General features: G+C 71.9%; 99 protein-coding genes (1 of these 99 cut by a window edge). 72 read left to right on the top strand and 27 right to left on the bottom strand.

The genetic code is table 11. From position 1 onward, the window contains the following. Positions 1 to 507 precede the first annotated feature (507 nt). From AB0K60_RS17470 to AB0K60_RS17485, 4 genes are all read left to right on the top strand, one after another. Positions 508 to 2,106, top strand: coding sequence for an ABC-F family ATP-binding cassette domain-containing protein (locus tag AB0K60_RS17470; protein WP_364055201.1), 1,599 nt, complete (start codon positions 508 to 510; stop codon positions 2,104 to 2,106). Positions 2,107 to 2,220: 114 nt separating this feature from the next. Beyond that, positions 2,221 to 2,436: a helix-turn-helix domain-containing protein gene (locus AB0K60_RS17475; protein WP_093173121.1), complete on the top strand. Its 216-nt coding sequence runs from the start codon at positions 2,221 to 2,223 to the stop codon at positions 2,434 to 2,436. A gap of 206 nt (positions 2,437 to 2,642) precedes the next feature. Next, positions 2,643 to 3,479 (top strand): enoyl-CoA hydratase/isomerase family protein, encoded by an 837-nt coding sequence (locus tag AB0K60_RS17480; RefSeq protein ID WP_364055205.1) that lies wholly within the window; start codon positions 2,643 to 2,645, stop codon positions 3,477 to 3,479. A 203-nt stretch (positions 3,480 to 3,682) separates the two neighbouring features. Then, positions 3,683 to 5,557, top strand: a complete 1,875-nt coding sequence (locus tag AB0K60_RS17485; protein WP_364055208.1) for an ABC transporter ATP-binding protein — start codon at positions 3,683 to 3,685, stop codon at positions 5,555 to 5,557. Positions 5,558 to 5,613: 56 nt separating this feature from the next. Here AB0K60_RS17485 and AB0K60_RS17490 read toward each other — a convergent pair whose 3' ends face one another. After that, complete coding sequence (locus AB0K60_RS17490; protein WP_364055211.1) at positions 5,614 to 6,510, bottom strand: sulfotransferase; 897 nt, start codon at positions 6,508 to 6,510, stop codon at positions 5,614 to 5,616. A 31-nt stretch (positions 6,511 to 6,541) separates the two neighbouring features. On the opposite strand from AB0K60_RS17490, the gene AB0K60_RS17495 reads away from it, so the two are divergent. From AB0K60_RS17495 to AB0K60_RS17510, 4 genes are all read left to right on the top strand, one after another. After that, positions 6,542 to 7,303 carry a Sir2 family NAD-dependent protein deacetylase gene (locus AB0K60_RS17495; RefSeq protein WP_364055214.1) on the top strand — a complete coding sequence of 254 codons (762 nt, stop codon included), beginning with the start codon at positions 6,542 to 6,544 and terminating at the stop codon, positions 7,301 to 7,303. A gap of 103 nt (positions 7,304 to 7,406) precedes the next feature. Further along, entirely contained in the window at positions 7,407 to 8,375 is a 969-nt protein-coding gene (locus tag AB0K60_RS17500; RefSeq protein WP_364055217.1) for an LD-carboxypeptidase, read from the top strand. Between the two features lie 224 nt (positions 8,376 to 8,599). Further along, positions 8,600 to 9,529: a hypothetical protein gene (locus AB0K60_RS17505; protein WP_364055220.1), complete on the top strand. Its 930-nt coding sequence runs from the start codon at positions 8,600 to 8,602 to the stop codon at positions 9,527 to 9,529. Positions 9,530 to 9,793: 264 nt separating this feature from the next. Further along, a complete protein-coding gene (locus AB0K60_RS17510; RefSeq protein WP_364055223.1) occupies positions 9,794 to 11,065 on the top strand; it encodes a helix-turn-helix transcriptional regulator in 1,272 nt (423 codons plus the stop codon). Positions 11,066 to 11,174: 109 nt separating this feature from the next. Here AB0K60_RS17510 and AB0K60_RS17515 read toward each other — a convergent pair whose 3' ends face one another. After that, positions 11,175 to 12,956, bottom strand: coding sequence for a glycoside hydrolase family 15 protein (locus tag AB0K60_RS17515; RefSeq protein ID WP_364055226.1), 1,782 nt, complete (start codon positions 12,954 to 12,956; stop codon positions 11,175 to 11,177). 286 nt (positions 12,957 to 13,242) lie between these two features. On the opposite strand from AB0K60_RS17515, the gene AB0K60_RS17520 reads away from it, so the two are divergent. The 3 genes from AB0K60_RS17520 (at position 13,243) to AB0K60_RS17530 (ending at position 16,302) form a co-directional block, all read left to right on the top strand. Next, positions 13,243 to 15,084, top strand: coding sequence for an AMP-dependent synthetase/ligase (locus tag AB0K60_RS17520; RefSeq protein WP_364055229.1), 1,842 nt, complete (start codon positions 13,243 to 13,245; stop codon positions 15,082 to 15,084). Positions 15,085 to 15,236: 152 nt separating this feature from the next. Then, positions 15,237 to 16,109: a hypothetical protein gene (locus AB0K60_RS17525; protein WP_364055232.1), complete on the top strand. Its 873-nt coding sequence runs from the start codon at positions 15,237 to 15,239 to the stop codon at positions 16,107 to 16,109. A gap of 58 nt (positions 16,110 to 16,167) precedes the next feature. After that, positions 16,168 to 16,302: a hypothetical protein gene (locus tag AB0K60_RS17530; protein ID WP_364055235.1), complete on the top strand. Its 135-nt coding sequence runs from the start codon at positions 16,168 to 16,170 to the stop codon at positions 16,300 to 16,302. 22 nt (positions 16,303 to 16,324) lie between these two features. Here AB0K60_RS17530 and AB0K60_RS17535 read toward each other — a convergent pair whose 3' ends face one another. Then, positions 16,325 to 17,032, bottom strand: a complete 708-nt coding sequence (locus tag AB0K60_RS17535) for a hypothetical protein (RefSeq protein WP_364055238.1) — start codon at positions 17,030 to 17,032, stop codon at positions 16,325 to 16,327. A gap of 241 nt (positions 17,033 to 17,273) precedes the next feature. Then, entirely contained in the window at positions 17,274 to 18,842 is a 1,569-nt protein-coding gene (locus tag AB0K60_RS17540; RefSeq protein WP_364055241.1) for an alpha/beta hydrolase, read from the bottom strand. 307 nt (positions 18,843 to 19,149) lie between these two features. Between AB0K60_RS17540 and AB0K60_RS17545 the strand changes: the two genes are divergently transcribed. The 4 genes from AB0K60_RS17545 (at position 19,150) to AB0K60_RS17560 (ending at position 24,596) form a co-directional block, all read left to right on the top strand. Continuing rightward, positions 19,150 to 20,853, top strand: a complete 1,704-nt coding sequence (locus tag AB0K60_RS17545) for a DEAD/DEAH box helicase (RefSeq protein WP_364055244.1) — start codon at positions 19,150 to 19,152, stop codon at positions 20,851 to 20,853. A gap of 307 nt (positions 20,854 to 21,160) precedes the next feature. After that, positions 21,161 to 21,967 (top strand): MIP/aquaporin family protein, encoded by an 807-nt coding sequence (locus AB0K60_RS17550; protein ID WP_364055854.1) that lies wholly within the window; start codon positions 21,161 to 21,163, stop codon positions 21,965 to 21,967. Positions 21,968 to 21,992: 25 nt separating this feature from the next. Continuing rightward, positions 21,993 to 23,510 (top strand): glycerol kinase GlpK, encoded by a 1,518-nt coding sequence (glpK, locus tag AB0K60_RS17555; RefSeq protein WP_364055247.1) that lies wholly within the window; start codon positions 21,993 to 21,995, stop codon positions 23,508 to 23,510. 192 nt (positions 23,511 to 23,702) lie between these two features. Then, positions 23,703 to 24,596 (top strand): hypothetical protein, encoded by an 894-nt coding sequence (locus tag AB0K60_RS17560; protein ID WP_364055250.1) that lies wholly within the window; start codon positions 23,703 to 23,705, stop codon positions 24,594 to 24,596. 40 nt (positions 24,597 to 24,636) lie between these two features. Here the strand turns inward: AB0K60_RS17560 and AB0K60_RS17565 are convergent, their stop codons facing one another. Further along, complete coding sequence (locus AB0K60_RS17565) at positions 24,637 to 25,731, bottom strand: MFS transporter (protein ID WP_364055253.1); 1,095 nt, start codon at positions 25,729 to 25,731, stop codon at positions 24,637 to 24,639. A gap of 327 nt (positions 25,732 to 26,058) precedes the next feature. On the opposite strand from AB0K60_RS17565, the gene moaA reads away from it, so the two are divergent. Further along, the gene (moaA, locus tag AB0K60_RS17570; RefSeq protein ID WP_364055256.1) at positions 26,059 to 27,048 is read left to right on the top strand and encodes a GTP 3',8-cyclase MoaA; all 990 of its coding nucleotides are present in this window, start codon (positions 26,059 to 26,061) and stop codon (positions 27,046 to 27,048) included. Positions 27,049 to 27,132: 84 nt separating this feature from the next. Continuing rightward, on the top strand, positions 27,133 to 27,390 hold the full coding sequence (locus AB0K60_RS17575) for a DUF6457 domain-containing protein (RefSeq protein ID WP_364055259.1): 258 nt from the start codon (positions 27,133 to 27,135) through the stop codon (positions 27,388 to 27,390). Positions 27,391 to 27,394: 4 nt separating this feature from the next. Here the strand turns inward: AB0K60_RS17575 and AB0K60_RS17580 are convergent, their stop codons facing one another. Both AB0K60_RS17580 and AB0K60_RS17585 read right to left on the bottom strand, forming a co-directional pair. Further along, entirely contained in the window at positions 27,395 to 27,649 is a 255-nt protein-coding gene (locus AB0K60_RS17580) for a hypothetical protein (protein ID WP_364055262.1), read from the bottom strand. Further along, complete coding sequence (locus AB0K60_RS17585; protein ID WP_364055265.1) at positions 27,646 to 28,590, bottom strand: cyclase family protein; 945 nt, start codon at positions 28,588 to 28,590, stop codon at positions 27,646 to 27,648. The genes AB0K60_RS17580 and AB0K60_RS17585 overlap by 4 nt, the downstream gene beginning before the upstream one ends. Before the next feature lie 72 nt (positions 28,591 to 28,662). Between AB0K60_RS17585 and AB0K60_RS17590 the strand changes: the two genes are divergently transcribed. Further along, the gene (locus tag AB0K60_RS17590; RefSeq protein WP_364055268.1) at positions 28,663 to 29,622 is read left to right on the top strand and encodes a LysR family transcriptional regulator; all 960 of its coding nucleotides are present in this window, start codon (positions 28,663 to 28,665) and stop codon (positions 29,620 to 29,622) included. A 316-nt stretch (positions 29,623 to 29,938) separates the two neighbouring features. Here the strand turns inward: AB0K60_RS17590 and AB0K60_RS17595 are convergent, their stop codons facing one another. Beyond that, positions 29,939 to 30,262, bottom strand: coding sequence for a DUF3099 domain-containing protein (locus AB0K60_RS17595; protein ID WP_364055271.1), 324 nt, complete (start codon positions 30,260 to 30,262; stop codon positions 29,939 to 29,941). Between the two features lie 94 nt (positions 30,263 to 30,356). Between AB0K60_RS17595 and AB0K60_RS17600 the strand changes: the two genes are divergently transcribed. Both AB0K60_RS17600 and AB0K60_RS17605 read left to right on the top strand, forming a co-directional pair. Next, on the top strand, positions 30,357 to 30,569 hold the full coding sequence (locus AB0K60_RS17600; protein ID WP_364055274.1) for a dodecin: 213 nt from the start codon (positions 30,357 to 30,359) through the stop codon (positions 30,567 to 30,569). A gap of 287 nt (positions 30,570 to 30,856) precedes the next feature. Then, positions 30,857 to 31,180, top strand: coding sequence for a hypothetical protein (locus AB0K60_RS17605; protein WP_364055277.1), 324 nt, complete (start codon positions 30,857 to 30,859; stop codon positions 31,178 to 31,180). A 163-nt stretch (positions 31,181 to 31,343) separates the two neighbouring features. Here the strand turns inward: AB0K60_RS17605 and AB0K60_RS17610 are convergent, their stop codons facing one another. Then, a complete protein-coding gene (locus AB0K60_RS17610) occupies positions 31,344 to 32,714 on the bottom strand; it encodes a metallopeptidase TldD-related protein (RefSeq protein WP_364055280.1) in 1,371 nt (456 codons plus the stop codon). Between the two features lie 223 nt (positions 32,715 to 32,937). After that, positions 32,938 to 34,440: a TldD/PmbA family protein gene (locus tag AB0K60_RS17615; protein ID WP_364055283.1), complete on the bottom strand. Its 1,503-nt coding sequence runs from the start codon at positions 34,438 to 34,440 to the stop codon at positions 32,938 to 32,940. A gap of 76 nt (positions 34,441 to 34,516) precedes the next feature. Between AB0K60_RS17615 and fabG the strand changes: the two genes are divergently transcribed. Continuing rightward, a complete protein-coding gene (gene fabG, locus AB0K60_RS17620; protein WP_364055286.1) occupies positions 34,517 to 35,221 on the top strand; it encodes a 3-oxoacyl-ACP reductase FabG in 705 nt (234 codons plus the stop codon). 1 nt (position 35,222) lies between these two features. Further along, a complete protein-coding gene (gene fabI, locus AB0K60_RS17625; protein WP_364055289.1) occupies positions 35,223 to 35,990 on the top strand; it encodes an enoyl-ACP reductase FabI in 768 nt (255 codons plus the stop codon). A gap of 483 nt (positions 35,991 to 36,473) precedes the next feature. Here fabI and AB0K60_RS17630 read toward each other — a convergent pair whose 3' ends face one another. Together AB0K60_RS17630 and AB0K60_RS17635 are read right to left on the bottom strand one after the other, a co-directional pair. Beyond that, on the bottom strand, positions 36,474 to 37,496 hold the full coding sequence (locus AB0K60_RS17630; protein WP_364055292.1) for a hypothetical protein: 1,023 nt from the start codon (positions 37,494 to 37,496) through the stop codon (positions 36,474 to 36,476). 138 nt (positions 37,497 to 37,634) lie between these two features. Then, entirely contained in the window at positions 37,635 to 38,582 is a 948-nt protein-coding gene (locus AB0K60_RS17635; protein ID WP_364055295.1) for an aldo/keto reductase, read from the bottom strand. Between the two features lie 119 nt (positions 38,583 to 38,701). On the opposite strand from AB0K60_RS17635, the gene AB0K60_RS17640 reads away from it, so the two are divergent. The 5 genes from AB0K60_RS17640 (at position 38,702) to mshC (ending at position 42,938) form a co-directional block, all read left to right on the top strand. Then, positions 38,702 to 39,412 (top strand): histidine phosphatase family protein, encoded by a 711-nt coding sequence (locus AB0K60_RS17640; protein WP_364055298.1) that lies wholly within the window; start codon positions 38,702 to 38,704, stop codon positions 39,410 to 39,412. 10 nt (positions 39,413 to 39,422) lie between these two features. After that, positions 39,423 to 39,992, top strand: a complete 570-nt coding sequence (locus AB0K60_RS17645; protein WP_364055301.1) for a DUF3090 domain-containing protein — start codon at positions 39,423 to 39,425, stop codon at positions 39,990 to 39,992. Between the two features lie 7 nt (positions 39,993 to 39,999). Next, a complete protein-coding gene (locus AB0K60_RS17650) occupies positions 40,000 to 40,776 on the top strand; it encodes an SCO1664 family protein (protein ID WP_364055304.1) in 777 nt (258 codons plus the stop codon). Positions 40,777 to 40,854: 78 nt separating this feature from the next. Further along, complete coding sequence (locus tag AB0K60_RS17655) at positions 40,855 to 41,634, top strand: NRDE family protein (RefSeq protein ID WP_364055307.1); 780 nt, start codon at positions 40,855 to 40,857, stop codon at positions 41,632 to 41,634. 89 nt (positions 41,635 to 41,723) lie between these two features. After that, positions 41,724 to 42,938 (top strand): cysteine--1-D-myo-inosityl 2-amino-2-deoxy-alpha-D-glucopyranoside ligase, encoded by a 1,215-nt coding sequence (gene mshC, locus AB0K60_RS17660; RefSeq protein WP_364055310.1) that lies wholly within the window; start codon positions 41,724 to 41,726, stop codon positions 42,936 to 42,938. Between the two features lie 109 nt (positions 42,939 to 43,047). On the opposite strand, the gene AB0K60_RS17665 is transcribed toward mshC, so the two are convergent. After that, a complete protein-coding gene (locus AB0K60_RS17665) occupies positions 43,048 to 43,584 on the bottom strand; it encodes a peptide deformylase (protein ID WP_364055313.1) in 537 nt (178 codons plus the stop codon). Positions 43,585 to 43,840: 256 nt separating this feature from the next. On the opposite strand from AB0K60_RS17665, the gene AB0K60_RS17670 reads away from it, so the two are divergent. The 7 genes from AB0K60_RS17670 (at position 43,841) to AB0K60_RS17700 (ending at position 54,469) form a co-directional block, all read left to right on the top strand. Then, positions 43,841 to 45,217: an MFS transporter gene (locus AB0K60_RS17670; protein ID WP_364055316.1), complete on the top strand. Its 1,377-nt coding sequence runs from the start codon at positions 43,841 to 43,843 to the stop codon at positions 45,215 to 45,217. A gap of 350 nt (positions 45,218 to 45,567) precedes the next feature. Beyond that, positions 45,568 to 47,679, top strand: coding sequence for a molybdopterin oxidoreductase family protein (locus tag AB0K60_RS17675; protein WP_364055319.1), 2,112 nt, complete (start codon positions 45,568 to 45,570; stop codon positions 47,677 to 47,679). Next, entirely contained in the window at positions 47,676 to 49,124 is a 1,449-nt protein-coding gene (locus AB0K60_RS17680; protein WP_364055322.1) for an FAD-dependent oxidoreductase, read from the top strand. Before AB0K60_RS17675 ends, AB0K60_RS17680 begins: the two co-directional genes overlap by 4 nt. Positions 49,125 to 49,159: 35 nt before the next feature. Further along, a complete protein-coding gene (nirB, locus tag AB0K60_RS17685) occupies positions 49,160 to 51,619 on the top strand; it encodes a nitrite reductase large subunit NirB (RefSeq protein WP_364055857.1) in 2,460 nt (819 codons plus the stop codon). Next, a complete protein-coding gene (gene nirD / locus AB0K60_RS17690; RefSeq protein ID WP_364055325.1) occupies positions 51,616 to 52,068 on the top strand; it encodes a nitrite reductase small subunit NirD in 453 nt (150 codons plus the stop codon). The genes nirB and nirD overlap by 4 nt, the downstream gene beginning before the upstream one ends. A 306-nt stretch (positions 52,069 to 52,374) precedes the next feature. Beyond that, positions 52,375 to 53,577 carry a uroporphyrinogen-III synthase gene (locus AB0K60_RS17695; protein WP_364055328.1) on the top strand — a complete coding sequence of 401 codons (1,203 nt, stop codon included), beginning with the start codon at positions 52,375 to 52,377 and terminating at the stop codon, positions 53,575 to 53,577. Positions 53,578 to 53,611: 34 nt separating this feature from the next. Then, positions 53,612 to 54,469 carry a sirohydrochlorin chelatase gene (locus AB0K60_RS17700; protein WP_364055331.1) on the top strand — a complete coding sequence of 286 codons (858 nt, stop codon included), beginning with the start codon at positions 53,612 to 53,614 and terminating at the stop codon, positions 54,467 to 54,469. A 33-nt stretch (positions 54,470 to 54,502) separates the two neighbouring features. On the opposite strand, the gene AB0K60_RS17705 is transcribed toward AB0K60_RS17700, so the two are convergent. Next, the gene (locus AB0K60_RS17705) at positions 54,503 to 55,357 is read right to left on the bottom strand and encodes a PAC2 family protein (protein WP_364055334.1); all 855 of its coding nucleotides are present in this window, start codon (positions 55,355 to 55,357) and stop codon (positions 54,503 to 54,505) included. A gap of 205 nt (positions 55,358 to 55,562) precedes the next feature. On the opposite strand from AB0K60_RS17705, the gene metH reads away from it, so the two are divergent. The 8 genes from metH (at position 55,563) to AB0K60_RS17745 (ending at position 66,924) form a co-directional block, all read left to right on the top strand. Continuing rightward, on the top strand, positions 55,563 to 59,039 hold the full coding sequence (gene metH, locus AB0K60_RS17710; RefSeq protein ID WP_364055337.1) for a methionine synthase: 3,477 nt from the start codon (positions 55,563 to 55,565) through the stop codon (positions 59,037 to 59,039). A 109-nt stretch (positions 59,040 to 59,148) separates the two neighbouring features. Further along, positions 59,149 to 59,796: an HAD family phosphatase gene (locus AB0K60_RS17715; RefSeq protein ID WP_364055340.1), complete on the top strand. Its 648-nt coding sequence runs from the start codon at positions 59,149 to 59,151 to the stop codon at positions 59,794 to 59,796. Between the two features lie 211 nt (positions 59,797 to 60,007). Further along, positions 60,008 to 60,496, top strand: a complete 489-nt coding sequence (locus tag AB0K60_RS17720; RefSeq protein WP_364055343.1) for a cellulose synthase — start codon at positions 60,008 to 60,010, stop codon at positions 60,494 to 60,496. A 303-nt stretch (positions 60,497 to 60,799) separates the two neighbouring features. Then, a complete protein-coding gene (locus AB0K60_RS17725) occupies positions 60,800 to 61,801 on the top strand; it encodes an ABC transporter permease (RefSeq protein WP_364055345.1) in 1,002 nt (333 codons plus the stop codon). Between the two features lie 47 nt (positions 61,802 to 61,848). Further along, positions 61,849 to 63,606, top strand: coding sequence for an ABC transporter substrate-binding protein (locus AB0K60_RS17730; protein ID WP_364055347.1), 1,758 nt, complete (start codon positions 61,849 to 61,851; stop codon positions 63,604 to 63,606). 75 nt (positions 63,607 to 63,681) lie between these two features. Then, entirely contained in the window at positions 63,682 to 64,695 is a 1,014-nt protein-coding gene (locus AB0K60_RS17735) for an ABC transporter permease (RefSeq protein ID WP_364055350.1), read from the top strand. After that, on the top strand, positions 64,692 to 65,774 hold the full coding sequence (locus tag AB0K60_RS17740; RefSeq protein WP_364055353.1) for an ABC transporter ATP-binding protein: 1,083 nt from the start codon (positions 64,692 to 64,694) through the stop codon (positions 65,772 to 65,774). The genes AB0K60_RS17735 and AB0K60_RS17740 overlap by 4 nt, the downstream gene beginning before the upstream one ends. 115 nt (positions 65,775 to 65,889) lie before the next feature. Further along, entirely contained in the window at positions 65,890 to 66,924 is a 1,035-nt protein-coding gene (locus AB0K60_RS17745; RefSeq protein WP_364055356.1) for a dipeptide ABC transporter ATP-binding protein, read from the top strand. Positions 66,925 to 67,000: 76 nt separating this feature from the next. On the opposite strand, the gene AB0K60_RS17750 is transcribed toward AB0K60_RS17745, so the two are convergent. The 3 genes from AB0K60_RS17750 to AB0K60_RS17760 all read right to left on the bottom strand — a co-directional run bounded on the left by AB0K60_RS17750 (position 67,001) and on the right by AB0K60_RS17760 (position 69,934). Further along, complete coding sequence (locus tag AB0K60_RS17750) at positions 67,001 to 67,684, bottom strand: response regulator transcription factor (protein WP_364055359.1); 684 nt, start codon at positions 67,682 to 67,684, stop codon at positions 67,001 to 67,003. Beyond that, entirely contained in the window at positions 67,681 to 68,994 is a 1,314-nt protein-coding gene (locus AB0K60_RS17755; protein WP_364055362.1) for a histidine kinase, read from the bottom strand. Before AB0K60_RS17755 ends, AB0K60_RS17750 begins: the two co-directional genes overlap by 4 nt. Before the next feature lie 106 nt (positions 68,995 to 69,100). After that, positions 69,101 to 69,934, bottom strand: a complete 834-nt coding sequence (locus AB0K60_RS17760) for a PD-(D/E)XK nuclease family protein (protein ID WP_364055859.1) — start codon at positions 69,932 to 69,934, stop codon at positions 69,101 to 69,103. Positions 69,935 to 69,939: 5 nt separating this feature from the next. On the opposite strand from AB0K60_RS17760, the gene AB0K60_RS17765 reads away from it, so the two are divergent. The 5 genes from AB0K60_RS17765 to AB0K60_RS17785 all read left to right on the top strand — a co-directional run bounded on the left by AB0K60_RS17765 (position 69,940) and on the right by AB0K60_RS17785 (position 75,082). Continuing rightward, complete coding sequence (locus AB0K60_RS17765; RefSeq protein ID WP_364055862.1) at positions 69,940 to 70,038, top strand: pentapeptide repeat-containing protein; 99 nt, start codon at positions 69,940 to 69,942, stop codon at positions 70,036 to 70,038. A 250-nt stretch (positions 70,039 to 70,288) separates the two neighbouring features. Beyond that, complete coding sequence (locus tag AB0K60_RS17770) at positions 70,289 to 71,422, top strand: site-2 protease family protein (protein ID WP_364055365.1); 1,134 nt, start codon at positions 70,289 to 70,291, stop codon at positions 71,420 to 71,422. A gap of 168 nt (positions 71,423 to 71,590) precedes the next feature. Next, positions 71,591 to 73,129, top strand: coding sequence for a hypothetical protein (locus tag AB0K60_RS17775; RefSeq protein ID WP_364055368.1), 1,539 nt, complete (start codon positions 71,591 to 71,593; stop codon positions 73,127 to 73,129). A 13-nt stretch (positions 73,130 to 73,142) separates the two neighbouring features. Next, a complete protein-coding gene (locus tag AB0K60_RS17780) occupies positions 73,143 to 73,583 on the top strand; it encodes a hypothetical protein (protein ID WP_364055371.1) in 441 nt (146 codons plus the stop codon). A 17-nt stretch (positions 73,584 to 73,600) separates the two neighbouring features. Further along, positions 73,601 to 75,082 (top strand): FHA domain-containing protein, encoded by a 1,482-nt coding sequence (locus AB0K60_RS17785; RefSeq protein ID WP_364055374.1) that lies wholly within the window; start codon positions 73,601 to 73,603, stop codon positions 75,080 to 75,082. Positions 75,083 to 75,563: 481 nt separating this feature from the next. Here the strand turns inward: AB0K60_RS17785 and AB0K60_RS17790 are convergent, their stop codons facing one another. Continuing rightward, positions 75,564 to 77,615, bottom strand: coding sequence for a cation:proton antiporter (locus AB0K60_RS17790; RefSeq protein WP_364055377.1), 2,052 nt, complete (start codon positions 77,613 to 77,615; stop codon positions 75,564 to 75,566). Positions 77,616 to 77,763: 148 nt separating this feature from the next. On the opposite strand from AB0K60_RS17790, the gene AB0K60_RS17795 reads away from it, so the two are divergent. Next, entirely contained in the window at positions 77,764 to 78,582 is an 819-nt protein-coding gene (locus tag AB0K60_RS17795) for a protein kinase (RefSeq protein ID WP_364055380.1), read from the top strand. 164 nt (positions 78,583 to 78,746) lie between these two features. Here AB0K60_RS17795 and AB0K60_RS17800 read toward each other — a convergent pair whose 3' ends face one another. Both AB0K60_RS17800 and AB0K60_RS17805 read right to left on the bottom strand, forming a co-directional pair. After that, positions 78,747 to 80,441 (bottom strand): helix-turn-helix transcriptional regulator, encoded by a 1,695-nt coding sequence (locus AB0K60_RS17800; RefSeq protein ID WP_364055383.1) that lies wholly within the window; start codon positions 80,439 to 80,441, stop codon positions 78,747 to 78,749. 316 nt (positions 80,442 to 80,757) lie between these two features. Next, the gene (locus tag AB0K60_RS17805; RefSeq protein WP_364055386.1) at positions 80,758 to 81,843 is read right to left on the bottom strand and encodes a GNAT family N-acetyltransferase; all 1,086 of its coding nucleotides are present in this window, start codon (positions 81,841 to 81,843) and stop codon (positions 80,758 to 80,760) included. A 239-nt stretch (positions 81,844 to 82,082) separates the two neighbouring features. On the opposite strand from AB0K60_RS17805, the gene AB0K60_RS17810 reads away from it, so the two are divergent. The 7 genes from AB0K60_RS17810 to AB0K60_RS17840 all read left to right on the top strand — a co-directional run bounded on the left by AB0K60_RS17810 (position 82,083) and on the right by AB0K60_RS17840 (position 90,139). Beyond that, on the top strand, positions 82,083 to 82,961 hold the full coding sequence (locus AB0K60_RS17810; RefSeq protein ID WP_364055389.1) for a tRNA (adenine-N1)-methyltransferase: 879 nt from the start codon (positions 82,083 to 82,085) through the stop codon (positions 82,959 to 82,961). A gap of 220 nt (positions 82,962 to 83,181) precedes the next feature. Then, positions 83,182 to 84,945: a proteasome ATPase gene (gene arc / locus AB0K60_RS17815; RefSeq protein WP_364055392.1), complete on the top strand. Its 1,764-nt coding sequence runs from the start codon at positions 83,182 to 83,184 to the stop codon at positions 84,943 to 84,945. Positions 84,946 to 85,278: 333 nt separating this feature from the next. Beyond that, on the top strand, positions 85,279 to 86,559 hold the full coding sequence (locus tag AB0K60_RS17820; protein WP_364055395.1) for an acyltransferase: 1,281 nt from the start codon (positions 85,279 to 85,281) through the stop codon (positions 86,557 to 86,559). A gap of 205 nt (positions 86,560 to 86,764) precedes the next feature. After that, entirely contained in the window at positions 86,765 to 88,282 is a 1,518-nt protein-coding gene (gene dop / locus AB0K60_RS17825; RefSeq protein WP_364055398.1) for a depupylase/deamidase Dop, read from the top strand. 131 nt (positions 88,283 to 88,413) lie between these two features. Then, the gene (locus AB0K60_RS17830) at positions 88,414 to 88,704 is read left to right on the top strand and encodes a hypothetical protein (protein WP_364055401.1); all 291 of its coding nucleotides are present in this window, start codon (positions 88,414 to 88,416) and stop codon (positions 88,702 to 88,704) included. 38 nt (positions 88,705 to 88,742) lie between these two features. Next, positions 88,743 to 89,897 (top strand): precorrin-6y C5,15-methyltransferase (decarboxylating) subunit CbiE, encoded by a 1,155-nt coding sequence (gene cbiE, locus AB0K60_RS17835; protein ID WP_364055404.1) that lies wholly within the window; start codon positions 88,743 to 88,745, stop codon positions 89,895 to 89,897. A 29-nt stretch (positions 89,898 to 89,926) separates the two neighbouring features. Further along, the gene (locus AB0K60_RS17840; protein ID WP_364055407.1) at positions 89,927 to 90,139 is read left to right on the top strand and encodes a hypothetical protein; all 213 of its coding nucleotides are present in this window, start codon (positions 89,927 to 89,929) and stop codon (positions 90,137 to 90,139) included. Between the two features lie 123 nt (positions 90,140 to 90,262). Here the strand turns inward: AB0K60_RS17840 and AB0K60_RS17845 are convergent, their stop codons facing one another. After that, entirely contained in the window at positions 90,263 to 90,667 is a 405-nt protein-coding gene (locus tag AB0K60_RS17845; protein ID WP_364055410.1) for a hypothetical protein, read from the bottom strand. A gap of 222 nt (positions 90,668 to 90,889) precedes the next feature. Here AB0K60_RS17845 and AB0K60_RS17850 point away from each other — a divergent pair, with 222 nt between their 5' ends. The 7 genes from AB0K60_RS17850 to AB0K60_RS17880 all read left to right on the top strand — a co-directional run bounded on the left by AB0K60_RS17850 (position 90,890) and on the right by AB0K60_RS17880 (position 97,640). Then, the gene (locus AB0K60_RS17850) at positions 90,890 to 91,099 is read left to right on the top strand and encodes a ubiquitin-like protein Pup (protein ID WP_364055413.1); all 210 of its coding nucleotides are present in this window, start codon (positions 90,890 to 90,892) and stop codon (positions 91,097 to 91,099) included. Between the two features lie 668 nt (positions 91,100 to 91,767). Then, a complete protein-coding gene (gene prcB / locus AB0K60_RS17855; protein WP_364055865.1) occupies positions 91,768 to 92,574 on the top strand; it encodes a proteasome subunit beta in 807 nt (268 codons plus the stop codon). A 51-nt stretch (positions 92,575 to 92,625) separates the two neighbouring features. Continuing rightward, positions 92,626 to 93,432 carry a proteasome subunit alpha gene (gene prcA, locus AB0K60_RS17860; protein WP_364055417.1) on the top strand — a complete coding sequence of 269 codons (807 nt, stop codon included), beginning with the start codon at positions 92,626 to 92,628 and terminating at the stop codon, positions 93,430 to 93,432. Between the two features lie 91 nt (positions 93,433 to 93,523). Further along, positions 93,524 to 94,882: a Pup--protein ligase gene (gene pafA / locus AB0K60_RS17865; RefSeq protein ID WP_364055420.1), complete on the top strand. Its 1,359-nt coding sequence runs from the start codon at positions 93,524 to 93,526 to the stop codon at positions 94,880 to 94,882. 263 nt (positions 94,883 to 95,145) lie between these two features. After that, the gene (locus tag AB0K60_RS17870) at positions 95,146 to 96,144 is read left to right on the top strand and encodes an FKBP-type peptidyl-prolyl cis-trans isomerase (RefSeq protein ID WP_364055424.1); all 999 of its coding nucleotides are present in this window, start codon (positions 95,146 to 95,148) and stop codon (positions 96,142 to 96,144) included. A gap of 242 nt (positions 96,145 to 96,386) precedes the next feature. Continuing rightward, positions 96,387 to 97,076 (top strand): helix-turn-helix domain-containing protein, encoded by a 690-nt coding sequence (locus tag AB0K60_RS17875; RefSeq protein WP_364055427.1) that lies wholly within the window; start codon positions 96,387 to 96,389, stop codon positions 97,074 to 97,076. 33 nt (positions 97,077 to 97,109) lie between these two features. Then, entirely contained in the window at positions 97,110 to 97,640 is a 531-nt protein-coding gene (locus tag AB0K60_RS17880) for a DUF3291 domain-containing protein (protein ID WP_364055430.1), read from the top strand. 238 nt (positions 97,641 to 97,878) lie between these two features. Here the strand turns inward: AB0K60_RS17880 and AB0K60_RS17885 are convergent, their stop codons facing one another. Next, the gene (locus AB0K60_RS17885; RefSeq protein WP_364055433.1) at positions 97,879 to 98,979 is read right to left on the bottom strand and encodes a DUF3866 family protein; all 1,101 of its coding nucleotides are present in this window, start codon (positions 98,977 to 98,979) and stop codon (positions 97,879 to 97,881) included. Positions 98,980 to 99,076: 97 nt separating this feature from the next. Between AB0K60_RS17885 and AB0K60_RS17890 the strand changes: the two genes are divergently transcribed. From AB0K60_RS17890 to AB0K60_RS17920, 7 genes are all read left to right on the top strand, one after another. Further along, complete coding sequence (locus tag AB0K60_RS17890; RefSeq protein ID WP_364055436.1) at positions 99,077 to 100,024, top strand: WYL domain-containing protein; 948 nt, start codon at positions 99,077 to 99,079, stop codon at positions 100,022 to 100,024. After that, positions 100,021 to 100,977 carry a WYL domain-containing protein gene (locus tag AB0K60_RS17895; protein ID WP_364055439.1) on the top strand — a complete coding sequence of 319 codons (957 nt, stop codon included), beginning with the start codon at positions 100,021 to 100,023 and terminating at the stop codon, positions 100,975 to 100,977. The genes AB0K60_RS17890 and AB0K60_RS17895 overlap by 4 nt, the downstream gene beginning before the upstream one ends. Before the next feature lie 150 nt (positions 100,978 to 101,127). Then, on the top strand, positions 101,128 to 101,316 hold the full coding sequence (locus tag AB0K60_RS17900) for a hypothetical protein (protein ID WP_364055442.1): 189 nt from the start codon (positions 101,128 to 101,130) through the stop codon (positions 101,314 to 101,316). 66 nt (positions 101,317 to 101,382) lie between these two features. Continuing rightward, positions 101,383 to 101,679 carry a Sec-independent protein translocase subunit TatA gene (gene tatA / locus AB0K60_RS17905; protein WP_364055445.1) on the top strand — a complete coding sequence of 99 codons (297 nt, stop codon included), beginning with the start codon at positions 101,383 to 101,385 and terminating at the stop codon, positions 101,677 to 101,679. Positions 101,680 to 101,756: 77 nt separating this feature from the next. Then, on the top strand, positions 101,757 to 102,632 hold the full coding sequence (gene tatC, locus AB0K60_RS17910) for a twin-arginine translocase subunit TatC (RefSeq protein WP_364055448.1): 876 nt from the start codon (positions 101,757 to 101,759) through the stop codon (positions 102,630 to 102,632). A 151-nt stretch (positions 102,633 to 102,783) separates the two neighbouring features. Continuing rightward, the gene (locus AB0K60_RS17915; protein ID WP_364055451.1) at positions 102,784 to 103,662 is read left to right on the top strand and encodes a YegS/Rv2252/BmrU family lipid kinase; all 879 of its coding nucleotides are present in this window, start codon (positions 102,784 to 102,786) and stop codon (positions 103,660 to 103,662) included. A gap of 177 nt (positions 103,663 to 103,839) precedes the next feature. Next, complete coding sequence (locus tag AB0K60_RS17920; protein ID WP_364055454.1) at positions 103,840 to 106,575, top strand: DEAD/DEAH box helicase; 2,736 nt, start codon at positions 103,840 to 103,842, stop codon at positions 106,573 to 106,575. A 93-nt stretch (positions 106,576 to 106,668) separates the two neighbouring features. Here AB0K60_RS17920 and AB0K60_RS17925 read toward each other — a convergent pair whose 3' ends face one another. Continuing rightward, on the bottom strand, positions 106,669 to 107,574 hold the full coding sequence (locus AB0K60_RS17925; RefSeq protein WP_364055457.1) for a 5'-3' exonuclease: 906 nt from the start codon (positions 107,572 to 107,574) through the stop codon (positions 106,669 to 106,671). Between the two features lie 270 nt (positions 107,575 to 107,844). Between AB0K60_RS17925 and AB0K60_RS17930 the strand changes: the two genes are divergently transcribed. Next, complete coding sequence (locus tag AB0K60_RS17930) at positions 107,845 to 108,945, top strand: Xaa-Pro peptidase family protein (protein WP_364055868.1); 1,101 nt, start codon at positions 107,845 to 107,847, stop codon at positions 108,943 to 108,945. Between the two features lie 246 nt (positions 108,946 to 109,191). Here AB0K60_RS17930 and AB0K60_RS17935 read toward each other — a convergent pair whose 3' ends face one another. From AB0K60_RS17935 to AB0K60_RS17945, 3 genes are all read right to left on the bottom strand, one after another. Beyond that, positions 109,192 to 110,244, bottom strand: a complete 1,053-nt coding sequence (locus AB0K60_RS17935; RefSeq protein ID WP_364055460.1) for a mandelate racemase/muconate lactonizing enzyme family protein — start codon at positions 110,242 to 110,244, stop codon at positions 109,192 to 109,194. Then, complete coding sequence (locus tag AB0K60_RS17940) at positions 110,241 to 111,131, bottom strand: 5-dehydro-4-deoxyglucarate dehydratase (protein ID WP_364055463.1); 891 nt, start codon at positions 111,129 to 111,131, stop codon at positions 110,241 to 110,243. Before AB0K60_RS17940 ends, AB0K60_RS17935 begins: the two co-directional genes overlap by 4 nt. A 277-nt stretch (positions 111,132 to 111,408) precedes the next feature. After that, on the bottom strand, positions 111,409 to 112,293 hold the full coding sequence (locus AB0K60_RS17945) for an NAD(P)-dependent oxidoreductase (RefSeq protein ID WP_364055466.1): 885 nt from the start codon (positions 112,291 to 112,293) through the stop codon (positions 111,409 to 111,411). A gap of 229 nt (positions 112,294 to 112,522) precedes the next feature. Between AB0K60_RS17945 and AB0K60_RS17950 the strand changes: the two genes are divergently transcribed. Both AB0K60_RS17950 and AB0K60_RS17955 read left to right on the top strand, forming a co-directional pair. Then, positions 112,523 to 113,518: a LacI family DNA-binding transcriptional regulator gene (locus AB0K60_RS17950; RefSeq protein WP_364055469.1), complete on the top strand. Its 996-nt coding sequence runs from the start codon at positions 112,523 to 112,525 to the stop codon at positions 113,516 to 113,518. Further along, positions 113,490 to 114,500, top strand: coding sequence for an aldose epimerase family protein (locus AB0K60_RS17955; RefSeq protein ID WP_364055472.1), 1,011 nt, complete (start codon positions 113,490 to 113,492; stop codon positions 114,498 to 114,500). Before AB0K60_RS17950 ends, AB0K60_RS17955 begins: the two co-directional genes overlap by 29 nt. Before the next feature lie 59 nt (positions 114,501 to 114,559). Here AB0K60_RS17955 and AB0K60_RS17960 read toward each other — a convergent pair whose 3' ends face one another. Further along, positions 114,560 to 115,343: the 3' portion of an endonuclease/exonuclease/phosphatase family protein gene (locus AB0K60_RS17960; protein WP_364055475.1), read on the bottom strand. The gene runs 143 nt beyond the window's last position; only the last 784 of its 927 coding nucleotides appear in the window; the start codon falls outside the window, past its right edge; its stop codon occupies positions 114,560 to 114,562.

Genomic DNA, 115,343 nt, shown 5'->3' on the forward strand with positions numbered 1-115,343 from the left:
GGTACGGACCGGCGATGGGGGCGATCGAGAGGAGACGGGCCGAGCGGGGCGGAAACGACACGACCGGCGGGGTCGCCGAGGTGGTCCGATTCGTGGCGGCGGGCGGTGCCGTGGCCGAGTGTCACGTGCCGTTTCTGCCGCTTCCGGCTTTGTGACGCGGCAGGGACCGGCGATGGGGGCGATCGAGAGGAGACGGGCCGAGCGGGGCGGAAACGACACGACCGGCGGGGTCGCCGAGGTGGTCCGATTCGTGGCGGCGGACGGCGCCGTGGCCGAGTGCCACGGGCCGTTTCCGCCGTTTTCGCCCGGCCGTGGGGATCGCCTCTCGATCACATCGCGCCGGGCCGGGGCAGGGACGAAGACGTGCGGGTGCGTGCCGTCGCGGGACGACTTCGGGGCGTTCCGGGCCGTACACTGATCGGTATGCGCACTCCCGACTGATCGGCGTTCCGGTTCCCTCCTTCCTCGGCCTCTTCGTTTCCCCTGCCCGGGAGTGTTCACCTCACCATGATCATCGCTTCTGACATCGAACTGCGCGCGGGTTCGCGCCTGCTCATCGAGCACGCCACCTTCCGGGTCAACCCCGGCGACCGCATCGGCCTGGTCGGCCGCAACGGCGCGGGCAAGACCACGTTGTGCCGGGTGCTGGCCGGCGAGGGCATCCCGGCGGCCGGGAGCGTGACGGTCGCCGGCACGGTGGGCTATCTGCCCCAGGACCCCCGTACCGGGGACCTCGACGTGCTCGCCCGCGACCGTATCCTGTCCGCTCGGGGCCTCGACGAGGTGCTGCGCGAGATGCGCGAGACCGAGGAGGCGATGGCCGCGGGCGACAGCCGTACCCGGGATCGCGCGGTCCGGGCGTACGGCCGGCTGGAGGACCGCCTGCACGTGCTGGGCGGTTACGCGGCCGAGTCGGAGGCGGCGTCGATCGCCTCCAGCCTGGGGCTGCCCGACCGGGTGCTCACGCAGCCGCTGCGCACCCTGTCCGGCGGGCAGCGCCGCCGGGTGGAGCTGGCCCGGATCCTGTTCAGCGGAGCCGAGACCCTGCTGCTCGACGAGCCGACAAACCACCTCGATGCCGACTCGATCGGGTGGCTTCGTGATTTTTTGCGCTCTCATCAGGGCGGATTGGTGATCATCAGCCACGACGTCGGGCTGCTTGAAGCCACGGTCAACCGCGTGCTGCACCTGGACGCCAACCGCCAGGTGATCGACGTCTACAACGTCGGCTGGAAGGCCTATCTGGACCAGCGGGAGACCGACGAGCGGCGGCGCAAGCGCGAGCGCGCCAACGCCGAGAAGCAGGCCTCCGCGCTGCTCGCCCAGGCCGACCGCATGCGCGCCAAGGCCACCAAGGCCAAGGCCGCCCAGGACATGGAGCGCCGCGCCAAGCGCCTGCTGGCCGGGCTCGGCGAGGAGCGCCGCGCCGACAAGGTCGCCAGGCTGCGCTTCCCGTCGCCCGCGCCGTGTGGGCGCACGCCGCTGCAGGCGATCGGCCTGTCCAAGTCGTACGGCTCGCTGGAGGTCTTCACCGGCGTCGACGCGGCCGTGGACCGGGGCAGCCGAGTGGTCATCCTCGGCCTCAACGGCGCCGGCAAGACGACCCTGCTGCGCCTGCTCGGCGGCCTGGAGCCGCCCGACAGCGGTGAGATCATCCGGGGCCACGGCCTGAAGCTCGGCTACTACGCGCAGGAGCACGAGACGCTCGACCCGGACCGCACGGTCCTGGAGAACATGCGCTCGGCGGGGCCCGACGTGCCCGACGTGGACCTGCGCAAGGTGCTCGGCTCGTTCCTGTTCAGCGGCGACGACGCCGACAAACCGGCGGGCGTGCTGTCGGGCGGTGAGAAGACCCGGCTGGCCCTCGCGACCCTCGTGCTGTCGAGCGCGAACGTGTTACTCCTGGACGAACCGACCAACAACCTAGATCCAGTGAGCCGGGATCAGGTACTTTCTGCACTTAGGTCCTATTCTGGGGCAATCGTACTAGTTACGCACGATGAAGGTGCCGTTGAGGCCCTGCGACCGGATAGAGTGATCTTGCTGCCGGACGGAGTTGAAGACGCGTGGAGCGATGAATTTTCCGATCTTGTGGCACTTGCCTGATCTCAATTTTATCGGGTACGGATCTTTTCCCGTCGAGTGGGTAGCCGATCCGGCCGAAATGACTGATCATGGCGTGAGTAACGCTGCGGAAGTCTGGCACTACAGGAGGTACTCGTGGCCGAGACTCTGAAGAAAGGCACCCGGGTGACCGGTGCCGACCGCGAAAAACTGGCCGCCGATCTCAAGAAGCGCTACGCCGCGGGTGAGTCCATCCGGGCGCTGGCCGCTTCCACCGGCCGGTCGTACGGGTTCATCCACCGCATCCTCAGCGAGTCCGGCGTGACTCTGCGGGGGCGCGGCGGGGCGACCCGAGGCAAGTCCAAGCGCTAAAGCCGCCAGGAACGCGCGACCGCAGCAGCTCCTCCATCCCCGTCCACGCCGTCCCGCCCGAGTCGCTAGAACCTGATTCTGTAGGAATCGGTAGGCTCGGGCGTGACGAGGGCCCGGAGCGAGGTCCTCACCGGGTAGCCCGGTCGGCGGTCTGATCGGGAGACCGGTCAGGGGAGAGGGACCTGGACAGGCGGATGGAGCGGCCGATGACGGAAGCGATACTTGGGGGGAGCGCGGAGGTCTCCGCGACACGGCTCGCGGAGATCGGACTGCGATTCGAGATGGACGGCGCGATCGCGACGATCACGCTGGACCGGCCGGAAAAGCGCAACGCGCAGACGTTCGCGACATGGTCGGCTCTGGCCACGATCGGGGAGAACCTGCCGGAGGGGGTTCGCATCGTCGTGATCCGAGGTGAGGGGCCGTCCTTCTCGTCGGGCCTCGACCTGGGCATGTTCGGGCCGCAGGGGGGTGACGAGGCGAAGCGGGGAGGGGAATCGCTCGCCTCGCTCGCCACCGCCGACGACTCGACCATGGAACGGCGCATCGCCGAGGCCCAGAGGGGGTTCCTGTGGCTGCGGCGACCTGAGATCGTCTCGATCGCCGCGGTTCAGGGCCACGCGATCGGCGCGGGCTTCCAGCTCGCGCTCGCCTGTGACCTGCGGGTGCTGGCCGACGACGCCAAGCTGTGCATGAAGGAGCCCGCCCTGGGCCTGGTCCCCGACCTGACCGGCACCAAGCCGCTGGTCGACATCGTCGGGGTGCCCAGGGCCATCGAGATGTGCCTGACCGCGCGCACCGTCCACGCGGAGGAGGCGGCGCGGCTCGGCCTCGCCGAGCTGGTGGTGCCCCGGGCCGAACTCGACCGGGCGGTGGCCGACCTCGCCGCCGCCCTGCTCGCCACCGACCGGGGTGCCGCCGCCGCCACCAAACGGCTGCTCCAGGGCGCACCGGACCGGACCCTCGACGAGCAGGCCGCCGCGGAGCGCCACGAGCAGGCCATCCGCATCAGGACCCTGTTCGCCGCCATGAACGGCGGCTGACGCCCGCGTCTCACGAGCGCCCGGCGGGAGGCGGTCTCGCCGCCCGCTCGGGCGCATCGGCCTGCCGGTGGCGGATCCGGCAGGACCCCGCGCGTCACATCGCGCGTCACATCGCGAGTCTGGCGGCGTTCGCCGGTAGCGGAGCGCGGAATCACCGGCCGGGGCGCGGCGCTGCACCGCGGTGAGATGAAGGAAAGGCTGTCATGACGCTGATGGGCGGGGGCTACAGCCCCATGGTGATGAGGTCGCTTCGACGGGACAGTTCCGTCACCAAGGAGCGGCTCTCGCCGGGCATCGTCTGGCGCATCGCCCGCTACGCCCGGCCGTACCGGATGCAGATCGCCGCCTACCTCGCGCTGGTGGTGCTCGACGCGGGGGTGGTGGTCGCCAACCCGCTGCTGCTGAAGGCGATCATCGACCAGGGCATCACCGCCCGGCGGACCGGCGTCGTGATCGGCCTCGCCGTCGCCGTCGCCGCGCTCGCCGTGGTGGACGCCGGGCTCACCCTCGCCCAGCGCTGGTTCTCCTCGCGGATCGGCGAGGGGCTCATCTACGACCTGCGCACCGAGGTCTTCGACCACGTCCAGCGCATGCCCGTGGCCTTCTTCATGCGCGCCCAGACGGGAGCGCTGGTCTCCCGGCTCAACAGCGACGTGATCGGCGCCCAGCGGGCGCTCACCAGCACGCTGTCGTCGGTGGTCTCCAACGTGGTCACCCTGGCCCTCGTGCTGGGCACGATGCTGGTGCTGTCCTGGCAGGTCACCCTGGTCGCGCTGGTGCTGCTGCCGGTGTTCATCCTCCCCGCCAAATGGGTCGGCCGGCGCATGTCCGGGCTGAGCCGCGAGCAGATGGAGCTCGACGCCCAGATGAGCTCGGTGATGACCGAGCGCTTCAACGTCGCCGGCGCGATGGTCGCCAAGCTGTACGGCAGGCCCGCCGAGGAGGCCGAGCACTTCGCCGAGCGCGCCGCGCGGGTGCGCGACGTCGGCGTGACCGTCGGCATGTACGGAGCGTTCTTCCGCATCGCCCTCGGCCTGGTGGCGGCCATGGCGACCGCCCTGGTGTACGGCGTCGGCGGCGCGCTCGTGGTCAGCGGCGCGTTCCAGCTCGGCACCCTGGTCGCCCTCGCGGCCATCCTGATGCGCCTGTACGGCCCGCTGACCAGCCTGTCGAACGTGCACGTGGACGTGATGACGGCCCTGGTGAGCTTCGACCGCGTCTTCGAGGTGCTCGACCTCAAGCCGATGGTCGCCGAGAGGCCGGACGCCGAGCCGATCCCCGACGGCCCGGTGACGATCGAGTTCGACGACGTGCGGTTCCGCTACCCGGCGGCGTCGGAGGTGTCACTGGCCTCGCTGGAGTCGATCGCCCGCCCCGACACCGGGCCCGGCCAGGAGGTGCTGTCGGGGGTGTCGTTCACCGCCCGGCCCGGCGAGCTGATCGCGCTCGTCGGCCACTCGGGCGCGGGCAAGACGACCATCACCGCCCTGGTGTCGCGCCTGTACGACGTGACCGAGGGAGCCGTGCGCCTCAACGGCCGGGACGTGCGCGACGCCACCATGGCGTCGCTGCGCGAGACGATCGGCGTGGTGACGCAGGACGCCCACCTGTTCCACGACACGATCGGGGCCAACCTGCGCTACGCCCGCCCCGGCGCCACCGACGAGGAGATCTGGGAGGCGCTGCGCGCCGCGCACATCGCCGACCTGGTCGCGGCGCTGCCCGAGGGCCTGGACACCGTGGTCGGCGACCGCGGCTACCGCCTGTCCGGCGGCGAGAAGCAGCGCATCGCCCTGGCCCGGCTGCTGCTGAAGGCCCCCCGCGTGGTCGTGCTCGACGAGGCCACCGCGCACCTGGACTCCGAGTCCGAGGCGGCCGTGCAGAAGGCCCTGAAGGCCGCCCTGAGCGGCCGGACGTCCCTGGTGATCGCCCACCGCCTCTCCACGATCCGGGAGGCCGACACGATCCTCGTCGTCGACGACGGCCGCGTCGTGGAACGCGGCACCCACGAGGACCTGCTCGCCAAGGGCGGCGCCTACGCCGAGCTGTACCGCACCCAGTTCGAGCACCAGAGCTGACGCGTGCCGGGTGGCGCTGTGATCCACGGCGATGGGCGGCGATCGGCGGGCGCCGGTCAGGAGGCGGGCTGCAGGTAGCCGAGGCGGGTCAGCTCCTCGCGGGCGACCTTCTCCACGAGCTTGCGGTCCTCGGGCTTGAGCCGCTCGCGCCAGGAACCGGGGCGGGGCGCGCCGGTGAGCAGGGCGACCTTGGAGACGCGGGTCCCGAGGAAGCCGGAGATGGCCTCGGCCGTGTCGCCCGGGGAGGCGACCATGTCCTCGAAGCGCACGGTGAGCAACTGCTCCCGGGGCAGCTCGCGGCGCAGGGCCGCGCTGAGCCGTACGGCGCTGCGCCAGCGCAGGGCGCACTTGCCCGCAGCGGGCATCTGCTGCCACTTGTCCCGGTGTTTGCCGGAGTTGATGCCGAGGAACGGGTTGGGAAACTCGGCCTCCTCGCCGAGCATGCCGGGCCGGAACCATGTCATGCAGGAGGGGTCGGCGAGCATGTCGGCGGCCACGTCCCGGCCGTCGCGGATCACCTGCACGAATCGCGCGTCGGGAAACGCCTGCAGCAGCACCGGCGCGGTGTAGAGCAGATCGGGGTTCGCGTCGCCGAACCGGGTGATTTCGGCCGGCGTGGTACACAGCGTGGCGCCGACCACGCCCCCGGCCTCCCGGCACGCGGGCGGGCACTCGGCGCACGCCCCCGGCACGAGCTGCCACGCCTCGGCGAACACGTCGCGCATCACCCGCGCGGGCCCGCCGGCCTGTCCCCGCATGATCGACGGCCGCCGCGCGAAGGCGTACACCACCCGCGACACATCGGGCCGTCCCATCGTCAAGTGCATGCCCGGAGACCGTTTCAGGGCGCGCCCGATCAGGTCCGCGCCGGAGTGCGGGGCCGACAGCACGAACACCGGATGACGGACCTTGACGCCGTTCACCACGAGGATGATGTGGGTCGGAGGTCGCATAGATGAGGCCAAGTCTGACACCCTTTGCGACGTGAACGAACCGGCCACGCCTCTGGCGTCGTGGGCGCCAACCATCACATCGGTAACGGTACTCACTGGAGCGGGCATTTCCACAGATTCAGGAATACCGGACTTCCGAGGTCCGCAGGGAGTCTGGACCAAGGATCCGGCGGCTCAGGCCCTGTTCACCCTCGACACCTACCTCGCCGACCCCGACGTACGGCGCCGCGCCTGGCTGGCCCGCCGCGACCACCCGGCCTGGCACGCCATGCCCAACGTCGGCCACCGGGCGCTGGTCGATCTGGAGCGCGCCGGACGGCTGCGGGCGATCGTCACCCAGAACATCGACGGACTGCACCAGCGCGCCGGCTCGTCGCCGGAGAAGGTGATCGAGGTACACGGGACCATGTTCACGGTCGAGTGTCTGTCGTGTCAGGCGCACACGCCGATGCGCGAGGTGCTCGACCGCGTCGACGCCGGCGAGGAGGACCCGCGCTGCGCCGCCTGCGGCGGCATCCAGAAGGCCGCCACGATCTCCTTCGGCCAGGCGCTGCGCCCGGAGGTGCTGAGCGCCGCCGTCGCCGCCGGCCGCGACTGCGACCTGTTCGTCGCCGTCGGCTCCTCGCTGACCGTGCACCCGGCGGCGGGCCTGTGCCTGGAGGCCGTGAACGCCGGCGCGCGCCTGGCCATCCTCAACGCCGAGCCCACCCCGTACGACGCGTACGCCGACCTGGTGCTCGACGAGCCCATCGCCACGTCCCTGCCCCTCCTCGTCGCGGCCCTGACGTCATGACCCGGTCAGGCGTCATGCCGCCTGACGGCATGACCCCGCAAGGCGCCATGCCGCCTGACGGCATGACCCCGCAGGCGGCGGCGCGGCAGATGAGAATGCCGATGTGAGGACAGAACCCGAGACGGCGAAGTCCACAACGCCGCAGCCCATGACCCCGGACCCCGAGGTGCCCGCCAGGCTGCGCCCCGGCGACACCGTGGCGCTCATCGCGCCCTCCGGACCCGTCGACCCGGAACGGTTCGCACGCGGCGCCGACGTCCTGACCGGCCTCGGCCTCAACGTGGTCACCGGCTCCGGCGTCTTTAACCGCGCCGGCTACCTCGCCGGACCCGACCGTGAACGCGCCCGCGACCTGCAGGAGGCCTGGTGCGACCCGGCCGTGTCGGCGGTGCTGTGCGCCCGCGGCGGCTACGGCGCGACCCGCCTGCTCGACCTGCTCGACTGGACCGCGATGCGGGCGGCCCGCCCCAAGATCCTGCACGGCTCCAGCGACGTCACCGCCCTGCACCGCGCCTTCGCCGACCGGCTCGGCGTCGCCACCAGTTTCGGCCCGATGCCCGCCTGCGCCACGATCAGCGATCCCGAGGGACCCGAGCCGCTCTCGCTCGCCGGTCTGCGCGCCGCGCTGTTCGACGGCGAGGAGCCCGCCGTCGTGCGGGGCACGCGGGTGCTCGTGCCCGGCAGGGCCCGCGGCCCGCTCACCGGCGGCAACCTCGCCCTCCTCGCCGCCCTGTGCGGCACGCCGTACGCGATGCGCGCGGCCGGGCGGATCGTGCTCCTGGAGGACGTGCGGGAGCATCCGTACCGCATCGACCGCATGGTCACCCAGCTCCTGCAGGCGGGCTGCCTGGAGGGCGCCGCCGGCATCGTGCTGGGTTCGTGGGTGGACTGCGGCGACCCGCTGCCGGTGCTGGCCGAACTGCTCAGCCCGCTCGGCGTCCCGGTGATCGTCGGCCTGCCCATCGGCCACGGAACGCCGCAACTCACGGTGTGGTTTGGGGCTGATGCGACGATTGATACAGAATCGTGCTCCCTGACTTCCTTGTTCCGCGACGAGCACCCGGCACTTTAGGCAAGAGTGGTTCCCGGAACGGTTTCGGAACGTCCCGGAACAGTCCGGCAACGTCCGGGAACGGTCCTAGAACGTCCGGGAGCATCCGGAACGTCCCGGGAGCACCGTCACCGGACTCGATCCGGCTTCCCGGGCGGGCTCCACGGCCTGCGAAGGACCTTTCCGGAATCCGTGATCGTTGCCCTTACCGAGGGCGGTGGTGGTCGAGCAGGGGGAGACGTACGGTGGGCTTGTTCCGGCGGCAGGACGATCGGCGGTCGCGCGCACGGCGGCGGCGCGCCGAGGAGGCCGACCTCGACTCGCTGCTCGCGCTGGTGGCCGAGACGCTCGGCTACGAGCACACCTTCGCCCGCGACGGCTCCTCGATGCTGCTCACCGGCCCCCGCACCATCACCGTGCGGCTCGTCGGCCTGCGCCGCGAGGCCGCCCGCCGCCCCCGCGAGGACTGGCCCGCCCTCGCCTCGGAACACCTGTCCCGCGCCGCGTCCGGCGACGCCCTCGACGTGTGCGACCTCGCCCAGGTCCGCCCCCTGCTGCGCACCCGCGTCCTGCTCGAGGACGACCTGTCCGCCAGCGGCCTCGGCGACCCCACCCGCCTGATCGGCCGCCACCTCACCCCCGAACTCGTCGAGATCCTCACGGTCGGCTACGGCGGCAAGGTCCGCCCGGTCCGCCCCGAGGAGGCCTTCTGCTGGCCGATCCCGCCCGGCCAGGCCCTCGACCTCGCCGTCGCCAACGCCCTCGCCGACGAACGCCTCACCGCCGCCCCCCTCGACCTCGGCGGCGTCACCGTCACCAAGCTCACCGGCTTCACCGCCGCGGCCGCCGCCCACCTCCACGGCCTCGACGCCTACCTACGCGTGCCCCGCGACGGCGTCCTGGTCGCCCTCCCGTACCCGGGCCAGCTCATCGCCCACCCGGTCGACGGCCTGAGCGTCGTCCGCGCCATCGAACGCATGCGCCTGTACGCCCACCGCGTCTACAGCGACCACCCCGAGGGCCTCAGCCCCCAGGTCTACTGGTGGCGCGACTCCCGCCTCACCCGCATCCCCGCCGAATTCACCCGCCACAAGGGCCAGGTCAAGCTCGTCGTCACCCCGCCCCCGGAGTTCGCCCGCCTCCTGGCCGCGATGGCCTCCCGCCGCCCGGCCTGACCCACCCGGGCCCCCGACAAGGCGGCCTTGCCCGCGACCCGTCGATCAATTCCATCCGGCACAGCGTCGCAGTCGCCGTTCGTCATCATCTGAGAACCGAACGCGATTTTCCGCCTTCGGTCGGGTGCGATCTCGTGTACGTTCATTCACGCATAGTCATCGGAGGGTAACGGCGCGGTCATCCACAGACTCGTCACCACAGGCGCGCCCTCCTTCGGCTCTGGTGGACGGGAGGCACATCGGATGCGGCGCATCTCCGAGTACGTGGACCCCAGCCGCTCGCCATGGCACCTGCTGGGCGCCGAACTGCGCCACTGGCGCGAGAAGGTGCTCGGGCTGAGCATGCGCGAGGTGGGCAAGCAGGCGTTCTGCGACGACGGTGACCTGTCGAAATGGGAACGCGGCCTCACCCGCCCGCACGCCGACACCGTCCGACGCCTGGACGACATCTACGGCGCGGGTGGCCGTCTTGTAGCCCTGCACGCACTTGCGGTCGAGGTGGAGCGCCTGCGTACCCTGCCGAAGAAGGGCACTTCCACAGAGGAGGCCGCCACGGAACGCCGACAGCTTCTACGTCTCGCCGCCGTGAGCGCCGGAATCGGAACGCTCGGCATCTCCAGCGAATCGGTCCGCCAAATGATCGGCGCGTCATTCCACGACGACTTCCGCACCATCGCGAACTGGGAGTTGACCTGCGCCGACCACCTGTACGCGCTGCGCACCCGTCCTCCCGCGCAAGTGGCGGCGAACCTCGTCATGGACCTGTACGCCGTTCAAGCGCAGACGCGCTCGTCCTCGCCCGCTGACACGACCGAACTCCAGCGGGTGCTGGCGACGCTCTCGGTCATGCACGCCAACGCGCTGACCCGTTTGGGCGATCACGGCGCGGCGATCCGTTGGTGGCACACCGCGCGCCAAACCGCCGACGCCTCCGGCGATCTCGGCCTTCGGTTGCTCGTCAGAGCACAGGAGGCGGGTCACGGTCTGTACGGCCAACGCGATCCGGAAATGATCCTGCGCCTCGTCGAAAGCGCCGAGCAGATCGCAAAGCCCGACCAGCCCTGCCTTCAGTTGCTCACCACAAAGGCCAAAGCCCTATCGGTGCTCGGGAGGCACGATGAGGCGCGGCGCACGCTGGAAATCCTGCGTCGTGCGGCCGACAAGGACCCCGGCCCGGATTCGCTCGGCTTCTGGTACTGGAGGCCGGACCAGGTTCACTTCGCCGAGAGCTGGGTCTACGCCGCCGCGGGCGAGGAACGGAAAGCGGATACGGCCCGCGACCACGTACTCGGCACCGCACAGGACTATCAATACCGGGCGAACGTCCAACTGCATGACGCGATGTGCATGATTGTCAACGGCGGCGTGACCGAGGGAATGCACCGCGCGGCCTCGGTCATCGACGCAGTGCCTTCCGCCTACCGTAGCAACCACATCCTGGAGACAGGCCGACTCGTCCTCCAGACCGTACCCCTGCCCCAGCACGAACGCCCCGAGGTCACCGAGTTCCGGGAGTTGCTGTTCTCCTCTCCCTGACCCCGCGATCGTTCGCCCTCTCGCGGAGCTGGCGACTATCACCTGCCCGGCTGGGATGGGCGGACCCGCGCTGGGAGCCGGGACGCCCACCCCCGGACGCGGGTGATGGCTAGGCGAGGGCGTGGGCGGTGTGGATGAGGGGGACGTGGCTGAAGGCCTGGGGGAAGTTGCCGACGAGGCGGCCGTGGCGGGGGTCGTACTCCTCGGCGAGGAGGCCGACGTCGTTGCGGAGGGCGAGGAGGTGTTCGAACAGGTCGATGGCCTCCTGGCGGCGGCCGATGAGGGCGCGGGCCTCGGCGAGCCAGAAGCTGCAGGCGAGGAAGGCGCCCTCGCCGCCGGGGAGGCCGTCGACGGAGTTGTCGTCCGCCATGGGGTAGCGCAGGACGAAGCCGTCGGTCATGAGTTCGCGTTCGATGGCGTCGACGGTGCCGATGACGCGGGGGTCGTCGGGAGGGAGGAAGCCGGTCTGCGGGATGAGCAGGAGGGCGGCGTCGAGTTCGCGGGAGCCGTACGACTGGGTGAAGGTGTTGCGGGCGGGGTCGTAGCCCTTGGCGCAGATCTCGGCGTGGACTCGGTCGCGTAGTTCGCTCCAGCGGGCGGCGGGGCCGTTGCGGCCGAAGCGCTCGACCTGGCGGACGCCGCGGTCGAGGGCGACCCAGGCCATGAGCTTGGAGTGGACGAAGTGGCGGCGCGGGCCGCGCACCTCCCACAGGCCCTCGTCGGGCCGGTCCCAGTTGGACTCCAGGAAGTCCAGCAGCTCGCGCTGGATCGCCCAGGCTCGGTCGTCGGCGCTGAGGCCGTTGTCGCGGGCGAGGTAGAGGCAGTTCATGACCTCGCCGTAGACGTCGAGCTGGAGCTGGTCGACGGCGCCGTTGCCGATGCGGACCGGGCTGGAGTCCTCGTAGCCCGGAAGCCAGGAGAGCTCCAGTTCGGGGAGGCGGCGTTCGCCGGCCACGCCGTACATGATCTGGAGGTCCTGCGGGCGGCCCGCGATGGCGCGCAGCAGCCACTCGCGCCAGGACTTCGCCTCCTCCAGGAAGCCGGAGCGGATGAGCGCCTCCAGCGTCATCGTGGCGTCGCGCAGCCAGCAGTAGCGGTAGTCCCAGTTGCGTACGCCGCCGAGGTCCTCGGGCAGCGAGGTGGTGGGGGCGGCGACGATGCCGCCGGTGGGGGAGTAGGTGAGCGCCTTGAGCGTGATCAGCGAGCGGGCGACCGCGTCGCGCCAGCGGCCCTGGAACCGGAAGCGGCCGATCCACTCGGTCCACATGTGCTCGGTCTCGGCGAACTGGGCGGCGGGGTCGATCATCGGCGGCGCGGGCTCGTGGGAGGGGTGCCAGGTGAACACGAACGGCAGGCGCTGCCCGGCCGACACCCGGAACGTGGCGTGGTGGGCGTGGTCGCCGCCGGTGAGCGGCACGGGGGAGCGCAGCCACACCGAGTCGGGGCCGCCGATCGCGTGCAGCAGGCCGTTGGCGCGGCGCACCCACGGGACGATGCGCCCGTAGTCGAAGCGGATGCGGATGTGGGTGGCCATCTCGACCGTGCCCGACACGCCCTCGACGACCCGCACGATGTCGGGGTTGGCGTGCCGGGGCGGCATGAAGTCGGTGACGCGGACCGTGCCGCCCGGGGTGTCCCACTCGCTTTCGAGGATCAGCGTGTCGCCGCGGTAGCGCCGCCTCGTCGCGGGGCGGCCCGCCGCGTGATCGGGGCCCGCGCCCGGGTCGGCCGGGCCGATCCACCATCGGCCGTTGTTCTCGTCGCCGAGCAGGGCGGCGAAGCACGCCGGGGAGTCGAAACGGGGCAGGCACAGCCAGTCGACCGATCCGTCCCTGCCGACGAGGGCGGCCGACTGCATGTCGCCGATGAGCGCGTAGTCCTCGATCCGCATGGCGCGTACGCTACCGTCAGCCGCGCCGCCGCGGGGGTCGGCCGAGCGTGGAGCCGGGCCGTCGATGGGGCCTTCCGAAGCCCGGGGAAGACGATTTCCGGGGCGACGGAAGGGAATTCGACGGCATTCGACACTAAATGTGGCTGATGTTAGTTGTATGTCCGAAAACTGTGGTCGGTCTTCTCACGGCGTGACCCTTGTCCATAGTGAGCGCGGTGTGATGCGATGCCACTCATTCGAGGGGCTCACCACGGGTTTCCCAGGGGTTGACTGACTGGAGGGCATGATGGCCGACTCCCAAATCCTTGCGGAGCGGGCCGAGATCGAGCAGGAGATCGCCGGTCGCACCATCTGCGCACAGCTCGAAGAGACGGCCCGAAGCCATGCGGACGCACCGGCCTATTCCGATGCGGCCGACGGGGGCTGGCGCACCATGACCTACGCGGAAGCCCGCCAACGCGTGCTGGAGATCGCCGCGGGGCTGGCGGCCCTGGGCGTCGGACCCGGGGACGCGGTGGCCCTGATGATGGTCAACCGCAGCGAGCACGTGCTCGCCGACCTGGGCGCCGTGCACGCCGGGGCGCGGACGTGCTCGGTGTACAGCACCTTCGCCCCCGAGCAGGTCGCGTTCGTCGCCTCCGACGTCGGGGCCAAGGTCGCGGTGCTGGGCGGCAAGGCCGAGCTGGCGCGCTGGCAGCCGATCCTCGACGAGCTGACCGCGCTGGAGAAGGTCATCGTGCTGGAGGACTGCCCGGCGGGCGAGCCGTACCTGTCCTGGGACGACTTCCTGGCGCTCGGGCGCGAGCGGCTCGCCGCCGACCCGGACGGGGTCGAGGCGCGGTGGCGCGCGGTCAAGGCCGACGACGTGCTCACCGTGCTGTACACCTCCGGGACGACCGGCAACCCCAAGGGCGTGCCGCTCACCCACGGCAACATCTTCTTCGAGGTCGTCTCGACCGACCGGATGACGTCGCTGCCGTTCGGCGGGGCGCAGATCTCCTACCTGACCTACGCCCACATCGCCGAGCGCGTGCTCAGCCTGTACCTGCCCCTGTTCAAGGCCTCGCACATCCACTTCTGCACCGATCTCGCGCAGCTCGGCGGCACGCTCGGACAGGTCAAGCCGGTGCTGTTCTTCGGCGTGCCCCGGGTGTGGGAGAAGATCATGGCCCGGCTGCAGGCCATGCTCGCCACCCAGCCCGAGGAGCAGCAGGCGGCCGTGCACAAGGCGATGGCGGCCGGGCTCGCCTACATCGATTCCTGCCAGTACGGCAGGACGCCGACGCCCGAGGTCGAGGCGGCCTTCCAGGAGGCCGACGCCTCGCTGCTGTCGATCATCCGGTCCCTCATCGGCCTCGACCAGGCCCGCTGGGTCGTCACCGCCGCCGCCCCGATGCCGGGCGAGGTGCAGCGGTTCTTCGCCGGTCTCGGGCTCAAGGTCCTGGACGTGTACGGCATGACCGAGACGACCGGCGCGTTCACCGGCAACTCGGTCGACTGCTACAAGCTGGGCACCGTCGGCCGCGCCAACCCCGGCGTCGAGGTGCGCATCGCCGAGGACGGCGAGATTCTCACCCGCAGCCCGATCAACACGCGCGGCTACCTCAACCGGCCGGAGGCGACCGCCGATCTGCTCGACGACGACGGCTGGCTGCACACCGGCGACATCGGCTCGATCGACGAGGACGGCTTCGTCCGGGTCGTCGATCGCAAGAAGGAGCTCATCATCACCGCCGGGGGCGAGAACATCTCCCCGGCCAACATCGAGAACCTGCTCAAGGAGCATCCGCTCATCGGGCAGGCCCTCGCCTACGGTGACCGCCGGCCGTACCCGGTGGCGCTGCTCACCCTGGACGGCGAGGTCGCGCCCGGCTGGGCGCAGGCGCGGGGCATCGAGTTCACCTCGCTCGCGGCCCTCGCCGAGCACCCGGACGTGCTCAAGGAGGTCGAGGCGGCCGTCGCGGCGGCGAACGAGCGGCTCGCCCGGGTGCAGCAGGTCAAGCGGTGGCGGCTGCTGCCGGAGGAGTGGACCATCGACACCGAGGAGCTCACCCCCAGCCTCAAGCTCAAGCGCCGCGTCGTGCACGCCAAGTACGCCGAGGTGATCGCCTCCCTGTACGAGGAGTGAGCATTCCCTCTTCCGCCGCGGCCCCCGTGTCCGACGCGCTCCTTCTCCCGGTGCGCGCCTGACACGGGGGCCGCGGTCTTCGCGACCGTTCTGGCATGGATTTTGCGTGTCGGGACGCATGGCTTTGCCCGGCGCTCCCTACTGTCGCGATCATGAGAAGAGCGCATCTGATCGCGTCGTTGCTGGTCGTCGGGGGTACGGCGCTGGCGGTGCCCGGCGTGCCGCAGGCGTCGGGCCGCCCGGCCGCGCCGACGCGGCATCCAGGGCAGGCGCCGGGGGAGGCGTCCGGCGTGCTCCTCGGCGCGTACGGTCCGGCGATCCGGTCGGTGACCGTCATACCGCGCGATCCGGTGGTCCGCGCCAGGGGCGGGGTGGACCTCACCGTCGAGGTGGTCGCGCGCGGCGCGGCCGGGCCGGACGCGGTGACCGTCCGGGTGGAGCCCGGCCCGCCGCCGCCACCGCCGCCGTCGGCGCGCGGGTCGGGCGGCCCCCGGATGGCGACGCGGCCCGCGCGGTCGCTGCCCGCCGTGTCGGCGCCGCGATCCCTCGGAGGGGACAGGGGCGGATGGGAGACGTGGCGCTTCCGCGCGCCCGTGCGGCTCTCGCGCCTGTACCCGCCCGGCGTGTGGACGGTGGAGGCGCGGGTGCGCGGCACGTCGGGCCGTCAGGCGGTCGAGCACGAGACGTTCCTGCTGCGCGGCGTCACCCGCCTGCGCGACCTGCGCGTCACGCCGGAGCGGGCCAAGCAGGACGCCGTCCGGGTGAGCGGCAGGCTGACCCGGCTCGATCCCGCCGGGCTCAGCGGGCAGCGCGGCTTCCGGGGACGCCAGGTGGCGATCCAGCGTCTCGATCCGCGCACTGGGGCGTGGCGTACGGCCGCGTGGACGGTCACCGGGCGAGACGGCGAGTTCGCCGCGTCGGTTCCGGGGCGGGACGCCGTCCGCTGGCGGGTCGTGTACGAAGGCGACGACCGGCACGCGCCCGCGGACGGACGGGTGAGCCGCCGGGACGACTCCGCGCGCTGAGGATTCCCCGCCGGACGGCCGAACGCCCGGCCCCGCTCAGGGGACCGGGCGTTCGCGCGTGCTCGGCCTCGTCGGATTCGCCGCCCGACTAGTGGACGCGAGCCTGGGCCACGATCGCGGCCGCGCCTACGACGAGACGATCATCGCCCGCACCGCCGCCCTTCTCGTCCAGGCCCTGGGCGAGAGGACCTGACACGTTCACCGGACGAACGGCGTCACAGCCGGTCGCGGGCACGGACCTTGCGGCTGCGCGGCTTGTCCGCGGCTGGTTTGTCTGCGGCTGGTTTGTCCGCGGCTGGTTTGTCCGCGGCGGGCTTGACCTTGCCGGGCCGCACCGCGCCGCCGGGGCAGCGCACGTTCGGGTTCCAGGGCTCGAAGATGCCGTGCGGGTTGGGCTTGAAGATCCACACGTGCAGCGAGTAGTGGACCGGCATGCCGTCCTCCAGCGGAGGGAACGGCCCGTCGAACGACTTGCCGAACACCCGCGGCCGGTCGTGGGTGGTGGACAGGCGGCTGTCGTCGTCGTATTTGAGGTACTCGACCGCGCCGAGCCTCCGCCCGCCGTCCTTGCCGGGCACGTAGACGAGAATCTCCGGCCGGTACGGGTCGATTTTTGAATCCGCCGCCAGTCGCTTGTTGACGTAGTGGTATCCCATCGCGCCGAGGTGTTCGCCGCGCGGCCCCTCGAACGGAAACTGCTTGCACGAATCGGTGCGCGTGTATCCGTACCTCTCGGCGACCTTCGGGTCGTGGAAACGCCGCATCGCCGAACGCAGGGCGTCCTCCCAGGTCCGGTCCGCGGCGGCGCTGGGCTGGGCGTGCGCCGCAGACGGCGGCTTGACCAGCGCGGACGCGGTCGGAATCGATCCCGTCAGGGCGAGCCCGCAGGCGGCGGCCAGCGCTCCGGCAGTGATTATTCTCATGGCATCGCATCTTTCGGCCCGGCACGCCGTCACGTCATCGGCGAACCACCCTCTGGACGATCTTCTTTGTCAAACATGGGCCCTTCTTGATGCGCGTGAATAATCCGCCGAAGACGTTTCCAGCGGTATTCCGGATATAAGGGAAGGGGCCCCGGCACGGCCGGGGCCCCTTCACGGGAGCGATCGGAGCGGTGCCTCGGGAGCGTGCTAAAGGGGACTCCGAGGTGGAACAGGATGCCGGTCAGCGGCGGACGCGGACCTCCGGAACCTGCGGCGTCGCGCTCCGGGCCGCGGCGTTCGCCGCCGCCAGCGGCTCGGGGTCGGGCACCGGCGCGCACAGCGCGTCGGGGCCGGGCCGGCTCGCCGGCACCGTGCCGTCGGTCAGGTAGGCGGCCAGGTGTCCGTCGAGGCAGGCGTTGCCCGCCAGGGTGACGCCGTGGTTGCCGCCGCCGTCCTCGACGATGAGGCGGGAGGAGCGCAGCAGGCGGTGCATCTCGACCGCCCCCTGGTACGGCGTGGCCGCGTCCTTGGTGGACTGGATGATCAGCACCGGCGGCAGCCCGTGCCCGGAGATGCGCACCGGCCGCTCGGGCTTGGCCGGCCAGTAGAAGCACGGCGCGTTGAACCAGGTGTTGCCCCAGGTGAGGAACGGCGCGGTGCGGTGCAGGGTGGCGGCGTCACGGTGCCAGGTGGCCCAGCTGCGCGGCCAGGCGTTGTCGGTGCAGGAGGTGGCCAGGTAGAGCGCGTGACCGCTGTCGGAGTCGGTCGCGGCGAGCGCGCCGTACAGGAACACCAGGAAGTCCTCGCTGCCGGCCGCGTACTCCGCCAGCCCGGCGGCGAGGAAGGGCCACACGGAGTTGGCGTAGCCGCCGACCAGGAAGGTGTCGTCGAACTCGCTCGGCCCGACCTTGCCCCCGGCGGGCTTGGCCTTCAGCGCGGCGCGGATCTCGTAGTACTTCTTCTCCACCGCGTCCCCGGTCGTGCCGAGGTGGTAGACCGAGTCGTGCTTGGCGGTCCAGGCGAAGAAGTCCTTGGCGCGGGCGTCGAAGGCGCGGTTCTGGTCGAGGTTGTCGGCGTACCAGACGCCGCTCGGCCGTACGACGCTGTCCAGGACCAGGCGACGGACCCTGTTGGGGAACAGCGTGGCGTAGGTGGCGCCGAGGTAGGTGCCCCAGGAGTAGCCGAGGAAGTTGATCTGCTTCTGGCCCAGGGCCTTGCGGATGCTGTCCAGGTCGCGGGCGCTGTCCTCGGTGGTCATGTAGGGCAGCAGCCAGCCCAGCGCCTGGCCGCACTTGCGGGCGAAGTCCTTGGCGCGGGCCAGCCAGGCCTTCTCCTCGGCGAAGTTCGCCGGGACGTAGTCGGCGCGCACCGGGTCGTCGTAGCCGGAGCCGCAGTCGAGGCGGGGCTCGCTCGCCCCCGCGCCGCGCGGGTCGAACCCGATCAGGTCGTAGGCGCCCGACGCGGCCTCGGCGCCGCTGCCCGCGAACCAGGTGGGCATGGCCAGGCCGCTCGCGCCCGGGCCGCCGGGGTTGAGCAGCAGCACGCCCTGGTACTTGTCCGCGGAGACGGTGTGCGGCTTGCGGCTCAGCGCGATCTTGATCTTCTTGCCCCACGGGCGCCGGTAATCCAGCGGCACGGGGATCGAGGCGCACTCCAGCCCCTCCAGGGCGCCGGTGCAAGGGCTCCAGGCGATGGCGCTCGGCTTGGGGGCGGTGCTGTTCCGGCTCGGCGCCGCGTTGGCCGGTAAGCCTTGCAGCAGCACGCTCAGACCGGCTCCGGCGATGGCCAGTGTGGCGACGGTCTTCCTCATATGAGTCCCTTCGGTGCCCGCGGCCTCGTCGGTGAGACCGGCGTACAGCGTTGACGACTGTGATCTTTCAGATAAGGAAGACATAAGTCCGCTTTATCTATGGAGAGTTGTGAAACCGAAACTTCGGCTTTCAAGTGCGTTCGGCCGGCCCGCCGATCGCCGCCCGTTCCGGAGCCGCCGTGCCGGTGCGGGCGGGACGTGCGGGCCATGGCACCCCCCGAGGCGCGGAATGATAGATGTCTGCGGAGCCGGGCATCCGTGACATCGATGCCCTTGCGTGACCACGTCCGGAATGAGGAAACCGATCATGATCCCGAACGCGGCCGACGCCGGCGGATTCGCCGACCTTGGGCTGCGGCCCGAGCTGTTGCGCGCCATCGCCGGCCTCGGCTATGAGGAGCCCACGCCGATCCAGCGTGAGGCGATCCCGCCCCTGCTGGAGGGCCGCGACCTGCTCGGGCAGGCGGCGACCGGCACCGGCAAGACGGCCGCGTTCGCGCTCCCGCTGCTGGAGCGCCTGACCGGCGGCGGAGGCGGCGACCCGGTCGCGCTGGTGCTGGTGCCGACCCGCGAGCTCGCCATGCAGGTCTCCGAGGCCGTGCACAAGTACGGCAGGGATCTGGCGGCCCGCGTGCTGCCCATCTACGGCGGCCAGCCGATCGGCCGCCAGCTGCGGTCGCTGGAGCGCGGCGTCGACGTGGTGGTGGCCACCCCCGGCCGCGCCCTCGACCACCTCAACCGCGGCACCCTGCGCCTGGGCGACCTGGCCACGGTCGTGCTCGACGAGGCCGACGAGATGCTCGACATGGGCTTCGCCGACGACATCGAGGCGATCCTGCAGGAGACCCCGCCCGAGCGGCAGACGGTGCTGTTCTCCGCCACGATGCCGCCCCGCATCGAGGGCATCGCCCGCCAGCACCTGCGCGACCCCGTACGCATCCTCATCCACGCCCAGGAGGCCGCGCCCGGCGAGGCGCCGCAGGTGCGCGAGAGCGCCTACGTGGTCGCCCGGCCGCACAAGCCCGTCGCGCTCGGCCGCATCCTCGACGTCGAGGCCCCCACGGCCGCCCTGGTCTTCTGCCGCACCCGCGAGGAGGTCGACGCGCTCACCGAGAGCATGAACGGCCGTGGCTATCGGGCCGAGGCCCTGCACGGCGGCATGAGCCAGGAGCAGCGCGACCGGGTGATGGGACGGCTGCGCTCCGGCGTCGCCGACCTGCTCGTCGCCACCGACGTCGCCGCCCGCGGCCTGGACATCGAGCACCTCAGCCACGTCGTCAACTACAACGTGCCGTCCGCGCCCGAGGCGTACGTGCACCGGGTCGGCCGGGTGGGGCGGGCCGGGCGCGAGGGCGTGGCGATCACGCTCGCCGAGCCGCGCGAGCACCGCATGCTCAAGACCATCGAGCGGGTGACCAAGCGCCGCATCCCGGTGGAGAAGGTGCCGACCGTCGCCGACCTGCGCGCCCGCCGGCTGGAGCTGACCCGCGCGGCGCTGGAGGCGAGCCTGCTCGAGGACGACCTGGACGGCTTCCGCGTGGTCGTCGAGACGCTCGCCGACGAGTTCGACGTGATGGAGGTGGCGCTCGCCGCGGTGAAGCTCGCCCACGAGGCCGGCGGCGTCGCCGACGACGAGGAGGAGATCCCCGAGATCGCGCTGCGCCCCGAGCGCGACGGCAGGGACGGTCGCGACGGCAGGGACGGAAGGGACGGCCGCCGGGGCCGCCGGGACCAGACCGCGCAGGGGGAGCGCCGCCGCGGCCGGACCGGCGGCGGGATGACCCGCCTGTTCGTCGGGGCCGGCCGCAGCGCCCGCATCCGGCCGCAGGACCTGGTCGGCGCGATCGCCGGCGAGACCGGGCTGAGCGGGCGCGACATCGGCGCCATCGAGATCGCCGACCGGTTCTCCCTGGTCGAGGTCCCCGAGGCCGCCGCCAACGAGGTGATCAACGCGCTGCGCGGCACCACCATCAAGGGCCGCAAGGTCAACGTCCGCCGCGAGCGCTTCTGACGCGCTCCCCTCCCGCGCGACTCTCGCGAACCGCCGCGAAACCCCCGCGCCGAAGGCGTGAAGCCCGCGCGCGGGGGCAGTACTCCGGGACGCCGTGAGACCGGTCGTATGCCCGTCTCACGGCGGACTGGGCGGCGGTCATCGGGGTGGGGCCGCACATCCGGGCACGTCCGACCGGGGCCGCCGAACCGACGGTTCGACCGGCGCTCGGTGAGGAGGAGACGTGTCCGACGATCAGCGCTCGACCGGCGGGGAGACCTCCGGCATCGGCTCGGGGGCCGCCCCGCGCCGCCTGTGGGACCGGACGATGCTCGGCGAACTCGCCGCCGAGTTCGTCGGGACGATGATCCTGATCCTGTTCGGCGTGGGCGCGGTGGCCCAGGTGATCGCCGGCGGCCTCGGCGACCACGACAGCATCGCCTGGGGCTGGGGCCTCGGCGTCACCCTCGGCGTCTACGTCGCCGCCCGGATGAGCGGCGCCCACATCAACCCGGCGGTGACCGTCGCGCTCGCCGTCTTCAAGGGCTTCCCCTGGCGCAAGGTGCTGCCGTACTCGCTGGCGCAGACCCTCGGCGCCTTCGTCGCCGCCCTGCTCGTGCGGTGGAACTACGCCGAGGTGCTGGCCCAAACCGACCCCGGCCACACGGTCAAGACCCAGATCGTGTTCTCCACCCTGCCCGGCAACGGCGAGCTGCCCGTCGGCACCTGGGGCGCCTTCCGCGACCAGATCATCGGCACGGCGATCCTGCTGCTGCTCGTCCTCGCCCTCACCGACCTGCGCAACTCGCCCCCCGCGGCGAACCTCGCCCCGTTCGTCATCGGCCTGGTCGTGGTGGCGATCGGCATGGCCTGGGGCACCGACGCCGGCTACGCCATCAACCCGGCCCGGGACCTCGGGCCGCGCGTGGCGTCGTGGCTCACCGGCTACTCGACCGCCTGGCGCGACCAGTACGGACAGCTCTACTTCTGGGTGCCGATCGTCGCGCCGGTCATCGGCGGCGTGCTCGGGGCGGGTCTGTACCAGCTCTTCGTCGGCCGCTTCCTGCCGCGGGAGGAGGAACCCGAACCGGGGCGGGTACCCTCCGCCGAGGGCGAGCGCGCCCGCAGCATCTGACCCCGCGTACCAGAGGAGACGACCGATGGCCGACTTCGTCGGAGCAGTCGATCAGGGCACCACCAGCACCCGCTTCATGATCTTCGATCACGGGGGCAACGAGATCGCGCGGCACCAGCTCGAACACCAGCAGATCCTGCCCCGCGCCGGCTGGGTCGAGCACAATCCGGTCGAGATCTGGGAGCGCACCCGCGCGGTCATCGAGACCACCCTGGGCAGGGCCCGGCTCACCCACGCCGACCTGGCCGCGCTCGGCATCACCAACCAGCGCGAGACCACCGTCGTCTGGGACCGGCTCACCGGCAGGCCGTACTACAACGCGATCGTCTGGCAGGACACCCGCACCGACCGCATCGCCTCCGCCCTCGACCGCGACGGCCGCGGCGACGTGATCCGCCGCAGGGCCGGGCTGCCGCCGGCGACGTACTTCTCCGGCGGCAAGATCCAGTGGATCCTGGAGAACGTCGAGGAGGTGCGCCGGGCCGCGGAGGAGGGGCGGGCGCTGTTCGGCACCACCGACACCTGGCTGCTGTGGAACCTCACCGGCGGGGTGGACGGCGGCGTGCACGTCACCGACCCGACCAACGCCAGCCGCACCATGCTGATGGACCTGGAGACCCTCGACTGGGACGACGAGCTGCTGTCGTTCTTCGGCATCCCCCGGTCGATGCTGCCCGAGATCCAGCCCTCCTCCAACCCGTCCCTGTACGGCGTCACGCGTCCGGGCGGCCCCCTCGGCGGCGAGGTGCCGCTCGCCGGGGACCTCGGCGACCAGCAGGCGGCGACCGTGGGCCAGGTGTGCTTCGCGCCGGGCGAGGCCAAGAACACCTACGGCACCGGCAACTTCCTGCTGCTCAACACCGGCGACGAGCCGGTCCGATCGCGCAGCGGGCTGCTCACCACCGTCTGCTACCGCTTCGGCGACGACAAGCCCGTGTACGCCCTGGAGGGATCGATCGCCGTCACCGGCTCGGCCGTCCAGTGGCTGCGCGACCAGCTCGGCATCATCTCCAGCGCGCCGCAGAGCGAGATCCTCGCCCGCCAGGCCGACGACAACGGCGGCGTCTACTTCGTGCCGGCGTTCTCCGGCCTGTTCGCCCCGTACTGGCGCAGCGACGCGCGCGGCGCGATCGTCGGACTGTCCCGCTTCAACACCGCCGCGCACATCGCTCGGGCCACCCTGGAGGCGATCTGCTACCAGTCCCGGGACGTGGTGGAGGCGATGCGCGAGGACTCCGGCGTCACCCTCGACGTGCTGCGCGTGGACGGCGGCGTCACCGCCAACGAGCTGTGCATGCAACTCCAGGCCGACATCCTCGGCGTGCCGGTGTCCCGGCCCGTCGTGGCCGAGACCACCGCCCTGGGCGCCGCCTACGCCGCCGGGCTCGCCGTCGGGTTCTGGCGCTCCACCGACGACCTCAAGCGGAACTGGAACGAGGACCGGCGCTGGACCCCGACCTGGAGCGACGAGCGGCGCGAGGAGGGCTACGCGGGCTGGAAGAAGGCCGTCACCCGCACGCTCGACTGGGTCGACGTCGACTAGACGTCGATTGGCGACGGCCGGCGCGCGACGGGCGTCGGCGAATGATTAATTTTCAACCATTCTCCTCGTGGTGCCGATGGTGTCCGCTACGATCTCGGTTTGTCAAGAATGATCACTATTTGGCAGAAGCGAGACATGTCGGCTACTGAGGGTGATGGTGAGGTTCGGGTGCGCGGAAGGCGCCACGTCGACGTGAACCCGGAAATCAGCACGAGACCGGACACGGCAGGGATCCCCGCGGTCGCCGACGGCGGTGACGGCGGTGACGGCGGGAGCGTCGTCAGCCTGCTCGAACGCGCCGGATCGGTCGTGGTGCCGATCGCCGTCGGTCTGTACGCGCTGCTGTACTTCGGCGTCGAGCAGGTCTACGGGGCGTTCAACGTCACGCCGGAGCAGGTCGGCATCGACCAGGCCACCATGTTCGGCCGGCTGATGGCCACGATCATCCTGGGCGTTCTGGCGGGCGCGCTGCTTGTCGGCGTCGTCGTCGGGATCGCGTGGCTGATCGATAAGATCACCCTGGGCTACGCCGGCCGGGGGGTCCGCTACATACGGCAACGCCCCTGGCTTGCGGCGGCGGTGGGCGCGGTGTGGTGCGGCGCGACCTACTGGGGATTCCTCGGCTACCTGGGCGCGGATGCGGCCTCCAACGCGCTGCGGACCGTGCTCGTCGCGACGATCATCGGCGTGCTCGCCTTCCTCGTGCCGTTCCGGCTGCTGCGCCGCCGCCCGGTGGGCCGGGCCGGGATGAAGATCGCGGTCGGCGCGCTCACCGGCATCGGACTCGGCTTCCTTTTGGTGGGCCACATGGAGGACTCCGCGGTGCGGGTCGCCAAGACGGGAGAGGAGAGCTTCACGCTGTCCCTGCTCGGATTCCAGGACCAGTGGGTGATCCCCTTCGAGAACGAGAGCGGCAAGCCGCTGCGCGACGGCGGGAAGGTCATGCTGCTGGGGGAGGCCGACGGCGTTTACACCTTCTACGACTGCCGGGCCGCGGAGACGTTCCGGGTCCCGGCCGAGGCGACCGGCATCAAGGCGATCAGCCTCCAGCCCGACGCGAAGGAGCGCGTCTGCGCGGCCCGGTGACCGGCCGCGCCGCCCGCAGCCCCCGGCGATCGGGAGGCGGTCAGAAGCGGCCGAGCCGGTGGGCCAGCGCCAGCAGCAGGTACGGCACCGCGGCCACGGCGATCAGCGGTCCCGGCCCCGCCCACGCCGAGCCCAGCCCGTAGGAGGCGTAGGCGGTCACGGCGGCCACGTCGGAGGCGAACCCGGCCATCGAGGAGACCGTCGCCCGGGAGTCGTCGCCGATGCGCTCCTGCAGCCGGGCCTCGGCCGACGCGATCGCCCACCGCAAGACCCCGAAGGCGGCGGCGACGAGCACCATCGCCGCCGGCGTCCCGGCGAGCGCCCCCGCCGCCAGGCACAGCGCCGCCACGGCGAGGGCCGCCGCCTCCCACCGCGAGCCGCGCCCGGCCAGCCAGCCGCCCACCGCCTCCCCCGCGGTGATCAGCAGGATCACCAGCGGCACCGCGGCCTCCGCGACCCCCGTGGACAGCGCCAGCAAAGGGAGGTACTCGTCCACGGAGGTGACGCCCATGAGCACCGACACGTACACCAGGGCCCGCCGTACCGGCGGCGTGCGCCGCACCTCGGCGAGGCCCGCGCGCAGCGTCCGGAGGTAGGAGCCGACCGCCGTCCGCCCGTCCTCCCCGCCGCCGCCCTCCCCGTCGTTGCGGTCGCGCGACTCCGGGAACGACCGGCCTATCGCGGCGGCGACCAGCATGGTGGCCACGCTCGCCGCGCCCAGGGCCGGATAGCCGCCCACGGCCAGAACCGGCGCCGCCACCGCCGTCGCCAGCAGGAAGGCGGTCGTGCGCACCGCCGTGGCCCTGCCCATCACCCGCGCGTACGACCCGGCCGCCCCGGCGCGGTCCAGCTCCTCGTAGACCAGCGCCTCCAGCGACCCCGACACCAGGGCGCCGCCGATCCCCCACAGCACGAACCCCGCGGCGAAGGCCGGATACGAGGGGAACGCCACCCACAGCGCGAACCCCGCTCCGGTCACCAGCGGCCCGGCGGCGATCAGCCGGCGGCGCGAGAACACGTCCGCCCACACCCCGGACGGCAGCTCCGCCGCGAACGAGGTCACCGACCACACGATGAACAGCGAGGAGATCTCCGCCGCCGACAGCCCGGTGGTGGTGAACAGCACCGCGTACACCGGATACAGCAGGACGAATTCCTCGAAGAACGCGTAGGCGTAGAGCCTGCGCGCGATTCCGGCTCCGGATGAGGATCAATGTCGCCACGTCACGCCTTGGACACTACCCGCGAGGCGGGCGGAGCGCACCCGGGTTTTCTCCTGACCGGAATCACGGAGTCTTATGGACGGTTGGCCCTGGTGATGCCGGGGTGATGCCGGTTATCTCCTTGTCGGTGACGTGTGGTGGGATTCGGCTGTGACGATGTTCGTGAGCCGCCGAAATTCGCCCTCGCCGGAGGGCTGGCCTAAGCTGCCTCTTATAAGTGGACTCAGGAGGGGACGCCGGTGCTGAAGGACTCATTCGGCCGGGTGGCGACGGATCTGCGCGTCTCCCTCACCGACCGGTGCAACCTGCGCTGCTCGTACTGCATGCCGCCGGAGGGGCTGCAGTGGCTGCCCAAGCCCGAGCTGCTCACCGCCGACGAGATCATGCGGCTGGTGACCATCGGGGTCGAGCGGCTGGGCATCACCGAGGTCCGCTACACCGGCGGCGAACCCCTGCTGCGCCGCGAACTCGTCGAGATCGTCCAGCGGACCGCCGCGCTCACGCCACGCCCCCAGGTGTCCCTCACCACCAACGGCATCGGCCTGGAACGGCTCGCCGCCCCGCTGGCCGAGGCCGGGCTCGACCGCGTCAACGTCTCCCTCGACACGCTCGACCGCGACGTCTTCATCCGCCTCGCCCATCGGGACCGGCTCGCCGACGTCCTGTCCGGTCTTGAGGCCGCCCACCGGGCCGGGCTGGCGCCGGTGAAGGTCAACACGGTGCTCATGCGCGGCGTCAACGACCACGAGGCCGCCGCGCTGCTGCGCTACGGGATGAAGCACGGCTACCAGCAGCGCTTCATCGAGCAGATGCCGCTCGACGCCCAGCACGGCTGGAAGCGCGAGGACATGGTGACCGCCGACGAGATCCTGGCCATGCTCGGCAAGGAGTTCGACCTCACCCCGGCCGACCCCCGGGAGCGCGGCAGCGCCCCGGCCGAGCTGTTCCTGGTGGACGGCGGCCCGTACAGGGTCGGCGTGATCGGCTCGGTGACCCGGCCCTTCTGCGGCGCCTGCGACCGCGTCCGCCTCACCGCCGACGGCCAGATCCGCAACTGCCTGTTCGCCCGCGAGGAGTCCGACCTGCGTACGGCGCTGCGCTCGGGCGCGTCCGACGAGGAGCTCGCCGAGCGCTGGAAGGCGGCGGTACGCGGCAAGCGCCCCGGCCACGGCATCGACGATCCGACGTTCCTCCAGCCCTCCCGGCCGATGTCGGCCATCGGCGGCTGAGTGAGGACTGAGTGAGGCCGCGACCCGGCACCGGCGATAATGATCGACAATTACTGCCAACCAGCGACGAGCAACGGAGCCGCCGTGAACGTGCTTGAGGAGTGGACCGCCCTGGTCTGCAAGGAACTCGGCATCGACCCCGCCCGCCTGGACCGCGACGCGATCCTCGGCGTCACCAAGGACGTCGCCCACGGCGTCGCCCGCCCGGCCGCGCCCCTCACCGCCTACCTGCTGGGCCTCGCCCAAGGCGCGGGGACCGCGCCGCAGGACGCGGCCGCGCGTCTGTCGGCCCTGGCCGCGAACTGGGGCAAGGCCACCGAGGAGACGATGAAGGACGCCTGAGCGCCTAGGCTTCGGGCGCGCGGAGCCGGGCCCGGGTCAGGGCGATGAGGCCGATGGCGATCCAGGCGATGTTGAGGATCGCCGAGGGCCAGGCCTGGTGATAGCCGGAGTTGGCGGTGAGCGCGACCGCGCCGAGCAGGTTGAGCCCCTGGAAGGCCGGGCCGTCCGCGGGGATCCGGTTGGCGGAGGCGAGCGCGTAGGCGGCCAGCAGCACGCCGGCGCCGGCCCAGCCGACGACGTCGATCAGGATCTCGATCACGCCTCACCGTCCGCGGGACCGCACAGGGCGTAGGCGCGTACGGGGAAGCTTCCCATGCCCACGACCGGCGGCGGCACGGCGTGGAAGCGGAAGCCGCTCGGCGGCAGCGCGTCGAGGCCGCGCAGGTGTTCCACGATCGGGACGCCCGCGGCGAGCAGGGTGGTGTGCGCGGGGCGGGTTCCGTCGGCGGTGTCGTCGATGTTGACCGAGTCGATGCCGACCAGGGCGGCGCCCTGCTCGGCGAGCCAGGCGGCCGCGTCCCTGGTCAGGTACGGGTGGCCGACGCCGTACCGCTCGGTGCCGAAGTGCCGGTCCCAGCCGGTGTGGATGAGCACGGCCCGGCCGGCGACGTCATGGGGGAGCAGCGCGGGCCGGTCGATCGCCCGCGCCGAGGCGCCGGTGACCCGGACCACGACGCCGTCGAGATCGGTCAGCCGGTCGAGGGGGAGGGCCGCGAGATCGACGCCCTCGGCGAACCGGTGGAAGGGGCTGTCGACGTAGGTGCCGGTGTTGGCGACCATGCTGATGCGGCCGATGCTGAACTCGGTGCCCGGCGCGTAGCCGGCGCGGGAGTCCTGCCGGGTCAGATGCTCGCCGATCACGGGTCCCGGCAGTCCCGGATAGGTGATCATGCCGTCGCGGATCGGGTGGCTGAGGTCGATCGCACGCACGCCGGAGGCGCCCTTTGGAGCGTGCCAGGCCCCCTCCTCCGTGGTCCGCCGGGAGCCCTTGTGCGGCTCACGGATGCGCCGTTTGCCTGATATATGCACCTTGTCGACCATGAGCAGGCCCAGGTGCCGGATGAACAGGTCGGCGAGTTCGTCGTCGTCGATGTCGGCGCGGGGGATGTCCAGCCGGAAATCGCGTACGCGCAGGTCGCCGCCGTTGCCGAAGGTGACCTCGGCGTCGAGGCCGACCCGCCACTGAACGTTGTCGTCCATACCGTCAATGATCAGTGCAACCAAGCTGAAGGACAATCGAGATTTTTTGAAGCAGCGCTACAGTATGCCTTCATGGAACTTGATCCACGGCGCCTGCGCGTCCTGCGGGCCGTCGCCCTGCGCGGCGGCGTGGTGGACGCGGCGCGACTGCTGCACCTGACCCCCTCGGCGGTCTCCCAGCAGCTTCACCTGCTCGAACACGAGGTGGGGGTGCCGCTGGTGGATCGCAGCCGCCGCAGGGTGGGGCTCACCGCCGCAGGGAAACTGCTGGTCGCCCGCGCCGAGCGGATCGAGCAGGAACTGGTTGAGGCGCGCCGCGAGCTCGCCGAGCTGAGCGGCCGGGTGAGCGGCCCGGTGGTGATCGCGGGCTTCCTGACCGCGATCGTGCATCTGCTGATTCCGGCGTTGCGCGCGATGTCCGGCACCCACCCCGAGCTGCGGCCCCGGATCCTTGAGATGGAGGGCCCCGAGGCGCTGCGCGAGCTGCGCACCGGCGGCGTCGATCTCGTGGTCGCCGAGCACGACGTGGACGGGCCGGACCCGAGCCCGGACCATCCCGACCTGTTCGCCGAGGCGGTGGCCGACGACGAGTACCGCATCGTCATCCCGGCCGCCTGGACCGCGTCGCACCATTCGATCCGCGACCTGGCCACCCGGCCCTGGGTCGCCGCCCCCTCCGACACCGCCTGCGGACGCGCCCTGGACCGGCTCGCCACGGCGTACGCGTTCACCCCGGACCGCGCCCATGTGTGCGTGGAGTTCCCCGTGGTCCTCGCCCTGGTGGCGGCCGGGTTCGGGGCCGCGATCCTGCCCACCCTGGCCCTGGGCACGGGCGCGCCGGAGGGGACCGCGGCCCTGAGCGCGCCCGTCCCCGGGCGGCGCCGCATCACCGCGCTGCGCCGGGTGTCGCGCTCGGGCCCGGAGCCGGTCGCCGGCGCCCTCGTGGCCGAACTGCGCGCCGCCGCCGTCCAACTCGGCCTCGCGGCCGACCGGCACACCACCGGTACGACCCGCGGTGGCGCGGGCGTGTGACGGCGTGGGCGTGTGAAAGCGGGTGTGTGACGGCGCGGGGAGCGGCGGTGCGGATTCGGCGATCGAAAGCCGGAGAAGACGGAGAGGCGGGCAGGCGGAAAGCCGATGCGAAGTCAGGGCAAACGGGAAGTCGGGGCGGATGGAAAGCCGGAGGAAAGGAAAGGCGGCGCCGGGTGGTTACGGGGGCAAACCACCCGGCGCCGCTTCATCGGTGTTCCGACGGGGGCCCGGAACACCGGCACCAGCGCTCCGACGGGGGACCAGAGCGCTTGGCTAAACTGTACACCTCCCACCCATGGGATGCGTCAAGAGTTAGTCACGACCCGATCTCGCGTCGATGGCGTGGTATCTCGTTTTGGTTAGCTTCAACCTCGTCCATGGCCGAAAGGTCGGGCGAATTACCCTGCTCGCGTCCGGCGTTGGCACCGATCACGGCAATGTATGGCAAAAATACCGCGGCGGCGACGAGCAGCGCCTTGACCGGCCAGGGGGCGTTCACGACGACGGCGAGGATGAGGCAGATCGTCCGGATGCCCATCTGGATCAGATACCGCTTCTCTCTGCGCCCGATGTCCTCGGACAACGAGGGTTTCGCATCCGTGACCTGGTGGACGACCCGACGACGGCGCCATGACTTCACGTATCCACCGTAAACGTATGGCGGTGTGCTCGATCCCTGCCCCTCACCCGGTGATCCGGTGGCGTACGATCGCGGCTCGGAACAAGGAGGCACGATGACAGATCGGACGTATCGCGTAACCGAGATCGTCGGAACGTCGCCGGAGAGCATGGAGCAGGCCATCCGCAACGGCATCCGCCGCGCGGCCCAGACCCTGCGGCACCTGGACTGGTTCGAGGTCACCGAGGTCCGCGGCCAGATCGTCGACGGCGACGTGGCGCACTTCCAGGTCGGCATGAAGGTCGGCTTCCGGCTGGAGGACGCCTGACCGGCCGCACCGGGACGCCCGGCGGAACGCGGGCCCGCGGAGAACCGGGAACGCCGGGGCCGGTCCGGGACACGCGTCGAGGGAAGCCTGACAACATGATTCCGGCGGGCGACAATCGAACCGTCACCTCTCCGCACCGGAGGGAGCGGCTTCCCGCGTTCCCGGCCCGGCCGGGGCAGGCGACGGTCAGGCCCTGCCCGTCGCGAGCGACACAAGCAAATGAGGGAGGCGATTCCCCTGCCAGGTGAATCCAGCGGTCCCCTCGCCAGATTGGATGGGCGGTGCGCATGAGCGAGTACCGGACCGGCGACACTGCGGAGTTCGGCGGCTGGATCACCATGTACGAAGGCGTCGGGCTCGATCCGCAACGCATCCACGACGGCATGGCGGAGCTGGCCGCCCAGGCCGACGTCCAGGCCGAGCGGTTGCCCGAGCAGCTTCGCGAGGACGTCGAGGCCATCCTGGAGGAGATCGAGGAGGGCCGCGGGCGGTCCCGAGAGGTCAGCCGCCGCCTGATCAGGATCCGCCGGGCAGCCGACCCCGCCACCCCGCTCGCCCCCCTCGGCAGAGCGGCCGAGGCCCTCCTGGCCGCCCTCGGCCTCGGCACCTGACGTCACAATCGCCGGCCGTGCCGTGCAATGCGGCCTGGCCTGGCGCCGGCGGCGCGTGGCGTCACCGTCGTCGCGTCGTCGCGGCCGAGCGGCGCCCGGGAGGCCACGCCGTGCCTCATGAGGCGCCGCTCGCCGCACTGCGGCCGTGCGACCCGGCCGCGCGTCAGCTCGCCTGGCTGACGGTGGACATGTTGAAGTCCGGGACGCGGATCGGCGGCATGATCGTGCGGGTGAAGTAGTCGTTCCACTCGCGCGGGAGCGTGTGGCCGCCGCCGCCGACCTCGGTGAGGCGGCCCAGCAGGTCCACCGGGCTCTCGTTGAAGCGGAAGTTGTTCACCTCGCCGACCACCTCGCCGTCCTCGATCAGGTAGACCCCGTCCCGGGTGAGGCCGGTGAGCAGGAGCGTCTGCGGATCCACCTCGCGGATGTACCACAGGCAGGTGAGCAGCAGGCCGCGCCGCGTCGCGGCGACCATGTCCTCCAGGGAGCGCCCGCCGGCCGGGCCCTCCATGATGAGGTTGTCGATCGCCGGGGTGACCGGCAGGCCGGTCAGCTCGGCCGAGTGGCGGGTCTGGCGCAGGGCGGTCAGACGCCCCTCGGAGATCCACTCGGTGCGGTCCATCGCCAGCCCGTTGTCGAACACCGACTGCTCCCGGCCGGAGGCGTGTGCGACCACGAACGGCGCGCACTCGATGCCCGCGGCGGCGGGGTCGCTGTACAGGGTCAGCGGCGTGCTCGACAGCGTCTCGCCGACGCGGGTGCCGCCGCCCGGCTTGGAGAACACCGAGCGGCCGTCGAAGGCGTCGCGGGCGCCCGCCGACCAGTACAGGTAGATCATCAAGTCGGCCACGGCCGTCGGCGGCAGCAGCGTCTCGTACCGGCCCGCCGGCAGCTCCACCCGGTTCTTCGCCCAGGCCAGCCGCTGGTCGAGGACGGCGTCGAGCGCGGCCACGTCCACGTCGGTGAAGTCGCGGGTGGCCACGCCCGCCCACGCCGAACGCGTCATGTCGGGCGACTTGGCGTTGAGCTCAAGACGCCCGGTGGGCTGGTCGTGCCGCAGCCGCAGCCCCTTGGACGAGCCGAGGAAGGTCGTGGTGAGGATGTGCTCGGCGAAGCCGTACAGGCGGCGGCCGCCCGCCTCGGCCGCGGCGAAGGTGTCGCCGAGCGCGGCGGCGAAGTCGCGGAACACCTCGATCGAGGTGGGCTCGGCGGGATCGTCCCAGCCGGGCCCGGCCCCGGCGCCGTCGATGAGCGGCCGGGCGTCCTCGGCGGGCGCGGCGTCACGGGCGGCGGCGTCGGCGGCGGCGACCACGTCGGCGATCTGGTCGTCGCGTACGGCGGCGCGGGAGACCACGCCGACGCCCGGCCCGGCGATGGAGATCACCGTGAGCCGGGAGGAGCGGGCCACGCCGTTGGTCGTGAGCGTGTTTCCGGCGAAGCGCAGATTGGCGGTGGAGGTCTCGTCGGCGATCACCACGCAATCGTCCGACCGGGACAGCTCAAGCGCCCGCTCCACCATCTCCTGCGGTCTCATCGAACCTCCAAAGCGCGGAGACCCGCGCCGATGGGCGTGGGAAGGGAACCAACCGGGGCGCGGAGCGCCCGCGAAGCGGGAGGATCCGGCACGTGCGCGCGGGCCGCTGCGGGCCTCGACCCGGCGGAGCCCGACCGAACGAAACCCGGACGAACGATACCCGGCCTAACGAAACCCGGACGAACCAAACCCGGCCGGGGCGAGCCCGACCGTGGGAAGCGGATCAATTCCCGCCCTCCTGAACCGTGTTGAGGACGCGGACGCCGCGGAACAGGGCGGCAGGGCAGCCGTGGCTCACCGGGGCCACCTGCCCCGGCTGGCCCTTGCCGCAGTTGAAGGCGCCGCCGAGCACGTACGTCTCGGGACCGCCGACGGCCTCCATCGAGCGCCAGAAGTCGGTCGTGGTGGCCTGGTAGGCGACGTCGCGCAGCTGCCCGTCGAGGCGGCCGTCGCGGATTCGGTAGAACCGCTGCCCGGTGAACTGGAAGTTGTAGCGCTGCATGTCGATCGACCAGCTCTTGTCGCCCACGATGTAGATGCCGCGCTCCACCCCGGAGATCATTTCATCGACCGACGGGCCGCCCTGCGCGGGCTGCAGTGACACGTTCGCCATGCGCTGGATGGGCATGTGCCCGGGGGAGTCCGCGAACGCGCACCCGTTCGACCGGCCGAACCCCTTCAGCAGGGCCATGCGCCGGTCGAGCTGGTAGCCGGTGAGCACGCCGTCGCGCACGATGTCGAACGACTGCCCGGCCACGCCCTCGTCGTCCCAGCCGATCGTGGCCAGGCCGTGCTCGGCGGTGCGGTCGCCGGTCACGTTCATGATCGGCGAGCCGTACACCAGCTCGCCGAGCTTGTCGAAGGTGGCGAACGAGGTGCCCGCGTAGGCGGCCTCGTAGCCGAGCGCCCGGTCCAGCTCGGTGGCGTGCCCGATCGACTCGTGGATCGTGAGCCACAGGTTGGACGGGTGGATCACCAGGTCGTACTCCCCGGCCTCGACCGACGGCGCGGCGAGCTTCTCGGCGAGGTACTCGGGGACGCGCTCGAGCTCGGCGGGGAAGTCCCAGCCGGTGCCGGTGAGGTACTCGTACCCGCGCCCGGCGGGCGGGGCGAGCGTGCGCATGTCGTCGAAGCGGCCGTCGTCGGTGACCTTCATCGCGGTCAGCGCGGGGTGCAGCCGCACCCGCTGCTGGGTGGTGGTCGTGCCCGCCGTGTCGGCGTAGAACTTCTGCTCCTTGACCTGCATCAGCGACGCCTGCACGTGGTCCACCCGGTCGTCGGCGAGCAGCCGGGACGACCACTCGGCGAGCAGCTCGGTCTTGTCCTTGAGCGGCACGCCGAACGGATCCACCTCGTACGCCGACACCCAGGTGACGTCGGCGTACACGGGCTCGGGGGCCAGCTCGACCGGCTCCCGGTTCACCGGCGCGCTCACCGCGGCCACCCGCACCGCCTGCTCGGCGGTCGCCGCAGCGGCCTCGGGCGTCAGCTCGATGCCCGCGGCGAAGCCCCACGTGCCGTCCACGATCACCCGTACGGCGTAGCCGAGGTCGTCGGCGTCCATGGACCCTTCGAGCCGGGCGTCGAACAGCCGCAACGTCTCGGCGCGTATCCGTTCCATGCGGAAGTCGGCGTGCTGCGCGCCGAGGTCGCGGGCGCGCTGGAGGGCTGCGTCGGCGAGCCGCCGCAGCGGCAGCGCGAGGAAGTCGGAGTCGATCTGGCGCATGTCCACGATCCTAACCCTGTGATCTTGTCCGGGCCGGACAAGGTGGTTACCGGAAAGTAGCCGATACCGTCGGTACATGCCTCGTTCAGTTCTCATCACCGGCGGCAATCGCGGCATCGGTCTGGCGATCGCCCGCGAGTTGTCGGCAGCCGGGGACGCCGTCGCCGTGACCTACCGCTCCGGGGAGCCCCCGGAGGGGCTGTTCGGCATCCGATGCGACGTGACCAGCGCCGCCGACGTCGATGCCGCCTTCGAGAAGGCCGAGGCCGAGCACGGCCCGGTGGAGGTCGTCATCGCCAACGCGGGCATCACCAAGGACACGTTGCTGGCGATGATGAAGGAGGAGACCTTCACCGAGGTCATCGACACCAACCTGACCGGGGCCTACCGGGTGGTCAAGCGCGCCACCCGCGGCATGCTGCGCATGCGGCGGGGCCGCATCGTGCTGATCTCCTCGGTGGTGGCGATGCTCGGCTCGGCGGGGCAGACGAACTACGCCGCGTCCAAGGCGGGGCTGATCGGCTTCGCCCGCTCGCTCGCCCGGGAGCTCGGGTCGCGCGGCATCACGGTCAACGTGGTGGCGCCGGGGTTCGTCGAGACCGACATGACCGCCGAGCTCGACCCGGCGCACATGGAAGAGATACGCAAGCGCATCCCGCTGGGGCGGCAGGCGACGGCGGCGGAGATCGCGCGAGTGGTCAGGTTCTGCGTGAGCGAGGACGCCGCCTACATCACCGGGGCCGTCATCCCGGTGGACGGCGGCCTGGGAATGGGGCATTGAGATGGGACTTCTCGACGGCAAGAGACTTCTGATCACCGGCGTGCTCACCGAGGCGTCGTTCGCGTTCTCGGTGGCCAGGCTGGCCCAGGAGCAGGGCGCACGCGTCGTGCTCACCGGCTACGGCCGCCTGAGCCTGGTCGAGCGCATCGCCAAGCGGCTCCCCGAGCCGCCCCCGGTGATCGAGCTGGACGTGACCGACCAGGACCATCTCGACACCCTCGCCGACCGCACCGCCGAGCACCTCGACGGCCTCGACGGCGTGGTGCACTCGATCGCGTTCGCCCCGCAGAGCGCCCTCGGCGGCAACTTCCTCAACACCACCTGGGAGGACGTGGCCACCGCCGTCCAGGTGTCCACGTTCTCGTACAAGTCCCTGGCGGTCGCCTGCCTGCCGCTGATGAAGGACGGCGGCGGCTCGATCGTCGGCCTCGACTTCGACGCCACCAAGGCCTGGCCCGTCTACGACTGGATGGGCGTCGCCAAGGCCGGCCTGGAGTCCGCCAACCGCTACCTCGCCCGTCACCTCGGCCCGCACGGCATCCGCGTCAACCTCGTCGCCGCCGGCCCGGTCAAGACGATGGCCGCCCGCAGCATCCCCGGCTTCGAGGAGTTCGAGGAGATGTGGACCGCCCGCGCCCCCCTCGGCTGGGACCTGGCCGACCCCGTCCCCGCCGCCAAGGCCTGCGTGGCCCTGCTGTCCGACTGGTTCCCCGCCACCACCGGCGAGATCGTCCACGTCGACGGCGGCGTCCACGCGATGGGCTCGTGAGGCGGGGCCAACCGTCCCGACCTCAGGCCCCATCTCGGGATCGGCACAGCACGGAAGTGACGATCTCCGGCGCCGACGCGGCGTCCTGCCAGGACGGCCCGCAGACGCCGGACCGTCCGGACGCGGCAGCATCGTCCCCCGACCGCGCAGAACCACGTTGACGCGCATCAGGCGCTCCGCCTCCGGCGGCGGCACACGCCGCGCCCCGGCGCAGCGCCTTGGACTGGGCGCAGCGGCCTTGGACCTGGGCGTGGCACCCGCCGTACCCGCGTGCCGACCCGGGGCTGCCTCGCTCAGGCGCGGCGGCCTCCGACTTGGGCGTGGCACCCGCCGTACCCGCGTGCCGACCTGGGGTCGCCTCGCTCAGGCGCGGCGGCCTCCGACTTGGGCGTGGCACCCGCCGTACCCGCGTGCCGACCCGGGGCTGTCTCGCTCAGGCGGCCCTTGGTGCCGCTCGCGGCCGCACGCGGGGCGCGCGGCGCTTTAGGCGAGGCGGTGGCCGCGGGCGCCGGTGGGTTCCAGGGGGATGGTCGCGTGCTGTTCCTGGCGGGCGCGCCGGGTCGAGACGACGCGGGCGGCCAGGACCGCCGACAGCAGCAGCGCCGCGGTGAGCGTCGTCCCCAGCACGTCGTCGTACGGCTTGCGCGGCGTGAGCGCCGTGGGGCGGACCGTCTGCTTGATCGGCGGCACCGAGGGGCCCGGCCAGAGCAACTGGAGGTCGGCCTTGTCCACGTCGGCGCGGCGCGGCTCCGCGAGCGACGACCGCTCGTCGTCCTTCCCGCCGGCCGAGGAGTCCTCGCCGTCGCCCGCCGTTCGGCCGGGGGCGGTCCCGATGGCGGCCGCGTCGCCCTGCCGGCGATCGCCCGTGCCGCCGCCTTCGCCCTTTTCGCCCGAAGGGTGGTCGCCCGCAGGCTCGTCCTCGTCCGTGCCGGGCCGACGCCCGTCGCCTGCGCCCGAGCCGCCGTCGCTTCCGGCTCCCGCCTCGCCGTTCCCCGTACCGTCTTTTCCGACCCCGCCCTTGCCGCACGCGGCCGACGTGGCGGGACAGGAGCCGGTGCCGCCGCTGCCCCGGCTTCCGCCGGATCCCCCCCGCGGCGCGGCCGGGGCCCCGGCGGACGGGGTGGACGCCGTGGACGGATTGGACGCCACGGCCTCGGCGGCCTTCCCGGCCGCGTCGCTCACCATCCCCGAGGCCGCCTCACCGGCCTCCTCCACGGCGTTCCCGGCGGCGTCGCCGGCGATGCCCCCGGTCGCCCTCCCGACGGCCTTCCCGGCGGCGTCCACGCCGCCTCCCAGGGCCTCGCCGACCCCGCTGACCGTGTCGGAGAGACCGCCCACCACCTTGCACAGCCCTTTGGTAACCCCGGACAGCAGGCCCGTCCCCCCACAGGCCTCACGCGGCGCGGCGGCGGAGGCGGCCGCCGGCGCCGCCAGCCATATCCCTCCACCGAGAGCCAGCGCGAGCAGACCGGCCGAGATCGCGGACGTATGACGTCCGGGTCCCATGAATCGCCTCCATGCCGTTTTGTCCCGCACGTCTGCGGGTCCGCCTCCCCATCCCCGAGGTCAGTGTTTGCCCACCTGCCGACGGTTTCTGGAGCAAGACGGCTATCGGTATGGATGTGTAATACGTGAGATGGACTCTTATTCGGCGCTGGAGACGTCGTCCAGCGCCTGGCGGATCTCCTGCGGGAGGGTGAGCTCCTCGGCCTCCAGCACGCCGGTCAGTTGCGCGTGCGTGCGGGCTCCGACGATCACGGCGGAGACGCCCGGCTGGTCGCGCACCCACGCCAGCGCCACCGCCAGCGGCGAGACGCCCAGCCCTTCGGCCGCCGTGGTGACCGACTCGACGATCCTGCGGCTGCGTTCGCCCAAATAGGGGCGGACGAATTCGGCGAAATGCGGGGTGGCCGCCCGCGAGTCGGCGGGGATGCCCGTGCGGTACTTGCCGGTCAGCACCCCCCGCCCCAGCGGCGACCCGGCCAGCACCCCGGCCCCCACGTGCTCGGCCGCGGGCAGCAGCTCGCGCTCGGCCTCCCGGGCCAGCAGCGAGTACTCGGTCTGCGCCGACACGATCGGCGCCCGCCCCGCCACCGCCTGCTGCCAGACCGCCGCCGCCGCGAGCTGCCACCCGGTGTAGTTGCAGACCCCCGCGTACGCCGTGCGCCCGGAGGAGACGGCGGTATCCACGGCGGCGAGCGTCTCCTCCAGCGGCACCTCGGGATCGAAGGCGTGCAACTGCCACAGGTCGACGTCGTCGAGCCCCAGCCGCTCCAGGGACGCGTCCAGCGCGGAGATCAGATGGCGGCGCGAGGCGTTGCGCGAGCGCGGCCCGTCCGGCGTCAGCACGGCCTTGGTGGCCAGCACCAGATCCGCGCGCGGCACCAGGTCGTGGATCAGCCGCCCCAGCAGCAGCTCGGCGTCGCCGCCGCCGTACACGTCGGCGGTGTCGATCAGCGTGCCCCCCGCGTCGACGAACGCCGTGATCTGGGCGGATGCCTCCTCGACGCCGGTGTCCCGCCCCCAGGTCATCGTGCCGAGCCCGATGCGGGACACAGATAGACCGCTACGCCCGACAAAACGCTGATCCATGGTCGGCCCAGAGTACTAGAGAGGCATCGGCCGGGTCTGCAGACCTACGACGTCCGCCGCGGGCCGGGCCGAAGCCTCGCCCGCACTAGTGATCGCGGGGGAGGCATAAGCTGTCTGTCGTGACGACGCTCCTGTTGGTACGGCACGGCCTGACCGATATGACCGGTCCGGTGCTCGCCGGGTGGACGCCGGGCGTACATCTGAGCGAACGAGGACGCGCGCAGGCCGAGGACCTGGCCGGGCGGCTGCGGGATCTCCCCCTCGACGCGATCGTGACCAGTCCGCTGGAGCGCTGCCGGGAGACCGCGGCGGCGGTGACCGAGGGGCGCGGCCTCGAGGCGGCGGTGGACGACCGGTTCGGCGAGTGCGGCTACGGGGAGTGGACCGGCCGAAAACTGGAGGAGCTGGCCAAGGAGCCGCTGTGGCGGGTGGTGCAGGCGCATCCGAGCGCGGCGACGTTCCCCGGCGGGGAGTCGATGACCGCGATGCAGCACCGAGCGGTCGCCGCCGTGCGCGACTGGAACGCCCGCCTCGGCGAGAAGGCGGTGTATCTGGTCTGCAGCCACGGGGACGTGATCAAGGCGATCGTCGCCGACGCGCTGGGGCTGCACCTGGACCAGTTCCAGCGCATCACCGCCGACCCCGCCTCGCTCACCGTGATTCGCTACACCCCCTTGCGTCCCTTCCTCATCAGGATGAACGACGTCGGCGGAGAAATCGGAAATATCATCCCAGTGGAGTCCCCAAACGAGGGTTCGGTGGACCAAGATGGGGGAGGAAACCTCACCGAGAGCGATGCCGCGGTCGGCGGCGGAGCCGGGACCACGTAAGGTCTGGGTTATGCCGGTCTTCGACTACGATCCGCCAGACAGGTTCGTGGCCGGTGCCGTTGGGCAACCGGGCTCACGCGCCTTCTTCCTGCAGGCCCGCGCCGCGGGCCGGATCACCACCGTCGGCTTGGAGAAGTTCCAGGTGGCCGTGCTCGCCGACCGGCTCGACGAGCTCCTCGACGAGGTGCTCCGCAGAAGCGGCGGGCGTGCCCCCGTGCCCGCGATGGCCCCCGCCGAGCTGGCCGACAAGGCCCCCCTGGACCTCCCCATCGACGAGGACTTCCGCGTCGGCACGATGGCGCTGGCCTGGGACCCCGAGACCTCCCAGGTCGTCATCGAGGCCCAGGAGGTCACCGAGGACGACGAGGACGACGAGGAGGGCCTCGCCGACGACGACCGCCCCGAGCCCGCCGTCCTGCGCGTACGGCTCAGCCCCGGCCAGGCCCGCGCGTTCACCAAGCGGGCGCTGGAGATCGTCGCCGCCGGCCGTCCGCCCTGCCCGCTGTGCGGCCAGCCCCTCGACGCCGAGGGGCACATCTGCGTGCGACTGAACGGTCACCGTCCCCAGGAGATCCGGTGAGTGCCCGGTGAGCGCAGAAAGCGACCCCACGCTGAGTTTCCCCTCCGGCCCGAGCTCGGGGAGCACCGAGCTCGACGACGCCGCAGCCATGCGCCTGCTCCGCGAGGGCACCCTGGAGGTGGCCGGCCGCCTGGTCGAGGCGACCAACATGACGCTTTACTGCGGCATCCGGCTCGGCGACACCGTCGCGGCGTGCGTGTACAAGCCGGTGCGCGGCGAGCGCCCGCTGTGGGACTTCCCCGACGGCACGCTCGCGGCCCGCGAGGTCGCCGCCTACGAGGTGTCCGCCGCGACCGGGTGGCGGATCGTGCCCCCGACCGTCTACCGCGACGGCCCCTTCGGCATGGGCATGGTCCAGCTCTGGATCGACAGCGACGCCGAGATCGACCTGATGTCGCTGATGCGCAGCCGCAATCCGGCCCTGCGCCGCCTGGCCGTGTTCGACGCGATCGTCAACAACGCCGACCGCAAGGGCGGGCACCTGCTGCCGCTGTCCGACGGGCACGTGTACGGCGTGGACCACGGCGTCTGCTTCTCCACCGAGGACAAGCTGCGCACCGTGCTGTGGCAGTGGCAGGGCAAGCCGCTGCCCCGGGACGCGGTGAAGGTCCTGGTCCGGATCGAGCAGGAGATGGAGCGCGGCCGTCTCGGCCGCCGCCTGCGCGAACTGCTCACCCACGCCGAGGTCGAGGCGACCTGGGACCGGGTCCGCCGCCTCCTCGACACCGGCATCCACCCTTTCCCATCGGAGGACTGGCCCGCGATCCCCTGGCCGCCCATCTGACCCGCGCCTGCTTCGCTCCAGAGGGACAGGTCTACTCTTCGGGAGTGACCATCTCTACCAAATCTGGAGGGAACGGGCGTGTGTACGGTTGTCCTCGGTTTCGCCCCGGAAGCGGACATACCACTCATGCTGGTGGGCGTCCGCGACGAGTTCGCCGGGCGCGCGTGGCTCCCCCCGGACCGGCACTGGCCTGACCATCCCGGCGTGATCGGCGGGCTCGACCTGCTGGCCGGCGGCACCTGGCTGGCCGTCGATCCCGCCCTGCCCCGGGCCGCGGCCCTGCTGAACGGGCGCGGCGCCCCCGCGCCCGAGGACCGGCGCCGCTCGCGGGGCGAACTGCCGCTGCTCGCCGTACGGGCCGGTGACCTGCCCGACCGGGACCCCGCCCACTACGACCCCTTTCACCTGGTGCTCGCCGAGCCCACCGGCGTACGGCTGTGGCACTGGGACGGCGAGGTGCTGACGGAGGACAAGCTCCCCGAGGGCGTCCACATCATCGTGAACAGCGGCTGGGAGCGCGGCGACGAGAACGAGCGCGTCGCCCACTTCCGCCCTCTTTTCAGCGCCGCCTGGCCCGTCGGCTCGGGCCCACGCCCGGCCGCGCTTCGAGAGGATGACGCGGAGCGCCGGTGGCGCCGGTGGCGGGATCTCGCGTCGGGGGAGGGGATCCCGGTCGACGACCCCCGGGCGCTCGTGGTCCGCCACGATCTCGGCGAGCGGGGCGTCTGGGGAACGTCCTCGATCACCCTGCTGGCCCTCGCGCCGGGCGGCGTGCGCTACGACTTCTGCCCCCGGCCCGACGACCCCTCGACCTGGTACCCCGTGCTCGGCGAGGACCCGGCCGCCGCGATGCCCTGAACCGGAACGCGTGGTGTGCGAGGGGAGGGCGTGAAAACGGACACCCCGGGGTGATCCGAACCGACCAGGGCGGATATAGGCTCTGGCATATGCGTTCGTGGTCCGCGCCCAAGCTTCCTCACCTGCCCGGAGCAGGTCGTCGCCTGCGGTTGTTCGACACCGCCGCCCGAGAGACCCGCCCGGTCGGCCCCGGAGAGGGGGAGGCCCGCATGTACGTCTGCGGCGTCACCCCCTACGACGCCACCCACCTCGGTCACGCCAACACCTACGTGACGTTCGACCTGGTGAACCGCGTGTGGCGGGACGCCGGACATCCGGTCCACTACGTGCAGAACGCCACCGACGTGGACGATCCACTGCTTGAGCGTGCCGAGCGGGACGGCGTCGACTGGCGCGACCTCGCCGCGGGCGAGACCGACAAGTACCGGGCGGACATGGCGGCGCTGCGGGTCATCCCGCCGCGGGAGTACGTCGCCGTCACCGAGGTGATCGACCAGATCGCCGAGCTGGTCGTCCGGCTCAGGGAGAAGGGCGCGGCCTACGACCTCGACGGCGACGTGTACTTCTCGGTGGCCGCCGCGCCGAAGTTCGGCGCGGTGTCCGGATACTCCGAGGCCGAGATGCTGGACCTGTTCGCCGAGCGCGGCGGCGACCCGGACCGCCCCGGCAAGCGCAACCGGCTCGACTGGCTGCTGTGGCGCGCCGAGCGCCCCGGCGAGCCGTCCTGGCCCTCGCCGCTCGGCCCCGGCCGCCCCGGCTGGCACATCGAGTGCACCGCGATCGCCCTGAACAACCTCGGCCCCGGGTTCGACCTGATGGGCGGCGGCAGCGATCTGATCTTCCCGCACCACGAGATGGGCGCGAGCGAGGGGCACGTCGCCACGGGGGAGTGGCCGTTCGCCAAGGGCGTCGCGCACAGCGGCATGGTCGCCCTCGACGGGGAGAAGATGTCCAAGTCGCGGGGCAACCTGGTGTTCGTCTCCGCGCTGCGCAACGATCTCGACCCGATGGCGATCCGCCTCGCGCTGCTGTCCCACCACTACCGCGCCGACTGGGAGTGGACCCCCGCCCTCGGCCGCGCCGCCACCGAGCGCCTGGAGCGCTGGCGTGCCGCCGTCGCCCGCGACCGGGGGCCGGACGCCCTGCCGTCGCTCGCGCAGGTCCGCGACCGCCTCGCCGACGACCTCGACACGGTCGCCGCCCTGGCCGCCGTCGACGCCTGGGCCGCCGCCGACGGCGACGATCCGGACGCCCCCGCGCTCGTCCGCGACCTCGTCGACGCCCTGCTCGGCATCGCCCTGTAGCAAAACGTTCTGTAAGCGATCATCGCGTCGCCCTGATCGACGCAGAGTGATCGCGTGCGGGGCGGGCGTGTTACGGCCACGAGTATCGGGCCGCCCGCCCCGGCGTCCGTTACGGGGATTCGTTCCCGGCGGTCGCGCGGGACTCGGCGAACGCCGTCAGGAAGCGCCGCCGCTCCTCCTCGGGGAGGCGGTCGACGAACAGGACGCCGTCGAGGTGGTCGACCTCGTGCTGCAGGACGCGGGCCAGGGTGCCGATCGCCCGGATGGTCTGCGGCTTGCCGTACATGTCCCGGCCACGCGCCACCACCGAGAAGGCACGTTCCAACGGAAACCACAGCCCGGGCGCCGACAGGCAGGCCTCGTCGGCGGTGACCCGGCGGTCGGCGAGTTCGAGCCTGGGGTTCACCAGGTGGCCGCTTCGGCCGTCCACGTCGAAGGCGACCACGCGAAGCGGGACGCCGACCTGCGGGGCGGCCAGCCCGGCGCGCCCCACCCCCGCGCGCATCAGGTGATGCAGGGATTTCACCAGGTCGCGGACGGATCGGTCGAACGTCACCACCGGTTCGCACACCGATCGCAGCACCGGATCGTCGAACAGCCGGATCCGATGCCTGGCGCCTGCGGTTCCCTCGCCCCTTGTGGCCAACCCCACTCCCCGAAGCCGTGACGACACTGGAAGAGCTTCCCCGCCCCTCCGGACACCAACCGTATCGTCACGCCGCCCCGCCCCGCGATCTTGGCGGTGTTTCGGCCGTGTTGCCCAGGTGAAACGTGTGGATTGCGTGTTACGCCGGTGCGTTACATGTAACCGGCGCACGGTCACGATGCGTCAAGGTGCGTAACCACCTCCTCCTAGCTTCGGTAACCGAACAGGCCGAGAAGCCACACTCGCGGGAGGAACGATGACGGTGGCCGACGTGGCCCGGACCGGCGACGGGAAGGGACCGACCAAGGGGCGCTGGATCAGCGACTGGCGCCCGGACGACCCCGCATTCTGGGAGACCACCGGCAAGAAGGTCGCCCGCCGCAACCTGATCTTCTCCATCCTCGCCGAGCACCTGGGCTTCACCCTGTGGACGGTGTGGAGCATCGTCGCGGTCAAGCTCAGCGCCTACGAGTTCTCCACCGACCAGCTCTTCTGGATCGTCGCGCTGCCCAACCTCGTCGGCTCGGCCCTGCGCCTGCCGTACACGTTCGCCCCGGCCAAGTTCGGCGGGCGGAACTGGACCACGGTGAGCGCGGCGCTGCTGCTGATCCCCGCGGTGCTGCTCGCGGTGGCGGTGAGCAACCCCGGCACGCCGTACTGGCTGTTCCTGGTGATCGCGGTGACGGCGGGGTTCGGCGGCGGCAACTTCGCCTCCAGCATGGCCAACATCACCTACTTCTACCCCGAGAAGCGGCAGGGCTGGGCGCTCGGCCTCAACGCCGCCGGGGGCAACATCGGCGTCAGCTCCGTGCAGCTCGTCATGCCGCTGGTGATCGCCGGGTTCGGCCTGGCGGCGGCCGGGCTGTTCTGGGTGCCGTTCATCATCGCCGCCACGGTCTGCGCCTGGCTGTTCATGGACAACCTCACCACCGCCAAGGCCGACCCGCGCGAGCAGATGCGGGTGGCCGGCAAGGCGCAGACGTGGATCATGTCCTTCCTCTACATCGGCACCTTCGGGTCGTTCATCGGCTACACCACCGCCTTCCCGCTGCTGATCAACAGCCAGTTCCCGGAGTACGGCGGCCTGGTCGGCCTGGCCTTCCTCGGCGCGCTCGTCGGCTCCCTGGTACGGCCGCTCGGCGGGCTGCTGTCGGACCGCATGGGCGGCGCGCGGGTGACGCTGTGGAACTTCGCCGCGATGATCGGCGCGGTCGCGCTCGTCGGCGCCGGCCTCAACGCCCACAACGTCTGGCTGTTCTTCGGCGCCTACATGCTGCTCGTCACCACCACCGGCGTCGGTAACGGCTCCACCTACCGCATGATCCCCGCGATCTTCCGGGCGAAGGCCGTCGAGGGCGTCTCCCCGGCCGACGAGAAGGCGTACGCGGCGGCGCTGCTGACCGGCAAGCGCAACAGCTCGGCCGCGATCGGCATCATCTCGGCGATCGGCGCCTTCGGCGGATTCTTCATCAACCGCGGCTTCGGCACCTCGATCGCCGCCACCGGCGGGGCGAGCGCCGCCCTGATCGCCTTCGCCGCCTTCTACGCCATCTGCTTCGCCGTCACCTGGTGGTGCTACCTGCGTACCGTCGGCGTGCGGTTCGCCCCCAGCCTCGCCGCCGCACGGGTCTGACCCCGGCGGCGCCGAAACGACCCCATATCCGACCCCACCACCCAGCCTCACCACCCAGCCCCGGCGGGCCGTACGGCCCACCGGGGCGTCGGCGAGCCGGTGGAAACCCGATCGGCGCAGGCCACCGGCGGAGCGCCGCGCATCCCCGCACCCCGATCGCACTCCGGACGCACACGCCTTCGCACGCCCGCCGGCCTCACAGCGGAGCCGCCTCACTGTGGGGCCGACCCGGTGTGAATTCGGTTAGCGCCTTGTAGCACAGCGGTAACAGAAGGGACCCAGCGGTGAAACCCCCTATAAGCACCATCGGACGCATGCCGATGGCCTCACTAAGCCCGGCGGGGCCTGTGATGCCACAGGCGGACGCCGGCACGCCCACCCACTGCCCGTACTGCGCGCTGCAGTGCGGAATGCGGGTGGGCCGGGTGAGCACGGCCGGCCCCGGCGGCCTCCCCGGCGCGATCACGATCACGCCGCGCGAGGACGTCCCCGCCAACTCCGGCGGCCTGTGCCAGAAGGGCTGGACCGCCGCCGAGCTGCTCACCGGCCCCGGCCGCCTCACCACGCCCCTGCTGCGCGAGCGCCGCGACGCGCCGCTGCGGCCGGCGGGCTGGGACGAGGCCCTCGACTTCGCCGCCGCCCGGATCGCCGCGATCCAGGCCGAGCACGGCGCCGACGGCATGGCGGTGTTCGGCGGCGGCGGCCTCACCAACGAGAAGGCCTACCTGCTCGGCAAGTTCGCCCGCGTGGTGCTGCGCACCAGCCAGATCGACTACAACGGCCGGTTCTGCATGTCCTCGGCCGCCGCGGCCGCCAACCGGGCCTTCGGCATGGACCGGGGGCTCCCCTTTCCGATCACCGACGTCGCGAAGGCGGGCGCGGTCCTGCTCGCCGGCGGCAACCTCGCCGAGACCATGCCGCCGTTCGTACGGCACCTGGCCTGCATGCGCGACAACGGCGGCCGCCTGATCGTCGTCGATCCCCGGCTCACCGCCACCGCCAAGCTGGCCGACCTGCACCTGCAGATCACCCCGGGCACCGACCTCGCGCTCGCGCTCGGCCTGCTGCACATCGCCATCGCCGAGGGGCACGTCGACGAGGCGTACATCGACCGGCGCACCACCGGCTTCGACGCCGTGCGCACCTGTGTGTCGGCGTGGTGGCCCGAGCGGGCCGAGCGCGTCACCGGGGTCCCCGCCGCGAGCATGCGCGAGGCCGTGCGCATGCTCGCCGCCGCCCGCGACGCCATGATCCTCACCGGCCGGGGCGCGGAGCAGCACGCCAAGGGCACCGACACCGCCACCGCGTTCATCAACCTCGCCCTCGCCCTCGGGCTGCCCGGCCGCCCCGGCTCCGGCTACGGCTGCGTCACCGGCCAGGGCAACGGCCAGGGCGGGCGCGAGCACGGGCAGAAGGCCGACCAGCTGCCCGGCTACCGGCGCATCGACGACCCCGCCGCCCGCGAGCACGTCGCGCGGGTCTGGGGCGTCGATCCGGCCGACCTGCCCGGGCCCGGCCGCTCGGCGTACGAGCTGCTGGACGCCCTCGGCACCCCCGCCGGGCCCAAGGGCCTGCTGCTGCTCGGCTCCAACCCGGTCGTCTCCGCCCCCCGCGCCGGGCACGTCACCGGACGGCTGGCCGCGCTCGACCTGCTGATCGTCTCCGACCTGGTGCTGTCGGAGACCGCCGCGATGGCCGACGTGGTGCTCCCGGCCACCCAGTGGGCCGAGGAGACCGGCACCATGACCAACCTGGAGGGCCGGGTCCTGCTGCGCCGCCGGGCCGTCGCCCCGCCTGCGGGGGTGCGCGGCGACCTCGCCGTCATCTCCGGGCTCGCCCGCCGCCTCGGGCACGACCCCGCGGGCTTCCCCGAGGACCCGCGCACGGTCTTCGACGAGTTGCGCCGGGCCTCCGCCGGCGGGGTCGCCGACTACGCCGGCATCACCTACGAGCGCATCGAGGCCGAGACCGGCGTGTTCTGGCCCTGCCCCGGCGAGGACCACCCGGGCACGCCGAGGCCGTTTCTCGACCGCTTCCCCACCCCCGACGGCCGGGCCCGGTTCGTGCCCGTCGAGCATCGGGCCCCCGTCGAGGACGTCGACGAGCACTACCCGATCTACCTGACCACCGGGAGGGTGCTCGCCCAGTACCAGAGCGGGGCGCAGACCCGCAGGATCCGCCCGCTCAATGAGGCCGCCCCCGAGGTCTTCGTCGAGCTCCACCCCGACCTCGCCGAGCGCCTGGAGATCAATCCGGGCGAGCGGGTCCGGGTGATCAGCCGGCGCGGCGCCGCCGAGGGCGTCGCCAGGATCAGTTCCGCCATCCGCTCCGACACCGTGTTCATGCCATTCCACTGGGCCGGGAACGCCCGCGCCAACCTGCTCACCAACGCCGCTTTGGATCCCCACTCGCGCATGCCGGAGTTCAAGGTCTGCGCGGTCAGGCTGGAGAGGGTCGCATGAGGAACGGTCAACGGCACCGGGGTCGGCCGCCCAGGCTGGTCGTCGTCGGCAACGGCATGGCGGGCTCGCGCCTGGTCGGCGAGGTGCGCGCCCGCGACAGGAACATCCGGATCACCGTCTTCGGCGCCGAGGCGTGGCAACCGTACAACCGGGTGCTGCTGTCCAACGTGGTCGCCGGCACCTCCCGGCCCGACCAGGTGCGGCTGCTCGACCCCTCCTGGTACGGCGAGCACGACGTCACCGCCCGCCTCGGCGTCGAGGTGACGGCGATCGACCGCGAGGCCAGGACGGTCGTGGCGGCCGACGGGACGCGCGAGCCGTACGACATCCTCGTGCTGGCCCTCGGCAGCGAGCCGGTGGTGCCGCCGATCGAGGGCGCCGAGCGGGCCGTCGCCTTTCGCACGCTCGACGACTGCGAGCGCATCGTCAAGGAGGCGCAGACCGCCCGCCGCGCCGTCGTCGTCGGCGGCGGGCTGCTCGGCGTCGAGGCGGCGCGCGGCCTGGCCGGGCGCGGCATGCCGGTCACCCTGGTCCACCTCGCCGAGCACCTGATGGAACGCCAGCTCGACGCCGAGGCCGGGCTGGTGCTGGGGCAGACCCTCGCCGGGCTCGGCGTGGACATCCGCACCGGCGCCAGCGTCACCGCCATCCGCGGCGACGGCCCCGGCCACCTGGTCGAGCTGACCGGCGGCGAGACGATCGAGGCCGACCTGGTGGTGTTCGCCTGCGGCGTGCGGCCCGTCACCGCGCTGGCCCGCGAGGCCGGTCTGGAGGTCGAGCGCGGCATCGTCGTCGACGACGAGATGCGCACCGACGACCCGGCGATCTACGCGATCGGGGAGTGCTGCCAGCACGCCGGCACCGTGTACGGCCTGGTCGCCCCCGCCTGGGAGCAGGCGGGCGTGGTCGCCGACCTGATCACCGGGACCGACGCGGGCGCGCGCTACACCGGCTCGCGGCTGGTCACCCGGCTCAAGGCGGCCAGCGTGGAGCTCGCCGCGATGGGGGAGACGCACCTGACCGAGGACGACGCCGAGATCGTCCGCTTCAGCCACCGTCGCAACGGCACCTACCGCAAGCTCGTCATCCGCGACGACCGGCTGGTCGGGGTGATCCTGCTCGGCGAGAGCCCGGCGGTCGGCACCCTCACCCAGTTGTACGACCGGGGCGCCCCGCTGCCCGGCGACCGGGCCGGGCTGTTGTTCCCCGGCGTGGGCGGCGGTGCCGCGGTCGCCGACAGCCCGGTGCGCATGCCGGACTCGGCCAAGGTGTGCCAGTGCAACAACGTGACCAAGGGCCAGATCCGGGCCTGCTGGGAGTCCGGCGCCCGGGACGCCGACGCCGTGGCCGCCGCCACCCGGGCCACCACCGGGTGCGGGAGCTGCCGCGACGCGGTGGAGGGCATCGTCGGCTGGCTGTGCGAGCAGGAAGGGGTTTCGGCGTGAGCGCCGTAGCGGCGAACGGGAACGGAACGGACGCGATGAGGCTCGTCGTCGTCGGGCACGGCCCGGCCGCGCACCGGCTCATCGAGAAGCTGAAGGCCCTGGGGTTCGGCGGCGTGATCACCGTGCTGGGGGAGGAGCCCCGGCCCGCGTACGACCGGGTCGCGCTCACCTCCTACCTGGGCGGCAAGAGCGCCGAGGACCTCACCTACCCGGTGCCCGAGGACGTCACGCTGCGGCTGGGCGACCCGGTGACCGGCATCGACCGCCAGGCCCGGCGGGTGCTCACCGCCTCCGGGCACGCCGAGCCGTACGACGTGCTCGTGCTCGCCACCGGATCCAGGCCGTTCGTGCCGCCGGTGCCCGGCCACGACCTGCCCGGATGCTTCGTCTACCGGACCATCGAGGACCTGGACGCCATCCGGGACCGGGCCCGGGACGCCGCCGCGGGCGTGGTGGTCGGCGGCGGCCTGCTCGGCCTGGAGGCCGCCGACGCGCTGCGCGGGCTCGGGCTCGCCACCCACGTCGTCGAGATGAGCCCCTGGCTCATGCCCCGGCAGGTGGACGAGGGCGGCGGCGCGGTGCTGCGCGGCCACGTCGAGGCCCTGGGGCTGACCGTGCACACCGGCGCGGGCGTGGAGCGCGTCGAGGCCGGGCCCGACGGGCGGGTGGCCCGCATGGTCATGCCCGGCGGCGCGGTCATCGAGACCGACCTGGTGGTCTTCTCCGCCGGCGTACGGCCCCGCGACGAGCTGGCCCGCGGCTGCGGCCTGGAGGTCGGCCCGCGCGGCGGCATCGCCGTCGACTCCGGCATGCGTACCAGCGACCCGGCGATCTACGCCATCGGCGAGTGCGCGCTCGTCGGCGGCATGGTCTACGGCCTGGTCGGGCCGTGCTTCACCCAGGCCGAGGTGGCCGCGGGCCGCATCTGCGGCGGCGCGGACGAGTTCACCTCCGCCGACCTGTCCACCAAGCTCAAGCTGCTCGGCGTGGACGTGGCCAGCTTCGGCGACATCACCCCCGAGGGCGCGCTCGACGTGACGTACCTGGACCCGATCGAGGGCGTGTACAAGAAGCTGTTCGTCAGCGACGACGCGCGCACCCTGCTCGGCGGCATCTGCGTCGGGGACGCCAAGCCGTACGACAGCCTGCGGCCGATGGTGGGCCGCGAGCTGCCGGGCAGCCCGACCGAGCTGCTGTTCGCCGGGACCGGCGGCGTCGCCGTGGACCTCCCCGACGACGCGCAGGTGTGCTCCTGCAACAACGTCACCGCCGGGCGCATCCGCGCCGCCATCGCCGACGAGGGCTGCGACGACGTCGCCACAATCAAGAAGTGCACCCGGGCCGGCACCACCTGCGGAAGCTGCGTCCCGATGCTCCAGACCATCCTCGTCAAGTCCGGCGTGGAGGTCGGCAAGGCGCTGTGCGAGCACTTCGCCTACAGCAGGGCCGAGCTGTTCGACATCGTGCGGGTGCGCGGCATCACCACCTTCTCCCAGCTCATCGCCGAGCACGGCACCGGACGCGGCTGCGACGTGTGCAAGCCCACGGTCGCGTCCATCCTCGCCTCCCTCGGCAACGGCCACATCCTCGACGGTGAGCAGGCCGCGCTGCAGGACACCAACGACCACTTCCTCGCCAACATCCAGAAGAACGGCACCTACTCGGTCGTGCCGCGCATCCCCGGCGGCGAGATCACCCCGGAGAAGCTCATCGTCATCGGCGAGGTGGCCCGCGACTTCGGCCTCTACACCAAGATCACCGGAGGCCAGCGCATCGACCTGTTCGGCGCCCGCGTCGAGCAGCTCCCGCGGATCTGGAAGCGCCTGGTCGACGCCGGCTTCGAATCCGGTCACGCGTACGGCAAGGCGCTGCGCACGGTGAAGTCCTGCGTCGGCTCGACCTGGTGCCGGTACGGCGTACAGGACTCGGTCGGCATGGCCATCGCCCTCGAACTGCGCTACCGGGGCCTGCGCTCCCCGCACAAGATCAAGGCGGCGGTGTCGGGCTGCGCCCGCGAGTGCGCCGAGGCGCGCGGCAAGGACTTCGGGGTCATCGCCACCGAGCAGGGCTGGAACCTGTACGTCGGCGGCAACGGCGGCTTCAAGCCCCGCCACGCCGACCTGCTCGCCGCCGACCTGTCCGACGAGGACCTGGTGCGCGCCATCGACCGGTTCCTGATGTTCTACATCCGCACCGCCGACCGGCTGCAGCGTACCGCCGCCTGGCTGGAGGCCCTGGACGGCGGGCTCGACTACCTCCGTGAGGTGATCATGGAGGACTCGCTGGGCATCTGCGCCGACCTCGACGCCCAGATGGAGCGGCACGTGGCCGGATACGTCGACGAGTGGCGCGCCACCATCGAGGATCCGGAGAAGCTGCGCCGCTTCGTCAGCTTCGTCAACGCGCCCGACACCCCCGACCCCTCGATCGTCTTCGAAACCGAACGCGACCAGATCAAGCCCATCCTGATCCCATTGGAGATGGTCCGATCATGACGATGCTCGACACGATGACCACGGCGACCACGGCGACCACGGCGACCACGGCGACCACGGCGACCACGGCGACCACAGTGACCACCACGAGCACGGCCACCACGAGCACGGCGACCGCGACCCGCCCGGGTGCCTGGACCGCCGTCTGCGCGTACACCGACCTGCTCCCCGAGCGCGGCGCCTGCGTGCTGGTGGACGGCGAGCAGATCGCGATCTTCCGCACCTTCGACGGCGAGCTCTTCGCGATCGGGAACCGCGATCCCTACAGCGGCGCCTACGTGCTCTCCCGCGGCATCGTGGGCACCAGGCGAGGCGAGCCGACCGTGGCCTCGCCCATGCACAAGCAGGTCTTCTCCCTGGTCACCGGGCGCTGCCTGGACGACCCCGAGACGGCCGTGCCGGTCTACCCGGTCCGCGTCCACGACGGCGCGGTGGAGGTCGGCCGTTGACCCATCCCGCAGCGCGGTGCGGACCGGCCCTCGCGGCACCGGCCGGTCCTCCCGGCCCGCCCCGGACGCCGCCCGGCGCCGGGCGGGACGGCGGGCCCGTTCCGGCCGCGGCGGCGGGGACGCCGCGAACCCGTCCCCAGGCGCGCCGCCTGGGGACTCACGCACACAAGGAGATCTTATGACGCACAGTGGTGAGGGGCTCGGGGGACCGAGCCCGGGGCTGCCGCGCAGGCGGGTGCGCCCGGACACGGGTCCGGCCCGGGCCGCCGGACGCGGCCGAACGCACGGGCCGGCGGAGGGGGCCCGATGACGGCGCTGCTGGAGGAGACGTTGACCCCGTCCGAGAGCCAGTCGGAATTCTCATCGGAAACCTCGCCGGAGACCGCGCCCGACGCCCTGGCCGGCTTCACCATCGGGGTGACCGCGACCCGCCGCAAGGAGGAGTTCGCCGCCCTCCTCGAACGGCGCGGCGCCCGCGTCGTCCGCGCGCCCGCCATCCGGCTGGTGCCGCTGTCAGAGGACGCCGACCTGCTCGCCGCCACCCGCGAGTGCCTGGCCGGGCCCATCCACGACGTCGTGGTCACCACCGGCGTGGGCTTCCGCGGCTGGATGGCCGCGGCCGAGGGCTGGGGCCTGTCCGGCGACCTCGCCGAGCACCTGAACGCCGCCCGGCTGCTCACCCGCGGCCCCAAGGCGCGCGGCGCGGTGCGCGCGGCCGGCCTCAACGACCACTGGACGCCCGACTCCGAATCCTGCGAGGAGGTCAAGGACTACCTGCTCGAACAGGACCTGACCGGCCGGCGCATCGCCGTGCAGCTGCACGGGGAGCCGCTCACCGGATTCGTCTCCGCGCTGCGCGAGGCGGGCGCGGACGTCATCGAGGTCCCCGTCTACCGCTGGCTGCCCTACCGCGACCCCTCGCCGCTGCGCCGCCTGGTCAGCCAGGCGATCTCCGGATCGGTCGACGCGGTCGCCTTCACCAGCGCCCCGGCCGTGCTGGCGATGCTCAACGCCGCCCGCGCCGAGGGCCTGGAGGACGCGCTGCTCGCCGCCTTCAGCGGGCCGGTCGTCACCGCCTGCGTGGGCCCGGTCACCGCGGGGCCGCTCGTCTCCCGGGGCGTACCGGTGATCCAGCCAGAACGCTCGCGCCTGGGCGCGCTGGCCCGCCTGCTCGCCCGGCACCTGCCCGAGCACAGCGTCACCCGCCTGGTCGCCGGCGGGCACCGGCTGGAGATCCGCGGCCACGCCGTCGTCGTCGACGGCGAGCTCAAGCCGCTGCCGCCGGCCCCGATGGCGGTGCTCAAGCGCCTGGCCGACAAGCCGGGGCACGTGGTCTCCCGCGCCGACCTGCGCCTGGTGCTGCCCGGCGGCCCGTCCAGGGATTCGGCCGAGCACGCCGTGGAGATGGCCATCACCCGCCTGCGCCGGGCCCTCGGCCCGTCCGGCATCGTCGAGACCGTGGTCAAGCGCGGCTACCGGCTCTCCTGCGACCGGGACGGCGCGCAGTGACGGCACGACCGGCGTACGGCGGCGGGGGCGCGGGTTGAGGCGCGGGTCGCGGCGCGGGCTGAGTACCGACCGCCCGCGTCTCACCCTGGCCGCCTCGGCGGGCCTCGCCCGCGAGGCGGGGGGACGAGACGACCCGGCCCCGGGCGGCCTCCAGCGGACCCTGGTGCTCGTGGCCCACGGCACCCGGGACCCCGCGGGGGAGGCCGTGCTCGCCGCGCTCGCCGCCCGCGTGCGCGCGCTCCGCCCCGGCAGCCGCGTGGAGCTCGGCTTCCTGGAGATCAGCTCCCCGCCGCTGCCGGACGTCCTGGCGGGCGTGCGCGGCCCGGCGGTCGTGGTGCCGCTGCTGCTGGCCGGCGGCTACCACGTGCACATCGACCTGCCCAGCGTGATCGCCAGGACCCGGCCCGGCACCCTGGTCGCCCGGCAACTCGGCCCGCACCCCCTGCTCACCTCGGTGCTGACCCGGCGCCTCGCGTCGGCGGGGCTGCGCACCGCCGACGCGGTGATCCTCGGCGCGGCGGGCTCCTCCGACCCGTGCGCCCTGGAGGACGTGCGCGCCGCCGCCCGCCTGCTGTCGGTACGGCTCGCCCGCCCGGTGACCGCCGCCTTCCTGTCCGCCGGAGGCCCCACGGTGACCGAGGCCCTCGACCTGACGCGCCGCGGCCCCGCGCCGCGCGTCGCGGTCGCGTCCTACCTGCTGGCGCCCGGCCACTTCCAGCGGCGGCTGGAGTCCTGCGACGCCGACCTGGTCACGGCCCCGCTCGGCGTCGACGCCGACCTGGCCGCCCTGGTCTGGACCCGCTACGACGAGGCCCTCGCCACGACCGGCCGCGACGCCCCCGCGAACCTGCCGGGCCCCATCCGGCGCCGCGACGGCAGCCGGGCCGGATAGCCGGCCCGCGTCCGCCCGGCGCGGGGCGGGCGCTCAGCGGTCGTTGTCGCCGTCGCGGCGGCGCAGGTAGCGCTCGAACTCGGCGGCGATGGCGTCGCCGCTCGCCTCCGGCAGCTCGGTGGCGTCCTTGCGCTCCTCAAGCTCGCGGACGTACTCGGCGACCTCGGAGTCCTGCGAGGCGAGCTCGTCGACGCCGCGCTCCCAGGCCCGCGCCTCCTCGGGCAGGTCGCCCAGCGGCATCGGGACCTCCAGCATGTCCTCCACGCGGCGCAGCAGGGCGAGCGTCGCCTTCGGGTTGGGCGGCTGGGCCACGTAGTGCGGCACCGACGCCCACAGCGAGACCGTCTCCAGGCCCGCCGAGCTCAGCGCCTGCTGGAGCACGCCCACGATCCCGGTCGGGCCCTCGTACCGGGTCTGCTCCAGGTTCAGCCGGCGCGCCAGCCCCGGGTCGCTCACGGTCCCGACCACCGGCACCGGGCGGGTGTGCGGCGAGTCGTTGAGCAGCGCGCCCAGCAGCACCGCCCGCTCCACGCCCAGCTCGTGGCACAGGCCCACGATCTCGGCGCAGAACGTGCGCCAGCGCATGTTCGGCTCAATGCCGCGCAGCAGCACCACGTCCCGCTCGCTGCCGGGCGGGCGGGCGTACAGCAGCCGCGTCGTCGGCCAGATGATCGAACGCGTCATGCCCTCGCCGAGTTCGACGATCGGGCGGGTGACCTGGAAGTCGTAGTAGTCCTCGGGGTCCAGCGCCACCAGCAGGCTGGCCTTCCACTCGGTCTCCAGGTGCGCGAGCACGCCGCTAGACGCCTCGCCCGCGTCGTTCCAGCCTTCGAACGCGGCGATGAGCACCGGGTCGACGAGCTCGGGAAGCCCTTCGAGCTCGATCACGCGCCGCCTCCTCCTTCGCCCGGCCGCCAGGGCGCGGCCTTCGCCTAAGACTATTCGCTGGCCGTGCTTGAATGCGACGGCATGGCCCCGCCGCCTTGGACGGGCTGGGTGGGAGCGCTCCCGCCGTGCTCCGGTCCGTGCCCCCGCCTGTGCTTCCGTTCGTACGCCCGGCGAGCGCCGCCGATCGTCCCGATAAGCTTGGCGCATGAGCAGACCATCCTTCCGAGAGGCCCTGTCACAGCGCATCCTGGTCGCCGACGGGGCCATGGGGACGATGCTGCAGCGCCACGAGATCACACTCGACGACTTCGAGGGCCACGAGGGCTGCAACGAGGTGCTCAACGTCACACGGCCCGACGTGGTGCGGGCCGTGCACGACGCCTACCTGGAGGTCGGCGTCGACTGCGTGGAGACCAACACCTTCGGGGCCAACCTCGGCAACCTCGGAGAGTACGGCATCGCCGAGCGCGTCTACGAGTACTCCGAGGCGGGGGCGCGGCTGGCCCGCGAGCGGGCCGACCACTGGTCCACCGCCGACCACCCGCGCTACGTGCTCGGCTCGATGGGCCCGGGCACCAAGCTGCCCACCCTCGGCCACGTCTCGTTCGCCCGGCTGCGCGACGCCTACCAGAGCAACGCCGCCGGGCTCGTCGCCGGGGGCGTCGACGCGATCATCGTCGAGACCTGCCAGGATCTGCTCCAGCTCAAGGCCGCGGTCACCGGCGCCAAGCGCGCCGTGGCCGAGTCCGGCCGCGACGTGCCGATCATCGCCCAGGTGACCGTCGAGACCAACGGCGCCCTGCTGCTCGGCTCGGAGATCGGCGCCGCCCTCACCGCCGTCGAGCCGCTCGGCGTGGACATGATCGGCCTCAACTGCGCCACCGGCCCCACCGAGATGAGCGAGCACCTGCGGTACCTGGCCAGGCACTGCCGCCTGCCGCTGTCGTGCATGCCCAACGCGGGCCTGCCCGAGCTCACCTCCGACGGCGCCTACTACCCGCTGAGCCCCGCCGAGCTCGCCGACGCCCACGACGCCTTCGCCCGCGACTACGGCCTGGCCCTGGTCGGCGGCTGCTGCGGCACCACCCCCGAGCACCTGCGCCAGGTGGTCGAGCGCATCGGCGGGCGCGAGCGCGTCGTGCGCCGCCCCCGCCCGGAGGCGGGCGCCGCCTCGCTGTACCAGCACGTGCCGTTCCGGCAGGACACCTCGTTCCTGGCCATCGGCGAGCGCACCAACGCCAACGGCTCCAAGGCGTTCCGCGAGGCGATGCTCGCCGAGCAGTGGGACGAGTGCGTGGAGATCGCCCGCGCGCAGGCCCGCGACGGCGCGCACATGCTCGACCTGTGCGTCGACTACGTCGGCCGCGACGGCGTCGCCGACATGAAGGAGCTGGCGTTCCGCTTCGCCACCGCCTCCACGCTGCCGATCGTGCTCGACTCCACCGAGCCCGCGGTGATCCAGGCGGGCCTGGAGATGCTCGGCGGCCGGGCCGTGATCAACTCGGTGAACTACGAGGACGGCGACGGCCCGAACTCGCGCATCGCCCGCATCATGCCGCTGGTCAAGGAGCACGGCGCGGCGGTGGTCGCGCTCACCATCGACGAGGAGGGGCAGGCCCGCACCGCCGAGCACAAGGTGCGCGTCGCCGTACGGCTGATCGAGGACCTCACCGGCAACTGGGGCATGCGGATCGAGGACATCATCGTCGACTGCCTCACCTTCCCAATCGCCACCGGCCAGGAGGAGACCCGCCGCGACGCCCTGGAGACGATCGAGGCGATCCGCGAGCTGAAGCGGCGCCACCCGAACGTGCAGACCACGCTCGGCGTGTCGAACGTCTCGTTCGGCCTCAACCCGGCCGCGCGCATCGTGCTCAACTCGGTCTTCCTCAACGAGGCCGTCAACGCCGGGCTCGACTCGGCGATCGTGCACGCCTCCAAGATCCTCCCGATGGCGCGCATCCCCGCCGAGCAGCGCGAGGTCGCGCTCGACCTGGTGTACGACCGGCGGCGGGAGGGCTACGACCCGCTGCAGCGGTTCATGGAGCTGTTCGAGGGCGTGGACGCGGCCTCGATGCGCCAGGACCGGGCCGCCGAGCTGGCCGCCCTGCCGCTGTGGGAGCGGCTCAAGCGCCGCATCATCGACGGCGAGCGCAAGGGCCTGGAGGCCGACCTCGACCTCGCGCTGGAGACCCGCCCCGCCCTGGAGATCATCAACGACGTGCTGCTCGACGGCATGAAGACCGTCGGCGACCTGTTCGGCGCGGGCGAGATGCAGCTTCCGTTCGTGCTCCAGTCGGCCGAGGTGATGAAGGCCGCGGTCGCCTACCTGGAGCCGCACATGGAGAAGGTCGAGTCCGGCGGCAAGGGGCGCATCGTGCTCGCCACCGTCAAGGGCGACGTGCACGACATCGGCAAGAACCTGGTCGACATCATCCTGTCCAACAACGGCTACGAGGTGATCAACCTCGGCATCAAGCAGCCGGTGTCGGCGATCCTTGAGGCCGCCGAGGCCAAGCGGGCCGACGTGATCGGGATGTCCGGCCTGCTGGTGAAGTCCACGGTGGTGATGAAGGAGAACCTCGAGGAGATCAACTCCCGGGGCATCGCCGCGCGCTACCCGGTGCTGCTCGGCGGCGCGGCCCTCACCCGCGCCTACGTCGAGCAGGACCTCGCCGACCTGTACCAGGGCGAGGTGCGCTACGCCCGCGACGCCTTCGAGGGCCTGCGGCTGATGGACGCGTTCATGGCCGTCAAGCGCGGCGAGGACGGCGCGACGCTGCCGCCGCTGCGCACCCGCCGGGTGCGCACGGGCGCGCGACTGGTCCGCACGCCCGAGGACGAGCTGCCGACGCGCTCCGACGTCGCCGTCGACAACCCGGTGCCGAAGCCGCCGTTCACCGGCGACCGGGTGGTCAAGGGCATCCCGCTCGCCGACTACGCCGCCTACCTCGACGAGCGGGCGACGTTCATGGGCCAGTGGGGACTCAAGGCCGCGCGGGGCTCGGGGCGGCACGCCGGCCCGTCGTACGAGGAACTGGTGGAGACCGAGGGGCGGCCCCGGCTGCGCATGTGGCTGGAGCGCCTGCAGACCGAGAACCTGCTCCAGGCGGCCGTGGTCTACGGCTACTTCCCGTGCGTCAGCGAGGGCGACGACCTGATCATCCTCGACGACTCCGGCGCCGAGCGCACCCGCTTCACCTTCCCCCGGCAGCGCCGCGACCGGCACCTGTGCCTGTCGGACTACTTCCGGCCCCGCGAGTCGGGGGAGACCGACGTCATCGCCCTCCAGGTGGTCACCATGGGCTCGCGGATCAGCGAGGCCACGCAGGAGCTGTTCGCCAAGGACGCCTACCGCGAGTACCTCGAACTGCACGGCCTGTCGGTGCAGCTCACCGAGGCGCTGGCGGAGTTCTGGCACGCGCGGGTCCGCGAGGAGCTCGGCCTGTCCGCCGAGGACCCGGACGACATGGACGGCATCCTCGACGTGCGGTACCGGGGCTGCCGCTACTCCTTCGGCTACCCGGCCTGCCCCAACCTTGAGGACCAGCGGCAGGTGTTCGAACTGCTCGACCCGGCCCGGATCGGCGTCGGCCTGTCGGAGGAGTTCCAGCTCCACCCCGAGCAGTCCACCTCGGCGCTGATCGCCCACCACCCGGAGGCCAAGTACTTCAAGGTGTGAGAGGCCGTTCACCCGTTCGCCGCGAACGGGTGTGACAATCCGAACGGAACGGGCACGGCGGCGTCGTGCCCGTCCGCGTGACCGTTCGAAACCGGATTCGGGGGTGGGCATGGAGGCGGTCCTGTTCGACATGGACGGCCTGCTGGTGGACACCGAGAAGGTGTGGTACGCCGTGGAGACCGAGGTGGTCGAGAGCCTCGGCGGCACCTGGGGCCGGGCGCACCAGCAGGAGCTCGTGGGCGGCTCGATGGCCTCCACCGCCGCGTACATCGTCAAGGTGACCGGCACGGACGTCGGCGCCGACGTCGTCGCCGCCCGGATGCTCGCGGGCATGACGAGCAGGCTGGCCGAGGGCGTGGACCTCATGCCGGGCGCCGACGAGCTGCTGACCGCCGTGCGCGAGGCCGGCGTGCGCACCGGCCTGGTGACCTCCTCGGCCTCCGCCATCGCGGGCGCGGTGCTCGACGTGGTCGGCCGCGAGCGGTTCGACGTCGTGGTGACCGGCGACGACGTGGCCCGCCCCAAGCCCGACCCGGAGCCCTACCTGCTGGCGGCCCGGCTGCTGGGGGTGCCGCCCGGGTCGTGCGTCGTGCTGGAGGACTCGCCCAACGGGGTGACGGCGGCGACCGCCGCGGGCTGCCGGGTGGTGGCCGTCCCCAGCGTGCTGCCGATCCCGGACGCGCCGGGGCGGCTCGTCGCGGGCTCCCTGCTCAAGGTCACCGTCGAGCGCCTGCGCGGCCTCTTCGCCGACGTCTAGCGGGCCCATAGCGGGTCCATGACGGGTCCATGACGGGTCCACAGCGAGCCCCGCGACGCGTCCTGCGGGCGCTCCCGGGGCATTCCGGGTCTTTACCGGCATTTACCGGGGATTCCCCTAGGGGAAGAGCCCTCCCTGCGGAGGAGAGGCGGGCGCCGCCCGACGTGCCAGGATGGAAGGGATAACCGAATCCCCACGGTGCGAGGCGGATATGACATTCGATCAAATCGCGTGGTTCCCGCTGTGCGCGGGCCTGACCGCGGCCGGCCTGGTGCTGGCCTTCCTGGCGTTCCGCCGCCGCGGCGTCGGCTCCGGCCTGCGGATGACGGCCTGGGCGTTGCTGCCCATGGCGGCCTACCTGACCGGGGCGCTGCAGACGCTGTGGCAGATCGGCACCGCGGCGGTCTCGTTCGTGACCGGTCTGGTGCTCTCCCCGGCGGTGTGGGCGGGCGTGATCCTCGCCGGCCTGTCGGCGCTGCTGTTCGTGGTGTCCGGCGTGATCCGGCGGCGCGGCCGGTCCGCCTCGGGCGGGGCGACGGCGCAGGCCCCGGCCGCCGCCGGGCGGGATCGCGGGCGCGCCCAGCCCGCCGCCCAGCCCGCCAGGCCCACCCAGCCGCTGCCGCCGAAGCGGCAGGAACCGGTCGCGGACGATGATTTCTCGGACATTGAGGACATTCTCAAGCGGCGCGGCATCAGTTAACGGAAATCGCCGCTTCGGCGGTTATCCGCGTCGTACCGGGGTAAAAATGTGTCCCTGTTTTTCCCTTGTCTGTCACGGTTCTGAGACACAACCATGACACTTTCCTGACACTTCCACCAAGATCAACACGAATGAGTTTCGCATGAATCACAGTTGCGCTACATAGCCCGTTCATGTACTGGTCAGCGCAGCTCAGCACATAGATTCTGCCTCCTGGGACCACATTAGGGTGGTCCGAAGCCGCGCTGTCCACAGACAGTCGGCGCGTTAGTCATGTCGTCTGCAACCCAGGGGGCCGACAGTATGAGCGCACCGCTCGACGTGCCGGGCAGCACGCTTGAGGCTCAGCCGGAGTCCGTGCTCGAAGGAGCGAGCGGAAAGGCGATCCAGGGCCGTTCACTCGGCCGGATCGCCTGGAACCGCCTCAAGCGGGACAAGGTGGCGATGGCCGGTGCGCTGGTGGTGCTGTTCCTCATCCTGGTCGCGATCTTCGCTCCGCTGGTCGTGAAACTGCTGGGTCATCCGCCCCTCGAGTACCACGAGGAGATGATCGACCCCGTCACCCAGTTCCCCAAGGGCGGTTCGGGCATCAGCTCCGACTTCCTGTTCGGCGTCGAGCCGCAGACCGGCCGCGACCTGTTCAGCCGGGTCGTGTACGGCTCGCGCATCTCGCTGATGATCGCGTTCTTCGCCACCCTGCTCTCGGTGCTCATCGGCACCGTCATGGGCATCGTCGCCGGCTACTTCGGCGGCTGGGTGGACTACCTCATCAGCCGCCTGATGGACGTCTTCCTCGCCTTCCCGCTGCTGGTGTTCGCCCTCGCCCTGGTCGGCGTGCTGGCCCAGTTCGAGCAGCAGCTCGGCGTCAAGGGGGACACCCTGCGCATCGGACTGCTGATCTTCGTCATCGGCTTCTTCAACTGGCCGTACATCGGGCGCATCATCCGCGGTCAGACGCTGTCGCTGCGCGAACGCGAGTTCGTCGACGCCGCGCGCAGCCTCGGCGCCCGCGGGCCGTACATCCTGTTCCGTGAGATCCTGCCCAACCTGATCGCGCCGATCCTGATCTACTCCACCCTGCTGATCCCGACCAACGTGCTGTTCGAGGCGGCGCTGTCGTTCCTCGGCGTCGGGGTCCAGGCGCCCACGCCCACCTGGGGAGGCCTGATCTCCCAGGCGGTGAAGTACTACACCGTTCCGCACTTCATGTTCTTCCCCGGCATGGCGATCTTCATCACCGTGCTCGCGTTCAACCTGTTCGGCGACGGGTTGCGCGACGCGCTGGATCCCAAGTCATCACGCTGACCACCGCATCACATCCCCGTTATCCCAACCACCAAGGGGTGCTAGCAATGACAAAGAGATCCCTACTGGCTCTCACGGCGGCGGGCACGGCCCTCGCCCTGAGCCTGTCCGCCTGTGGAGGTGGCGGCGGCGGTTCCCAGTCCGGGGGCGGCTCCTCCGCGGCCGCCGCGAAGGACGTCCAGAACGCCGCGCTGGAGAACGTGTTCAACCCTTCGGACAAGAAGGGCGGCACGCTCAAGTTCGCGATCTCCGAGGACTGGGACTCGATCGACCCCGGCGACACCTACTACGCCCTGTCGTGGAACCTGATCCGCATTTACGGCCGGCCGCTGGTCACCTACAACCCCGCGCCAGGCGCCAAGGGCCGGGAACTGGTGCCGGACCTCGCCGAGAGCCTGGGCACCCCCAGCGATGACGGGAAGACCTGGACCTACAAGCTGCGCTCGGGCGTCAAGTTCGAGGACGGCACGCCGATCACGTCCAAGGATGTCAAGTACGCCGTGCTGCGGTCGCTGGACAAGGAGACCTTCCCCAACGGCCCGACGTACTTCAACGACTGGCTGGACCTGCCCAAGGACTTCAAGACCGTCTACAAGACCCCGGACGTCAACACCGACCAGGCGATCGAGACGCCGGACGACCAGACGATCGTCTTCCACCTGAAGAAGCCCTACGGCGGCTTCGACAACTTCGCCGCGCTGCCCCCCACCATCCCGGTGCCGCAGGCCAAGGACACCGGCAGCAAGTACCGGGACCACCCGATCGCCTCCGGCCCGTACATGTTCGAGAGCGTCCAGGCCGGCAAGCAGTACACGCTGGTGCGCAACCCGAACTGGGACCCGGCCACCGACCCGATCCGCAAGGCGCTGCCGGACCGGTACGAGATCTCCCTGGGCGTCAACTCCGACGACCTGGACAACCGGATCATCTCCGGTGACCTGCACGTCGACCTCGCGGGCACCGGCGTGCAGCCGGCCGCCCTCGGCCGCGTGCTGAGCGACCCGACGCTGAAGGAGCGGGTGGACAACCCGACCGGCGCCCGCACCTGGTACATCCCGATCGTTCCGGACGTCAAGCCGTTCGACAACATCGAGTGCCGCAAGGCCGTGCTCTACGCGGCCGACCGGGTCAGCCTGCAGAACGCCTACGGCGGCGAGTACGCCGGCGGCGAGATCGCGACCGGCCTGATGCCGCCGTCGATCGGCGGCTGGAAGAAGCTGGACCTGTACCCGACCGGCACCGGCGACGTGGCCAAGGCCAAGGAGGCGCTCGCCAAGTGCGGCCAGCCCAACGGCTTCGAGACCACCATGGCCTACCGCTCCGACCGGCCCAAGGAGAAGGCCGCCGCCGAGTCGCTGCAGCAGTCGCTCGCCAAGGTCGGCATCAAGCTCAACCTCAAGGGCTACCCGACCAGTGACTACTTCACGCTGTACTTCGGCAAGCCGAAGTTCGTGAAGGACAACGGCATCGGCCTCGGCACCCACGGCTGGGGCGCCGACTGGAACGACGGCTTCGGCTTCATGTCCCAGATCACCGACAGCCGGACGATCCGCGAGTCGGGCAACTACAACATCAGCATCAAGAGCCCTGAGATCGACAAGGTGATCGACCAGGCCTACGTGGAGACCGACAAGGCCAAGCGCGACGCGCTGTGGGGCCAGGTCGACCAGATGGTCATGGAGCAGGCGTTCGTGCTGCCGATCGTGTGGTCCAAGGCCGTGCTGGTCCGTCCCAAGGGCGCGACCAACGTGTTCGTCACCGGCGCGTTCGACATGTACGAGTACCTGAACATGGGCGTCGCGTGACCGATCGGTCCGTTCGATAGCCGAGACCGCTAGGGGCCGGCCCGTCGCGGGCCGGCCCCGGAGCCGGGGGAAGGTGTGGGCACTTACATCGTTCGGCGCCTGATCGGCGCACTGTTGATGCTCATCGTGGTGAGCATGGTCACCTTTTCGATCTTCTTCGTGGTGCCGCGGCTGGCCGGCGCGACGGCGATGGACATGGCCAACCGCTACGTGGGCCGTGCCGCCAACGCCGAGATCGTCGCCCTCCAGGCCGAACGGCTGGGTTTCAACGACCCGCTGGTCGTGCAGTACGGGCGCTGGATCGCGGGGGTGTTCACCGGTGCCGAGTACGACACCGGCGCGGGCGTGGAGCAGTGCCCCGCCCCCTGCTTCGGCTACTCGTTCATCACCCGGCAGCCGGTCTGGCCCGACCTGCTCGACCGCCTGCCGGTCACGGTCTCGCTGGCCTTCGGCGCCTCGGTGCTGTGGCTGGTCGGCGGAATCGCCACCGGCGTGCTGTCGGCGCTGCGGCGGGGCAGCCTGTTCGACCGGGCCGCGATGGGCGTGGCGCTGGCCGGCGTCTCCCTGCCGATCTTCTTCACCGGCATCGCGTCGCTGGTCCTGTTCAGCTACACGCTGGGCATCACCGCGCCCGGCGGCAGCTATACCCCGTTCTCGGAGAATCCGGCCCAGTGGGCCTACAACCTGATCCTGCCGTGGATCACCCTGGCCTTCCTCTACGCCGCCGCGTACGCGCGGCTCACCCGGGCGGGCATGCTGGAGACCATGGGCGAGGACTACATCCGCACCGCGCGCGCCAAGGGCCTGCCCGAGTCCCGGGTGATCGCCAAGCACGGGCTGCGCGGCGCGCTCACGCCGATCGTCACGATCTTCGGCCTGGACTTCGGCCTGCTGCTCGGCGGGGCCGTGCTCACCGAGAGCACGTTCTCGCTGAACGGCGTGGGCAAGTACGCGGTGAACGCGATCGTCAAGAACGACCTGCCGCAGATCCTGGGCGTCACCATGCTCGCGGCGTTCTTCGTGGTGTTCGCCAACCTGATCGTCGACCTGCTGTACGCGGTGGTCGACCCGAGGGTGAGGCTGTCATGAGCGAGACGACCAGCGCGCCGGCCGCCGAGACGGGCGGCAGGGCCCCGCGTACCGATTCGTTCCTGGAAGTGAACGACCTGCGCATCCACTTCCCGACCGACGACGGCCTGGTCAAGTCCGTCGACGGGCTCTCGTTCCGGCTCGACCGGGGCAGGACCCTCGGCATCGTCGGCGAGTCCGGCTCCGGCAAGAGCGTCACCAGCCTGGGCATCCTCGGCCTGCACAAGGGGGGCCGGGCCAGGATCTCCGGCGAGATCTGGCTGGACGGCGAGGAACTGGTCGGGGCGAGCGCCGAGCACGTGCGCCGGCTGCGCGGCAAGAAGATGGCGATGATCTTCCAGGATCCGCTGTCGGCCATGCACCCCTACTACACGGTGGGCGCCCAGATCGTCGAGGCGTACCGGGTGCACAACAACGTCAGCAAGCGGGTCGCCCGCAAGCACGCGATCGACATGCTCGGCCGCGTCGGCATCCCGCAGCCGGACCGGCGCGTGGACAACTACCCGCACGAGTTCTCCGGCGGCATGCGCCAGCGCGCGATGATCGCGATGGCGCTGTGCTGCGACCCCGAGCTGCTCATCGCCGACGAGCCGACCACGGCGCTCGACGTGACCGTGCAGGCGCAGATCCTCGACCTCATGCGCGACCTGCAGCGCGACTTCAACGCCGCGCTGATCATCATCACCCACGACCTCGGCGTCGTCGCCGAGCTCTCCGACGACATCCTGGTGATGTACGCCGGAAAATGCGTCGAGTACGGCTCGGCCGAGGACATCTTCGAGCGTCCCGAGCACCCCTACACCTGGGGCCTGCTGGGGTCGATGCCGCGCCTGGACCGGGAGCCGACCGAGCGGCTCATGCCGATCAAGGGCACCCCGCCCTCGCTCATCAACGTGCCGCCCGGCTGCGCCTTCCACCCGCGCTGCGGGTACACCGACCGCACCGACGGCAAGTCCAACACGGTCGTGCCCGAGCTCGTGGAGACCGGCGGCGGCCACCTGGTGCGCTGCCACATGAGCAGGCAGGACCGGCGCGAAATCTGGGAAAACGAGATCAAGCCCAACCTGGAGTCGATGTGAGCGGCAAGGCAACGCGGACGCCACGGGGGTGCCGCGACCACCGGGTCCGCCGCCGCGGGCGCGTTTCGGCGGGCGGGCAGGGCATCCTGGTCGAGGAGCCCGCGAAGGAGGTCTCATGACCGAGGAACAGCCGCTGCTGTCCGTGCAGGACCTGCAAAAGCACTTCCCCGTCACCAAGGGGCTGCTCCAGCGGCAGGTCGGCGCGGTCAAGGCGGTCGACGGCGTCAGCTTCGACGTGCGCAAGGGCGAGACGCTGGGCCTGGTGGGCGAGTCGGGCTGCGGCAAGACCACCACCGGCAGGCTCATCACCCGGCTGCTCGAACCCACCGGCGGGAAGATCGTCTTCGAGGGCCACGACATCACCCACGTGTCGCAGGGGCGGATGCGCCCCTTCCGCCGCGACGTACAGATGATCTTCCAGGATCCGTACTCGTCGCTGAACCCCCGGCACACGGTCGGCGCCATCGTCGGCGCGCCGTTCCGGATCCAGGGCATCAAGACCGAGCAGGGCACCAAGAAGGCGGTCCAGGAGATCCTGGAGCTGGTCGGCCTCAACCCCGAGCACTACAACCGCTACCCGCACGAGTTCTCCGGCGGCCAGCGCCAGCGCATCGGCATCGCCAGGACGCTCGCGCTCAAGCCCAAGCTGATCATCGCCGACGAGCCGGTCTCGGCGCTGGACGTGTCCATCCAGGCCCAGGTCATCAACCTGCTGGAGGACCTGCAGAACGAGTTCGACCTCACCTACGTGGTGATCGCCCACGACCTGTCGGTGGTGCGGCACATCAGCGACCGGGTCGGGGTCATGTACCTGGGCAAGATCGTGGAGCTGGCCGACCGCAAATCCCTGTACGAGGCGCCCATGCACCCGTACACCAACGCCCTGCTGTCGGCCGTCCCCATCCCGGACCCCAAGCGCCGTCAGGACCGCGAGCGCATCCGCCTGCAGGGCGACGTGCCCAGCCCGCTCAACCCGCCCCCGGCGTGCCGCTTCCACACCCGCTGCTGGAAGGCCCAGGAGATCTGCAAGACCGTCGAGCCGCCGCTCGACGCGCTCGCCCCCGGGCACCAGGTGGCCTGCCACTTCCCGGAGAACGCCCCGCCCAAGATCGACAACGCCGAGGCCGCCGAAGGCGCCGTGAGCGCGTGACGGCGCGCGCGATCCTTTGACGCTTTGACGCTTCTTCACGCCCCCGCAGGGCTCCGCCGGCCCCGGCCGGGCCGCGTCAGGAGATCGCGCCGGGGGTGACCAGGCCGGTCTCGTAGGCGAGGACGACGGCTTGGACGCGGTCGCGCAGGCCGAGCTTGGTCAGGACGTTGCCCACGTGGGTCTTGACCGTGGTCTCGCTCACCACGAGCTCGGCCGCGATCTCGGCGTTCGACATGCCCCGCGCGATCAGGCGCAGGACCTCCAGCTCCCGCTCGGTGAGGCGATCGAGGCGGGGCGGGGTGGGCCGGCGGTGCGCCGACGGCAGGCGGGCGGCGAACTTGTCGAGCAGGCGGCGGGTCACGCTCGGGGCCACGATCGCGTCCCCGGCCGCGACCACCCGGATCGCCTGCACCAGGTCGTCGGGCGGCACGTCCTTGAGCAGGAAGCCGCTCGCCCCGGCGCGCAGCGCCTCGACGATGTACTCGTCCAGGTCGAAGGTGGTCAAAACCAGCACCCGGGGCACGTGCGCGGACGGGGAGGCGTCGCGCACGATGTGCCGGGTCGCCTCGATGCCGTCCACGCCGGGCATGCGGATGTCCATCAGCACCACGTCCGGGAGCAGCGCACGCGCCTGCTCCTTGGCGGCGGCGCCGTCCCCGGCCTCGCCGACCACGGTCACGTCGGGCTCGGCCTCCAGGATCAGGCGGAAGCCGGTACGCAGCAGCGGCTGGTCGTCCACCAGCAACACCCTGATCGTCATATCTCTCCTGGTGGGACCGTTTTGATGGGGAACCGGGCGCACACCTCGAACCCGCCGCCCTGCCGAGGACCGATCCGTAGTACCCCACCATAAAGGGCGACCCGCTCGCGGATGCCCACCAGACCGTGACCGGATCGGTCGCCGGTGGCCCGCCCCGCCGATCCGGCCGGCCCACCGGCCCCTCCGGGCGCGCCGCTCGAATCGCCGGTACCGCTCGATCCGTGCCGCCCCTTCGCCACGCCGCGCCCGTCGTCCTCGACCCGCACGGTCAGCTCGCCGGGCTCGTGGCTCACCGTCACCCACGCCCGCGCCGACGGTCCGGCGTGCCGCAGGCTGTTGGTGAGGGCCTCCTGGACCAGCCGGTAGGCGGCCAGGTCCACGCCCGGAGGCAGCCGGAACCGCTCGCCCTCGATCCACAACTGGGTGCGCAGGCCCGCCTCCCGCATCTGCTCCACCAGGCCGGGCAGGTCGCCGACGCCCGGCTGGGGGGCGCGCTCGCCGGCCTCCTCGCCGTCGGTGCGCAGCACGCCGACGATGCTGCGCATCTCCGCCATCGCCGTACGACCCAGCTCCTCGATCGCCGACAGCGCGTCCGCGGCCAGCTTCGGGTTGGCGGCGAGCACCTTGCGGGCCGCGGCGGCCTGCACGGTCATCACGCTGACGTGGTGGGCGACCACGTCGTGCAGCTCCCTGGCGATCCGGGAGCGCTCCTCGACCCTGGCCGCCCGCCGATCGGCCTCCCGCGCCCGCTCCAGCCGTGCGGCCCGGTCCTCAAGCTCGGACATGTACGCCCAGCGCAGCCGGGCGCTGCGGCCCGTCATCCAGGCCGCGAAGATCAGCGCCGCGGCGAGCAGGTGCGTCGCCCACACGCCGTCGTGCAGCGCGACGGTGATCACGTAGCCGATCCCGACCGTCGCGACCGCGATCAGGCTGACCGCCAGCCCGCGATGGGCCGCCACCGAGTGCAGCAGGACCAGCGTGGCCAGGTCGGCCGATCCCGCGTCCGCGCCGATCGCCGCCAGGGCGATGATGGGCGCCTGGCTCAGCACCAGCATCGCGTACGGCCGCCGGCGTTGCAGCGCCACCGGCGCGCAGGCCGACACGATCAAGACCATGCCGAGCACGCTGTCCTCGCCGGTCCCCGGGCCGCGGGCCGGGCCGCCGGCGAGGCCGAGGACGGGGTCGAGGGCGGGGTCGACGATCGCGGCGATGATCATCGACGCCAGCGCCAGCAGCAGCGCGAGCATCGAGTCCCCCAGCACGGGGTTGTCCCTCAGCCGGTTCAGCGGGCCGCCCGACGTCACACGCACCATCTCAATGTAGGCCGCCGTCCAGGCCCGCGACCCTGCCGCAGGCGGATCCTCGGCTCCTCCCGTGGGAGGAGAACGACGGTGGTCAGGGCCGCGGGGGAGGCGGTCACAGCTCGTCGGTGGCGGCGCGGCGGCTGCGGAAGATGTCGGCGGGCTCGCGGTCGGGCACCGGGGGCGGGGTGCCGCCGAACTCCGGGCACAGCGCCTGGTGGTCGCACCAGTCGCACAGGCGGCTGCGACGGTGCCGCCACTCCCGCGTGCGCACGGCCCGCTCGATCGCCTGCCACAGCGCGTTGATCTTGCGCTCGGTGGCGCGCAGGTCGGCCTCGTCGGGCGAGTAGCGCAGGATCTCGCCGTTGCCCAGGTACATCAGCTGCAGCAGGCGGGGGACCGTGCCGCGCAGCCGCCACAGCACCAGGGCGTAGAACTTCATCTGGAACAGGGCCTTGGCCTCGAAGCCCGGCCCCGGCGAGGCGCCGGTCTTGTAGTCCACGACGCGGATGTCGCCGCTCGGCGCCACGTCGAGCCGGTCGATGTAGCCGCGCAGCAGCAGGCCGCTGTCGAGCACCGCCTCGACGTACAGCTCGCGCCGGGCGGGCTCCAGCCGGCGCGGATCCTCCAGCCCGAAGTAGCGCTCCAGCATGCCCGCGGCCTGGCCGAGCCAGGTCTCCCGCTCGGCGTCGTCGGCGAACAGGTCCGCGTACGCGGGCTCCTCGTCCAGCAGCCGCCGCCACTGGGGCAGCAGGAGGTCCTGGGCCGCCGCCACGGTGCGCCCGTCGGCGGGGAGGTCGTACAGCCGCTCCAGCACGGCGTGCACCAGCGTGCCGCGCACGGCGGCCGGTGAGGGGCGCTCGGGAAGCTGGTCGATGACCCGGAACCTGTACAGCAACGGGCAGGTCATGAAATCTCCGGCGCGGGAGGGGGAGAGCGCGCCGACGATCGGCCGTGCCGCCTCCTCACCGGCCGCGCCGCCGGGCCCACTTACGCCGGGCCCACTTACGCCGGGCCCACTTACGCCGGGCCCACTTACGCCGGGCCCACTAACGCCGTGCCCACGCACGCCGGATCCACGTACCCCGGACCCACCCGTGCCGCCGACGTCGATCGCACCGCCGTCCGCGATGTCCGCCGTCCCCGGCCCGCCCCCGGTCGCCTCTGCCGCCATGGGGGCACTCTAGGTCACGCGACGGACCGTTTGGCGAGCGCCCGCCGGATGCGTTTGAGCGACAGGTGTCCGGGACGCGTAGCATCTAGGCACCATGACCATGCCAGCCGCCGCCGCGGGGGACCGCCGATGAGCAATGATCGACGTCAGCAGCGCTCGCCCGGGCTGCGCATGGGCCGTCCCTTCGGCATTCCGGTCTACGTGTCGCCGACCTGGCTGATCGTCGCCGCGTTCATCACCTACACCTTCCAGCCCGCCGTGCTGAGCTTCCTGCCCTGGCTCAGCTCCGCCTCCGCGTACGCCGTGGCGTTCGTGTTCGCCGTCTTCCTCTACCTGTCGGTGCTGCTGCACGAGCTGGCCCACTGCGTGGTCGCCCTGCGCTACGGCCTGCCGGTCCGGCGCATCACCCTGTACCTGCTGGGCGGCGTCTCGGAGATCGAGCGGGAGCCCGACCGCCCGGGCCGGGAGTTCCTGGTCGCCTTCGCCGGCCCCCTGCTGTCGCTCGGCCTCGCCGCCGTCGGCTACGTGCTGTACCGGGTCGTCCCCCCGGACACCATCATCGGCGTGCTCATCCAGCAGCTGTGGCTGTCCAACCTGATCGTCGGGATCTTCAACCTGCTGCCCGGCCTTCCCCTCGACGGCGGCCGCATGCTGCGCGCCGGGGTGTGGAAGGCCACCAGGAATCCCGGAGCCGGCACCGTGGCCGCGGCCTGGGTCGGCCGCGTCCTGGCCGTCGCGCTGGTCGTCGTGCCGGTGGCGCTGACGATGATCACCGGGCAGGGGCAGGACCTGACCTTCCTGCTGTGGTCGGTGCTGCTGGCGTCGTTCATCTGGATGGGCGCCTCCCAGGCGCTGCGCTCGGCCCGGGTGCGCGCGAGGATCCCGCAGGTGCAGGCCCGCGCCCTGGGCAGGCCCGCGATCGCCGTCACCGCCGACGTGCCGCTCGCCGAGGCGCTGCGCCGGGCCCGGGAGGCGGGGGCGCGGGCGATCGTGGTCGCCGACCACGAGGGCCGCCCGGTCGCGATCGTCAACGAGGCCGCCGTCGGCGCCACCCCCGAGCACCGCAGGCCCTGGATCAGCACGGGCGCGGTCGCGCGCAGCCTGGAGCCCTCGCTGGTGCTCGCGGCCGATTTGGAGGGCGAGTCGCTGATCGACGCGATGCGGGAGACCCCGGCCGCGGAGTACCTGCTCGTCGAGCGCGGCGGCGAGGTCTACGGCGTGCTCGTCACGGCCGACGTCAACAGGATGTTCACCGGCGTTTGATCGCGAACCAATGGCGTTGAGAGAGCGTCAGACCAGTAGCGTTCCCGTCACGAGGGAACAAGGGGGAGACTCTCCCAGGAGAGAATTGTCCCACTCGTGTTCGGGGCGCGCCGAGACTAGTGTTCTTGTCATCCGATCAGGTTGGCGACGACCCGTAAGGAACTTGGATTGGCTACCCCCCCGACGCCCGCCACCGCGGGCGATCTCACACCGGAATTGCTCGGTACCGCCGAGTGGACCGACCAGATGGTCGCTCAGGCCGGCATCCCGATGCACGACATACCCTTCGTGACCATCGGCGGCGGCATGGGCTCGTTCGTCACCGTCGACTACCTGCGCATCTACGGCGTGCCGACCTCGCAGATGCGGGTGCTGTCGAACATCGACACCCCCTGGCAGACCTACGAGTTCCTCACCAGGTGCTCGCAGATCCCCCGCCCCGAGCGCATCCGCTCCGACTCCTCCTCCCGTCCCGACAACCTCTGGGGCTTTCCGTCGTACGCGCTGGAGGAGGCCTGGCGGGAGAAGAACATCAAGCACCTGATCCAGGTGGGATTCCTCGAGCCGATCTTCGAGGACTACTGGACGCCGCGCGCCGGCACGGTCTTCCGCAACCTGGAGCGCGAGGCCAACCGCATCGGCTACTGGGACATGCTCATCAAGGGCCAGGTCCGCATGGTGCGCAAGCGCGTCGGCGGCGGCTACTTCACGATCATGAACCCGCCCGAGGGCACCTCGGCCACCAAGCGGGTGGCGTTCCGCTCCCGCTTCGTGCACATCGCGGTGGGCTACCCCGGCCTGAAGTACCTGCCCGACCTGCAGGAGTTCCGGCAGAAGTACGGCGACTTCACCCACGTGGTGAACGCCTACGAGCCGCACGAGCACGTGTACGAGTTCATGAAGACCCGTCCGGGCACCGTGGTGGTCCGCGGCGGCGGCATCGTGGCCTCGCGCGTGCTGCAGCGCCTGTTCGACGACCGGGAGAAGTTCAACCTGCAGACGCAGGTCATCCACATCTTCCGCACGTTCGTCACCGGCTCGCACGGCCCGCACATCTGGGCGCGGCGCAAGGGCGGCGACGGCTGGGCCTACCAGGGCTTCAACTACCCCAAGTCGGTGTGGGGCGGCCAGCTCAAGGCCGAGATGCGCAAGCTGGAGGGCGAGGCCCGGCGGCAGAAGTACAAGGAGATGGGCGGCACCAACACGCCCAAGCGCCGCCGCTGGCAGGAGCAGATGAAGGCCGGCCGCGCGGGCGGCTACTACCACCCCTTCCAGGGCATCGTGGAGCGGGTGGAGCCGACGCCGGACGGCAGGCTCGTCAGCCACGTGCGCAGCAACGACGGCACGATCCGCCAGCCGGTCTCCGACTTCATCATCGACTGCACCGGTCTTGAGGCCGACATCGCCGAGCACCGCATCTTCGCCGACCTGCTGCAGTACAGCGGCGCCTACCGCAACCCGGTGGGCCGCCTGGAGGTCGAGCGGCACTTCGAGGTCAAGAACACCGCCAGCGGGAATGGAGCGCTCTACGCCTCCGGGTCGGCGACGCTCGGCGGCTACTTCCCCGGCGTCGACACCTTCCTCGGGCTGCAGGTGGCGGCGCAGGAGATCGCCGACGACCTCGCCAAGCGCGGGTTCTGCCGAAAGATGGGTCCGCTGCGCTCGACCGCGCAGTGGTTCAAGTGGGCCTTCAACAAGCCGGTCTAGAAGGAGAAGTTCCGTGGTTCCCACGCTGATGGGCAGGATCCAGACACGGATCTTCCTGCTGGCCACCGTCGGGGTCGTCATCACCGCGCTGATCGTGCCGATCCTGCCGGGACTCGAAGGACCGATGTCGGAGCGGTACCGCATCGGCTACCTCGTGCTGGCCGCCGTCGCCGTGCTCGGGGTCGGCTGGGAGTTCATCTACCACTTCCTCATGCAGTTCCGCTGGGAGAAAGACTGGCCGACGCTGTTCGGGCTGGTCACACTTGTACCGGAAGGTCTACTACTGTTCTTGTTGCTGCGGTCTGGAGCGATCGGGATCATTGACCCCGCGCCCCCGGCCTCGGCCTTCTGGACGATGTTCATCGTGATCTGGATCGCCGTCTGGCTGGTGGCGAACGGACCGATGCGAGTGCCGTTCATCCGGTGGCGCTTCCGGGGAGGGAGAGTTCTTTGACGGGCCAGGGATACGGGGTGGTACGTCCCCTGCCGGGCGACGGCATCGTCGCCCACGCGGGCGGCCTGCTGCTCGTCTGTGACGCCGGAGACGCCGTGGAGGGCCTGCTCGCGGCGTTGCGCGAAACCGCGTCGTCCGGGGGCGACGGGCTGGCGCTGGCCCGTCGCGCCGCCCAGGTGCTCGCCAACACGATGATGGGGGAGCCGGCGACCTGCGCCGTCGCCGGCCCCTGCTCCGGCGGCGTCGCCGTGCTGGTGAGCGGCGACGCGCAGGCGAGCGTCAGCGGAGGGCCCGACGGTTCGGTGCAGTTGTCCGGCCGGGACTCCCTCACCTGGACCGACCGCCTCGTCGCCGGGCCGGTGGGGCGGATCGAGCTGCGCCTGCCCGGGGCGGGGCAGCCCAACCCGCACGCGCGCCTCGACGGCGGCGTGATCGGCGGGGCCGGCCTGGTCTGCGACTTCTCCGAGTCCGCGGTGCCCATCGCGCCCGTCGTGCCGGGCGCGGGGGGCGGCATGGCCGCGGGCCAGATGTCGCGCCAATCCCCGATGTCCCAGCCCCAGATGTCCCAGCCCCAGGCCTCCCAGCCCCAGATGGCGCAGCCGCAGATGGCGCGGCAGGCGCACGCCGCCGCGCCCGAGGTGCTGCCCGCGGCCCAGCCGCGTGAACCGGCCCCGCTGCCCGCGCCCACGCCGTCCGTGCAGCCGGTGCACGAGCCGGTGTCCGGCCCGGCGGGAGGCCATTCCGGGCCGCAGCCGGGAGTGCTGTCCGGTCCGATGCCGCAGACGGGCCAGCAGGCGTCCGTCGGCGGCCACGCGGGCCATTCCGGGCATGCCGGGCACGCCCACGAGGACGACGCGATGGCCGGTCGCGGCAATGGCGTGCCGTCCGAGCAGGTCCCCGCCGGGGTCGGTCCCAACCAGCCGTTCGAGTCGGTGCTGCTGCTGCCCGGCCAGGACGAGCCCGGTCAGGACGCGTCCCCGGCCGTGCCGGAGTCGACCGAGTACATGGCCGAGCCCGAGCCGCGGCCGATGGTCTACGGGGTGGACTGCAAGAACGACCACTTCAATGATCCCCGCGTGCCGTACTGCGCGGTCTGCGGCATCGCCCTGGTCCAGCGCACGCTCGTGCCGTACAAGGGACCCAGGCCGCCGCTCGGCGTGCTGCTGCTCGACGACGGCATGACGCTTCGCCTCGACACCGACTACCTGCTCGGGCGCGACCCGGAGCGGGCGAGCGAGGTGCTCTCCGGCGAGGCCCGCCCGGCCAAGGTCACCAGCCCCGACGGCTCGGTCTCCCGCCGCCACCTGCGGGTCAAGCTGGACAACTGGGACGTCAACCTCATCGACCTCGGCTCCGTCAACGGCACCCAGGTACAGCCCCCCGGCGACCCGAACTTCTACGACATCCCGCCCAACGAGCCGGTGGCGATCCTGCCCGGGACCACCGTCCGCATCGGCGTCTCCCGCACGATGCGCTACGAGTCCCACCGCAACAGCTAGGCGCTGCTCCGATGGCCGCGCGCCGCGAGCCGGCGGCACGGGCGACCATGCGGGGTGGTGCCCGGCGACGATCTCGGGCGTGGTGCGCCACGCTCGTACGAACGGGGGACGAATCGGCTTACGGGGTACGGGGTTGAAACGTTCGCGCGTCCGGGCAGGAGGGGGTGCCGCCCGGCCGAGTCCGCCATGCTCACGAAGCCGCTCATGTAGGCGCTCACGAAGGCATCGTGAAGGTGGCGGGAGACGCGCTTCCCGGTGGTGCCCTCGACGGCCCGGATCGCGGCTGGCGCGCCTGTCCGGCTGTGATCGTGCCTCTTGATCGAGATCCATGCGCTTCGAGACCTCTTGACGATCCGCGGTACGCGACGCGTGCACCGTTTTCATGTGACTATGTCGGCTTCCTCCCTAACATGCGATAGGCCGCCGCATCGGTGAATGCGGCGGCCTATCGCGTCCATTGCCGGGGAACCCGGCGAGCGCCTCAGGACGGGCTGGAGGCCGGCGCGTCGGATTCGGGCTGGGCCGGGCGATCGGCCTCGCCCGCCGGCGGCTCCGGTGTCGCCTGGGCGGGCACCAGGGCGGGCACGACCGCGGCCCAGTCGATTGGGTCCGCGTCCTGCTCGGCGCGTACCAGCAGGTCGGCCCCGGCGTCGGCGCTCGCGGCGACCGTCAGCGCGTCGGGGATCGGCTCCGCGGAGGCCGGGGAGGCGTCCACGCCCAGCCTGCGCAGCCGCTGGGCGAGCGAGGTGGCGCGGCCGCCGCCGGTGAGCAGCAGCGGGCGGCGCAGGCAGAGGGCGAGGTTGAGCGCCACCCTGGTGCTCACGTCGCCCGCGGCGCCCGAGCGGTGACGGGCCACCACGGGCCCGACCCTGCCGTACGCCGACGGCGCGACGGTCACCACCCGGCAGGTGGCCGCGGCGAGGATCGCCTCGTGGCCGGGGGTGTCGGCGGGCAGCAGGAGCAGATCCGGACGCGCGGAGGAGACCAGGTGCGGCAGCTCGCCCGCCACGTCGGCGGAGAAGCGGCTCACCACCCGGGCGTCGTGCCCGTGCTCCCGTACCCGGGCCGCCAGCGCCTCCAGCGCGCCCATCACCTCGGTCATCTCGGCCAGCTCCGACGACAGGCCCGTGCCCACCTCCAGCCGTCCCGCCGGGTAGGGCCGCAGGTGGGCGAGGACCACCTCGGCCGAGGTGCCGGGCGCGGCCATGCCCGCGGCGAGATCGGCGAGCGGCTGGGCCTCGCCCGGGGGCCCCGGGATGACCGCGAGCACCCGGTAGGCCGCGGTGGCGCCGAGCGCGGCCCGCTCGGCCTCCTCGATGTCGCGGGCGATGCGGCGGTCCGGGTAGACCCTGCGCAGCAGCGGCCCGGTCATCGCGGTGGTCACCAGGGCCATCAGGACCATCAGCGAGTACAGCTCGGAGTCGAGCACGCCCTTCTGCAGGCCGACGTTCAGGATGACGATCTCGGTGAGGCCGCGCGTGTTCAGCAGCGTCGCGATCGCGGCCGCCTGCCGGTTGGGCACCCGCTGCAGACGGGCCGCGACGTACGAGCCCAGCAGCTTGCCGCCGATCGCCACCGCGAGGATGCCCGCCAGCACGCCCAGGCTCCCCACGCTCAGCTCACGCAGGTTGACGCTCAGGCCCGCCACCACGAAGAACATCGGCAGCAGCAGGAGCACCGCGAGCTGCTCCAGGCGCTCCAGGATCTGGTGGTTGAGCCGCTCGGCGCCCGCGCGGGGCATCACCGCGCCGAACAGGAACGCGCCGAAGATGAAGTGCACCTGCATGAACTCGGTCGCCCACGACGAGGCGAGCAGGCCGATGAGCACCAGCGCGAGCAGGCCGGGGGTGAGCCGCCCGGCCCGCTCGAAGGCCGGCACGAGCCGCGCCAGCAGCGGCCGTACCACCAGGAACATCACCAGCACGTACGGGATCGTGAGCAGGACCTTCCACTGGCCGGTGTCGGCCTCCGCCCCGGCGATGGCGACCACGACCGCCAGCACGGTCCAGGCCAGCACGTCGATCACGGCCGCGCACGCGAGCGCGAGCCCGCCCAGCGTGGTGCGGTGCATCTCCCGGTCGGTCAGGATGCGCGCCAGCACCGGGAACGCGGTCGCCGACATCGCCGCCCCGAGGAACAGCACGAACGGCAGCGTGTTGCCGTCGGAATGGTCTCCGGCGAGGCCCAGCGCCAGCACCACGCCGAGCACGAACGGCACTCCGGTCGAGCCGAGGGCGACCGTCGCGGCGACCCTGCCCTTGCCCTTCACCAGGTTCTGGTCGAGCTCCAGCCCGACCACGAACATGAAAAGGATCAGGCCGACGTTGGCGAGCGCCTGCAGCGGCCCCCGCACCTGCGGGCCGAACAGGGTGTCGCCGATCCACGGCCCGAGCAGCGTGGGCCCGAGCAGGATGCCCGCCACGATCTCGCCCACGACGGGAGGCTGACCGAGCCGGCGCGCCAGACCACCGAGTAATCGCGCCGCGACCAGCACGATCACCAGGTCCAGCAGAAGCACATCGACGTGGAGCATCGCTTCTTCCATAGGTAAAGATGGACCCCTGACAGAACCATGCGACGTTACCGTGTGAGCGAAGGACGACGCGAGCGAACCAACGCGCGTGGCGCGGCGTCATACGAACTCGAATGGGAAGCATCGCTCGATGCAGGTCAACGCTCGAATGGCAAGCACGGAAGATAGGGGTCTGCGGGTGGAGGGCATCGCCGACTATGAGTTCGTCAGGTCGCTGGGGACGGGGAGCAACGGTGAGTTCTTCCTGGCCCGGCGGCCGCCCAGGCTGCCGGTGGACGCCGAGTACGTGGCGGTCAAGGTCGTGGGGGGCACGGGGGAGGACGCCTTTCGCCGCGCCACCCGTGAGCTGAAGGCGTTCGCCGCGGTCCGGTCGCCGTTCCTGGTGACGTTGTACGACGCGGGCCAGCAGGCCGGCGTCTTCTACTACTCGATGGAGTACCTGCCGGGCGGTTCGCTGGCGGCCCCCGCGGAGCGGCCGTCCCGCGCGACGGTGCTGCGGGCGATCGCGTGCGCGGCGCGCGCGGCGCAGGCGTTGCACGAGGAGGGCATCGTGCATCGGGACATCCGCCCCGGGAACGTGCTGCTGACCGAGGACGGGGGCAAGCTGTCGGACCTGGGCCTGTCCCAGGTGCTGCACCCCGGCGCCACGGTCACCGGCATGGGCGGGCTCAGCTCGGTCGAATTCACCGACCCCGCGCTGCTGCAGGGCGACAAACCCACTCCCGGCGGCGACGTCTGGTCGCTCGGCGCCACCTTGCACTGGGCGATGACGGGCACCGGCCTGTACGGCGAGCTGCCCACCCACGACCCGCTGCTGACCCTGCGCAAGGTCTACAGCACCCCGCCCAGGGTCAGCGACGACACCGAGCCCGCCATCGCCGAGCTGATCACCAACTGCATCGGAGACGTCGCCAAGCGCCCCACGGCGTCGGGCGTCGCCGATCGCCTCTACCAGCTCGCCGGCTGAACGCCCCCCGCCCCCGTCCCCGTCCTCCGGGCGACGCCGTCGCCGCGGGATGCCGAGCACTGTCCGGCCTCCGGAGACGGCGGGGGCGCGGTCCGGGGGGTGCCGATCCTCCTGCGGATCCACCGGAGAACCCGGGGGACCCGAGGGACCCGGGGGGCGCGGCCTCACCGGCCCTCACCGCCCTGGCAGGGTCTCATGCCGATGGCGGCGAGTTCGGCCCGGCCGGAGATGCCGAGCTTGGTGTAGACGGCGCGCAGGTGGTTGTCGACGGTGCGCACCGACATGCCGAGGCGGGCGGCGATCCGCTTGCTGGTCAGGCCGCCCGCCGCGAGGCAGGCGACCTGACCCTCGCGGTTGGTCAGGCGGGGCTCGCGGACCCGGGCCAGGGCCGGCGTGCGCGCGCCGGCGCAGCGGAGGGACAGGTACCAGGCGCGGGCGGAGGGCGCCCGAGCCGCGACGTCGCGGCCGGCGGCCGCCAGGACGTCCGCGGCCTGCGCGGCGGCCTCGGCGGCGTGCAGCGGCATGCCGATGCGCTCCAGGTCCCGGGACGCGGCCATCAGGCCCGCCGCGTCGGCGGTGGCGGCGGCACGGGCGTGGGCGGCGGCCACCGGGGCCAGATCGCCCTCGAAGACGGTGGCGATGACGCCCAGGCGGGCCGCCGCGGGGTGGCAGGGGGCCGAGCCCGGCGGCGCGAGCCGTACCGCGTCGTGCAGGGCGAGCAGTTCGAACGCGTGCAGCCCGGCTCCACGGGCGCGCCCGGCCGTGGTGAGCGCGGCGGTGGTCGCGGCGGCGGGGCCGTCGCGGAGCGCGATCACCCAGGGCCGGGCCAAATCGAGCCAGAAGCCCGGCAGGCGGGTGGCGGGGAAAGCGGCGCGGCGGGCCGCCGCGAGGGCCTCCTCGGCCTCGGCGAGGTCGCCGCGCAGGGCGGCCAGGTGCGCGGTCTCCGCGGCGGCGGCGACGGTGGCGGCGTCCGCGGCGCCGGAGCGCGGCGCGAGCGTCCGCCGGGCGCGGCGGGTGGCCTGGTGGAGGGCGCCGCCGAGCCGCTCGGCCTGCAGCAGGCACACCTCCAGCAGCGCCCTCGTGGCGTCGCATGGCCCGCCGGTCTCGGCGTTGAGGAACCCCGCGAGCAGGACACGGGTGCGGGCGGCCTCCCCGGACAGCAGCCCGGCGGAGTGCCGGGCCAGTTCCAGCGCCATGCGGGCGTCCGGCGGGATGGGAGCCGTGCGCGCTCGGCCGCCCGGCGTCGTGTGGTCCGCCACCATCTGGTTGTGCGCCGCCTGGTTTTGCACCGGTTTGTTCGGCACCGTTGCGTTTGGCACCGTTGCGTCCGGCGCCGGTTTGTTCGGCGCTGTCTCGTCCGGCTTGGTCCCGGACAGCGCCGACTCGCGCAGAGCCGACTCACACAGCACCGACTCGCACAGCGCCACGGCCTGGCGGCAGCGGCCGAGCTGGGTCAACGCGATCGCCCTCGCCGCGACCGCCACCGGGTGGGCCGCGGCGGGCCCCCGAGACCGGCCCGGCCCGGCCGGGCCGAGGAGATCCAGGGCGCGTCGGCACTCGCCGCGCATGGCCAGGTGGTAGGCGTGCTGGGCGACGAAGGCGGAGGTCAGGGCCGGGTCCCGCAGTCGGCGCAGGGCCTGCCTGAACACCGCGTCGGCCGCGTCGGTGCGGCCGAGCCCGAAGTTGAGCGTGACCAGCCGGGCGAAGAGCACCCGGGCGAGTGACCGCTCGCTCAGCGCCGTCTCGTCCACCGCCTCCAGGGCGGCGTGCGCCTCGTCGGCCCGGCCGTCCTGAAGGAGGACGCGGGCGAGGGCGGCGGCGTCCCGCGCGGCCATCTCCGGGTCCGCGTCGGCCTTCACCGCGGTTCGGCCCGGCCGCCGCGTGCCTCGCCGCGCCGGGCGTCGATCGCGAAGGCGTCACCGACCCCGGGGCTTGGCCGGGGGTCACGCGCCGTGAGGGGGTCCCGGGCGTTCCGTTCCGTGAACGGCCATGAGATCGTCACAGGGTGATAATAAGAACGCGGAGAGCAACTTTGAACCGTTCCTTCGCGGTGAAACGGGAGTCAATCCGCGCACCGGTACGCATTGGACGGTCCCGGGCGCTCTCGGGCGCTCTCGGGCATTCTCCGGCGCCGACGGCGGCACCGTCGCCGGACGGCCCGCCGGGAGGGGGCGGTCAGGGGCGCAGGCGTACCCACTGGACGTCGTCGCGGCGGGCGCCGTCGAGGCCGGGGAGCCGGCCGCGCAGGAGACCCTCGCGGGTGAACCCGGTCTTCTCCAGCACCCGGTGCGAGGCGGTGTTCTCCGGGGCGGTGCCGGCGATCAGCCGGACGAGCGGGGTTGCCGCGAAGGCCCAGGAGACCAGGAGCTCCACCGCGCGCGGCGTGTAGCCGCGGCCGCGGTACTCGGGCCGCGTGCTGTAACCGATCATGGCCTCGTCGAGCGCCGGGATGATGTTCGAGAGCTGGATCTGGCCGACGTAGGCACCGGTCTCCGCGTCCCTGACGGAGAAGTCGGCGCGTTCGCCGGCGAGCCAGCGGGTGCCCGCGTAACGGCAGCGGTGGACGATCTCCTCGTACGACGGCGGGACCGGCGGAACCGAGAACCGCACGACGTCCGGCTCGCACGCCAGCGCGTGGTAGTCGTCGGCGTCGGCCGAGGTGAGCGGCGTCAGCCGTACGACGCCGTCGGTGAGCGAGCCGCCCGGCACCGGCGGCAGGTACGGCCGCACGGGCTCGCCGGAATCCCCGGGCAGCCGGGCGAACAGCACCAGGTCGTAGCGGCTGCCGTCGCGCTGGGTCTCGCCGCCCCGCAGCACGCCCTCGCGGACGTACCCGGCCGCCATCGCCACCCGCTGGCTGGGGACGTTCTCCACGTCGCACATGATCTCGGCGCGCGGGAGGCCGTGCGAGAACGCCCACGCGGTGAGGGCACGGGTCGCGGCGGCCGTCAGGCCCCGGCCCCTGCCCCAGGGGGCCATCAGGTAGCCGATCTCACCGGAGCCGTGCACGTTCATCGGCTTGAGGCCGATGTTCCCCAACCAGCGGTCCGAGGCGGCGTCGGCGATGGCGAACGAGGCACCGCCGTGCGCCCAGGTCTCCTGGACGAAGGTGCGGATGTAGGCCAGCGCGTCGTCTCGGGAGTACGGCACCGGAATACTCGGGATGTGCCGGATGATGTCGGGGTCGGCGCATCCTTCGGCGATGGCCTCCGCGTCCGCCTCGACGGGTGGGCGGAGCACGATCCGGCCGGCGGGAATCACCTCGCGTGGAAACACCCCAAACACGTATCAGTCAATGGCCGCTGAACGCGAATCGCTTTTTTCCACGAGTCGAGCGGCGGCCCCGGGCGCAAGGCCCGGCCCTCCGGGGTGAGAAACCGGATATCGCGCGGCATCCAGGCGGCATCCAGGGTGAATCACGCCCAACCGAGGGCGGCCCGTCTCATCCCGGCGGTGCTCGACCGGCCTCGCGCGCCCCCGCGCGGCCATAAGCTACCCGCATGGGTTTTCGCAGGCACGGGCCCTTCCGCCCGGGGGATCAGGTTCAGCTCACCGACCCCAAGGACAAGCGGCACACGGTGACGCTGCGCGAGGGCGGCGTCTTCCACACGCACAAGGGGTCCATCCCCCATGATGAGCTGATCGGCCTGCCCGAGGGTTCGGTGGTGCGCTCCTCGAACGGCACGCCCTACCTCGCCTTCCGGCACCTGCTGCGCGACTACGCGGTGTCGATGCCGCGCGGCGCGGCGGTCGTCTACCCCAAGGACGCCGCCCAGATCGTCGCGATGGCCGACGTGTTCCCCGGCGCGCGGGTGGTCGAGGCCGGGGTCGGCTCCGGCGCGTTGACGTGCTTCCTGCTGCGGGCGGCCGGGGAGAGCGGCACCGTGACCTCCTACGAGCGGCGGGCCGACTTCGCCGAGGTGGCGCGCAAGAACGTGGAGCGGTTCTTCGGCCCGGAGCCGGACGGGCCGGTCGGGCGCTGGCGGCTGGTGGTGGGCGACTTCGTCGACTGCCTGGACGAGACGGACGTGGACCGGGTGATCCTCGACATGCTGGCGCCCTGGGAGTGCGTGGACGCCGCGGCGAAAGCGCTCACGCCGGGTGGCGTTATCTGCTGTTATGTTGCCACCACGACCCAACTGTCCAGAACGGTGGAGACCTTGCGCGAACACGGGAGTTTTACCGAGCCTCACGCGTGGGAGACCTTGATTCGCGACTGGCATGTCGAAGGGCTCGCCGTACGGCCGGATCACCGCATGGTCGGGCACACGGGATTCCTCGTCACCGCCCGCCGCATGGCGGACGGCGTGTTGCCCCCGCCGAGGCGCCGGCGCCCCGCCAAGGGCGCGTACGGGGAGGAGGCCTCCAACGAGCCTTAGAACCGGCTGTTATGACGATTCGGCCACAACCAAGCCTCGATACGCGAACATGGGAACAGATCGTCGTGGTCCCGTGCTGGCACTCGTAAACGGACCTTCGAGGATGAAATACCGGAAACTGGATGTGACAGCACGAACACTGCATGGCCAGGTTACGGATAGCCCCGAGATAGGTAGGGTCTTGAGTAGTCGCCCTCGACTGGGAAGGAGGTGACGGGGCGTGGCAGCTCGCGACGACGCAGAGGCTCGGGCCGCGCAGCGCGAACGGGAGGTCGCGGATCTCACAACACAGGTCTCCTTCCTGCAGGAGGAGATCGCCGCGCTGCGTCGCAAGCTGGCGGAAACCCCCCGTCAGAACAGGGTTCTGGAGGAGCGTCTCCACGAGGCGCAGGCGAACCTGGCCGCCGTCACCGGCCAGAACGAGAGGCTCGTGGCCACCCTCAAGGAGGCCAGGGACCAGATCGTCGCCCTCAAGGAGGAGGTCGACCGGCTGGCGCAGCCGCCGTCCGGCTTCGGCGTGTTCCTTGACGCCCGTGACGACGGAACCATCGAAGTGTTCACCGGCGGCCGCAAGCTGCGGGTGAACGTCAGTCCGGCGGTCGACGTGGACTCGCTGCGGCGTGGCCAGGAGGTCATGCTCAACGAGGCGCTCAACGTGGTCGAGGCCCTCGGCTTCGAGAGCGTCGGCGAGATCGTGATGCTCAAGGAACTGCTGGACGACGGCGAGCGCGCGCTGGTGATCTCGCACGCCGACGAGGAGCGCGTGGTCCGCCTGGCCGACTCGCTGCTCGACCAGCCGATCCGGGCCGGCGACTCGCTGCTGCTCGAGCCCAGGTCCGGATATGTCTACGAACGCATTCCCAAGGCCGAGGTCGAGGAGCTCGTGCTGGAGGAGGTCCCCGACATCTCCTACGAGGAGATCGGCGGCCTGTCCCGGCAGATCGAGCAGATCAGGGACGCGATCGAGCTTCCCTACCTGCACTCGGACCTGTTCAAGGAGCACAAGCTCCGCCCGCCCAAGGGCGTGCTGCTGTACGGCCCGCCCGGCTGCGGCAAGACGCTCATCGCCAAGGCGGTCGCCAACTCCCTGGCCAAGCAGGTCGCGGAGAAGACCGGCCAGTCCGGCAAGAGCTTCTTCCTCAACATCAAGGGCCCGGAGCTGCTCAACAAGTACGTCGGCGAGACCGAGCGGCACATCCGCCTGGTCTTCCAGCGCGCCAGGGAGAAGGCCTCCGAGGGCACCCCGGTGATCGTGTTCTTCGACGAGATGGACTCGATCTTCCGTACCCGCGGCTCGGGCGTCTCCTCGGACGTGGAGAACACCATCGTCCCGCAGCTGCTGTCGGAGATCGACGGTGTCGAGGGCCTGGAGAACGTCATCGTCATCGGCGCCTCCAACCGCGAGGACATGATCGACCCGGCGATCCTGCGGCCCGGCCGCCTGGACGTCAAGATCAAGATCGAGCGGCCGGACGCCGAGGCGGCGAAGGACATCTTCTCCAAGTACATCACCGCCGACCTGCCGCTGCACCCGGACGACCTGGCCGAACACGGAAACTCCGCCGACGCCACGGTGCAGGGCATGATCCAGAGCGTCGTCGAGCGCATGTACGCCGAGAGCGAGGAGAACCGCTTCCTCGAGGTGACGTACGCCAACGGCGACAAGGAGGTCCTGTACTTCAAGGACTTCAACTCCGGCGCCATGATCCAGAACATCGTGGACCGGGGCAAGAAGATGGCGATCAAGGAGTTCCTTGAGACCGGGCAGAAGGGTCTGCGGGTGACGCACCTGCTGGCCGCCTGCGTGGACGAGTTCAGCGAGAACGAGGACCTTCCGAACACCACCAACCCCGACGATTGGGCCCGCATCTCCGGCAAGAAGGGCGAGCGGATCGTCTACATCCGCACCCTCGTGTCGGGCAAGCAGGGCGCCGAGGCCGGGCGCTCCATCGACACGGTGGCGAACACCGGACAGTACCTGTAACACCGGCAACCGACCCAGACGGACCTGGCACAACCGAATCTCCGGGCAGCCGCGGCTCCCGTGCTCTCAAGGCTCTGAAGGCTCTACAGGATCTCGGTGGTCCTGGAGGGGGTCCTGAGGGCGCGGGAGGGCGTGCCGCCTCCCACGTGACGGCGACCGCACGGGCGGCCGTGACTCCGACCGGAGCCAGGGCCGCCCGTTCGCCGTCCCGCCGCCCCCTTCGGCCGCCCGGCCCGTCTCCGGTCTGCCGTCGGCCGGAGACGGTCGCGCAACGGTGATGCAACTGTTGATACCGGTGGGAACCGGCATCAGTTGATCTCACGTCCAATCCCCGTGTCTCTGCGCTTTGATCGTCTCTTCGCCGGTCGGGGGGCGTTCCCGGGCGGCAAGAGGCCCGGGGGCGGAACGGCCCCCGCGCGGCCTGCCGCCAACGGCGGGCACGCCCGCCTGGGAGAGCTCGACCTGCTGAGGTTCGTCGCCGCCCTGTCGGTCGTCGCCTTCCACTACATGGCCGCGAGCAAGTCCCTGTGGGGGGTGCAGCCGACCCGGATCTTCCCCAGCGTCGCGCCGCTGACCACGCTCGGCATCCTCGGGGTCGAGCTGTTCTTCATCATCAGCGGCTTCGTGATCCTGATGAGCGTGATGGGGCGTACGGCGGGCGAGTTCGCGATCTCCCGGTTTACCCGCCTGTTCCCGGCGTACTGGTTCAGCGTGGTCGCGATCTTCCTGCTGTACACGTTCACCAACGTGCAGGGCTTCCGGCCCAACCTGTCCCCGACCGACTACGTGGTGAACCTGACCATGGCCCAGCAGGGCCTCGGCGTCGGGCACGCCAGCGGCGTCTACTGGTCGCTGTGGGTGGAGCTGCGCTTCTACGTGATCATGACGGTGTTCGCCCTCATCGGCATCACCGTGCGGCGCGTGCTGATCTTCATGGCCGCCTGGCTGGTGGTCGCCGCGTACGTCGGCAACCAGGACCCGGGGCTGATGGACATGATCGTGATCCCGCATCACGCGCCCTACTTCGTGGCCGGCATGGCGTTCTACCTGATCTACCGGTACGGCTCCTCGCTGATCACCTGGGCGCTCGTCGGCGCCTCGTACGCCTTCGCGCTGCGGGAGGCCACCGAGCGGGTCGCCGGGCGGGTGAAGCTGGTCGGCGTCAAGGACTTCCCGGCCCCGGAGTGGGCCGTCATGCTCGCCATCACGGTGATCTTCCTCGTGGTCGGCCTCGTGGCCGTGCACGCGCTGAGCTGGATGCGCTGGCGCGGCCTGGTGACCCTGGGCGCCCTGACGTACCCGCTCTATCTGCTGCACCAGACCGTTTCTGCCGTGTTCATCCCGGCGTACGAGGAGAGCCTGAACGGCTGGCTGCTCGTCGCGATCACCCTGGGCGTCTCGCTGGCGCTATCCCACCTTATCTGGAGGTTTGTCGAAAAACCCGCCCAACGCTTCCTTAAACCACGATTGACGGCCTCTTTGCGCGCCGCGCGTGACCTGTCCGCAAAAGTTTCCGAGCCACCACCTAAGCCGGGTCAGACGCCCCAAAGAGGGTACATACGCACAGTTTCTGTCCCAGAACTGTTAGGCCACGACGGGCGTGGGACAGTCTAGGCTCAGGGGAGACGCGAGGAGGTGGCGCCGGTGAGGCGGACAGGGGGGCCAAGGCGCGCCAAGCCGTGGCGTTACTGTCCGGGATGCCGGTTACCATCGGCCGAAGCGGCGGATCGAGTTCGGACCGGGCCGGTCCGGGCAAGAGCCCGAGCGGAAAAGTGCACGGCGCGACGGGGCGCAAAGTGATAGAGGACTGAGGACGCGCATGACCGTAAGGCGAGTGATGGGCATCGAAACCGAGTACGGCATTTCCGTGCCCGGTCAGCCTGGCGCGAACGCGATGGTGACTTCGTCCCAGGTCGTCAACGCCTACCTGGCGGCCTCGGCCGCGAGGGCCCGCCGGGCCCGATGGGACTTCGAGGAGGAGAATCCGCTGCGGGACGCCCGGGGCTTCGACCTCGCCCGCGAGGTGGCCGACTCCAGCCAGCTCACCGATGAGGATCTGGGCCTCGCCAACGTCATCCTCACCAACGGGGCCCGGCTGTACGTCGATCACGCCCACCCGGAGTACTCCACACCCGAGTGCACCAACCCACGGGCGGCGGTGATCTGGGACAAGGCGGGCGAGCGCGTCATGCACGACGCCGCCCTCCGGGCGTCGGCGATACCGGGGAACGCGCCGATCCAGCTGTACAAGAACAACACCGACAACAAGGGCGCCTCGTACGGCTGCCACGAGAACTACCTGATGCGGCGCGCCACGCCCTTCGCCGACATCGTCCGGCACCTGACCCCGTTCTTCGTCTCCCGCCAGGTGGTGTGCGGGGCGGGCCGGGTCGGCATCGGGCAGGACTCGCGCGGCGAGGGCTTCCAGATCAGCCAGCGCGCCGACTTCTTCGAGGTCGAGGTCGGCCTGGAGACGACGCTGAAGCGGCCGATCATCAACACCCGGGACGAGCCGCACGCCGACCCGGAGAAGTACCGTCGCCTGCACGTGATCATTGGCGACGCCAACATGTCGGAAATATCCACATATCTGAAGCTGGGTTCGACGTCGCTGGTCCTGGCGATGATCGAGGACGGCTTCCTCACCACCGACCTGTCGGTGGAGTCCCCGGTCGCCGCCCTGCGCGCGGTGTCCCACGACCCCACCTGCAAGCACGTGCTCACGCTGCGCGACGGCCGGAAGATGACCGCCGTCCAGCTGCAGATGGAGTACCTGGAGCAGGCCCGCAAGTACGTCGAGGACCGGTACGGCACCGGCGCCGACGACCTGACCAAGGACGTGCTGGCCCGCTGGGAGTCCGTGCTCACCCGCCTCGCCGAGGACCCGATGCAGCTCGCCCGGGAGCTGGACTGGGTGGCGAAGCTGGAACTGCTGGAGGGCTACCGGACGCGGGACAATCTGCCCTGGTCGCACCCGCGCCTGCAACTGGTCGACCTGCAGTACTCCGACATCCGCCCCGACCGCGGCCTGTACAACCGCCTGGTCGCCCGCGGGCGCATGCAGCGGCTGGTGAGCGAGGAGGAGGTGGACCGGGCCATCGAGATCCCGCCCGCCGACACCCGCGCCTACTTCCGCGGCCGGTGTCTGCGGCAGTACAGCGAGTCGGTCGCGGCCGCGTCCTGGGACTCGGTCATCTTCGACATCCCGGGCCGGGAGTCGCTCCAGCGGGTCCCCACCCTGGAACCGCTGCGCGGCACCAAGGCCCACGTCGGCGACCTGCTCGACCGCTGCCGCACGGCCGCCGAGCTCGTCGCCGCGCTCACCGGCGAGAACTGACGGCGGCCGGGCCGGGCACGCCGCCGGCGCCGTACCGAGGAGGTCCGCATGGCATCCGAGCCGCCCGCAGAGCCGCCCCCGTCCGCCGGGGCTCCCGCTCCGCGACGCCGTCGCGGCGGGGGCGTGGGCGGATGAGCGCGATCTGCCCGCACCTGCGGGCCGTGGCCAGCCAGGACATCGCCGGCGGCAACCGGTGGCGGGACGGCGAACGTGCCGACTACGTGGGGGAGATGGCGACGTTCTGGCTCTTCGGCCACCGCTTCCCCGCGCCGTCGGCCGCGCCGCCGGTGCAGTACGTCTACGACCCCGACGCCGACGGCGGCTGGATCGACTACTACGTCTGCCGCGCCCACCGCCAGACCCTGTTCCGCGGTCTGCTCAACCTCGCCACCGGCCGGACGGAGGACCTCGGCGAGCCGTGAGCGAGACGGCGGCCGTCCCGTGAAAGGGAAGACCCAGCATGATCACCGTGGTCGGGCTCGACGGGACGCCCCTGCCCCCGCACGCCCGCGCCCGTCTGGCCGACGCCGATCTGGTCATCGGCGCCCCCGGCCACCTCTCCGCCGTACCGGCGCCCGAAACCGCCCGGCGGGTGACCGTCCAGGAAGGCGTGGACGTCCTCGACCTGATCGAGGAGGCTCTGGCGGACCTCCTCCGCAGCGCGGACACCGGCGCGACGGCGACGTCGGCGGCAGGGCCCCTGGGAGGGCCCACAGGAGGGCCCACCGGGGGACTCCCCGCCCGGCTCGCCGAGACCTTCCCCTCCGACACGGTCCGGATCGAACTGGGACGAACGGCGCGGGGCGCGGAGAGCGGGCCCGCGAACGTCGTCGTGCTCGCCACCGGGGATCCCGGCTTTTTCGGGATCGTGCGCGCCCTGCGAGAGCGGGGGCACTCGCCCGAGGTGCTGCCCGCGGTCTCGGTCGTCGCCCGCGCCTTCGCCAAAGCGGGGATCAACTGGGAGGACGCGATCGTGGTGTCGGCGCGCGGCCGGGACTTCCGCCGCGCGGTGAACGTCTGCCGCGCGCACCGCAAGGTCGCCGTGCTCACCGGGCCGGGAGCCGGGCCGTCGGAGCTGGCCCGCGCGCTCGCGCCCTCCACCCCCCGGAGCCTGGTGGTGTGCGAGGACCTGGGCGGACCGGACGAACGGGTGTCCTGGCCGCGGCTCGGCGAGGCGACCACCCGCCCCTGGCGCAACCCCGACGTCGTGCTCGTGCTCGACCGCGGGCGTCAGGTCGGCGGCGGGCCCGGCTGGATCGCCGGCGCCGCCCCCGGCCCGGAGGAGTGGGCGCTGCCCGCGGACGCGTTCGCGACCGGCGGACGGAGGCGGGTGACCGCGGAGGCGCGCGCCCTGGTCCTGGCCCGGCTCGGGCCGCGCCTGGGCGACCTGGTGTGGGACGTGGGCGCGGGCGACGGCGAGGTCGCGGTGGAGTGCGCCCGGCTCGGCGCGGCCGTGGTGGCGGTCGAGCGGGACGCCGCCGCGTGCGAGCGCATCCGCCGCAACGTCGTGGCCCATCGGGTCAAGGTGATGCTCTCCTGCGGCGTGGCCCGGCGGCGCTGGAGCCGCTCCCCGACCCGGACGCGGTCTTCGTGGGCGGCGGCGGGCCCGAGGTGATCGCCGCGTGCGCGGCGCGGAGGCCACGGGTGCTGGCCGCGGCCGTCGCCGCCGAGGACCGGGTGCCGCCCGTGGTGCGGGCGCTGCGCGAGCACGGCTACGCGGCCGAGGGGATATGCCTGCGGACCTCTCCGCTGAGCTTCTCCGGCGACCTCGGCCTCTCCGACCGGCCGGTACGGCAGGCCGAGCCCGACGGCCACGCGTTCCTTGTGTGGGGGCGTCCGGCCGAGCGGGGCCGCTGACGAGGGGCACTCTGGCGGCCCGCCGTACCCGATCGTGACCCCGGCTGGCGTGATCATGGTGCTGGTCGGAGGGTCCTCCCCCCGGAGGGCAGGAGCGAATCTACTTTGTAAAGGGGGTCGCGATCAGAGCAGACCCAGGCCGAGCGTGAAGGTCCCAACCGCGAGGCAGACGCCGCCGAGGCCGGTCAGGTAGATCAGCTTGTTGGGCCTGGTGTCGCCGGGGCGCACCACGGACAGGAAGAAGCCCAGCGGCATCAGGATCGGGGCGGCCACCATGAGCGTGCGCACCAGTGCCTTCAGGCCGTCGGACAGGTCCGTCTGGTCCACGTACAGGAGGGCGACGAGGGCGAAGATCACCAACACTCCGGCGTGGGCGTGGCCGGCGCGCCAGAGGCCGCGTCGTACCGGGTTGTCCAGGTAGCCGGGGAGGCGGCGGCCGATGTGGGCGAGCAGGGAGAAGCCGCCGATCGCGATGGTGAAGACGGTGAGCAGGACCACGCCCGCGGTGGTCAGGGATGCGGAGGACATGGCTGCGCCTCTCTTGATTGGACAGCAACGCTATCCAATTGTTGGATAGGGAAGCTATCCAGTCAAGTCGCACTTGCTTTCGCGGCGGGACGTCGGGTTGTCTGGCGGTCACGACAACGTCCTTCCGGACCGGCGGGAAGCGCGCGGGACGATCCGCGGGGAATGTCGTCCGGTTCGGGGAAGATATACAGGACAGGGTCCCCCAAGCTGGAGGTGTCGTAGATGGCAACCAGGGACACGGGCGGTCAGAAGCAGGCCGGTCGGCGCGATCAAGAGGTCGACGAGACCGAGGTGCAGGACACTACCGACGTCCAGGAGCGGCAGGAGAAGCTCACCGACGACGTCGACGCGATCCTCGACGAGATCGACGAGGTTCTGGAGGAGAACGCGGAGGAGTTCGTCCGCTCCTACGTCCAGAAGGGCGGTCAGTAGGACGACGGCGGACGAGGAGTCCGGGGGAGAGGACCTACGTGCTTGAAGGGGATGAGCGGGAGCCAGGGCCGGAAGGCGGCGACGCCGTTCGCCGGGTTCGGTCCGATCCCCCGCGTCACGGGGTGGGGCGGTGCCTGAGGCGCAGCGCCCTGTCGCGCGACCGACCGCCGGCCCGCCCGGGGCCGCGGGGCGAGGCCGCGCCGATGGACGACCGGGAAAGGAACGCGCCTCGCGGCGTTCGCGGCGGGATCCATCTCGCCGGCTGAGCGTCGCGACGGGTACAAGGGCGTAGCGGCGACCGTGCCGTTGCGCCGACGATCTCGAACGGGAGAGGGGCCCGCCGAGCACGTTGGCCAGACGTGCGGAGGCGGGCCCGTCCGCGTCCGCGGGCGGTCCGGCGCGCCGGCCGGGCCGACTCCCCGCCGACGCCCTGACGACTCCATGCCGACTCCATGCCGACTCCCCGACGACTCACCGCGTAAAAGTTCGGTTCGGTGTGGAGAAGAAATCACGCCGGTCGGCGATGCGCGTTGCATCTGGGGCCAAACTTCGCGCTGAGCTGATCGGGGCGAGTGCGAGCGGCTCGACAACATGAGTAGTGTCAGGGCGTAACACTTGGATCGTTTGGAGGGAGTCGCGTGGCACCACAACAGGGCTGGATGAATCCGATGATGCTCGACACGGGCAGCCCATCGTTCACCGAGTTCCTCGGCTCATACGCCCCCCACCTCCTGCCCTGGAACCGGGAGGTTCCGGCGGTGCCGGTCGGTGACCAGATTCCGCACGCGACGACGATCGTCGCCGCGACGTTCGAGGGCGGCGTGGTGATGGCGGGGGACCGGCGGGCGACCTCCGGCAACATGATCTCCCAGCGCGACATCGAGAAGGTGTTCCGCACCGACGAGTACTCCTGCGTGGGCATCGCCGGCACCGCCAGCATGGGCATCGAGCTGGCCCGGCTGTACTGCGTGGAGCTGGAGCACTACGAGAAGCGTGAGCTGCGCGAGCTGTCGGCCGAGGGCAAGGCGAACCGGCTCGCCACGATGATCCGCGGCAACCTGCCGATGGCGATGCAGGGGCTGGCGGTCGTGCCGATCTTCGCCGCCTACGACCTCGACCAGGGGGCCGGGCGCATCTTCAGCTTCGACGTCGGCGGCGGGCCGTACGAGCAGCGGCAGTACGCGTCGATCGGCTCGGGTTCGATCTTCGCGAGGGGCGCGCTGAAGAAGCTGTACCGCGACGGCGCGTCGGCCGAGGACACCGTGCTGGTGTGCCTGCAGTCCCTGTACGACGCGGCCGACGACGACTCGGCGACCGGCGGCCCGGACGTGAGCCGGAAGATCTACCCGGTGGTCGCGGTGATCGACGACGAGGGCTTCCGCAGGCTGTCCGACGAGGAGGTGGAGGCGCACGTGCGGTCGCTGCTGGAGGGCCGCCTGCGGGCTCCCGACGGCCCGCACGCCCCGCTGCGCTAGCCCTGCCGCGCCAGATCACCCCGAGCACACCACTTCGAGAGGAACGCCACGGTGTCCATCCCGTTTGGATATGTCCCCGCCGAGCAGCAGATGCGGGACAAGGCGGACTACGCGCGCAAGGGGATCGCGCGGGGCCGCAGTTCGGTCGTGCTGCAGTACGAGAACGGGATCCTGCTCGTCGCGCACAACGCGTCCCGGGCACTACGCAAGATCAGTGAGATTTACGACCGCATCGCCTTCGCGGCCGTGGGCCGGTACAACGAGTTCGAGGCGCTGCGGCTCGCCGGCATCCGCTACGCCGACGTCAACGGCTACAACTACGACCGGGCCGACGTCACCGGCCGCGGCCTCGCCAACCTCTACGCGCAGCAGCTCGGCATGATCTTCACCGACTCGATCAAGCCGTTCGAGGTGGAGATCGTCGTCGCCGAGGTGGGCGACAGCGCCGAGGAGGACCAGATCTACCGGCTCACCTTCGACGGATCGGTTCAGGACGAGCACGGCGGCATCGCCATGGGCGGCCAGGCCGACGCGGTGGCGACGCGGCTCAAGGAGCACTACCGCGAGGGCATGACGCTGGAGGAGGCGCTGCGAGCGGCCCTGCTGGCGCTCACCGAGCCCGGCGGCGACCCGCTCCCGACCAGCCAGCTCGAAGTGGCGATCCTCGACCGCAACCGGCCGCAGCGCAAGTTCGTGCGCCTGGTCGGCCCCCGCCTGGAGCGGCTGCTCGCGGCCGGGAAACCGGCCGGGCCGCCCGCGCAGGAGGCTTCGGCCGAGTCCGCCGGGGGCGGCCAGGCGCCGCCGACCGCGCCGCCCACCGCGCCCGAGGGGGAGATCGATACCGGTTCCGGGGAGTAGACGCCCCACATCGCGGGCACGCCGTACGGCAGGTTCTTCCCGACAACAAAGATCTTCCGCGCTGTGAGCGTGGGGAGAATAGTGTGAGGTAATGGATCGTCGCATCTTCGGCCTGGAGAACGAGTACGGCGTTACGTGCGTCTTCCGGGGGCAGCGCCGCCTGTCCCCGGACGAGGTGGCCCGGTACCTGTTCCGGCGGGTCGTGTCCTGGGGCCGGTCGAGCAACGTGTTCCTGCGCAACGGCGCCCGGCTCTATCTGGACGTCGGCAGTCATCCCGAGTACGCCACGCCCGAGTGTGACAACGTCGTGGAGCTGGTCACCCACGACAAGGCGGGGGAGCGCATCCTGGAGGGCCTGCTCGTGGACGCCGAGAAGCGTCTGCGCGAGGAGGGCATCGCCGGGGACATCTACCTGTTCAAGAACAACACCGACTCGGCCGGAAACTCCTACGGCTGCCACGAGAACTACCTGGTGGGGCGGCACGGAGAGTTCGGGCGGCTGGCCGATGTGCTCATCCCGTTCCTGGTGACCCGCCAGATCATCTGCGGGGCCGGCAAGGTGCTGCAGACGCCGCGTGGAGCGGTCTACTGCGTCTCCCAGCGGGCCGAGCACATCTGGGAGGGCGTGTCGTCGGCGACGACCCGGTCCCGCCCGATCATCAACACCCGCGACGAGCCGCACGCCGACGCCGAGCGCTTCCGGCGCCTGCACGTCATCGTCGGCGACTCCAACATGAGCGAGACCACCATGCTGCTCAAGGTCGGCGCCACCGACCTGGTGCTGCGCATGGTCGAGGCCGGCGTGGTGATGCGCGACCTCAGCCTGGAGAACCCGATCCGGGCGATCCGCGAGGTCTCGCATGACATGACCGGCAGGCGGCGGGTACGGCTCGCCAACGGCCGGGAGGCGTCCTCGCTGGAGATCCAGCAGGAGTACCTGGGCAAGGCCAAGGACTTCGTGGACCGGCGCGGCGGCGACGTGATCGCCCGGCGGGTGCTCGACCTGTGGGAGCGCACCCTGCGCGCGGTGGAGACGGGCGACCTCGACCTGGTCTCCCGCGAGATCGACTGGGTCACCAAGTACCAGATGATCGAGCGCTACCGCCGCAAGTACGACCTGCCGCTGTCCTCGCCGCGGGTGGCCCAGCTCGACCTGGCGTACCACGACGTGCATCGCAAGCGCGGGCTGTTCTACCTGCTGCAGAAGCGCGGCGCGGTGGAGCGGGTGGCCTCCGACATCAAGATCTTCGAGGCGAAGTCGGTGCCGCCGCAGACGACCCGGGCGCGGCTGCGCGGCGAGTTCATCCGCAAGGCCCAGGAGAAGCGGCGGGACTTCACCGTCGACTGGGTGCACCTGAAGCTGAACGACCAGGCGCAGCGCACGGTGCTGTGCAAGGACCCGTTCCGCAGCGTGGACGAGCGCGTGGACAAGCTCATCGCGGGCATGTGACGCGCGGGGTCGCTTTTCGGGGTCGCACCTCGGGGTCGCACCTCGGAGTGGCATCTCGGGGTCGCATCTCGGAGTGGCATTTCGGCGGCCCCGGCCACGGCGCCGCGACGATCGCTCGGCGATCGCACGGCGCACCGGCCGGGGCCGTCTGACGCCGACGTATCCGGCACCGGGTTGACGTCGCCTGTCAGCGATTTTCAGCAACGTCGGGTAGTGTGGCGCCGACCTGAACGTCTGACTCCCATGTTCCCGAGGAAATATTCATGCGCCGACTGGCCGTACTCGCCGCCTCCGTCTCGCTGCTGTTCGCCGCCGCCTGTGGCGGCTCGGGGGGTGGTGATGCGACCAAGGGCGCCGAATCCTCGGCGTCGTCGGCGGCGTCGGCCTCCGCCGCCCCCGTCGGCCCGCCGGCCGCCGTGGACGACCTCAAGGTCACCGGCGACGCGGGCAAGAAACCACAGGTGAGCTTCCCGCCGGGCACGCCGCCCGCCACCTCCTCCGCCAAGACGATCAAGGAGGGTGACGGCGACGCCATCAAGTCCGGCGACAACGTGGTGGTGAACCTCACCGCCTTCAACTGGGACGGCAAGACCAACGCGATGGTCGGGTCCACCTACGACGAGGGCTCCCCGCAGATGCTCAAGGTGGGCGACACCCTGCCGAAGATCATCCACACCGCGTTCCAGAACGCCAAGGTCGGCGAGCGGTTCTTCGCCGTCGTCGCGATCGACAGCCTCAGCCCCGAGCAGCTCCAGCAGGCCAAGGCCCAGGGCACCGACAAGACCGCCAGCCTGTACGTCGTGGACGTCCTGGGCACCTCCAAGACCAAGGCCGCCAAGGGCGAGGCCGTCAAGCTCGACATCAAGGGCATCACCTTGGAGAACCCGGGCGGCGAGGCCGCGCCCAAGCTGACCACCAAGACCGACGTGCCCGCGCCCACCGATCTCGTCGCGAAGACCGTCATCAAGGGCGACGGTCCCAAGGTGAAGTCCGGGCAGGCGGTGATCGTGCAGTACACCGGCAAGATCTGGGGCACCGACAAGGAGTTCGACAGCAGCTGGACCCGCGGCGACCCGGTGATGTTCCAGATCGGCACCGGCAAGGTCATCAAGGGCTGGGACCAGGGCCTGGTCGGCGTCCCGGTGGGGAGCCGCGTGGTGCTGGCGATCCCGCCGAAGCTCGGCTACGGCGAGCAGGGCCAGGGCGAGATCAAGGGCACCGACACCCTGGTCTTCGTCGTGGACGTCCTCGAGGCCTACTGACCGACCCGCGCCCGGCCCGCCCCTGCGCGCGCCGGGCCCCCTGCGCGCGCCCGGCCCGCGCCCGGCCCGCAGGGACGCGTACGGCTTTCCACCGAACGCCCGGAGGGCTCCCCGGACCCCTCCGGGCGTTCGGCTGCCCGGAGACCGCCACGGCGGCCTTCCGGCCCATCGACGGGGGCCTGTGGAGGCCGTGGCGACCGTGGCCGGGCCGGGCGGACACGCGGCGGTCCTAGACTCGTGGCGTGAGCGCAGAGGATCTGGGAGCGCTGGGGGCACTGCAGGACCCGGTGCGCCGGGCGCTTTACGAGTACGTCTCCGCCCAGGGGCGCGAGGTGAGCCGGGGCGAGGCCGCCGAGGCCGCCGGCATCCAGCGGACGCTTGCCGCGTTCCACCTCGATCGGCTGGTGGAGGCGGGCCTGCTGGAGGTCGGCTCGCGGCGGCTGACGGGCCGGAGCGGGCCGGGCAGCGGGCGTCCCGCCAAGGTCTACCGCAGGGCCTCGGCCGAGCACCAGGTGAGCGTTCCGCCTCGCGACTATCGCATGCTGGCCCTGCTGCTCGCCGAGGCCGTGGAGCTCCTGGGCGCCGAGGAGCCGGCCGAGACCGCCGCCCGCCGGGCGGGGGAGAGGCTCGGCGCGGCGGAACCTCCGGGCGCGGACCTGACGGCGGTCCTGACGGATCGCGGCTACGAGCCCTACCCGGGCGAGGACGGCGAGATCCGGCTGCGCAACTGTCCCTTCCACGTCGCGGCGGAGCGGCATCCGGTATTGGTGTGCTCGGTGAACCTGGCGCTGTGCCAGGGGCTGCTCAAGGGGCTGGGGCGGGACGGCTCGGTCGCCGCCACGATGGACCCCCGTCCGGGCGAGTGCTGCGTCGCCTTCGCCGAAGCACCGCCGGGCGGCGGGGCCGCCTCTTCTAAATACAATGAGGATTGACATAGAAGGCGCGGCTGTGGTGCGCTGTGCGGTATGCACCTCGCAGAGCTGAATGTGGCACAGATGATCGCGCCCTTGGACTCCCCGGTGATGGCCGACTTCGTGGCCGACCTGGAGAGGATCAACCTGCTCGCCGAAAGCGCCCCCGGATTCGTATGGCGGCTCAAGGGCGGGGACGGACCCACCGACGTCGTCGAGGACTACCTGGACGACTCCCTGCTCGTGAACATCTCGGTGTGGGAGTCCCGGGAGTCCCTGTGGAACTTCACCTACCGCAGCGCCCACCTGCCGATCATGAAACGACGACGGGAATGGTTCCGGCACCTGAGGGATCCGTACATGGTCATGTGGTGGATCCCGGAGGGCACCATCCCCACCCTGGCGGAGGCCATGGACCGCTTGCGTCGGCTCCGTGAGGAGGGCCCCGGACCCGAGGCGTTCACGTTCCGGGACTTCTACGAGCCATCGGGCGAGCGCCGCCTCGACGCGGCCGACAGACGTCCCGCGCCCGGCGCGGTCGCCACGGCTGAGCAGGAGGCCCTGGCGGAGCAGGCGGCGGGCTGAGCCCCGCCCACGACGGCCGGAGACCCCGTGGGCCGGGCATACGGGAGTACCGCCTGGGGACATCGGCCCGGAGATGTCGGCCCGGGAATATCGGCTCGGTCGCCACGGCTGAGCAGGAGGCCCTGGCGGAGCAGGCGGCGGGCTGAGCCCCGCCCATGGCGGCCCGAGACCCCGTGGGCCGGCACGCGGGAGTACCGGCCGGGAATATCGGCCCGGGGATATCGCCGGTGAGGCCGGGTCAGCCGACGTCGGCCAGCAGGGTGGCGGCGTGGCGGCCCGCGGCGGCCGATGCCAGGAAGCAGGCGCGGTCCTCGTCGATGCCGCGGCCCATGGAGGACAGGCGGACCGGGGAGCGCCGCAGCGGCTCCTCCAGGCCGTCCACGGAAACGTGGACCAGCTCGTGGCGGTCGGACAGCTCCTCGGCCTGCTTGGTCACGCGTTCGCCGAACTCGCCCGGCAGCTCGGGCACGACCACCTGGGCGCGGGCCAGCGCCACCCGGCCGTAGGCGGTGAGCGAGTGGTGGGAGACGCCGATGTGCCGCTCGCGGGCGTCCCCCTCGCTCACCCGCAGGGCGGCCACGGGGCGGCCGTCCAGCACGGCGGCGGCGTTGACGGCCTCGCCGGCCGCCACCCCGGAGAAGCCCCACCGGGTGCCGGAGCCCAGGTTGCCGGGCCCCTGGGCGACGATCGCGACCTCGGCGTCAAGCACGTGGCGGGCGGCGAGCAGGCCGGTGTGCGTCGTCACCGTCTCCACGTCGCCGCCGAACGCCTGGCCGACCGTGATCACCCCGCACAGCCAGCCGGCCTCGCGCAGCCTCGCGCACGACATCGAGAACCACGCGGGCAGCGCGCCGCCGTCGAGCATGACGTACGCGACCCGCGGCCGGGGCCGGGAGGGCGGCAGGGAGGCGTACAGGCCGGCCAGGATCGCCGGGAGCGCCGAGTGCAGATCGGCGACGATCACCGGCATGCCGTCCAGGCCGTCCGCGTCGCGCATGATCTCGTGGAACGGCGACTCCTGCTCGTCGGCGCCGAGCACCGTGGCCTGCAGCGGCGTGTACCGGGCCTTCACCAAGTGCCCCGGACCGGAAGGATCTTGCGGTAAACGGTCCGGAACGGCCACGACCATGGCGTAACCTCCCGTACCGAGACCCATGGCGAGCGCGGTGGTGTTCAGCAGCACCGTGTCGCCTGGCTCGGGGCGTCCCACCAGCGCCGGGTAGGCCAGCGCGCGGCAGTTCTCGCGCTGCTCCCCGTCGCCGACGGCGACGTCCAGCTCCACCGCCCCCGACCACTCACGCCGGATCGCCGCCACCACGCCCTTGCGCCATCGGATCACGCGGACAAGGGTAGCGTCGACTCGCGTGGGCGTGTCGCGTTCCACGCGAGCACGCCGCACGCGCCGGCGTCGCCAGCGACCACGAAGGGAGGGCCCGATGTCGCGGCGGAAGACCGAGCGGCTGCTGAACCTCGTCATCTGCCTGCTCGCCACCAGACGCCCGCTCAGCGCCGAGCAGATCCGGCAGGCGGTCCCCGGGTACGACCGGGACGGCGACGAGGCCTTCCAGCGCATGTTCGAGCGGGACAAGAACGAGCTGCGCGAGATCGGCATCCCCATCCAGGTGCAGCGCGACCCGTGGGAGGAGGAGCCGGGCTACCGCATCGTGCGGCAGGCCTACGAGCTCCCCGAGATCACCCTGGAGCCCGACGAGGCCGCTGTGCTCGGCCTGGCCGCCCAGGTGTGGCAGCGGGCCAGCCTGGCGGGTGCGGCCAGCGGGGCGCTGCTGAAACTGCGCGCCGCCGGCGTGGAGACCGACGAGTCCCCCGCCGGGCCGCTGGAGCTGCGCGTGGACACCCGCGACCCCGCCTTCCCCGCGCTGTGGGAGGCGGTGCGGGACCGGCGCGCGGTGCGCTTCGACTACCGCGCGGCCGGCAGCGAGGCCGTGCTCACCCGCACCGTGGAGCCGTGGGGCGTGGTCAGCCGGCGCGGCCGCTGGTACGTGGTCGGCCACGACCGGGACCGGGACGCGCCCCGGGTGTTCCGGCTCAGCCGAATCGCGGGCGAGGTGAAGCCGGTGGGCAAGCCGGGGCAGGTGGTGGTGCCCGAGGGCGTGGACATCCGCGCCATGGTCGGCTACCGCGATCAGCTCGTCGCCGAGCGCACCGCCGTCGTCCGGGTGCGCCAGGACACCTGCCAGGGCCTGCGCCAGCTCGCCTGCGCCGTACGGCCGGGCGGCGACGGCTGGGACGAGCTCGAGGTCACCTTCGTCGACGCCGACCGGCTGGGCGCGTGGATCGCCAGCCTGGGCGCCGACGCCAAGGTGCTCGATCCGCCCGACGTACGCGACGCCGTGATCCGGCGATTGAAGGGAGCCGTGGCATGAGCTCGGCCGATCGCCTGCCCCGGCTGCTCGCGCTGGTGCCGTACCTGATGTCCCATCCGGGCGCGCAGGTGCCCGAGGTGGCCAAGCTGTTCGGCCTCACCGAGAAGCAGCTCATCGACGACCTGCAACTGGTGTGGATGTGCGGCCTGCCCGGCCACACCCCCGGCGACCTCATCGACGTCTCCTGGGACGGCGGCGAGATCGTCATCGACAACGCCGACACCATCGCCCGACCGCTGCGCCTGGCCGTGGACGAGGCCAGCGCGCTGCTCGTGGCCCTGCGGATGCTCGCCGAGCTGCCCGAGTTCGAGGACAAGGACGCCCTCGCCCGGGTGATCGCCAAGCTGGAGCAGGCGTCGGGCGAGGGCGCGGCATCGGTGAGCAGCCAGGTCGCCGTCGAGGTGGAGGCCGCGCCGGACGCGCTGGCCACGGTGAACGACGCGCTGCGGCGCGGGCGGCGGCTGTCGCTGCGCTACTACGTGCCGGGCCGGGACGAGATCACCCCGCGCGAGGTGGACCCCACCCGGGTGGTGATGGCCGACGGCCGCGCCTACCTGGAGGGCTGGTGCTACCGGGCCGAGGGCATGCGCCTGTTCCGCCTGGACCGCATCCTGAGCGCCGAGGCGCTCGACGTCGAGGCCAGCCCGCCGGAGGAGGCCGAGCCGATCGACGTCACCGAGGGCGTCTTCCGGCCCTCGCCCACCGACGAGCTGGTCGAGCTCGAGGTGACCCCCGCCGGGCGCTGGATCGCCGAGTACTACCCGTGCGAGGGCGTCACCGAGCTCGGGGAGGGCCGCCTGCGGGTCGCCCTGCGCGCCCGCGACCAGGGCTGGCTGGTACGGCTCGCGCTGCGCCTGGGCGACAGCGGCAGGGTCGTCTCGCCGCCGGCGCTGGCCGAACGCGTCGCCGAGGCGGCGGGCGCGGCCCTCGCCCTCTACGAGACGACCAGCTGACCGCCGGACCCGCCTCCCGGCGCGCCGCCCGCGGGGGCAAGAGGGGGGCGGGCGCCTTCCCCCGCTGCTCCCCGCGACGGGCGCCGTCGCGATCCGGCGGGCGACGCCGTCCGTCATCTCGCGCCGGGAAGCTGGCTAGAGTGGCGGGTCATGGGCTGGGTTTTCGCCGCGGTCGCGCTGGCCGCCGCCGGGCTGGTCGTGCTGGCGGTGCTGGCGGTCCGGGTGTGGGTCGCCGCGCTCGGTCTGGGGCGTGAAGTGGAGCGTACGAGGCGGTTGCTGGCGGACCAACGGGCCAGGGCCGCAGGTGATGGGGGGAGATCGTCGAGGCAGGACGGGTGAGAGTACGCTCAGGGCAGCGTACGATCGGATCCAGACAAGCACGTCGCTCGGCCAAAGGATGACACGATGCCCACTCTGGGACCCATGGAATGGATCCTCATTCTCTTGGTGCTGATCCTGCTGTTCGGTGCCAAGAAGCTGCCGGACACGGCCCGGGCACTGGGGCAGTCCCTGCGCATGTTCAAGAAGGAGACGTCCAAGATCGACGACGACGAGCAGGCCGCCCGCCCGCAGCCGGCTCCCGCCGTGCAGACGCCTCCGCTGCCCGCCGCGCCGCCGCCGATGACGGATGAGGAGCGGGCGCGGGCGCTTGAGGAGGAGGCGGCCCGGCTGCGTGCCAGGTCGGCCGCCCAGGACAAGTGACGTTTGACCCACACACGCGCGGCGACGCCGCGTGACGTCTCGCCGGACTTGTTGCCTTCTCAGATCGGGATTCTCCGATGGCGCTGTTGAAACGGTCCTCCACCCGCAAGCGTGACAACGAGGGGCGCATGCCGCTCATGGAACACCTCCGTGAGCTGCGCAACCGCCTGCTCAAGGCGATCCTCGCCATCGCCGGCGGCACGGTGCTGGGGTTCGTCATCTTCGACCCGATCTGGGCGTTTCTCAAGGAGCCGTACTGCCGGCTGCCCCAGTCGCACCAGCTCGACAAGGGAACGTGCACGCTCGTGGTCAACGGCGTGTTCGACGCGTTCATGGTCAACCTCAAGGTCGCGCTGATCTTCGGCATCATCGTCTCCGCCCCGCTGTGGCTGTACCAGATCTGGGCGTTCGTCACGCCGGGCCTGTACCAGAACGAGCGGCGCTACACCCTGTCGTTCCTGGGTCTCGCCGTGCCGCTGTTCCTCGGCGGCTCCGCGCTGGCGTACTTCATCATGGACAAGGGCCTGGCGCTGCTGCTGGGCTTCGCGCCGGTGGACGTCATCCCCCTGCTCAGCATGGGCGAGTACCTCAACTTCGCCCTCGCCATGCTGGTCATCTTCGGGGTCTCCTTCGAGCTTCCGCTGCTGCTGGTGTTCCTCAACGTCATCGGCGTGCTGCGGTTCCAGACGGTGGCCAAGCACCAGCGCATGGTCATCTTCGGCATGTTCGTGTTCTCCGCGGTGGCGACGCCGAGCCAGGACCCGATCAGCATGCTGTCGCTCGCGGTGCCCATGGTCGTGCTGTTCCTGCTGGCCGAGGTGTTCATGTACTTCCGCGACCGCAAGCGCGACGTCGAGGAGGCCGAACGGCAGCGGCGGCTGGAGGAGGAGCTGAACACTCCCGGCCCGTCCCCGCTCGATGAAGATGAGTTCGAGGACAGCGCTCGTGATTAGGCTCGCAATTCGGCGCGTGATCAGGCTCGTGATCAAGCGCTGACCGGGCGCGTGGCTGGCCGCGTGCGCAGGCTCTCGCGGCCAGTGGGAAGCGGACGGGGACGTGAGGTCTGCCTGGCCACGGGGGAGCGGGGATGGATATGTTCCGTTTGTGGCTGGTGACCTTGTTGTCCTGGTGAATCCTGCGGCGCGTGGCGGCCGGGGGCTGCGCGTGCTCGGCCCGGTGCTCCAGCGGCTGCGCCGGGGCGACCGGCCCGTGACGGTCATCGTGGGCGTCACCGCGCAGGACGCCCTCGAACGAGCCCGGGCCGCGGTCGGCGAAGGACCCGAGGCGCTGGTCGCCTTCGGCGGCGACGGCCTGGTGCATCTGGCCGTGCAGGCCGTCGCGGGCACGCCGGTGCCGCTCGGCATCATCCCGGCCGGAACCGGCAACGACATCGCCGACGCGCTCGGCGTCCCCCGGCGTGACCCCCTCGCCGCGGCCGAGGTCGTGCTGCGCGGCAGGACCGCGACCGTGGACGCGGGCAGGATCGGCCCGGACCGGTGGTTCGCCGGAGTCGTCGCCTGCGGGTTCGACTCGCGGGTCAACGAGCGCGCCAACGCCCTCACCTGGCCCGGCGGCGCCGCCCGCTACCTGCGGGCGATGGTGCAGGAACTGCGGGTGTTCCGCCCCATCCCCTTCACGATCACCCTCGACGGAAAGGCCGCCGAGCGCGAGGCCATGCTGGTCGCGGTCGCCAACACGCGCTCCTACGGCGCGGGGATGCGGGTGTGCCCCGACGCCAGCCCGTACGACGGCCTGTTCGACGTGCTGGTCGTCGGCGCCCTGGCCAAGTCCGAGTTCCTGCGCATCTTCCCCCGCGTCTACCGGGGCGGCCACGTCACCCACCCGGCCGCGACGATCACCCGCGCCCGCACCGTGCGGCTGGAGGCCCACGACGTGGTCGCGTACGCGGACGGGGAGCGCGTCGGCCCCGCGCCGGTCGACTGCGCGGTGGAGCCGGGCGCCCTGTCCATGATCGTCCCCTGACGCCGAGTCCATGATCGTCCCCCCGACGCCGATCGGCGACCCCCACCCCCGATCGCCGACCGGCCGTCGGCCGCCGTTGACCGGCGGACGGCCGCCATTGACCGGCGGACCTCACCGCACAACGCCGTCCCGTGTAGCGGGACGGACCGGAATCGCGATATCGGTAGGCTTGAAGCCATGACCACGCCTGCCGAACGCTACGCCGCCTTCCGGGAGCAGCAGGCCGAGAGCGGACCCGCGCTGACCGCCTTCCGCGGACTCTACGACTTCGAATTCGACGAGTTCCAGGTCGACGCGTGCCGTGCGCTCGAGGCCGGCGACGGGGTCCTCGTCGCCGCGCCCACCGGATCGGGCAAGACGGTGGTCGGCGAGTTCGCCGTCCACCTCGCCCTGGAGCGGGGGCAGAAGTGCTTCTACACCACGCCGATCAAGGCGCTGTCCAACCAGAAGTACAACGACCTGCTCAAGCGGTACGGCACGGCCAAGGTCGGCCTGCTCACCGGCGACAACAGCGTCAACGGCGAGGCCCCGATCGTGGTGATGACCACCGAGGTGCTGCGCAACATGCTCTACGCCGGGTCGCCCACGCTGCAGGGGCTCGGCTACGTGGTGATGGACGAGGTCCACTACCTCGCCGACCGGTTCCGCGGCGCGGTGTGGGAGGAGGTCATCATCCACCTGCCCGAGTCGGTGCACCTGGTCGCGCTGTCGGCGACGGTGAGCAACGCCGAGGAGTTCGGCGAGTGGCTCGGCGACGTGCGCGGCGACACCACCGTGATCGTGGACGAGCACCGGCCGGTGCCGCTGTGGCAGCACATGATGGTCGGCAACCGCCTCTACGACCTGTTCGTCAACGAGGACTCCGACCGCCCGACGGTCAACCCCGAACTGATCCGTTTCGCCCGCGAGGAGGTCCGCCTGGGGCCGGGCGGGCGCGGCAGGCGCGGCTACTCGCGCGGCCCGCGCGGCGGCCGGGGCAACACCCCGGCGCGCAGCGACGTGATCGAGCGGCTCGACGCCGAGGGCCTGCTGCCCGCGATCACCTTCATCTTCTCCCGCAACGGCTGCGAGGACGCGGTGCGCCAGTGCGTCTTCGCCGGGATCCGGCTCACCGACGAGCGCGAGCGCCACGAGATCCGCCAGCTCGTCGACGAGCGCACCGCCCATCTGCCCGACGAGGACCTGTCGGTGCTCGGCTACCTGGAGTGGCGCGACAGCCTGGAGCGCGGCCTGGCCGCCCACCACGCCGGCATGCTGCCCACGTTCAAGGAGGTGGTCGAGGAGCTGTTCACCAAGGGCCTGGTGAAGGCGGTGTTCGCGACCGAGACCCTCGCCCTGGGCATCAACATGCCGGCCCGCTCGGTGGTGATCGAGAAACTCGATAAGTGGAACGGCGAGACCCACGTCGACCTCACCCCCGGCGAGTACACCCAGCTCACCGGCCGCGCCGGGCGGCGCGGCATCGACGTGGAGGGCCACGCGGTGGTGCTGTGGCAGCCGGGCACCGACCCGCTGGCGGTGGCCGGGCTCGCCAGCACCCGCACCTACCCGCTGCGCTCCAGCTTCCGCCCCTCGTACAACATGGCGGTCAACCTCGTCGGCCAGGTCGGCCGGGAGCGCGCCCGCGCCCTGCTGGAGGCCTCGTTCGCCCAGTTCCAGGCCGACCGGGCGGTGGTGGGCCTCGCCCGCCAGGTACGGCGGGCCGACGAGGCGCTGGCCGGCTACGCGGAGGCGATGACCTGCCATCTGGGGGACTTCGCCGAGTACGCCGAGCTGCGGCGCAGGCTGTCGGACCGGGAGGCCGAGCTGTCCCGGCAGCGCGGCGCGGCCCGGCGGGCGCAGGCCGTGCGGTCGCTGGAGGTGCTGCGGCCCGGCGACGTGATCCGGGTGCCGGGCGGGCGTCGCGCGGGCCTCGCCGTCGTGCTCGACCCAGGGCTCAGCAGCCGGGGCGACGGGCCCACGCCGCTGGTGCTCACGGCGGGCAAGCAGGTCAAGCGGCTGTCCACGAGCGACTTCCCGGTGCCGGTGGAGCCGGTGGAGCGGCTGCGCATCCCGCGCAACTTCAACTCCCGCAACGCCAGGGACCGCGCCGACCTGGTCTCCACCATGCACGCCAAGATCGGTGACCGGGATCTCGGCGCGCCGGTCCGGGCGCGCGACCACGCGATCGAGGACGAGGAGATCAACCGGCTGCGGCGGGAGATCCGGCGGCACCCCTGCCACGGGTGCGACGAGCGGGAGGACCACGCCCGCTGGGCCGAGCGGTACCACCGGCTGCTGCGCGAGACCGAGGGGCTGCGGCGGCGGGTGGAGAGCCGCTCGCATGTGATCGCCCGGACGTTCGACCGGGTGTGCGGCGTGCTGTCGGCGCTCGGCTACCTGGAGGGGGAGCCCAACGCCGAACGGGTCACCGCGCACGGCCGCCGCCTCGCCAAGCTCTACACCGAGCTGGACCTGCTCACCTCCGAGTGCCTGCGGCAGGGCCTCTGGGAGGAGCTCGACCCGGCCGAGCTCGCCGCGTGCGTGTCCTGCCTGGTCTACGAGTCGCGGCAGGACGACGCCCGCACGCCCCGGCTTCCCCCCGGCGCGGCCACCCAGACCATGACGGCGATGGTGCGCCTGTGGGGCGACCTGGAGGCCGTGGAGAAGGAGCACGGCCTGTCGTTCCTGCGCGAGCCGGACTTCGGCTTCGCCTGGGTCGCCTGGCGCTGGGCCAAGGGCCACAGCCTCGACGCCGTGCTCTTCGACGGCGACCTGGCCGCCGGCGACTTCGTCCGCCAGGTCAAGCAACTGATCGACCTCCTCGACCAGATCCGCGAAGCGGCCCCGCAAAACTCCAACGTCAGACCCACCGCCGCCAAGGCCATCGACGCAATCCGCCGCGGCGTCGTCGCCTACTCGTCCCTGACCTGACGTCCCGCAGGCGGACCGCCCGCCGCTGCCCGCCGTGCGGCCGGGATGCCCCTCGCGACGCCGCTCGGCGGGTACGGTGCGCCGCTTGTCGGTTCAGGCGGACAACGCGGACAGCAGGCGGTTGAGCGGGCTGTCGAGGCCGTAGCGGTCGGCGAGGGCGACGAGGCGCTCCGGGTCGCGTGGTTTGCGGGGCAAGGTGACGTCCACGGCGGGGAGGGGTGCGTCGTGGGCGACGCGGACGACGGTGGGGGCGATGGCGAGGTAGTCGCGTGCGGCGGCGAGCCTGGCACGGCTGCCTGCGGGGAAGCCGTCGGTGCGGCCCTCGTCGAGGGCGTTGAGGATGCCCTGGAGCGAGCCGAAGCGCGTGACGAGGGCGGCGGCGGTCTTCTCTCCGACGCCGGGGACGCCGGGCAGGCCGTCGCTTGGGTCGCCGCGCAGGGTGGCGAAGTCGGCGTAGGCGCGACCCGGGATGCCGTACTTGGCGGTGATCTCCGCCTCGTCGATGGCCTGCAGGTTGCGAATTCCCCTTACTGTGTAAAGGACGCGGCGTTGGCGATCGTCGTCGACGAGCTGGAACAGGTCACGGTCTCCGGTGACGATGTCCACTGGGCCGGTGGCGCGGGCCGCGTAGCTGCCGATGACGTCGTCGGCCTCGTAGCCGGGGACGCCGACGCGGGCGATGCCGACGGCGTCGAGGACCTCCTCGATCACGGGGATCTGCGGCGAGAGGGACTCGGGCACCTGCTCCTCGTCCTCCGTGGCGAGGCGGTGCGCCTTGTACGAGGGGATGGCGGCCACCCGGAACGCGGGCCGCCAGTCGGCGTCCATGCAGGCCACCAGCTCGTCGGGGGAGTGCGCCCGCACCAGCGTGGCGGTCATGTCCAGCAGCCCGCGCACGGCGTTGACCGGCATGCCGTCCGGCGCCTTGATCGACTCCGGCACGCCGAAGAAGGCGCGGAAGTACAGCGAAGGAGTGTCGAGAAGCATCAGCCCGCCCATGCCGCCCATCCTCGCATCCCGCGCCGACACTCCGGTCCGGTCACCGTGCGGGCGCACCGCGCCGATCATCGCGACCGGCGTGGCGGACGGCGGGGCGGAGAGCCCGAGGCGTGGTCGCGCGGTCGAGGCCCGGAGGCAAGGGGGCCGTCCGCCCCGCGCCGCGTCGCGGGTTGGCGTACGCCGCGGCACGCGAAGGCGTGGCAGGTCGCCGGATGCCTGTCCGAAACCCGCCCGGAGGTGGTCTAGATTGGCCCTGTGACTACGGAGCCGATGGAGCTGTACCCCGTGACCAGGCTGGCCGCCGTCACCGAGGCCACCTCCCGCTCGGGGCTTGACGCGCTGCTGCTCACGCCCGGGCCCGACCTGCGGTACGTGACCGGATACGACGCGACGCCGCTTGAGCGGCTGACCTGCCTGGTCGTGCCCGCGAGCGGCGAGCCGTTCCTCGTCGTGCCCCGGCTGGAGCTGCCGGCGGCCGAGCACTCCCCGGCGTCCCGGCTGGGCGTCGAGTTCGTGCCGTGGGACGAGACCGACGACCCCTACGCCCTGGTCGCGGCGCGGCTCGGCTCCGTCGAGCGGGTGGGCGTGGCCGACCGGATGTGGGCGATGCAGTCGCTGCGGTTCCGCGACGCGCTGCCGGGTGTCCGGCAGGAGCTCGCCGGTCGGGTGTTGCGCGAGCTGCGGATGCGCAAGAGCCCCGCGGAGGTCGCGGCGCTGCGCGAGGCGGGCGCGGCCATCGACGCCGTGCACGCCCTCGTCCCGGGCTTCCTGAAGCCGGGCCGTACCGAGCGGGAGGTCGGCCGCGACATCGCGGCGGCGATCGTGGACGCCGGGCACGCCACGGTGGACTTCGTGATCGTCGGGTCGGGGCCGAACGGCGCGAGCCCGCACCACGAGCTGTCCGACCGGGTGATCCAGGCCGGGGAACCGGTCGTGGTCGACATCGGCGGCATGATGCCCAGCGGCTACTGCTCCGACTCCACCCGCACCTACTCCGTCGGTGAGCCGCCGGAGGAGTTCGTCGCCTACTACGAGGTGCTGCAGGCCGCCCAGGAGGCCGCCTGCGCCGCCGTACGGCCCGGCGTCACCTGCGAGGCGGTGGACGCCGCGGCGCGCGAGGTGATCGCCGACTCCGGCTACGGCGAATACTTCATCCACCGCACCGGGCACGGCATCGGCCTGGAGGTGCACGAGGAGCCCTACATCGTCGCGGGCAACACCGAGCCTCTGGCCCCCGGCTTCGCCTTCTCCGTCGAACCCGGCATCTACCTGCCCGGCAAGCACGGCGCCCGGATCGAGGACATCGTCGTCTGCACGGATGAGGGCGTGGAGCGGGTCAACAACCGGCCCCGCGACCTGATCGTCGTCTGAGCCTTCGGCCGCCGGAGCGGGAGGTTCAGCAGCGTTCAGGAGCACGGTGAGCAGGACCGGCGGCGTTACCGAGATGACGATCATCATCAGGCACCATCAGGCACCATCAGGCACCATCGGGCGGCCGGAGGCCCCGCCGAGCGGACGGACCCTGAAGGGCATCCGCAATCACCTCCGTCCGCCATGCGCGCCCCGGTGCGTCGTCCGGCCCGCTGCCCGTCCGTCCGCGGCCAACCGCCCGGGTCCTCAGGTCCAGTTGAGGCCGAGGCCCGGGTGGTCGCCCACCCGCAGGTCGGGGCCGTCGATTTCGACCGGGTACGGCTCCGCGAGCAGCCCGAGCGCGGCGAAGGACGCGTCCTCGACGTCCTCGACCATGCAGGGGAGCGGCAGGGTCAGCGCGAGCTGGCCGGAGATCTCCGGCAGCAGGTGGGGGTAGGTCGGAACGCCGAACGTGCGCGCCAGCTCCGCGATCCGCAGGAACGGGGTGATCCCGCCGACGCGGACCACGTTGGGCTGGATGACGTCGCAGGCGCCCGCGGTCAGCAGGTCGCGGAAGCCGTAGGCGGTGTAGACGTTCTCGCCGACCGCGATCGGCACCGCCACGCTGCGCCGCAGCTCCACGTGCGCCGCCACGTCATCGGCGGGCAGCGGCTCCTCCAGCCAGTGCAGGCCGTACGGCGCGAGCGCCTCGACGGCGCGGCGGGCCCGGTACAGGTCCCACAACTGGTTGGCGTCGATCATCAGCGGCGTGTCCGGGCCGATCACCTCGCGGACGGCGGCCACCCGCTCGACGTCCTCGCGCAGGTCGGGCAGGCCGACCTTCATCTTGACCGCCGGGTACCCGGCCGCCTTCCAGCGCTCCGCCTGGGCGACCAGCTCCTCGAGGGTGTAGTGGCGGTTGACGCCGCTGCCGTACACCGGGACGCTGGAGCGGCGCCTGCCGAGCACGTCCACCAGGCCGCGTCCGCCGCAGTGCAGGTCCCACAGCGCCATGTCGACGCCGGCGAGCGCGATCGTGGTGACCCCGCCGCCGCCCGCCTCGCGCAGGCGCCGCCACAGCCGGTCCCACACCACCTGCGGATGCGGGTCCGCCATGCCGATCAGTGCGGCGCGGACGTCGTCCTCCAGCAGGGCGCGTACGGCCTTCGCCCCGATCGTCGGCGTCCAGCAGAAGCCGGTGCCGGTGCGTCCGTCGTCGAGGACGACCTCGCAGATCAGCACGTGGTGCACGGGGACGTCGGGGCCCCAGGGCCGGGGCAGTTCGGGGGTACGCGGGGTGACCCGCAGCTCGGTGATCATGACTCGGCCAGGGCGCGGCCGTGCTTGATCAGGGCCTCCAGCTCCGCCACGTGCTCGGGGGCGGGGTCGACCAGCGGCGGACGCACCGAGCCCACGTCCAGGCCGGTGAGCCGTACGCCCGCCTTGACCAGGGCGACGGCGTAGCCGGGGACGCGGGCGCGCAGCCGTACCAGGGGCTCGTAGAACTCGGTGAGCAGGCGGGCGGGCAGGTCGCCGGCGCCGGTGAGGAAGGCGGTGGCGACCTCGGGGACGAACGCGAACGCCGCCGAGGAGTACAGGGTCACGCCGATGCCCCGGTAGGCGTCCATGGTGAGCTCGGCGGTGGGCAGGCCGTTGAAGAAGGTGAAGCCGTCGCCGATCTCGCGGCGCACCGCGAGCACGATGCGGCGCATGCGGTCGATGTCGCCCAGACCGTCCTTGAGGCCGGCCACGTTGGGGATCCGGGCCAGCTCGACGACCTGCTCGGGGGTGAGCGCGATCGAGCCGCGCTGGTAGACGATGACCGGCAGCCCCTCGGCGGCGATGCCGCGCACGTACGCCACCAGCCCCTCGTGCGGTCCCGCCGCCAGGTACGGCGGCATCAGCAGCAGGCCGTCCGCCCCCGCCTCGCGGGCCGCCCGCGCCTGCGCCCGCGCCGCCCCGTACGGGCCGCCCGCCCCGGCGAACACCGGCGCCCGGCCGCCGGCGGCCCGCACGGCCACCCGCACCACCGCCGCGTGCTCGGCCTCAGACAGCGCGGAGAACTCGCCGGTGCCGCAGGCCGCGAAGACGGCCCCCGGCCGGTGCTCCATGCCGCGGGTGACGTGCTCGGCCAGCACGTCACCCGCCAGTTCGCCGTCGTCGTCGAACGGGGTGACGGGGAAGAAGAGGACTCCGCTGAGGTTCATCGGCACTCCTTGGGCGTGGGGATCCGGGCTCGGTGGTCGGGCGGGTCGCCGGGGCCGTGCTCCCGGTGCGTCGCGACGGCGCGGCGTCGCCGGTTCCGAGTTGCGGACGGTGCGGACCGTCGTGTGCGGACCGTCGTGTGCGGACCGTCGTGTGCGGACCGTCGTGTGCGGGACGTCGTCGGCTCGGCGTCGTGGGCCGCGTGGGCCGCGTGGGCCGCGTGGGCGGCGCGGGCGGCGCGGCCTGTGCGATCGCGGGCGTCGCGCACGGTCGCGCCGATCAGATCGTCAGCTCGGTACGCCAGCTCCGCTTGGCCGTCCAGCCGAGCAGGCGCTCGGCCTTGGCGGAGGAGAACGCCGGGCTGGTGCCGGTCAGGCCGTCGGCGAGGCCGGCGGTGGACGGCAGGACGCGGGGGAGCAGTTCGGCCAGCGGCTCGCGGGCCAGCGCGTCGGCCGCGCCGGCGAAGAACACCTCGCCGTTGGGCAACTCGGGCAGCCTGTCGAGCAGGGCGGCGATCATCTCGGCCGCGTCCCGGGCGTCGATGTAGTTGAACAGCGAGACCCCGGCGATCTCGGGCCGGTCCAGCCGCTCGGCGATGGTGTGGCCGGACTGGGTGGGGGCCCCGGCCCACTCCTCGGGCGACACCACGAAGCAGGGCCGCACCGCGGCGAACCGCGTCGCCGAGGAGCGCGCGCAGGAGGCCATCACCTGCTCGGCGACGAGCTTGGAGACGCCGTAGGCGTTCCACGGCTCGGTGGGGTGCTCCTCGTCGATGGGCAGGTACCGGGGGGCCCAGCCGGACGGCGCGCCGTACCCGATCACGGTGGGGCTGCTGGCGACCACGACGCGGGGCACGCCGACGGCGGCGGCGGCCTGGCAGGCGTTGAAGGCGAGCTGGGTGTTGGTGCGAAAGGTCAGCCCGTCGGAGCGGGCGAAGGGGGTGGCGATCGCCGCCAGGTGGACGACGGAGTCGGGGCGGAAGCGGGTCATCACCTCGTACGCCTCGCCGAGGTCGGTCAGGTCGGCGGGCAGGGTGGCGGCGGCCTCCGCCGGGGTGCCCGGCGCCAGGTCGACGCCGATCACCTCGTGGCCGGACTGCGCCAGCGAGGCGACGACGCTGCGGCCGAGCCGTCCGGCGCTACCGGTCACCACAATCCGTGCCATCGGGTATTCACGTCTCCCTGGGTATTGGACAGCAACCGGTTGCAAAAAGTATCAAGGCCTTCCGGCGGGACGTCAAGCGGCCCGGTCGCCGTCGGCCGGGCATGTCGGCCATGATTGACCAGATGGGGCTACAACCTCCGGCGTTCCGGCGGGCCGGGGTGAGGGCAACCGCCTCACGCAAACGGTTGCACTAATATTTCGGGATCGGGGGAGATAAGGAGGGGCGAACGTGGCGGTGACGATACGTGACGTGGCCCGGGCCTCCGGGGTGCACGTCTCCACGGTGTCGCGTGCCTTCTCCGCGCCGCACCTGGTCAACGCCGACACCCGCACGCGGGTCCTGGCGGTCGCCGAGGGCCTAGGGTACCGGCCCAACCGGGCCGCGCGGGCGCTGACCACCGGGCGTACCCACAACATCGGCCTGATCGTGGCCGACATCTCCAATCCGTTCTTCCCGCCGCTGATCAAGGCGGCGCAGGCGCAGGCCAGGGCTCGCGACTACCACGTGTTCGTCGCCGACACCGACGAGGATCCGCAGGTGGAGGAGGAGCTCATCCAGACCCTGTCCAAGCAGGTCGACGGCGTGCTGCTGTGCAGCCCCCGGCTGTCGAACCGGGCGATCGAGCGCCTGCGCGAGGACGTCCCCTTCGTCGTGGTCAACCGCCGCATCCGGGGCATGCCCACCGTGCTGATGGACGTCGGCCACGGCGCCCGCCGCGCCATCGAGCACCTGGCCGGGCTCGGCCACCGTAGGATCGCGCTGGTCTCCGGGCCCAGCGGCTCGTGGACCGGCGGGCGGATGCGCCAGGCGGCCACCGCGGTCCGCGGCGTCGAGGTGATCGTCCTCGGCCCCAACGCCCCCACCGAGCAGGGCGGCCAGGCCGCGGCCGACGAGGTGATCGCCTCGGGGGCCACGGGCGTGCTCGCCTACAACGACCTGGTCGCCATCGGCCTGATCGAGGGCCTGTACGAGCGTGGGGTGCGCGTTCCCGCCGACCTCAGCGTGATCGGCGTGGACGACATCGGCGCCGGGCGGCTCAACCGGCCCAAGCTCACCACGATCGCCATGCCCACGGCCGCCGCCGGGCGCCTGGCCGTCGACATGCTGCTGCAGTCGGTCGGCGACCAGGCCGCCCCCACCGTCGCCAGCCTGGAGACCGCCCTGGTGGTCCGCGAATCAACGGGAGAGGTACGCAGTGATCTTCGGCACCACGCCGTCGGGTGAAACCGTTTTCCGTCACGTCCTGGCGAACGGTCGGCTGCGCGCCGCCGTCCTCACCTACGGCGCGATCCTGCAGTCGCTGGAGGTGGACGGGGTGAACGTGGTGCTCGGCTGCGCCTCCCTGGCGGACTACCTGACCCGGAGCCGCTATTTCGGCGCGGTCGTCGGCCGGTACGGCAACCGCATCGCGGGCGGGCGCTTCACGCTCGACGGGCGCGAGTACCGGCTGCCGATCAACGACGGGCCCAACAGCCTGCACGGCGGCGCCGAGGGCTTCGACAAGCGGGTGTGGCGGGCCGAGTCCGTCACCGGCTCGTCGATCACCCTCACGCTGGTCAGCCCGGACGGGGACCAGGGCTACCCGGGGACGCTGACCGCCCAGGTCGCCTACACCCTCACGGCCGACGCCCTGCGCATCGAGTACCGCGCCACCACCGACGCCCCCACGGTGCTCAACCTCACCAACCACTCCTACTTCAACCTCGCCGGGGTCGATGGGAACGCCGACCCCGGCGAGGGGCGACCCGACGGCCGGTCCAGCATCGGCGGCTCACCCGGTGGCCCGGGGATCCTCGGCCACATCCTGCGCATGGACGCGCCCCGCTATCTCCCCGTCGACGCCACCAAGATCCCCACAGGCGAGCTCGCCCCCGTCAAGGGCACCGACTTCGACTTCACCACCCCCCACGCCATCGGCGACCGCAGGAACGGCGCCTACGACCACTGCTTCGTGCTCGAAGGCCCCGTCACCGTGACCGACCCGCTCAGCGGGCGCGTCATGGAGGTCACCACCACCGAGCCCGGCGTCCAGTTCTACGCCGGCGGCATGCTCGACCCGGCCGCCACCCCGTACGGCCCGCACGCCGGTCTCTGCCTGGAGACCCAGCACTTCCCGGATTCCCCGAACAGACCCGGCTTCCCCTCCACCGTGCTGCTGCCCGGCGAGGAGTTCCGCTCCACCACGGAGTATCGCTTCCCGGCCTGACCCGCCGCCGCGCGCGAAAGGCCGCGAAAGGCCGCAAAAAGAAGGCCGGGCGGAGGGGCTCAGAGGGCCACGCGCAGGTAGAGGGGGCGGTGGTCGGACTGGTAGGTGGAGTCGGGAAGGTGGCAGGCGCGGATGGTGCCCTTGGCGGCGAAGAGGTAGTCGAGCTTCTTGCGCGCGCCGTTGCCGCTGTAGGTCCACCGGCCGGTGCGGGCCGTACCGGCCTGGTCGCACTCGGCGTAAACGCGGTACGCGGGGGCGGCGGCGAGAAGGCCGCCGGGCGCCCCGGCGCCGCCGTCCGGCGGCGCGACGTTCAGATCGCCGCCCACCACGACCCGGTAACCCGGCTTGGCGGCATAGCGCAAGAGCTGCTCGATCTGCCGGGTCCGGTACGGCGCGCCCGGCTGACGATCGTCATAGGCGGTGCCCGCCGACAGGTGCGCGCCGCAGGCGTGGATCCGCCTGGCCGGGATCGTGACGCACTGCGCGGCCCGCTTGACGTACCAGGGCGGGGCGTCGAGCGGCAGCGTGTCGAAGGTGACCGCGTGCTCGGGCTCGGCGACCGCGACGGCGATGCTCTGGGCGCCCCGGGAACGCCCGGACTGGTCCGGGCGGCAGGCGTAGGGCCGGCCGTCGGCCGAGGTGAGCGCCCACGACCGCACGCTCCACTCCCGGCCGGTGGCCCGCTCCAGCCACAGCTCCAGGGGCCGCGCCGCCTCGGTGCAGAACTCCTGCAAAAACACGATGTCGGCCCGGATCGGCCCGCCGATCACGCGCCGCCCGACGTGCTCGGCGAGCCGCTGCCCGTCGGCCCGGTACAGGCCGCACACCGGGTTGGTGGCCGTG

Source organism: Thermopolyspora sp. NPDC052614, from assembly GCF_040678635.1.
Taxonomy (GTDB): Bacteria; Actinomycetota; Actinomycetes; order Streptosporangiales; family Streptosporangiaceae; genus Thermopolyspora.

Excerpts from the sequence above, each read along its gene's own strand:
- AB0K60_RS17850 (WP_364055413.1), top strand. The coding sequence starts at position 90,890 with ATGGCAACCAGGGACACGGGCGGTCAGAAGCAGGCCGGTCGGCGCGAT.
- metH (WP_364055337.1), top strand. The coding sequence starts at position 55,563 with ATGAGCAGACCATCCTTCCGAGAGGCCCTGTCACAGCGCATCCTGGTC.
- AB0K60_RS17890 (WP_364055436.1), top strand. The coding sequence starts at position 99,077 with ATGTCGCGGCGGAAGACCGAGCGGCTGCTGAACCTCGTCATCTGCCTG.
- fabG (WP_364055286.1), top strand. The coding sequence starts at position 34,517 with ATGCCTCGTTCAGTTCTCATCACCGGCGGCAATCGCGGCATCGGTCTG.
- AB0K60_RS17945 (WP_364055466.1), bottom strand. The coding sequence starts at position 112,293 with ATGGCACGGATTGTGGTGACCGGTAGCGCCGGACGGCTCGGCCGCAGC.
- nirD (WP_364055325.1), top strand. The coding sequence starts at position 51,616 with ATGACGATGCTCGACACGATGACCACGGCGACCACGGCGACCACGGCG.
- AB0K60_RS17645 (WP_364055301.1), top strand. The coding sequence starts at position 39,423 with ATGCCGGTCTTCGACTACGATCCGCCAGACAGGTTCGTGGCCGGTGCC.
- AB0K60_RS17540 (WP_364055241.1), bottom strand. The coding sequence starts at position 18,842 with ATGAGGAAGACCGTCGCCACACTGGCCATCGCCGGAGCCGGTCTGAGC.
- AB0K60_RS17600 (WP_364055274.1), top strand. The coding sequence starts at position 30,357 with ATGACAGATCGGACGTATCGCGTAACCGAGATCGTCGGAACGTCGCCG.
- AB0K60_RS17485 (WP_364055208.1), top strand. The coding sequence starts at position 3,683 with ATGACGCTGATGGGCGGGGGCTACAGCCCCATGGTGATGAGGTCGCTT.
- pafA (WP_364055420.1), top strand. The coding sequence starts at position 93,524 with ATGGATCGTCGCATCTTCGGCCTGGAGAACGAGTACGGCGTTACGTGC.
- AB0K60_RS17845 (WP_364055410.1), bottom strand. The coding sequence starts at position 90,667 with ATGTCCTCCGCATCCCTGACCACCGCGGGCGTGGTCCTGCTCACCGTC.
- AB0K60_RS17745 (WP_364055356.1), top strand. The coding sequence starts at position 65,890 with ATGACCGAGGAACAGCCGCTGCTGTCCGTGCAGGACCTGCAAAAGCAC.
- nirB (WP_364055857.1), top strand. The coding sequence starts at position 49,160 with ATGAGGCTCGTCGTCGTCGGGCACGGCCCGGCCGCGCACCGGCTCATC.
- AB0K60_RS17925 (WP_364055457.1), bottom strand. The coding sequence starts at position 107,574 with ATGGGCGGGCTGATGCTTCTCGACACTCCTTCGCTGTACTTCCGCGCC.
- AB0K60_RS17585 (WP_364055265.1), bottom strand. The coding sequence starts at position 28,590 with ATGGACGACAACGTTCAGTGGCGGGTCGGCCTCGACGCCGAGGTCACC.
- AB0K60_RS17695 (WP_364055328.1), top strand. The coding sequence starts at position 52,375 with ATGACGGCGCTGCTGGAGGAGACGTTGACCCCGTCCGAGAGCCAGTCG.
- AB0K60_RS17520 (WP_364055229.1), top strand. The coding sequence starts at position 13,243 with ATGGCCGACTCCCAAATCCTTGCGGAGCGGGCCGAGATCGAGCAGGAG.
- AB0K60_RS17635 (WP_364055295.1), bottom strand. The coding sequence starts at position 38,582 with ATGGATCAGCGTTTTGTCGGGCGTAGCGGTCTATCTGTGTCCCGCATC.
- AB0K60_RS17670 (WP_364055316.1), top strand. The coding sequence starts at position 43,841 with ATGACGGTGGCCGACGTGGCCCGGACCGGCGACGGGAAGGGACCGACC.
- AB0K60_RS17795 (WP_364055380.1), top strand. The coding sequence starts at position 77,764 with ATGGCAAGCACGGAAGATAGGGGTCTGCGGGTGGAGGGCATCGCCGAC.
- AB0K60_RS17715 (WP_364055340.1), top strand. The coding sequence starts at position 59,149 with ATGGAGGCGGTCCTGTTCGACATGGACGGCCTGCTGGTGGACACCGAG.
- prcB (WP_364055865.1), top strand. The coding sequence starts at position 91,768 with ATGATGCTCGACACGGGCAGCCCATCGTTCACCGAGTTCCTCGGCTCA.
- AB0K60_RS17680 (WP_364055322.1), top strand. The coding sequence starts at position 47,676 with ATGAGGAACGGTCAACGGCACCGGGGTCGGCCGCCCAGGCTGGTCGTC.
- AB0K60_RS17770 (WP_364055365.1), top strand. The coding sequence starts at position 70,289 with ATGAGCAATGATCGACGTCAGCAGCGCTCGCCCGGGCTGCGCATGGGC.
- cbiE (WP_364055404.1), top strand. The coding sequence starts at position 88,743 with ATGATCACCGTGGTCGGGCTCGACGGGACGCCCCTGCCCCCGCACGCC.
- AB0K60_RS17870 (WP_364055424.1), top strand. The coding sequence starts at position 95,146 with ATGCGCCGACTGGCCGTACTCGCCGCCTCCGTCTCGCTGCTGTTCGCC.
- AB0K60_RS17895 (WP_364055439.1), top strand. The coding sequence starts at position 100,021 with ATGAGCTCGGCCGATCGCCTGCCCCGGCTGCTCGCGCTGGTGCCGTAC.
- AB0K60_RS17480 (WP_364055205.1), top strand. The coding sequence starts at position 2,643 with ATGACGGAAGCGATACTTGGGGGGAGCGCGGAGGTCTCCGCGACACGG.
- AB0K60_RS17790 (WP_364055377.1), bottom strand. The coding sequence starts at position 77,615 with ATGCTCCACGTCGATGTGCTTCTGCTGGACCTGGTGATCGTGCTGGTC.
- tatC (WP_364055448.1), top strand. The coding sequence starts at position 101,757 with ATGGCGCTGTTGAAACGGTCCTCCACCCGCAAGCGTGACAACGAGGGG.
- AB0K60_RS17630 (WP_364055292.1), bottom strand. The coding sequence starts at position 37,496 with ATGGGACCCGGACGTCATACGTCCGCGATCTCGGCCGGTCTGCTCGCG.
- mshC (WP_364055310.1), top strand. The coding sequence starts at position 41,724 with ATGCGTTCGTGGTCCGCGCCCAAGCTTCCTCACCTGCCCGGAGCAGGT.
- AB0K60_RS17610 (WP_364055280.1), bottom strand. The coding sequence starts at position 32,714 with ATGAGACCGCAGGAGATGGTGGAGCGGGCGCTTGAGCTGTCCCGGTCG.
- AB0K60_RS17725 (WP_364055345.1), top strand. The coding sequence starts at position 60,800 with ATGAGCGCACCGCTCGACGTGCCGGGCAGCACGCTTGAGGCTCAGCCG.
- AB0K60_RS17810 (WP_364055389.1), top strand. The coding sequence starts at position 82,083 with ATGGGTTTTCGCAGGCACGGGCCCTTCCGCCCGGGGGATCAGGTTCAG.
- AB0K60_RS17930 (WP_364055868.1), top strand. The coding sequence starts at position 107,845 with ATGGAGCTGTACCCCGTGACCAGGCTGGCCGCCGTCACCGAGGCCACC.
- dop (WP_364055398.1), top strand. The coding sequence starts at position 86,765 with ATGACCGTAAGGCGAGTGATGGGCATCGAAACCGAGTACGGCATTTCC.
- AB0K60_RS17545 (WP_364055244.1), top strand. The coding sequence starts at position 19,150 with ATGATCCCGAACGCGGCCGACGCCGGCGGATTCGCCGACCTTGGGCTG.
- AB0K60_RS17525 (WP_364055232.1), top strand. The coding sequence starts at position 15,237 with ATGAGAAGAGCGCATCTGATCGCGTCGTTGCTGGTCGTCGGGGGTACG.
- AB0K60_RS17720 (WP_364055343.1), top strand. The coding sequence starts at position 60,008 with ATGACATTCGATCAAATCGCGTGGTTCCCGCTGTGCGCGGGCCTGACC.
- AB0K60_RS17515 (WP_364055226.1), bottom strand. The coding sequence starts at position 12,956 with ATGCGGATCGAGGACTACGCGCTCATCGGCGACATGCAGTCGGCCGCC.
- AB0K60_RS17490 (WP_364055211.1), bottom strand. The coding sequence starts at position 6,510 with ATGCGACCTCCGACCCACATCATCCTCGTGGTGAACGGCGTCAAGGTC.
- AB0K60_RS17605 (WP_364055277.1), top strand. The coding sequence starts at position 30,857 with ATGAGCGAGTACCGGACCGGCGACACTGCGGAGTTCGGCGGCTGGATC.
- AB0K60_RS17730 (WP_364055347.1), top strand. The coding sequence starts at position 61,849 with ATGACAAAGAGATCCCTACTGGCTCTCACGGCGGCGGGCACGGCCCTC.
- AB0K60_RS17470 (WP_364055201.1), top strand. The coding sequence starts at position 508 with ATGATCATCGCTTCTGACATCGAACTGCGCGCGGGTTCGCGCCTGCTC.
- fabI (WP_364055289.1), top strand. The coding sequence starts at position 35,223 with ATGGGACTTCTCGACGGCAAGAGACTTCTGATCACCGGCGTGCTCACC.
- AB0K60_RS17675 (WP_364055319.1), top strand. The coding sequence starts at position 45,568 with ATGCCACAGGCGGACGCCGGCACGCCCACCCACTGCCCGTACTGCGCG.
- AB0K60_RS17750 (WP_364055359.1), bottom strand. The coding sequence starts at position 67,684 with ATGACGATCAGGGTGTTGCTGGTGGACGACCAGCCGCTGCTGCGTACC.
- AB0K60_RS17535 (WP_364055238.1), bottom strand. The coding sequence starts at position 17,032 with ATGAGAATAATCACTGCCGGAGCGCTGGCCGCCGCCTGCGGGCTCGCC.
- glpK (WP_364055247.1), top strand. The coding sequence starts at position 21,993 with ATGGCCGACTTCGTCGGAGCAGTCGATCAGGGCACCACCAGCACCCGC.
- AB0K60_RS17590 (WP_364055268.1), top strand. The coding sequence starts at position 28,663 with ATGGAACTTGATCCACGGCGCCTGCGCGTCCTGCGGGCCGTCGCCCTG.
- AB0K60_RS17880 (WP_364055430.1), top strand. The coding sequence starts at position 97,110 with ATGCACCTCGCAGAGCTGAATGTGGCACAGATGATCGCGCCCTTGGAC.
- AB0K60_RS17935 (WP_364055460.1), bottom strand. The coding sequence starts at position 110,244 with ATGATCACCGAGCTGCGGGTCACCCCGCGTACCCCCGAACTGCCCCGG.
- AB0K60_RS17740 (WP_364055353.1), top strand. The coding sequence starts at position 64,692 with ATGAGCGAGACGACCAGCGCGCCGGCCGCCGAGACGGGCGGCAGGGCC.
- tatA (WP_364055445.1), top strand. The coding sequence starts at position 101,383 with ATGCCCACTCTGGGACCCATGGAATGGATCCTCATTCTCTTGGTGCTG.
- AB0K60_RS17900 (WP_364055442.1), top strand. The coding sequence starts at position 101,128 with ATGGGCTGGGTTTTCGCCGCGGTCGCGCTGGCCGCCGCCGGGCTGGTC.
- AB0K60_RS17920 (WP_364055454.1), top strand. The coding sequence starts at position 103,840 with ATGACCACGCCTGCCGAACGCTACGCCGCCTTCCGGGAGCAGCAGGCC.
- AB0K60_RS17830 (WP_364055401.1), top strand. The coding sequence starts at position 88,414 with ATGAGCGCGATCTGCCCGCACCTGCGGGCCGTGGCCAGCCAGGACATC.
- AB0K60_RS17615 (WP_364055283.1), bottom strand. The coding sequence starts at position 34,440 with ATGCGCCAGATCGACTCCGACTTCCTCGCGCTGCCGCTGCGGCGGCTC.
- AB0K60_RS17550 (WP_364055854.1), top strand. The coding sequence starts at position 21,161 with ATGCTCGGCGAACTCGCCGCCGAGTTCGTCGGGACGATGATCCTGATC.
- AB0K60_RS17940 (WP_364055463.1), bottom strand. The coding sequence starts at position 111,131 with ATGAACCTCAGCGGAGTCCTCTTCTTCCCCGTCACCCCGTTCGACGAC.